We start from the raw sequence: 101,216 nt of genomic DNA on the forward strand, positions 1-101,216 counted from the left end.
AAAGGTTTTGATAATCGCCAAAAAACAGCCCGAGACGATCGGTAAATGCGCCTTTATAGCCCGTTTCCAGCGAGGCTTCGGTCAGTAGAAAGAAGCCTTCGCGGATAAGTTCGCCGCCCTCGAAATGCTCATAGTGCATTTCCGGCAGAAAACTTCCAGCCTGCGGCTCCTCCCAATAATCGAATATTGCGCGATTGGTACGCACCGCTGGAAACGTTGGAATCTCGGCCTGGCTTGACGGGATTTGATCATAAAGCAGGTGCGGATTTACGAGTTGATAATTGATGCTTTGTTTCGCAGGTACGTAAACCTCAAAGCCGTTTAGTCTGATCATAGTGGGTTTACTTCAAAAGTGAGAGGTTCGTCGCTGCTGTTGACAACTACGTTGTCGAAGGCATAATATCCGGCTTTGCTAATAATAACCTCCCGGTTTTTAGATGGGATGCTGATCCTGCACTTCCTGATTTGCGGGCTGGAATACTCCACCTCGATAATGAAATTATGCGTGCCCGGGTTGACCGTTCCGGCAGATGTCCTCAATGCCGGTGGATTTTGGCCGACAGTATTCGAGATCATTTCTGCGCCTGGCGTGCGAAGGTCGATAACCGGTCCCGCATCTGTCGAACCTGTTACGTTGGTTCCAGTCATTGGAATTTTATGCAGGATCGCCAGGTGGACGGGGATGTTGTTTAGCGCGCAGGTCCCGTTGGTATTTGCAAATGCTTGCGTATCCAAGCTATCAAACCTCGCTTCGGCCAGCGCATTCGCATCGCCGGGATTCTCTCCACCGTATGCTCCGGCATTCACCGTTATTGTTGCCGGTCCACCAACATAACCCGCAGCACAATTATTGCGTTTGAAAGTGCCCAAACGAGATATTGCCGCACTGGGGTAGGGCGTCCCACCAACAGTGATCGTGCTGTCGAATATTGGCTCCACGTAATCCGGGTCACCCTGATAATTTATCTTGACGGTGTAAGGCTTGTAAAGTGCGTTGTCATCTGCATACACCTTTTCGAGCTTCTCGAAAGCTAAAAAACCGGTGCGTTTGCCAAATCCGTCGAGTACCTGGCGAAGCGACATGCCGCGCCAGATCGTTTCCCTTTCCGGAACAGGCTCAGAGGCCGGAAGGTCTGAGAAATTCTCGACCGTATCCAGCACCCGGAAATTAAAGGTGCGGGCGACCAAATCCTGATTGTCAGCCTGATCGACCAGATTGCTTGTAAGCAGCTGCAAGGGCCGGTGACCTTTGTCGGTAATCAAATACATTTCTTCGGAAAGCAGCAGCTCGTCAAGATAACGCAGGTAATTAACCGCGTCCCGCTTGAAAAACCCGGTGCTGATCTGGAATTCGTACTCGCCCTCTATACTGATAATTTTTAGCTCGGAAAAATCGATTTTAGCATCAGCCGGCCGCTCGACGGCAGCAACCGATTGAGCCACTTTTAAAATCCGCTGTGCCTGGCCTATCAAGCGCAAGGTGTCCCAGCCGCCCAACGAGTTAACAAAAAGAATGCTTCGGTCGTAAAGCTCGCCGAGTTGGTCGAGAATGTAGCTGCGGACTTCGCTGATCCGTTTGTCCTGCTCGTTGCTGAGCCAGACGTCGTACCTGGTAGCATCGGCGGGAATGGCGAGGGCAGAAGCTCCGACCGGGCAGCAGATCACCGAATACAAAATCGGGTTGGAAAGGGTCATTTTGGTAATCGCCTCTGAGGTGATTCCATCTTCGGTGTAGAACTGCACTTTTAACCGCAATTCGGTTGGCTTCGGCGTAAAATTCACAAGGAAGTACAGGTATTCCTCCTGAGCACAATCGACGCGTTTATAATTGGGCTGCCAGGTCAAAAATTGCTTTCTCCCCAGTTGCCATTTACGCCAGAATGTTTCCCCGTAGACGTAGAAATCCTCATTGCTCAGGCCTGCCTTTATTGCGTACATCTTGGGCAGGGCCTTTTCGGTATCGACGGCAGGCAGGCCGCCAGTGATGCGCTCGGTCAATGAGAATGCCATCGTTTGCGACACGGAAACGCTCAGCGCTGCCTGTTGCCGGCTCGGTTTCGTGTAGCTCAAAAGACCGTCAACCTTGCCGTTCCGGCCGGAATTATATTTGAATTCAGCGCCCGAGAATATTTGAACGCCCGACATATCTTCGACGGGCTTCTCGCGGCCGGATGAAGTATGTAGCTCGACCAGGTTATCCGAAAACGGAAATTCCGGAACGTTGATGGTTAAGAAGTATTTCAGGCCGACCCGACTTTCGAGACCTGCATCGGCAGCTTCAATGGTATGGCTTAACTTATTGCGGCTAAATTTCAGCGGCAGATAGGAAAGGTTGGTGGCTATTGGATCGATCATGACATGGAAATTTCACGAAACTCCCTACATTTGCCACCCATAAAAAGGACGATAACGACAGTAATTATGAACACACCAGTACCTAGCAAATTCCAGCCGCAGGCCAACTATATGAAATCGCAGTACGAGATATACATTAAGAAGCTTACAGGTTTAAACCCACGCGTAACAGCAAAAGAGGCGGGACTCGAATTCCATTTTGAAATCAATCTCCCGGTCGAAATCCCTTTCATCATCGTTCAGCGTCTTGCTTTTAGACACCTTGAAGCCGTTGCAACGGATGAAGAAGATTTGAAAACCGTTTTAGAAGCGTTCAAGACGCAACTTGTAAAAAGTCGACCGGATATTCAGCTAAATCCCGGGATGTAATTGGAATGCGGAACCTTGGTGGTTAACAAAAGATTTCATTGCTTGGTAAGCCGAGTTTGAGTTTTACTTCATAGCCGTAGGCCGCTTCCACTCCCAAGTATACAACCGGCTCGGCGGTAATCGTATCGAAATCAAGGAAGTTCTTATACAGCCGGGAGTCGTGGTGCAATTTCAAAATGATCGAGGAAACAATCGTTTCCGCCCGGGCAAAGGCTTCATCTTGTTGTTGACGATCGTCGAGCTTGCCCTTGCACCAGACGTACAACTGCGTATTGAAATTGGTCAGCAGGATATGGTTTTCGACCTTCTGCGTTGCCCACTTTGGTCGAAATACGAATATGCCCGGGAATACATCTTCAGAGACAGTATCTTCTATCATCCGATCCATTCCATTACCGTCGCTCATTTGAGCGTACACCACTCCATTTTTGGCCTTTTCCGCTTCCAAAATGGGGGATAGGTAAGGCCAGAATAAGCTGTCGGTCGGATTCATCAGTTTTTTGATTTGTTACGTTCGATTTCTGCCTTTACGTCCTTGCGATGTTCTTCCAGGAATTGGAATACTTCGTGGACATTTGCTCGTTTGGTTTGGGACATACTTCCGAAAATTTGTTTTTGGGAAAGCTCGTATTGGTTTTTGATAAGGCTCTGGCCGGGGAAGTCTTCCGGCACTGGGGGCTTGCTGCCGTCATTTTCGAATAGGTCGAAATAGGAGAAGAAGTTTTTAACTGTGCCCAGGAAATAGACCAGGACGAGTACCTTTTCATCGAAGAAGCGACCAGTTAGGAGCTTAGCCCTGTTTGCGGCGATATGCTCGTTATAGTCCTCACGCTCATCTCCATTCCAGTCAGGATCATTCTGATATTTACGCTTGCGTTTGGGGCGGCATAGTGTGGCGACCAGCATGTCAAGGCGCTCTTCGCCTTCGACAAGCTGCTTAATGAAGGCCTGCGCGTGAATGTAAGCATCTGAAAGTTCGCCAAAGGACATGCTGCGAAACCCTTCCGTGAACACTTCCCACCGCTGACCATCGACTTCGAAACTGCTGAACGGGGCGACGGTAAGATCTGTTTGCCACATCCATGAAAGTTGTCGGAGCAATTCGGCGAGCACCAGTGCGCTTTGGTCTTTGTTGGCTTCCGGACTCTTCTTCCCGAAAAGCCGGTCCATGATCCTTCCCCATTGTTTGGAGGTGTAACCGAGTGTGATGCGCAGCAGCTCGTGATAGGTCTCACCGCTTTCAGGAAGCACGAACAAGTTTTTCAACAACGCTGGCAGCTTGTGCCGGCTGACTTCCTGCCAGTCTTGTGGGAACTTGTGCGTGCTTCCGTTGATGACGATTTCCTGCATTACTGGTAGTCTTGAGTGATTGTCCACCAAACTTCTTCACCTGCGGTAAGGGCGGCAAGGACGGCTTTATGCAATGCTTCACTTGCCAGACGGCTGTCGCCGACCATGAACTCGCCATTTTCGGTTCCGCTTTTGAAGCCGGTCAGCAGGCACCCATCGGTGTTTTGATGCGTGTTACCCGAGTGGGAACGGATACCGGAAAACCCGGGAACGCCGATCAGGATGATCATTTTCCGTTTGAACCGGTTTGACCAGGTGATGTCCACACGGTACCGGCCGGTGGGAATGGCGGTGCGTGCCGGTACTTTGATTCGCTGGATTTCGGCGAGCGGCATTCCCTGAATTAATCCCCTGTCAGTGTCTTCCAGCACATAGCCGAAGAATTTGTCATTCACCCGCAGCCGGGATAAGGTGCTATTTGCCCCTTTCAGAATCCTCTTGCTTTTAATTTCCATCGGGCGATTTTTTAGAGGGGATATAGGCTTTCAAATTGTCCCAGGCGAGTTGCAGGATCGTCTTTTTCCCGATAGCAGCGTAATTCTCCTGCACAGACCAGAACTCGGTGGCCATGATAGTCAGCATCGCTGAATATTCGACGGCATGGAAGATGGTCACCTCGATGCCGTCGATTTGAAGGTGTGCCAGACCATGCAGCGAAGACAGAACGCACACGTAGTACATCAGCTTGGAGAATGTCTTGTCTTTAAAGACTTTTGCCGTTACCGGTGGATAATTGGCCGGATCCTGCTTGTTGAGATACTTCTGCTTCTGAATCCCTGAATAGGCATCGTAGGCGATCATCAGCAGTAAATAGACCAGGTATTTGAAATCCGAAAAAACGTAGGTCTCCACAAATTCGAGTAGCCACGCGCCAATACCCGCAACGAGCGCCCAGATGGTGACTGTGAAGAAGTGTTCACTGATAAAGGTTAAATGGTGAATCATTGCGGTTAAGCAGCTTTCGAAGTAGGTTTTCATACTAGTAGGGAGGTGTAATTTTGCCGGTAACGTAGCCAGCGCCGAACGCCATGAGTATGCGCTTGCGACGTTTTTTTCTTTCGTCGGCAAGCATGCGCTCAAACTGCTCTCTTTGCACGGAAAGCTGCACTCGGAGCATGCTGTTTTCGGCTTTAAGGGCAAGGTTATCCAGGGTGAGAAGTTCATTTTTCTTTGTGAGGGTATGGTGGATAGGTTTGAGGAGCTCGTAACTGATCAGGCTGTCAAGCAACGCCTGCTCATACGCCGGATCGAATTTGTTGCTTGATCCTTGTGCGGTAGCTGTCGCGCAGGTTAGCCCGCCTAGCGCTATCCAGCCGGTCAACAGAATCTTTTTTGAAAGTGAGGATTTCATGTTCCTGTTCTAGTTTAATGATGGAATCCTGTAAAACCAGCCGCTTTTTTCCGACCATGACCAGAGCGTCGATGATCGCGTCACTCGACGGCTCTGGTTTTTTCAAGCCGGTGATCGAGTGATAGTAAAATAGGCAGTTTGTGATAAGGATCAGCAGCAGTAGAGCCACCTGGACTACATGCCAAAAGACGAGAGTGACTTTCATTGCAGTTTCGCGTGAATACCGTTACCGGCGACTTTTTGAGATACAATCTGGCCATTGGGAAGCTGGACATCGAGCGTATGCCAGTTGTTGTCTGCAAAACTGTTGTGGTAGAACCAGCCTGTTTTTCCTGCCAACGTTTGAGAATACACGAAACCGCGTTGTTGCTTATAGGCATCCACCAGTTCATCCGCCTTGAAATTACTCGGAGTGATCCATTCGCCGCCATCGATGCGGTGCCGCAGATAAGCACGGTCGCCTCCATCGGTTTGGCCGAAAGTTTTAGCGTAGAGCCGTATCCCAAAATAGCTTAAATCTGCACTGCCGGTAAAGCCGTGATAAATATCCCCCGAACCTGGCCAGTATTTATTGAATTCATTGTTACGAGCTTCGCTGGAACCTTTCGGGTACCATTCGCCTACGAGTCCCTGGCCCGGCCTGCCGTCGAAAAGCTTCTGATTGGCCTTCCCAAAGCCGCCCCATTCTGCGTAGAAATTGCCGTATACCTGAGAAAAAAATGCCGATGCAATGTGAACGTTCGGATCGAGTGGGAATTTATCCTCTTTGAAGTAGGTGCCGTCAGGAAAATCGATGCGATACCGGTTGTTTGGCCGGGTTTCTCCTTGTCCAAACAAGGCAACACCGGCATGGTAGCCCATGTGCTTAAAGTATTCCAGTCGAAAGGCCAGTTCGATTGGCTGTCGTAATACCTGATCAGGCGCGCGCAGATACACCGCTTCCACGATCATCGTGGTCGCCGAAAGCGTGCCGCCTGGCGAATACTCTGTGCTTGGTAAGTCCTTCGGCTCGGTGCGGAAAAGCTTTTTGTAATATTCTGCGCTTTGGTTGAAAACCAAGCTTTCCCCTCCCTGCCAGAAGTAATTGTGGCAGATCTCATAATGAATGCCGCGCGATCCGAAATCCTGCTCGTACCGTTTGCGCAATTCGGGATAGAAAGCGCCAAACATCGGCGAGCCGGCAGGTTGCCATCCGACATTCTCAGACATTTCCGACAGCCAGATCGCATCCGACGCGTCGGTTTTCCAAGCCCATTCCCTGGCTTCATCGACTGGCAAGCCATCGGCCGTAGGCCAAACCGCTTTGCTGGTACCGTTTGGCCAAAGCTCAGTACTTCCATTGTTCAAGCGCCCGAAGACGCCCTCGATACGCTGAAAATTACTAAACGTCTTGCCAGCAAATTTAAGCAGGCGAACCTGCTGATTGCTGTCTGCATCGTTCCAGGGAAGGCTGTGGTGCGGCAGATGGGTTACGCCTTTGGCGAAAACGCGATCAACGCCCCAGGGTTTCCAATCCGCTGCCCAGAAGTGCCCATTCGGAAGCTTGATGTCTTCGCCGATTTCTGCCCAGCTGACCTGCTGGTCTGACGGATCGTAATTTTGAGGGATGTGGTTAAGAAAGCCGGCAGCGTCTTGCGCTCCCTTCGCCACGTATGTCTGAAAAGCGTAGCTCAAACCGCCACTGAACGATTCGCCAGCGTCGATTTTAAACCAATCGCTTTTATACTCTTCGGGCGTTCCTGCCCACTTGTTGAACCCTTCGGCAGAGTATTCTTTTTTCAACTTCCCTACCAAAACGCGGAGCGGGTTGTTGCCCGCCACCACGTAGTTTTTAAGCCTGCTGTTCAAATCGAGCTTGTCCCCGTTGATCATGTACCGGTACATATACCGGTCCGGGTCTTGCCGGTTATCCGGAGCGATGTCTGTCGCCAGACGTACATTCGCGGAGTCCCGAAAAACCAGATTCAGGTGTTCGTCGTATCCCCTTGTCATTCCGATCAGTGGGAAAACACCGGGCGTTATCACTCCACCAGTCGGCTCCTCGGGCGTCGGGTCAACTACGCCTCCGGAACTGCGCGCGATCGGGAAATCCTTTTTGGAATCTTCCTTGCTCTTGCAGCTCTGTCCTCGGATAACAAGCTGATAGGTACCGTCTGGTTGGGCCGGATAGGCAATTTCGACAATGGCACGTTTGGGCGCGATCAGGTCGGTTTTGATCCTGGTGGCACCCGACCAAAGTTCGTACTGTAAAGTGTCAACGCCTTCGCCATGAAACTCGACAGAGGCGCCGGTGTTGGCCACCTCGAATATGCGGCGAATCTCCGGGCCTTGCGGACAGGCTTTTTTGGAAGGGGGCGGTGTCACCGGAGGTGTGACCACTCCGGAACCGATCGCTTTTTTTAGACTGTCAATCCGCGCATTGACCCGGTCCAGATCACCTTTAAAGACCAGGTCTTTGACGTTCTGTGCTACAAGCGGCTGCGCGATCGCCAGCAGCACCCAAAAGAGGAGTTTTTTCATTGAATTAGAGGATTACGTGGGATTTATTGGTAAAGTCTTCAAGCTCGTCAATGCCGATGGCGACATTGGCGGTGTAGTACTCGGGGAATTGCGTGGGGCTGGAATACTTGTCCATGAAGTCTTGCAGGCGTCCCATGTACAGTTGGGCATCTTGCCATAGCTGCTGCCGCTGGGCATTTTTGATGCCTTCGCCCGCGGGCGACTCGTTGGTTATGCCGTCCCATTTGCGGACTTCACGCGGGCCATTCTCGTCCAGTTTGATCGGTAGGTAAGGGTAAGCCTCGTGCAGTGTCAGGAAGGAGAGCGGCTCTTTGATTTTGTCGACCAACATCGATTCCAGCGGTGTCAGCTGCGCATCCTTGTCCTGCCATTTGATTTTCAACTCATCGAAAACGGCATAGGTGATGGCTTCACGGATGTAAAGTTGCTCGGCGCGACGGATGAACTTTTCGAGCTGCGAGAATAGCCTGCGGTTCCTGCCTGCCAGCGGCACGTAGTCGCCCAACTCGTCCGCGCCACGGATAAAGTACTGGTTGCGCGCTTGGTAAGCAGGGGAGCTCGTCCAAGCCTCAGGTTTGGTCTGTTCCAGGTTCTCCCAGAACAATTCCCACATCAAATCGACCATCGCCATATTTGCATCGCGAGTGTCGACGTATTCCCATTTGGCAACGGCGACAGTCTGGCTGGGACTGTTTTTGGCAAGACCCAGATCGCCTACCCGGAATTTCAGGTGAGGGAGCGCCATGTCGTAAGCGGTCCAGGCAATGCAGCCCTGGCTAATGTCAAGCAATTCTTCCAGGCTGACCCGGTCCAGTTCCGGCAGATCTTCAAAGGCGGCATCTTCAAGGAAATCGTACAGCTCGACGCCGACTACTTTGCGGAATTCCCGTTCTGCGTTTTTTACGAATGAAAGCACCGTTTCAAAGTTGAGCTTAGCTTGCACGCCACCGAGCTGCTTTTTGAGTTGTTCAAGTTCTACGATCATTATGCAGCGTTGTTTTGGTTTACGACGGCTTGCGCGCCGGTGGGATTGGTGTCAAGGGTGGTGATCTGGACTTCTTTGAATGCGGCTTGCACATCTTTGTAGCCCATCAGGCGCAAGGCCATGTTGATGTCTTTGAGCACATACAGCCGATGGACAGGCGTGCGGAAGTGTTGCTGATAATCGGCCATCACCCTGATTTGGCTACCGGAGTCATTACCTGAGCCAGGGTTTACACCGGCGAGCGTTGGCAGCAGGCCGATCGAGTTGGCGATTGATTGGTTGGCATTTTTGAAAACCTTGTCGTATGCATCGTCGGACATCTCGTTTTTGAGCGGAACCACGTCAACGTTATCCATTGCCTTGCCATCTGCACCACGCATGTATTTGATCAGCATGGTCTTGTTTACGTTTTTCTGACCTGCTAGCCAGCTGGAAAGGTTGTCAGAGAAATCGCCCCAGCGCTTTTTAACCAACTTGCCGTCGACGTTACGTCCGCCTTCTTTGTCGAAGTGGTCTTGCGGCATCCGGATCAGGTATTTGATATTGTAGCCGTTCAGTATGCCGTTTTTATGGAAGGCGATGATCAGGTTGGCCAGCTCAATCGCTTCTTCTGCACACCACCAGGAAGGGAAAGCGTAGAACGGTTGGCCAGCCAGCTTGTGCCGCGAATGTGAGACAGTGGCTGTCTTCCGTTTATTGAAGTCCAGATCGTTTCGGTCGAACGCTGCGAGCTTCTCGGTGTCGCCCGGCGTGAAATACTTGGAAAACCCGAAGTATGGATTTACATGGAAGCCGCCGCCTTTTTCGGGCCTGCCGATACGGGTCTTGAAGCTGTCGAGCACCGACAGTGTAAACCAGTCTTCGAGAGGATCATAGCGCCACTTGGTAAAGATGTTGGCGTTATCCACGCGCTGGGTGATGGCCGAGACGACATAGTCCTGCAAATCCGTTGCCCACGCCCAATCTTCGAGCCTCGGGTCGATAAATTCAGTGAGCCTGGTCTTGCCGTCGACCACCTCCTTTTTGAAGAAGCCCACGCCGCTGGCGTAAATCATGTCCCGGAGCGATTCGAGAAGCGATTCAACGATCGTGTTCTTCTCGATCAGCGATCGCATCACATTGGGCTGGTTGTCACCTGAACCCCAGCGTATGTGCTCAAATGCATCGTATTGAGACCAGGCGCTACCGCCAAAGCTGGCGTCGCGAGATCCGGTGAGCTGTAACAGTGCCGCATTGTTGCCGCCCTCGTTCAGAATAAAAAAGCTATTGGAAATTTGGGTTACCATTGTATTCGCCGTTGGTATGGTCAATGATCATTCCGTCTACTTCGATGAGCAGATCGATTTTGATCCGGAAATGCTGTTTTTCGGGGTCTTGCTCGTCCAGGTTGCGGAAAAGGAATTCGTGGTTGGTGTTTATGTTTCCGCGAAACTTGCCAGCACCGGGCATGTGTTGAAAGCTTTTGGTAACATGGCGCTTGTAGCCGATCGTGCCGTCGACCTTGCGATACTTGATCGAGTGCACCGAGGGTTTTCCGGCCGAATCGTCGGACCGGATGCTGGCCATTGCTACTTTTCGTTTGATGATCTGGTTTGCCACTACTTTTTCCGGTTTTGGATAAGCGAAGGTGGCAGTCAACCGGTTGAATGGGAAGGACGGGAATTAGTCAGGTGGCATCTTGACAATGGCACAATGAATCGATACTATTGTGATCGAATTATTGATATCGTCAACAACAATGAACCGGGGATATTTGAAACGAGGCGATGTCGTGTGGATTCCTCACGGCATGACGGTAGGGTATGCTGCTTTCCCACTTTGCCTGCACACAGAAACAATCAGCACTTTTAACCGAGAAATCGTATCTACCACCGTCAAGGTGGGAAAGGAGTATCACAGTAGAACGGACGTTACGAAGGAACGCGAAGCAATAAGGGAGGGTGTCATCAAGATTTTTAAGGGGGAGGATGCGCCCCTGTGTCTTCAAGTTTTGGACAAGTTTCTTGCGCACCAGTTACGTGACCAACCACACTTCATGCTGGTAATTCCATCAGGGCACTATGTAGTTACTGGCGTTAGTGTCGAACAGGGACATAGGATCGTGGATTTGGAGGGCATCTACGGAGCGTCCCCCACGAAAATCTACTTTTGGCAGAGTTCATGGGGGCCGCTCGCGCACAACTCAATGGAAGTTGTTGGCCGTATGGATTTGGACAACCCGCTTACCTAAGTTCGACGCTGTTAAAGTGTTGGTATGATTGTTTAGCAAAAGGGCGGCGCTAAAATTTTAATTATATGACCGTTCAGAGCACCTTGGAAATATTGTACCGCTTTAATCGAATGCGAGACAAACTGTTAATTGCCCATGCCGCCGAAATGGCCGCCTTGGACGGGAGCGACCTCACCGCGCGAATACAGCTTTCTACCAGACACCTTTGCGAATTGCTTGACCTCCGAAAGGAGTCATTGCTGGAACTTGCTTCTCGCATCGATTCAGACCATCTTGAATGATTATCTAGGCTTAAGGGTTCGACGTTTAGCATGCTTGTTGGTATATTTTTTGAAGGCTTTCTGTCGAACGATATGTACAATGAAAAGCCACTTCGACCAAATCCAGGACATTGTGTGCAGATATAATGAAGTTGAGAGAACCCTGCGCCTAGCTCATGCGACTGAGCTTTTAACAGTTTGCAATCTCGACCGTAATGCATTGTTGTTGTTGCAATCAAAGCACATTATTCAACTAATGGATTTGCAAATCGCTCTAATGAAAGAACTCAGCCGATTCCGTGTTGAATAGATAGACATTCATTAAGGTTCGACGCGTTTAAGGTTGATATGAAAGTGGATACAGTCCTGGGGCAGTGTATTCTGGCTGATTCAGCGGAGATTCCTGCAATCGCTCATGATGGTGCCCGATCATATTTTTACATTGAGGGCATCGCCATCCATACGGTTCCGGGCGCATCCTGCCTCGGTAGTTGCACATGAGGCAGTACGGATTCCATCCCTCGTATTGTAGGAACTTCTTCCGCTCTTCAATGGGCATTTCAAACATTTCGGCTACGGTGTTCATAATGGTTCGACTCAGTTAAGGTGTTGAAAGTATTTTGATGGCCGCCCGGATCTGCTCTCCTTCGCTTATAATGCGCGGCAGGTTAGCCTTTAACTGGTCAGTTGATAGCTTTGTATTCGCTGAACGATGTGAGCGATTTTTGGCAAGTTCGATGCGGAGCAAGTTAATTACGTAGTCCATAGGCCGAGCTAAGGTTGTGATTTGGTTAAAATGGCGTTGATCGCATGCAGGTTACTGTCGACCAGGTTGATGATTTCCGAATGGTACTCGGTAGGCTTGTTATCCCATCCGCGCGCTTGCAGGATTTTTAGATTGGAAAGCGAGAGCTCGATCGTTTCGATCGGTTCGTCGCCGATCCGCGCGGACAAGACCAGCGAGTCAGGCCTTTTATAATATTCCGAGGCAAAAACGCAGTGTTTCAGCCGGTCACCTTCGAGCATGAAATCCTGTACGGTTTCAAGGACTTTTACGGTGATCTGGCCGTTGGTAAAAGCCAGCCCGAAGAAGGCCCCCTTTTGCTTTTGATATTCGATCTGGGCGATTTCGGTCTTTTCACGCATTTCGGCAATGCGGGCCCGTTCGAAGGCCTCGCGCTTTTTCCTGACTAGCGTATCGTGGGATATTTTCAGATCTACCGGGCAAACGTAGTGGCTGCTCAGCAGGTCTTTGTTGAAATGAGCGAGTAGTTCAATGTAGTCTACCCACATCGAGGCGCTGGGAATAGTGTACCCGTTCCGGATGCAGATTTTAATGCTGTTCCAATATTTGTCGACGCTGGATGCGCCGCGGCCGAGATAGTATCGCAGCATTTTGTGCTGGCCTGATTTCAATAGGGTTTCCATTTTACTATCTATAAGAAGCCTTCGCAGAAACACGAAGGGTGAATGGCCGTGAAAATCTCCTGTAAATCCGTTACGTTTAATTTCTGGCAGGAAGCTACCTTTTGCGTAGATAGCATTTGGCACGATCTCGCTTCGCAGTATTGCGCCACGCGTTGTGTAGTCGCGCAGTTCCATGTCGCTGTTCTTGATCCAGAGGTCATAGTAATAGCTCATACCATTGACCATCTTCGAGTAAAGGCAAAAATTCCCTTTTCCATCGATCCAGTGCTGCATCACCTCGGTGCATGCAACCCGGGCGGCATTGTTTCGTGCGCAGAAACGGGTTAGGTAAAACGTCCGGATAACCTGAAATTCCTTGACTTTCGAGCAAATCGTGAAGTAGGCCGCTTCCTCATGCTTCCGTTTGCGTGATTGGGAAATTTTCAGCTCACGATCGCATCCCGGACAAGTGCATCCGGCGAGCACCGGCATCAGGTTCCCTTTCACCTTCCATTGGTGCCCGCATTCCAGACACCATAGAGAAAGCTTATTGATAAAGCCGCTGCGCTGAAAAACGTGCCCGATGCCCCAGTTGATTTGTTTTTCGGTAGCAGGTTTGAGACCCTGCCGCACCAATGCTACCTTTTTATGAAATTTTGTCCGTGGCTTCATGGATTAAAATAGAGGTTGTTGTATTGGTGCAGATTTGTCTTTCTTTTGCTCGCCCTTCTTTTGGATACGGGCTTTTTCTTCGGAAATGACCTGGGCGAGTGCATTTTGTTTCGCCTGGCTGATTTCTTCCTCGGTAAGTTGGACCGAATGGTTCACTACCACTTTGTAATTGATCGGGCTGCCTGGCTTGATATCGTCTTCGTCGTAGTAGTGGACGGCCATCCCAAAGATTTCGGAATCTTCGAAGCCACAAATACCGCTGGCTTTAACCTGGTTGATGATGTAAGTGACGCAGTCGTCTATGTTCTTGCCGGGCTTTTTTAGCGTCTCGGCGAAGAGCGGGTCGGCTGCTGCGAGCTGGTTCAGGTGTTGCTTGATGGTATTTTTAAAATGGTCAGATACTTTGGGCTGGGCATTCGATGGCCTTACCGCGACTGCGTTGCTGTTGTCCATTGCTAAATTTTGTTGATTGGTTTGAAAGTGGCCAGCACCGTCAGTGCTGGCGTGGGAGTACTGGAAGTTTTCGTGCCGGTCAGCCGTGCCGTTTTGTTTCGAATTCAGCAGGGACATCTTCGAAGAATCCGATGATGCCAATTGCGCCGGCGAACGGAATCAACAAGAGTAAAAACAACCAGGTTAGCGGGTTCCACTTGTTTGTTTTTTGGCATGTGAAGTAGCCATTAAATGGCCGTGGCTCCATCCAGACAAGCTGTATTTTAAGAAATACCAGTATTCGGAACCCGAGGGATGCACTGGCAAGGAACTTTCTTTTTTGCTCGATGGCGTCTGCGTTCGTTTTCATTATGAGGTGGTGATTAGTTAAGATGTCCGGAGATGCTTTCCTGAAAGAAGTCCCATATCGGGGCTAGGTGCTTGTGAATGTATTCCTCTTGATCTTCGGAATCCTCGAAAACGGAGGCAATTGTACCAGCGTCGTTCGAAGCCAGAAAGCGGTAAAGCCCGCCCGAAACACCGTCAAAGTATCGCTGGAATATCTTTTTTGCCGTCATGACGATTAGTCGGCCGGTCCGATCGGTGATCGGCTCGACGTAAATGTTCACCTGACGGCCGTTCCATGATTTGAATTTGAAAAGCTTGACCTGTTTTACATTCAATTCGTATTGTGGGTTGGGTAGTTCTGGAAATAATGTTGGCTCGGTACGCTTGCTCATGTTTGTGGTAGTTGAAGTGGCCAGCACCGACAGCGCTGCCGTTGTGATATCGGGAATTACTATGCTATTTCTTCTAACTTCTTGGCGAGCTCATCGTACTCGCTTCCCAAGATTTCGATCATGTCAGGTGTTGGTTCGATGCTTGATCCCATATTGCCTACGGTTGCAACAACAAGTACATACTCCCCACGCTCCATTATCCCTGGCTGACTAAAAATGCCTTTGTATCCGATCAGCGCGCTCAATGTGCGTCGCTCGATTTTGGGTAATGCATAAATGGCATTGAGGGTCTGCTTGTTTTCTTTTCCCGATTTCGGAAAATAGTACCCGTGAAAATGTTTGCTGGCTTTCCTCCAACCTTCCGGTTGTTGGTAGAATTCAAAACCTGTGATACCTCCTGCCACGTAGTGATCAGAATGAATCATCTGACCGGTTGAGCCGATCTCGATGGCCAAATTCTCGGCGGCCTTGTTGGCAGCTCTAATCTGCACTATCATGTCAGCCACTTTTTGAAATGTTTCTGTGCCTTTTTGAATCTTGTAAAATCTTGTTGTACTCATTGTTTTGATCGATTTTGAGTTTGAGAGATATTTCGTCGACCACCGCTTTAAATGGCGGTAGGATCCAGTGAGGTTGTCAGGCGCTGGATCATCGCCTTTTGTTCAAGTGGTGCCAGTTCAGAGAATTTATTCTGCCAGCGGTTGAGCTTGCGGGTGATGCGTTCCCGCTCACGGTAGTCGCTTCCCAGGTAGCGGTAATCGTGCAGCTCGTCTGGCTCTGGATAGTTCATGATTAGCACCTCAGTCGCTCTGCCTCGCCGTGTCTGGCTGTCAAATTCGATTGATCGCCAATCTTTAAGCCGGTGGGCATACATCTGGTTGGGATATGTGCTGATGGCAATCTTGGCACGTTGGTAGCTTCTGATCAGTTTGAGCAGCAGCACGTGGTTGTCATGGGTCAGCTCGTGGCGGTAAACGGTGTCCGATTTTCTGGAATCCCGAGGGTAGGGTGGGTCCAGGTAAAGAAAGACGTCCGGTTGATCGAGGGTGCTCCGGAAGATGTCGAGCACTTCCAGCATCGAACCTTCGTATATCATCTCTCGGTTAATGCCAATTTCAACAAGCCTTGCGATCGTCTCTTTGTCAACTTCTACCAGTAGGCTTTCTTTGGCTGGCAACTTTCTTCGGAAAATTCCTGCCATTCCTGCAAACCCTTCCACATAAGTCGTGTGAGGCGGTATCTGGTTAATGATCGTCTGGTAAGTGCCTGAGCCGGATTTGCCGCCAAAGTATGATATGCCTGTTATCATGGGAAAAACACGGAACCAATGAAGAGTGAGAACAATAGCATCAGATAGTAAACCATCGCAACAATAATGGGGATAGTCAGAACCGCTGCCAGCAGCAGGATAACGGCCAGGTATCCTCGTGTGACTTTAATGATCAGTTCCATTTTTGTGCAGGTTTTCGTCGTTCAGGTGGTCGAAATAGAGGTGCAAATCTTTCAGTGCTTCTGTTAGTATCGTGACAGAACGAAGGTTCCATTTGTAATCAGACTCGCGGTAGCTTGCCTGGAATCGTTGCCGCATAATGGGTAAGCCAATATGGCTATCTTGCCCGATGTAGAAGGTTTTAACCCCGTCAGCACCGATGATCTGCATTTCGAAATATCTCAGGCTGTTGATGCCTGCGACGTATACTGCTTTCGAAGTAAGATTTTTCTCATAGGCCAGAATCATGCATGCCTTGATTTGGCTTTGGTAGTATTCGAAAATATCGTCCATTCGATCCTGCCAAAGAGATTGGTTAATGTCGGCGAAGCATTCAAGTTCTGCGATTGCGGTCCGAATAGATGTAATTGTATGCTTTCTCATATCAATGTTTTGGGGAATTGGGGTACCCTATCCAGGGAATTGAGTTCGTAGTCGATTTTGCCAAGCACGGACTGGATTGCTTCTCCTCCGTTTTCCTGCTGCCAGCGGTACCAAAGGATGCGCGCTACGCTGAGCGGGACCGAGTAGATGCAGTTCTTGGTGCCAGCAACCCGGAACACCTTGGATCGGACCGCGGAGTCGAATTTTTGAAAATGCTCGGCGAGGACGATTACCTCGTTTTTCGCTTCCGGATTCATGGACGTTTCCAGCATGCGCTGCAAGTACCGCCGCATGGCTTCTGCCTCGTAATGCGCCAGCTTCAATTTGACAGGGAATAACATTCGTTTGAAGGGATTAAATTTTGAAGTGAAAAAACTCCGATCGGCGTGATGCTGACCACCAGTCGGGGAACGCCTCTCTGTCTTTTCTTTTCGGTCATGGCCATTTTGCACAGGTGGTTGAGTCTTTTTTTTGTGTACACCTGTTCGTCAATGGTCAGGAATGTAGATTTTGCAGAGAAGTGCCATTTGGGAAGGCTTTGTTTTTTGCTCATCTTTGTGTCGCTTATTTTGATTTTTTGGGAATGCCGGTCGCAGGGTCCAAGCTGCGACCGGTTTTTTTTATTATGCCGTCGGAAGCATGACCGGCATTGACATGATCAGTAACTCTTTTGCAAGGGTGTTATCGGGGAAAATGCAGAAACCTCGGTTAGGCGCGGTCATTTCAAGGCGGGCGGTGTTGCTGCCCAATCGTTGCAGGATGTTGCTGATCGTTTTTCCTTGCAGGCCAATTTCAAATTCGAAGTCACCATCGAACGGAATTTCCTGGGTGGAGTCGCTTCCGAAGTCTTGATCTTGTGTCGCGATGGTGAGTTTTCCGGCAGAGAAGATGTTTCTCGTTTGGAAGGTTGTCAGGTTGGTGAAAATCAGCGATCGCTTAATGGCCGTTGACCATTCGGTAATATCGATCGACCCTTTTAAATTGTTGCTTTTTGGGATTGCACGTTCGTAGTCGACAAATTTTTCCGAAACAAGGATGCTGGTGATGACCTGGGTATCATTGCTGATTCGGGCATAGCTATCCGAAATTTCCAATGAAACCGCGTCCTGAGAGTCTGAAATCTGGTCAATAACCAATCGGGCAAACTCCGAGGGAATGGTGAAAGGCTTCGAGTCGAATAGTTGGCCGGTCCGGTAAATAGTGATGTTCGATCCGTCGCAGCTGACAATTTCGCCCGCTTCTGTATTGAAATGAACACCCAACTGCGATGGCCGCAGCGTGTCGTTGGAAACTGTTGACAGGCAAACTGTCAATGCTTCCTTTAACTGCTTTACAGGTAATTCAAGGCTTTCCCCTGATGTGAGTGGCGGCATAGGGAAGTCCTTTGCCGCATCACTTGCCATTTTGAATTTCTTGCCATCTACCTCGATCTGTACCGCGCAGGTGCCAGCGTTTTGGGTATGAACGATCGTTACTGGTACGTCCGGAAGGGTTTTCAGCAGATCGACAGTTTTTTTGTGCGGCAAAAGGAATGAGCCAGTATCACCGATGATGTTGTACTCAGTAGAGCAGGTGATGGACTGGTGTAAGTTATTGCCACTAAACTGAACTTTGCCGGTTAAAATCTCCACTTTGACATTCTCGAGAGCAGGAACGATCGGATTGGAGGCAACCACTTTTCCCACCAGGTTCAGCGCTTTTAGCAAATCCTTCGAGCCCATTGTCAGAGCCAGTACTTCATTAAGCTTTGTTACAGATGTTTTCATAATGGTAATGCGTATTGCTTTTCAAATTGTTTTGTCCACTTGTTCATCATTTTGGTCGAGACTTTTGTCAAGTCCTGGGCGACGGGCCCGACCACTTCCAGCTCTTTGATGTGGAGCTGGACTCCACCACGTTTTCCGAACTCGATGACGGCCGTCAGCCTTATCGCGGTGCCCTTGGTGAGTGTGCCATATTTAAATCTCAGGTTTCGGTAGTAGCACTGTACAGTTTTGGGCGGTTTTTCGAGCAGCGGGAGTAGTTCGGAATGGCACGGTATGGTGAAGACAATCATGCGCTCTTCGTCTTTCACGCGCCATTTTCCGGGGTAGGCTATGGTGGTTTCAAGGGTGATTGTTGCATTTTCCATTGCACGTGTAGCGTTAGGTGATTAGAATGGTAGATCGTCGTCATCGCTGGATGAAGCGAGGCTGGATGGTATCGCGGCAGCGGCGGGGGCATATTGTGCGCGTGGAGCGACGGGGCGAGGCGCAGGACTTGCCGATTTGCTGTTGAAATAGGCTTTTATAATCCCGTAGGCTGTATCTGCCTTGATAGAGTCGTTAGGCTGGATTGTGCCTCCGAAAGTGAAGACTGGGATAGTGTAGTCTTTGTTCTCGCGGTTCTGTTTGGTTTCGAACGATGCGACCTGAATCCATTCGTCCTGCCAGCGGTTGCCGTACTTTTCGATCTCGCCGAAATTGAACATTTGACCGCCAGTTAATTTGATATTGGCGATCGCTCCCTTCGGCGTCATCGCGTAGATGGATCTGGTGAAGCGCCCACCGACAGCAACCAGGTCGTCCTTAATGTCCGAGTAAAGACCGGTGGCGATGGTACTTCCGTCCCGATATGCGACCCGGAAGTGTTCCATCCTGGTATCGGAAATTTCATTGGAATAGATCTGCTTGCGGGCGTTACTATCCCATCCTGTGATCGTGTTCATGAATTTTAAAGCGAGGAACCGGAAAGGTAGGTCGAATGGAATCCGCCCCTGCTCTTCGGTAGAGTAGTAGCAGAAGGAGCTTTTTTCGCTGTTCCATTCGAGATAAAACTGACTTGGGTTAGGCATGCGCCCGATTGATTCGTCGTGTCTTGACATGATTGATTTGGTTTGAATTGGTTATTCTCTGTTAAACTTTGGCATCATTGAGCCGATGGCTTGCGGAGTTCCGCCGCGGACCGGCAGGTGTTCTGGCTCGATTACGGTCTGGACGCGTCCAAACATGGTGTGTAGGTGGTTTTCCGAGTGGTACATCAGGTTGTCGTACACATCAACTTTTAAGAGTTTTCCAATGGCTAGGTTCCTTACAATGAAGTCATTTCGATGGATGTACTTATATCCGTAGAATTCTCGAAAGACCTTTGTCTTTCCAGGGCTATTTCCTGCCTGCCTCGGGTGTGATCTGTCCACAGAGCAGAAACTGAAATCGTTGAAGCCGCATGTGTGTACGTAATTTTCGAGTAAGCCCCAGCCATATTTTGCCTCGATGACAGGGATCATAGGCGGTAGCTCGTCCCAATTGGGCATATAAAGCACCAGGTCGTCATCTTTGTTGTGAGGCCGGAGCCACTTTATGAACTCATACAGTTCAGGATGTTTCCAGCATAAGGCGACAAGAGTCTTCCACTGTGCCCGTAGGTCTTTATCCAGACCCTCTGGAAACATCTCTCGCTCGATGGGGTAATCGAAGCTGTACCATGTTTCGCTCTTTTTCTGGTACCCGTTTGGTTCTGGCAGCCATGTTAATTTAAACTTGAAAAGGCTACGGTTCGGGTCAGGGGATACTGCACGGCCTTTGGTTTTTAAGGGTTGATTTGGAGGCATTTTTCGCGTTTTGAAAAAATGTTTTAATCGTATAGTAACTGATGAGAAACTTTCAATAGCTCAATAGTTCTATCGTTCAATTGAAAATCGATCGAAACTTCAATTGAAATTTCTATTGAAACATTTTGCCACTTTTTAGGGTGTTGGGTATCCGTCCATGCTAATTTGCGTGTAACGGTCTGGTGTATATGTTTCAGGATTTTGCCGGTTGTGAGTCGGCGGTATGCGTTGAACCTGGATGCGATTTTCCTCTTATCTGATCAGGATGACAAGGACAGAAATGGTGCGCGAAACTTCTGTGGCGAAGCGATCCTACTTCGTTGCTCCTTTTTCTTTGTTGCTACGATTTACCGAGTAGGCGACTACTCCGAAGATTGCCATGCAGCCAATTGCTGAAACGGTGGCTGGGTTGCGGGCGACGATGTCGGCGAACCACTCGCCGGTTGCCACCATTCCCATAGCGGCAAACCAACACATTTTGTGACTCATGCTTCTGATAGTTTGGGATGTTTGAAAAATTTTTCAGCTGTGGGCAATTCCTTTACAATGATGTCGCGAACAAAAACAGGTAATAGGTGCGCATCCGTCCGTTCGTAGATTGATCGCCAGCCACCTTCACTAAGGCCAGCTTCTGTTAGTTTCGTTCTAATGCGGTCACGCTCATATGCCGGAAGTTTAAAGAGCTCCACTCCTAGTGGAGTTCGCTTCTTTGTGCGGGAAATGTTCATGCAGTGGATTATTAACCGTTCTTAATTACGATTCAAATGTAAACCAAAACGGTTTGTATTGTCAAACAAAATGTTCAATATATTTTCAATATTTTCTTAAAGTGTTGATATCGAGTATATGTGATCTGGCACTTTGGCGAGTTTTGTAAATCATGCCGTTTGCAAATAATGTGGTGAACGGCGAAAGAAAGGGGGTGATTGGCTTGATTTTTACAATTCAACCGCGAATATTTGCGATTGAATTGTAAAACAGTTTACTTGTATTCGTATTTACACTTGTTTAACAACATAAAGGAGATATTATGGAAACACCTATCGGCGTAATCATCAAGGAAATTGCCAACGAGAAAAACATAAAAATGGGGCAATTAGCAGAGCTATCTGGTCGCACGCGCCAGGGAATGTACGTTGTTTTCGGCCGGTCCGATATGAAAAATGAGGAGATTGAGGAATGGGCTGGGATATTAGGGGTGTCCAAAGACTACATTTTCAATAAGTGGAAAAATAACGGTAAGTCAGACACCAGCGTTGATTCTGAATATTTATTGAAGCATTTGGCCGCATTAGAACATCAATTTAAAGCGCAGACAGAGCAGTCGAAAGCCTTGGCTGATCAACTACAAAGTCAACTTGCCGTCAAGGATAAGCAAATTGAGCGCTTGATGGACCTACTGGGAAAGCTTAGTCCTGCCTCCGATGAATCGAAGGTGCTTTCACATCCAGCCCTGATGGCGTTGGTTGCCTAAGCACTTTCGGAAGCAGTAGGAAAAGCCACGTGCTTTTCACGAGCGATAAAGTTAATAATGAGTTAGTTAGAAGGGCAAGAGGTTCCGAACCTATAGTCCGATATTCTCCACTTGATTATCAACCACTTACAGAAAAAATGTAAGTGGTTTTTTTATTTAGGTCGAACATAGGTCGAACATTTTTTCTACGATTTAGCGAGTGTTTTTGAGAATTCGAGGTATGGCAATTACTAATCTTTAGATTTTGTAGTTAGTCATTTGTAGATAGCTTGGATATCGTCATTGTTTCTCCCTCTATGCCGACGAGATTGCCTTACCAGTCCATCAATAATAAAACGTTGAAAAACAGTTATTTAAATGGTTTAGCCCTAGCTATAACCATTTAAGTTCCCTATCTTCCTGAATGGAAAACAAACATCTAGTAGGGGCGGTGGTCTCGTTGTTAACGGACCCCAGGAAGCGGTTGACGGTCAAAAAGTATTTGAAGCGTATTTACTATTGTGAGGAAATCGGCGACGGTGACAAAAAGATGTTAGCTTTTTTTGAAAGGGAATTGATTCCAATTCCATTGAACTGATCGATTTAATAAAACGGTGTGCAGCGAGCCCAAATGCATTTGCTAGGGCTCGCTTTTATTATGCTGCCCATCATCAGCCTATGATCTAGCCGTAAGAAATCTTAATAGTGGCTTGGTTTTGCTTCAATTGGCACATATTGTTAATCACCCACAAATGAACAGAAACGGAGAAATCATTATTATTGAGGATAACGAAGAGGACAGAAATGTGCTCGAATACGTATTTGAAAAGCTGAGCTATCCCAACAGGAGGGCATATTCAAGGATGGAGCGTCAGCATTAGCCTATATGAATGCGCCGTATGCCGAACCCTTCCTGGTATTGTCTGACATTGATCACCCTTATACAGATGGTGTCGACCTTAACGTTCAGCTTAGTACCGACATGGAAATCAGGCGAACAGGTATCCCTTATCTTTATCTGACGAACAGGGCAAGTCACGACCTGATAATTGATGCATATGGTAAAATGGCACAGGGCTTCTTCATTAAACCCAATTCACCAAAGGAACTTGTTTCGACGCTGAAAGCCATCATAGATTATTGGCTGGCATGTGCTATTTCCTCTTGAACTTCGTGGATCGGCGCAGTGGTGGCTCTTAGTAATCTATGGCTATCTCAACAGTAGATAACCAATGCGTGTGGAGGTATTGTTAAGCGGATCGCCTTCCCGTTTCTCACTTCAATATTTAATTCTGCCGGGCTCAGATCGGAGGCAAACAAGCACTTCATCGAGCTGTCAATAGAATGCATCACATCATCGACTGTGACGTATACAACAGCGTAGTTTTCCTGGTTCAGGTTTGTAGCACATAGTATTTCATGGTCGTCCGAGATGCGCGACCAAGCGATTACCTCCTTATCGCCGACTTCGTCATCCGGATAGCTGAAAAAGGTTCCATTCCGGGATGTCGACCGGAGAAAAAAGGCTCCGGATAGTAACGTAGGATATTTTCGAATTAAGCCTTCAAGTCGCTCTATATGAGACGGGCGCAAATTTTCTAGACAGTGCTCACGGACACCCCAAAAGTCAGGATTTAAATGGATGTCGAGCAGGTTTTGCATCACAGAAGTCAAGTTTAGCAGGATGTTCCTTGAAGGTAATTGTTTTTGACGGAATAAAATATTATTCTAAATACTTCCAATAAAATTTTTATTGTCAAAATTTTATTTTACATTTGGTATATATTTTAAAATAAAGTTATGAATAGAGGGACTGTTAAGTTTTTTAATGATACCAAAGGGTTTGGTTTCATTGCTCCGGAAAATGGCGGAGACGACATTTTTGTACACACCACAGGTCTTAATGATGATATCCGTGAGAATGACAGTGTGTCTTATGAAGTTGAAGAAGGTAGAAAAGGCCTGAACGCAGTTAATGTAACCATTATCTAGCCTGTCAAACCATATAAAGCAACAGAATCCTCCGAGTTTGGAGGATTTTTTGTTTTAGACCAACAAATGGAATCCAATACCCAGGAACACCCGAGATCGTTATGGCGGATTATAGCGGTCCGATTAACAGATCTGCCAGCAACGCTTTTAAGTAATGCGCTGCTTTGCCTGACGACACTCCTGTCAATTTTACTATCCTTATTGCTTCGGTTTGTACTGCAATACCGGAAAATAGTGATCCGGAAAAACCTGACAAGTTCTTTCCCCACCAAATCCGTCGAGGAGATCCGTGGGCTAACAAGCGCATATTACCGCCATATGAGCGACCTATTGCTCGAACCTTTTTTGTTTTACCTGGCGCCTGAAGGACTGAGAAATCGCCTGGCTAAGTACAATAATCCGGAAGTTCTGGAATTACTCCACGCAGACCAGCGACCAGTAATAGTCTTCGCGTCGCACTACGGGAACTGGGAATATCTGATTAATCTTCCGCAAGTAACGGACTATCCGGTCTACACAGCGTACTCGCCGATCAAAAATGGTTTGCTCGACAGGATGATGATTAGGTTGCGTTCGTTCCTTGGAGTCAAACTTATTCCGAAGAAGGGATTTTACAGGCAAGCGTTGTCGCTTTTGCACGAAAATGGTATCCCTAACTTACTGGTGGTCATCGCAGATCAGCGGCCTGCGCCTGGCAGCGACAAATTTCGTATTTCATTCCTGGACCAGGAGACTGCAGTTCAAACTGGAGGAGAACGGATGGCGGCTTTATCGCAGGCGGCGGTCGTGTACGTTGAATCTCAAAAAAGGTCTCGTTTTAGTTACGAGTTCACTTTTCGGCTGATGGAGCACCTTGACCGGTCAACGCCACTGAGCATTACAAAATCCTACTATCATTTTCTGGAAAAGAGCATCAGCCGCGCGCCATCTTATTGGCTATGGTCACATAACCGCTGGAAAATGCCGGCGGCGGGTGCAATCCACTCGACTTAGACACATATCATAATTGCTAATCTCTTACCGCGATTGTACCTGGCTAATCGTTGAGGTAACACAACAATTAATTTTCGCAAGCGAGTACAGACTTTTTACGATCAATAATGATGTGGAGCATTATCGGATACTCGCACGAATCGTTAACTTTGGAAGCCAGGCTAAACTTGGTTGAAAGCACCATACGTGCATATTTTGATCAAAATCAGGTCGGACATTGGTCGAACATTTCTTGTCTAAGAATAATCAAGCAAACTTAAAGAAACTCAATTAGACTCCATAAGATGTCTACTTTTTACGCACAAAAGCACCAGTTAATAGCTGGTGCTTTTGTGTTTTCAGCACTTCTAGCTCTGATTCAGGCTGCCCGAGCAGTAGTTTTCTCCCGAATACATGTTTAATGTAACCGTAAATTAATTAGATTCAATGCGTTAGTATATTTTCATTAATTTGCGTACACACCATTCAAGCACTATAAAATGAAACATTATTCCTTGCTTCGCCTGATGGCGCTCTCGGCTGTTTTGATCACTTCGCTGGCATTTTCCTGCCAGGACCACCACATTCCTGACCCGGTAACAAACTGTGACCGCGTGAATGGTACGCTTCGGGCGGTCGATTGCGAATTTGAATTTGTAAAAGCGGAGTTTTCCGAGCTCAGAAATAGTAACGGGGATACTTTGCGATACGGCACGGTGACGCCGGGCGGCGACCCGACGATCGTGCTGCCGGAGGTAGACCGGGGAAGGTGGATTCGAAGTTATATAAGCATGTTCTATTTTCTTTCCATGGAGGTGCAGGTCACGATCAGGCGGATCGCGCCAGCTCCTGCCAACACAACGGATTATGTGCTACGGCAGGATTTTACGGCGAATTCGAACAACGACGAGTTCCCTACAACAGCTATCTGGTACCTGGAACCCGATGAAGATTTGAAGCCGGTGAAAATCAACATTCCGGTGGGTGGGACTTATACTTACCATACCGTTTATAACTTTGTGGGGACTGCCGGTTTTTCCGGGGACGATATCGATTACCGCATGACGGGCGACTATTACCTGTTGGTGCAGAATGTAGAAACTTCAAAATTACTGAAACAGGCACCGTACAACTACGATTTGTATCGGGACAGGGCCGAGGCTAAGCTAATGTTCCGTACGAAGATCATCCCCGGCATTTGCGTTTTCTGTAAACAGGGAAGTTGAGACTTGATTGGCAACCTGATAAAATGAAATAGCTATCCGTAGGGTAGCTATTTCATTTTCATGCTCAATCGCGGCCGTCAAATGCTCAATCAACCTTTTCAATGCCTAAAACCCGTGCGTCGAATTGTTTTTCCATCCGAATTTCGATGCCTTTTTCCCTTAATTCCTTACCGCTGAAAATGCCGATCACTTTACCGTCTTCCGGCGAAAATAGACGGTAGCTGCTGTCGGGCTCGCCAAAAGGAAATGCAAATGTCCGTTCGCTTTCCACGGAGTCATTCCTGAAAAAGAACAGCACGCCGCCCTGCTTTTCCTTGTTGAACTTGTAAACGCCATCCCAGTTGCTCATAGTCGGCCGTTGGAAAATGTCGGAAACGTAGGAGAAGCGGGTGAACTGGTATTTCTTGTCCATCATTTTAAACCAGGTATTCCATTTCAGATACCACGGTTTCAGGTCTGCCGGAAGTTTACGGCTGTCGCCGACGAGGATCGGTTTGACGGACGCCAGCGAAAGGAATGTGTACTTGGAATAAGGCGAATCCATAAACTGGTTGCCGATCAGGTTAGTGGCTGTCGGGATGGCGCGGCTGCGGTCGAAAGCCATTTGACGGATGTTGATGGGGCCTACGGGAGCGTCGTCGTCGTAGTTGGCCATGGTGAGGTCCAGCTTAATGTATGCCAGGTCGTTCTCACGAACATGCTTTTTGATTTTTGCCAAAATATAATCGTAGTATCCCGATGCCAGCGACATGGTAACCCGACCTTTCATTTCCTCGTGCAAATACGCGGGCTCGCCGTTTTTGTCATATATAGCCCATTCTGGATGTTCTTTATAAAGCTTACTGTTCTTGTCCACTGATGCAAGCCCCATCCAGAGCCCTGCTTTCATGCCTCGCTTGCGGATGTGGTCGGTAATGGGCTTCAAGCCGTTTGGAAACCGGGTGTGGTGCGGTTCCCAGTCGCCATAATTGTTTTCCCAACCGGCGTCCATGATGAACAGGTCGGTACCGGTGCCTTCGAGGCCGTCGGCAAGTTGGGTGACGAGCGTGTCGTTGATATTCGTATAAAAAGGCCGCCAGGTGTTGTAGAACCTGAACGGTATCTCTTTCCGCTCGAAAAGTTTCACGCCCAGGCGCGTACGTATGAAGTCGGCGAAGTGGCCTTCGAAAGCATCCTCCCACTTTTGAGATTGAATCAGGCAGATGAAGGTCTTGGGACTATCAAACTTTTCCTGCGGTTCAATCCACTTTTTAAACGCTTTACATATTTAAATAATCCATTCGCGCCGTTGGCACTCACCGGTCGCACCGTTAGCACTCACCGGTTTGCCGTTAATCGTAAAATAAAGCTCCTCCGACCCAGGGCGACTGTAATCTTTGTTCGTCAGAAGATGCTGGAAGCGCGATGTGTGAAAAGAATTCTCACCGACGGTGAATTTTCTTTCCAGGAAGCGGTTTTTAATGACAAGCGAGTCTTGCGAAAATGCATTGCAGGAGACAAGGATCGCCAGCAGGGCGACCCGGAGAAATTTGTAGTACATAGTAATGTGTATAGTAAATTGTAACTATTGAACTAACTATGAAATGACCATAGTAAGTGTGAATTTAATAAAATAACCAGAAGAAGTTAAATTTTAAACAGAATGTCAACAAAGATGTAAGCTGGTCTTTGAAAAACCCTGATATTGCAGCTTCTTAATTCAAGACGTTTAATATATGTCACAGAACTTATTCGATTTTGGAATGATCGGACTGGGCGTAATGGGGCGAAACCTGTTACTGAACATGGCCGATCATGGTTTCTCTGTTATCGGTTTTGATAAGGACGAAACCAAAAATTCTGCATTGGAATCCAGTGCCACCCCGGGCACCACTGTTAAGGGCGTTTCGGAACTTGCCCAGATGATCCAGCTGTTGCAACGCCCCCGCAAGGTAATGATGCTCGTGCCTGCCGGTCAGCCGGTCGACGATGTCATCGCATCCCTGTTACCTCTTCTTGAAAAAGGCGACGTAATTATTGACGGAGGAAACTCCCATTATACAGATACACTCCGCCGTGTGAAATACCTCCACGAAAAGGAAATCCATTTCATGGGAATAGGTGTTTCGGGTGGTGAAAAAGGCGCACGTACCGGGCCAAGCATTATGCCCGGCGGCGATAAGGAGGCCTACGCACACGTACAACCGGTGCTGGAAGGCATTGCGGCGAAAGTGAACGGCGAACCTTGCGTGGCTTACCTCGGCAAGGAAGGTGCCGGCCATTATGTCAAAATGGTGCATAACGGTATCGAATATGCGATCATGCAGCTCATCAGCGAATCGTACGCGATCCTGAAAAAAGCAGGTTTGAGCAACCAGCAGCTCCACGAAGTGTTCAAAAGCTGGAACGAAGGCGACCTGCAATCGTTCCTGGTGGAAATTACCGCCGATATTTTCCTGCAAAAAGACGATAAGACCGACGCTCACCTCGTGGATGTGATTTCCGATAAAGCTGGTTCGAAAGGAACCGGTAAATGGACGTCACAGGATTCGATGGAACTGCCCGTGGCCGTTCCCGTAATCGATACCGCGGTAGCAATGCGTACGCTTTCGGGCTATAAGGATGAGCGAGTGGTAGCTGCGGAACTTTACGGAGCCAGCAATGCGATTTCAGAGGAAACCCAGGTGCTGATCCAGCAGGTGCACGATGCATTGTACTTTGCCACTATTCTGGCTTATGCACAAGGCCTTGCAATGTTGTTCCAGGCGTCGAAAGACCTGCAAATGGAGATCCCGCTCACAGACGTAGTAAGCGTGTGGAGAGGCGGTTGCATTATCCGCTCGTCGCTGCTTTCAGTATTTACTGATGCATACAAGCAAACCCCGGAATTGTCCAATATTCTGTTGAACCAAGAGGTAGCTGCATTGGTTAAGTCTGTGGAAGGTAACACGCGTTCACTGATCGCTTTTGCCGCCCAGTCGGGCATTCCGGCCGCTGCGTTGATGTCGTCACTGGCTTACTTCGACGCCTACAAAACAGCGTACATGCCGACCAACCTGATCCAGGCGCAGCGCGATTACTTCGGGGCGCATACGTACCAACGTACCGATATCCCAGGTACTTTCCATACAGAATGGGGTCAACAATAAATCAGAAATTTTATGCAAACCAATAAACGTCCCCCTGCCTCGGTACTCTTTATTTTCGGAGGAAGCGGTGACCTCAACTACCGGAAGCTCACACCCGCTCTATATAACCTGTTTCTGGACAACTGGATGCCCGATCAGTTTGCGATCGCAGGTATCGGCCGGAGTGCTTATTCCAATGAAAAATACCATGAGCATTTGCTCGATGGCGTGACGAAATTCTCACGTCGCAAGGGTAAGCAGAATGGCCACTGGACGGAGTTTACGCAGCACGTTTCGTACCTGCAAATGGACGGCGACGACGCGGAAGCTTACCACAAGATCACCGATCTTGTAAAAGAAAAAGAAGAAGAATGGGGTGTTCATCCCAATGTTATATTCTACCTCGCGGTAGCGCCTCAGCTCGTGCCTTCGATCGCTCAGAAACTGGGTGCATTGAAGATCTGCGGAGAGAAAAGCACAACCCGCATTGTAGTTGAAAAACCTTTCGGTCATGACCTGGAAAGCGCGCACGAACTGAATTTGTTGCTTTCAAGCATGTTTGCCGAAGAGCAGATTTTCCGTATCGACCACTACCTGGGCAAAGAAACTGTTCAGAACATCCTCGCATTGCGTTTTGCGAATGCATTGTTCGAGCCGCTCTGGAACCGTAACTACATCGATCACATTCAGATCACAGCTGCGGAAGCGGTAGGTCTGGAAGGTCGCGGAGGCTATTTCGAGCACGCGGGTGCATTGCGCGACATGGTGCAGAACCATATCCTGCAAATCCTGTGTATGATCGCGATGGAGCCGCCGGTATCGTTCGATGCGAATGAGATCCGTAATAAAAAGGTAGATGTGCTGAATGCGATCCGCCGTATCGGTAAAGAACAGGTACATGATTTCGCCGTTCGCGGCCAATATTCGGGTGGCTGGAAAAAAGGAGAGAAAGTAGTCGGTTACCGTCAGGAAGAAGGCGTGAACCCGCAGTCGAATATCGATACTTTCGCGGCTGTGAAGTTTTACATTGACAACTGGCGCTGGCAGGGTGTACCGTTCTATGTAAGAACCGGTAAATACCTGAACCAGAAAGCGACCCACATTACATTGCATTTCAAACAGGCGCCGCATTATGCATTCCCGCCTGAGTCCGCTGAAACTTGGAGGTCTAACCGTCTGACGATCAGCATTCAGCCCAATATGGACATCAGCATCCGTTTCCAGGCGAAACGCCCGGGACAGACAATGATGCTCGATCCGGTGGATATGACTTTCGATTACGACGCAGCAGGCGAGCACGCACCCGAGGCGTACGAAACATTGCTCCTGGACGTAATGGAAGGCGATGCGACGCTGTTCATGCGTAACGATCAGGTGGATGCCGCGTGGAGAGTGATCATGCCGATCCTCGAAGCATGGGAAAACCGCCCGCCGCAAGACTTCCCGAACTACGCGCCGGATTCATGGGGCCCCGATGCTGCCGATGCGCTCATCGCCCGCGACGGTCATACCTGGCTCAACCTGCCTCCAACCCCGTAAGCTATGGAGTTGCATATCGAGAAGGATACCAAAGCATTAAGCGCCAGCCTTGCTGAATGGATTAACCATTACATTCAGCAAGTGCTTGCAAAACAGGACCGTTTCACTTTTGTATTGTCGGGTGGAGGTACGCCGAAAGCATTGTACGCATTGCTGGCCGAATCGCCTTACAAAGAGTCGATTCCCTGGGAGAAGCTTCATTTTTTCTGGGGAGACGAAAGAGCGGTGCCTTTCGAGGACTCGCGGAATAATGCCAAAATGTGCTATGATGAATTGCTGGATAAAGTGCCCGTAAAGGCCGAAAACATCCACATCATGCGCACGGACATTACGCCCGTGGAATCTGCTGCGGAATACGAGAAGATACTGAAAACTTATTTCGAAGGCTCCGAAACGACTTTCGATTTCGTATTGCTAGGCATGGGAGACGACGGTCATACATTGTCGCTTTTCCCGGGAACGGAAGTGATCCACGAGCAAAATGCGCTCGCTACGTCGTTCTTCCTGCAAGCCCAGGACATGTATCGCATTACGCTCACGGCCCCGGTTGTGAATAATGCAGCCTGCGTAGCCTTCCTGGCGGCAGGAGCGGGTAAAGCAGAGGTTTTGAAACAGGTTTTGAAAGGAGAGAGGAATGTAGATCGCTATCCGTCGCAAATCATACAGCCTGTAAAAGGGCAATTGCATTGGTTTGTGGACGAGGCTGCGGCTGCGCTGCTTTAAGAAATATTATTATTCCAAATGCTGCGAAGCGCGCCGATCCGTCGGCGTGCTTCGTGCTGTTTATGGGGTTTTTGAAGCGTTCAACAATCCGCTGCACCATTAGATAAAATCTAACGGCCGCTCATCTGCCCGCGTATTAATTTTACGCAAAACAAACCTCACTCACATGGTACACATTCTGAAAATCGCGGCGGTTATCATCGTGGTAACCTACGCCCTCCGGCTTGTCAATGCACAGTCCGACTGGCTCGTTTTTGCCGGCCTGGCAGTTATCGGGTCGTCTTTTTACTTCCTGTATACTGTCCTTGGCCAAATTGTAAACCAATTGAAATCTAAACTGTAATCGAATATGAAGCGTAACATTATTATTGGAGTTCTGACACTTATTGTATTGATCATAGGGTTGGCCATACAACCCTTTTCGTTCGAAAACATCGACGCCGGTAATGTGGGTATCCGCATTAACCTGTACGGAAGCGATAAGGGCGTTGACAATATTACGATGGTCACCGGACGGGTGTGGTACAATGCGTGGACAACGAAGATCATCGAATTTCCTACCTACACGCAAAGTGTGGATTATGACTCATTTGTGATCACCACCAAAGACGCCGCCGAGTTCAAGGTAGACCCGAAATTAAACTACCACATTAACCCTGAGAAAGTGCCGCAGATTTACCGCCAATACAGACGACCGTTAGGTGAAATCCAGCAAGGTTTCATGAAAAACACAATCTACGATGCATACCGCATTGTGGCCAACTCATTCACATCCGACAGTGTAATGTCCAACCGCGAAGTGTTCGAAGACCGCGTGCAAAATGTGCTTACAAAAACCCTGGGCAAGGACGGCTTTATTTACGACCAGCTCACGTCTGCCATCACTCCGCCGCCATCGCTGCGCCAGATGATCGACGAAAAAAACACGTCCATCCAGGCACGTCTGAAAGCTGAAAACCAGGCAAAACAAGCCGAAGCCGAAGCAAAAGTAATTATCGCCCGGGCGGAAGGCCAGGCCAAAGCTACATTGATCAAAGCCCGGGCCGAGGCGGAAGCCAACCAGTTGCGCCAGAAGACATTAACCCCGTTACTCATTCAGCAGGAATGGGTAGCTAAATGGAACGGCGTGCTACCGACCACGAATGCCGGCGGGAGCACGAGTCTGATGCTGGGGGTGAAATAACGCAACTTAGCAGCAGAGAAGTCCCGGAGCGAACAATCTAATGAAGCGTAACACTTCGATTAAAGTTCGATCTGGGACTTTCTTTATTTGAGTTTCTGAATCAGGCTTCCGGGAACATTCAGATGGGCTGTGCTATCAATGGAAGTATTCAAATGCTTGAAAATATCCTTATCGCTCTGGAAAGAGCTGCTATCGGCGACGGTTATATCGGCATTCAGCGGAGCGTTCGATCCGTGGAAGCGCATGTATCCGTTATTTTTGATGCTAGCCTTGATTTCTGGAATTTCTGAACGCATAACCAGCATACCATCTCCATTCTGCTGAATATCGAGGTGAGGTGTTTTTGCCCTCATAATCCTCGTTCTGATTTGGTCGGAATATATACCTGCTAATTGGGGAGTAAACACATAAATGGAGGGACGCGATTCATAGTCGGCACCGATAACCATATTGTTGCGTTTCCAATCCTCTTTGTAGAAGATGGTCAAGGTATCGTTGGCAACTTTCCAGTCAAGATATTTTGGATCGATAAACAGTTTCAGCTCCGGGGCCTTGTCTGTGCGAATTTCCGTGAGCCCGAAACCAGAGCCGTGGAGTTTTACATATTTGAAGGGCTTCAACGGATGGCTTGAAAAGCCCACATAAGGGTCGCTCTTATCGATTTTTTGAAAATCGCTTTTAAGTACCCAGTTGATACCCAGAGTAAATGCTATAAACAGCGACATTGTTGAAAGGAAAAGGGTATGGCTGGTTTTCACGGTCTATTTGGTTAAAGGGTACATTTCTTCTACAAACCTCTCATACCTCGTGTGCAACTCATTTATATCGATGCCGAGGAGATAGATATTCTTGAAAAATTCCGGCAGTTCGGTCGCCAGGAAGCGTTCCTTTTTGTAGTCAAGGATTTTTTCCGAGGCTTTCTCGTCGGCAGAATAGCCGATGCCCCTTTTGTTAAAAATAATTTCCTTGCCTTGCAAAAATTCGTAGGTTCTCATGACGGTATTAGGATTGACCTCTATCATAGCAGCAAGGTCCCTGACGGACGGGATACGCTCACCCGGCGGCCATTTGCCCAGCAGGATTTGCTCACAGATATAATCTGCAATTTGAAGGTAAATGGCCTGTTTATCTTTGAATTCCATTGTTTTGAATGTTAAATCTCCCGCTCTTTCAACTGATAAAATGCACAAATCCAGAGGAGTATAACAAGGGCCCCGGCAACGAGCTGTGCCATCAGCAGGAGGTTGTCGGACAGAGGCAGATAGTAGTAAATAGAAGCGAATCGCCATTTTGTGCCACCGTCTTCATTGTAATACCAAAGTTTCCAGCCGCTCAAAGGCAAGGCGGTTACTTTGGTTGGGTTTTCGGTAAATCTGATGGCAATCATTGTGTTGGCAATGCTGACTAAGAATGCAATGCTTATCGCGATGACCGCAGTTTTGATGTATGCGTTTTTTCGGAAAAAAATAGACCCTAAAAACACACAAGCCTGGATGCCAAAGAAGCTGAACGAAGTATAATTGACGATGTCGGCAGTCATAGGATGGTATTTCGAAGCCTGATTAATGATCTTTTCGTTGGCAACTTCAAGTGTGTAAAAATGCAGCCACCAATAAAAGCAAAGCAGCGGTACCAGAAAAGCCAGATTGAAAAGAAGGGAAGTCATAAATTTTTCCGTCGGCGAGGCTGGTACCATCAATGCGGAAATACCTGTCGCCGGAGCAGAATACTGGGCAAGTGTGCCACTGGTAAACAAGCTCCCTCCAAAAAGAAGGATCAGTAGCAAAGCGAAATAATGCAACACCTCCCGAAACCCGCTGAATTCGCGTGACAGGGTTACCGGTACCATCAGGACCGTCATAGCAAAGGCCATTACAGTGGCCATCAACAAATAATTGCGGCCTTTTTCAGCGATTTCGAGCCGGAGCGTCAATGCAAAGCGGTGAATGTTAAAAACCTGGTTCATGGCTAATAGATTGGGGAAGAATGGACGGGAATCAGGGACGGTAGCAGGTAATGCACGAGCAGGCTCATGGCCGCGAGCAGGAAAAGGATGATCAGGCGCATGGTCAGGCGAATATTTTGCTGATACGGCTTGGATTTTCAATCACAGCATTGAACAAGTGCTCCAAATCGACACGGCTTTCTTCCTGTGTGGAATTTTCAAAAACGGCTCTATACCCGCGCAACGACGGTTCGGAATAGATCACGCGCTCGTCTAGTTCGATGCTTGGGAGTTCACCGAAACACAAGCGCTCCGAAATGGTATCGAGGCCGTGCTGGATGAGTATCTTGCTGTCTTCGAGGATGATAATGGCGTCGATGAGGTTGTCGAGATCGCGGACCTGGTGGGTGGAGATCAGGATGAGGCGGTCTTTGTCGAGTGCCGACGATACTAACCTGCGGAACTGGCTTTTAGAAGGAATATCCAGGCCGTTGGTAGGCTCGTCCATGATCAGTACGCGGGTGTTGGTAGCCAATGCGAATGCGATCAACACCTTTTTTTTCTGGCCGTACGACATGCTGGTGAGCTTATTGCCTTCCGGAATGTCGAGCTCGGCAATGTAAGCACGGAAAAGTTGCTCGTCGAACTTTGGATAAAACGGCGCCATGAGGCTCAGGTACTTATCGACCGTTACGGAAGGCAGATAAATTTCCTCGGGCAGGAAGAAAACATCCTGCAAAAACGCCGGTTGCCGTTTGCGGGGTTCGTAACCGGCTACTTCAATTTTCCCTCCGGTGGGGAAAAGCAATCCCGCCATATTCCGCAGCAAGCTCGATTTTCCAGCTCCGTTCTTGCCTAGCAAACCGTAAATATGGCCCGCTTCGAGGTTCAGGTTTAGGTTTTCAAACAATTTTTTACGCTTTCCGTACCCAAAAGAAACCTGGTTGAGGTGGATCATAGTACAATTGTTTTAGTGTATTAGTTAAATAGTACACTGCAAATGTAACTGATGATTTGACATTCGCAACAGTTGGTACGAAAATTAATTTTGGGAAAATATGGAAAGTAAATGGTCGCCTAAATGCCGGAAATCAGCCGCTTATAATCTTCCTGTGTGTCGATATCGATGCTGCCTTGGGGAAATGCGTATGTGGAAACGTCGTCAGCATAGCGTTTGAAAAGCTTTTTTGCGCCTTCGGTACCGGTGAGTTGGAGTAGGGCGGGGAAGTAAGTAGGGGCAAAAAACGCAGGGGTGCCGAGTGAGTCGCTGTATTTCGAGGCGATAATGCCTTTTGACGTGGCTTCAAAAGTGTCGATCAATGCATTGAATACCGCGGCGGAAACATAGGGTTGGTCGCTCACGGCCAGGATAGCGCCTTTGGCATTCGGATGTTGTGCCAGCAATGCGTCAATGCCCGTTTTAATGGAACCCGACATGCCTTCCTGCCATTCTGCATTGTATGCGAGCTTGCACGGAAGGCCTTCAAGTTCCTGTTCAAGTAAATGCGGATTAGAACCGGTTACGATAATGACCTGTTCACCAACAGTTTCCAGCGCAGCTTCCACACAATGCCGGATCAAACTTTTACCCTGAAATTGCAGCAATTGCTTGGGCTCGCCAAGTCGCGAAGAATTGCCTGCGGCGAGTATTACAATGCCGTATTCGTCGCGTACCATAGCCGGTCAGGGGGTAACGGTCTGGACAGCGCAGAGGAAATCCTCCTTCTCGTCGCGGGTGTAGTCCACACGTTGGTTCGAGCGGTTGTGGATCGGTTCCAGTTTTTCACGAAGAGAAAGTCCGGCACGCATGCCCAGCACGGCCTTGATTTCCGCCAGTACCGACAATGCAATTTCCTCAGACGTTTCAGCACCGATATCCAGCCCGACGGGTCCGTACACTTTCGCCTTTTGCTCATTGGTAAGCACCATTCCTCCGTTTTCCAGCTCCGAATACATTCTTTCCAGCTTTTTCTTTGGCCCTAATGCACCCACATACCGGCAGGCATCGATCGCGAGCAACTGTTGAAGCAATGCGAGATCGTAATTGTAGTTATGCGTCATGAGCAAAACAAACGTCCGCTCGTCGACGGTAATGTGCTTCAAAACATCCTCGGCGCGTGATACAAGCACTTTTCTGGCCTTAGGAAACCGCTGGCGGGTAGCGTGGCCCGTTCGGCCGTCGACCACCGTAACGTCCCAACCCAGCACACTCGCCATTTCGGTAAGCGGAATGGTATCGTTTCCCGCACCCGCGATCACAAGGGAGGGCGGGGTATTGAAATATTCGATAAAACCGGTGAGCGACTGGCCCTCGAATGCCTTAAAAAACGAATCGGAGCGCTGGTAGGCGGCCTGGGTTTCGGATAGCAAATGATCGTACATTTCCGGCCCCGTGCAATTGCAGGTCACCTGGTTGTCGGTTTGTAAATGCAGGAAACAGGTTCCCGGCTGCTCGCTTGTGCGGGAATGCAATGAGAATAAGGTCACCAATACCGCATTCTGCCGTTTAGCGGAAACCTTTTTCAGAAGCTCCACCGGATTTTCGGCGTCGTCTGTTTTGATGGGTTCAAAAAGTATATGCACGATACCGTTGCAGCCAAGCTGAACGCCGAGTGTGGTATCGTTTTCGTCGGTGGTATCGTAGGTTACCAGTTTGTTTTTCTGCTGGGAAATAGCCAGTAATGCTTTTCGCAATGCATCGCCTTCGAGGCATCCGCCGCTGATGGCGCCGGTAAGCTGGCCGTCGTCGGTCACGAGCATGCGTGCGCCGGGGCGCCTGTACGAGGAGCCTTCCACATGCACGACCGTCGCGAGCGCCATGCGCTTGCCCGAGACTAATGCCTGCTCATACGACCGGATGATGTCCGTGATCTCTTTCATGGCGATGTTGTTTTACAATCTTTGAAATTACGGAAACCGCGTGGTTTACATGCTCTTCGGTAGAAAACCTGCCGAAACTGAAACGGAACGAGTTATGGATGCGCTCGTCGGAGAAACCCATGGCTTTCAGTACATAACTGGGTTCCAGGGTAGCGGAGGTACACGCGGAACTGCGCGAGAATGCAAGGTCACTGCCCGCTTCGAATATCAGTTTTTCGCCATCCACCTGCCCGAATGAGATATTGGTACAATGCGGCAGCCTGCGCGCGTCCTCGGCATTGATTTCGATGTCTTGCAGCACGAGCAGCTCCACTTCGAATGCATTGCGCAATGCGGCAATGCGCTTGCTTTCACGGGCCATTTCGGCGCCGGCTATTTCGCACGCCCAGCCCAGGCCCACGATACCGGGTACATTCAAGGTGCCGCTGCGCATGTTCCGCTCGTGGCCGCCGCCGTCGATCTGCGCCGTTAATGCCACGGTCGGGTTCTTTTTGCGCACGTACAATGCGCCTACGCCTTTGGGACCGTAAATTTTATGTGCGCTCAATGCCAGCAGGTCTATGCCGTCACTCTGCACATTCACCGGGATCTTACCGACAGCCTGCGTGGCGTCCGACAGAAATGTAATGTGGTGTTTTTTGGCGATTGCAGCTATCTCGCGAACTGGTTGGATTACGCCGGTTTCATTATTGGCATACATTACTGCAATGAGAATCGTATTCGGCGTAATGGCGTTTTCAAGGTCGGCAAGACTGATAAGCCCGCTGGCGTCAACAGGCAGGTAGGTAACGCTGCCGCCGAGGCGTTCGATGTGTTTGCAGGTATCGAGTACCGCCTTGTGCTCGGTGCAGACAGTAACAATGTGTTTCTCCTGTTGTTGCGAACTCTCAAAAACACCTTTAACAGCCAGGTTCACGGCCTCCGTAGCGCCGGATGTGAAGACGATCTCCTGCGGGTGCGCGCCTATGAGGTTGGCAATCTGCTCGCGGGCAATGTCGACAGACTCTTCGGCTTCCCAGCCATAGGAATGCGTGCGGCTCGCGGCATTCCCGAACCTGTCGGAAAAATAGGGGAGCATCTCCTGCAAAACCCTCGGGTCCACAGGAGTAGTCGCGTTATTATCCAAATAGACAGGTAGTTTCAAGGGTCAAGGTTCGTTTTTATCTAAAAAAGCAAAAGGCGCTGGCTTAGTTCAAAATAAACAAAAAACCATCTCATTTTAAACATGAGATGGTTTCCGAAACTTAAACGAACAGGTTAACTATAATTATGAAGATCGGTATTTGGTTTGCTGAGATGGTTAGCGGGTTAACATAAATGGTGTGATGATCTGAGGTATTTCGAGAGGCGCGAATACACGCCCCATTCTTTTGTGTATAGCATGTAAATCGTGTATTTCAGCTTTTTAGGTAGCCTGTCTTCCCACGTCCTGGAATTTGAAATTGTCCGTCCCCCCATTCCCGCAGCTACCAATGGAGGCTGAACGAGTAGCCGGTACGCAGCCAGGAACGCATTCGCTGCGATATGTATGAGTGCGAGGCTCTTGAATCCCGCCGCCACTTCGATAAAAATGAGTCCGGTATGGGCCATCGAAACATAGGCAATGCGCCGCTTTACGGATGACTGCACGCGTGCAAAGCCCGCCGCCAAAGCCGCCGCCGCTACTCCCAGCAATGCAATCATTACACGGACGGAGAACTGATGTTCCCAGAACGGATAAGTCCGCAGCAACAGGAATACGCCCATCTGTGCCGTGAGCGTCGTCAGCAAAATGCCGCTTGCCGTGGTGGAATTTTCCAGCGCCTGGGGCAGCCACGACGAGAGCGGCAGCTGCGACGATTGCATGGAGGCCGTCGCCACCAACAGAAACGAAATCAGCGTCGTATTTTCCCGCCACAGGTGGTGGCTTGCCCACATGGCAAGGAGCAAGCCCACATCACCCAAGCGATATATAAAAAAGGCTTTCGCCGAAATGCCCTGCTTAAACTCGCGGTGAAGGATCATGAGCAGAAATGAAGCAATGCCCATGATCTCCCAGCCGAGCAACAATGTTTTTAAGCCACCTGAAAAAACAACCAAACCGTAACCGGCACAAAAAAGCAACGTGGTACAGACGAAACGGGGCCATTGTTTTTGCCCCCGAAAGGTGCTGCGGCCAATCCCGAAGGCCAGGAGCGTCGTAGCTAACCCGGTTGCGAGGTAGGCCAATGTCAAACCGTCAAAATGGAAATCATTCCAAAACATACACGTACATTCTAAAAAGCTATCGACGACCGGTATCAATCAGCAATGCGGCTTTACCAATCACCAGCCACCGATAGCGGGTATTTTTAATGGACGGGCTCTTCAACGGCCCGCTTGTTGGATTTATAGGCAATCAGTTCCCCGTTTTTAATAATCGATAGTTTTCCCGACACAGGGTCGGCCACTACCAGGTGTACCCATTCGTTCACCAGCCATAACTGGGCTTCACGGAGCCTGCCGATCACTTTCATTACTGTTTCAGGAAACTGCTCCACGATGCATAGCAGGCGCATGGGTTCAAATCCACGAGCCAGTTCCGCGGGTAAGCCTGTACGCAGGTCACCACCGGCATTATCGGTCATGCCAAACAGCCCGACAATCTGATCGGCCAATGCATTTTCGGCATTCACATCTGTTAAGCCGGTTCTTGAAAAGTAGTATTCAAGATTGGCGGCCCCCAGCGATGGTATTACTGTTTCAAGGATTTTTTCCAAAACTTCCCCATCCGGATCAACCGAGAAATCGTAATTGTTCAGAAACGCGCGGTGGCCAGTCGGTAGGTTCCGGATTACCGACGGCCTCCCGGTTATGCAAAGGGAATCCGGCGCGTTTGTGACAGCAGCTTCCGGAATGTACCCGGCAGCCTGATTGGGGGAATTTTGCGGATCGCGGCATAACCCGGCCAATATTCCTTCATAGTAACTCCATTCCACAGCTTCCTGCCAGATCGCGAGTACTTCACTCTTCTCATCTGCGGGAATGGGCGCAAACAGATCGGCGGGGTAATTTGCCAGCCCGGACGCCAGCGGTTGCCAATGACTGCCCAGGCGATCGTCCAGCACATCGATTTCCAGAAGCAGCTCGAAGACGACCAACTCGTGAAAAGTAATGCTGCTGCCGTTGGGCAGCTCATTCCGGCTGTCTTCCAATGTCGCTACCAGCCCCGACCAGCCGCGGTGGGCAAACTGCTGGTCGAAAAGGTATTGTTGGAAAAGCATTTCGTCGCCGACAATGATGGACAGCAAATCGCTGATCGAAGGGCTGGTATGCAAAAGCAGGTTACGCGCCCGGGGCGTATTGAATGCGCTGACAAAACTGTTCGACTCCACTTCGCGCATGGAATCGAGGAAGCCCTGCCCGCGTACCGGGAATTTCCAATCCGAAACGCCGTGGTCGAGATAATTTCCTAAAATCCGGAACAATCTCGGATGAACACGGGCATCCGGGTCGGTTTTATATTGCTTTTGCCAGTTAGCTCTCAACCGGCCTATCCGCGGAGGGGCGTCCGAAGGAAATTTCTTCATCAACACCTTATCCTGCCATTCGAAGGTCTTTGCAATGCCCTTTTTCTCCACCAGCACCTTTTCCAATACTTCGGGTTTCACCCTTTTGGAATTATAAAACGAACGGTATTCTTCCAAAGAAAGCGATGTCTGGTAGCCCAGCATTCCGGACGCCTGCCGCAGCGCGTCGTGAAAGCTCAGGAACCGGAAGGCTTGCAAGGGGTTCCGGTGTGTGAATGTCCGCCCCGGCGATAATGCCGGCAAAAATTGCTTCAATTCATGCAGTACCGCGTATTCGTCGAAAGAGTTGTTCCGGGCTGTCATGTACGAAGCAGGTTGCGTTTTACAAAGTATTTTGCCGACCGGCCGAAGGCGATTACCAATTGCCGGTTTTCGTGTTTCAAAGGAGCCAAACAGCAATTAAAACGCAATTAAACAAGCCTTAAAAAGCGGTTAAAATTGGTTAAAATGAAGATTATCAGTTAGTAATAGTATCGCAGAAAGCGCGGCTTGCCGCTGGATTTATTAATAGCGGAAATGGGCCGTTTAATGAAACTATTTCTTTAATTTTGTGTTCTACTCTACAATGTTAGTAGATTAATGTTTCATTCTTTAAACCTTCACCATTATGTCACTTCGATTAGGAGATATCGCACCGGACTTTGAAGCAAATACCACGCAGGGGCCTATTAAATTCCACGAATGGCTGGGAGATAGCTGGGGATTGTTATTCTCTCACCCCGCTGACTTTACTCCCGTTTGTACAACGGAATTGGGTAAAACTGCCCTTTTGAAAGGTGAGTTTGAGAAACGCAATGTGAAAGTACTCGCCGTGAGCGTCGACGACCTGGATTCACACCAACGCTGGATTCCGGATATCAATGAAGTAAACAATACGGAGGTGAATTTCCCGATCATCGCCGACGAAGGCCGCCAGGTAGCGCAATTGTACGACATGATCCACCCGAACGCGAGCGAAAAAGCAACGGTACGCTCGGTATTCGTGATTGGCCCGGACAAGAAAATTAAACTGACGCTGACTTACCCTGCATCGACAGGCCGTAACTTCAACGAAATTCTCCGCGTGGTGGATTCACTTCAACTGACCGCCAACTATTCCGTAGCCACACCAGCCGACTGGAAAGACGGCGAAGACGTGATCGTGGTGCCCGCAGTAAGCACCGAAGACGCGCAGAAGAAATTTACAAAAGGATTGAATATCGTGAAGCCATATTTGCGCTACACGCCGCAGCCGAATAAGTAAGGTGTTTTTTGACCGCTGACCGCGGACGGCCGACCGCCGATCGCAAAAAATGGGACGTCCCTCATCGTGGCGTCCCATTTCTATTTTGTATGCATTCTAAAATTCCATCAACGAACAAAAACAACCAATCGGCGGTCAGCGGTCGGCCGTCGGCGGTCAAAACCTTCTTCACACATCCCCCTCACCCGCCACGACTTCCTCGGGCACGATCATCTCTTCTCCGTAATACGTCATATGCCGTGCGCCCTGGTAGTAAAACCAGATCGATAGCGACATGGGAATGTGCGCAATGTCATTATAATTGAACCAATCGCCGAAGCTGAATTTCAATGCGTGGCAGCCCGCGGCTAGCGCACCCATGAGCGTGGCGAGGAAGATATCTTTACTGCCCGGGTCTCTTTTCTTCTTGTAAACATATACTTCGATCGTGAAGAGCATCAGGAACAATCCGTAGAATGCGTGCACTTCCACGACCCGGAAATCGAGGGTAATGAATGTAAGCACAAAAAATATGGTGAGCTCTACGTAGTTCAGCCAGCCCAGAATGAGCCCGTTGCGCTGGTGCAGCAGCGGCTTGATATGCCATATTGCGGCCCGTTCGAACAATGCGACGGCGATCATACTCGCAAACCAGCCCGGGATTTTACCGACTTTGCCGGTCATGTAGAGAAAACCATGTCCTAATATCCCGCCGATAGCGGTGGCGATGGCCATAAAAAGGAAGAAATACTGGATTTGCTTGTACATGCGGTGCGCACGGCCGAGCTTATTGAGTTGGAAAAACGCGTAAATACACACGGCGGTCATCATCAGGCTCGACAGCACCGTCGAGGGCTCCATAATGGTTATTCCAAAGAAATTTATCTGGTGGACTTTGCTAAAATCTATGACTGCGTCATTCATGAACAGAAGAGTATGTTGGCGCAAAAGTACGCTTGTCTTCCCGCTTCACCAAAATTGTACCACGCCACGGCGCCGGCTGTCGGGCAGGTAGAGTTTACTATCCGATTTCAATTTGGTATCCCGAAAGTGCCGATTCGCAGATGAATTCGGGGTAGCTATCTATTATCAAATAATAAATAAAAAGTATGTTTTTCATTTGTATCGAGAATTGTATTTAAGTAGGACAGTGGCGAAAAGCACCCTCTTTGAAACTTATGAAAACCATGAACAATCCCTTACTGTCAGTCGTCAGATTTGTCGTTTTGACGCTTTTGCTGGCCATTGCTGCCGATCAAACCTTCGCACAGGCTCCCGCGCAGGGCAACTCTAAAATTTCAGGAATTGTACTCGATTCAGCCGCTGCCAAAGGCGTTGAATTTGCCAGTATTGCATTATTCAATGTCGCTGATAACAAGGCGATTGACGGTACCACGGCCGATGAGAATGGGAAGTTCGCCATTTCGAAAGTAGCGCCGGGCGATTATAAGCTGATGATCTCCTTCATTGGTTATAAGGACAAAGCCGTGAATGTAAAAGTGGAGAAGGGCAAGGATGTGGAGCTGGGCGCTGTTCAACTTGCGTCGAGTGTGCAGAACTTGCAGGAGGTGACCATTACCGGTGAAAAATCCCTGGTGGAGGAGAAGGTGGACAGGCTGGTTTTCAATGCGGAGAAGGATATTACCTCGAAAGGCGGCGACGCGTCGGATCTGCTGCGGAAGGTGCCAATGCTTTCGGTGGACCTGGATGGTAACGTATCGCTGCGTGGAAGTAACAACATCAAGGTTTTGATCAATAATAAACCTTCCACCATTATCGCGGCGAATGTGGCGGATGCTTTGAAGCAGATTCCGGCGGATATGATTAAGTCAGTGGAGGTAATCACTTCGCCATCGGCCAAATACGATGCGGAAGGTTCCGGAGGTATTATCAATATCATTACCAAAAAGAATAACCTCCAAGGCCTGACGCTGAATATCGATTCGGGCGTAGGGAACCGCGGTTCGAACCTGGGCTTGAATGGTAGCTACCGCAAAGGCAAAATGGGGTTCACTCTCGGTGGTTTCGGTCGCGCATTCTATAACAAGGCGACTTCCGTACTCGATCAGACGACCTACTCCGGTAATAATTCGTTCCTGACAAATCAGAGCTCAACTGCGAAAGACCGCGGCTTGTTCGGTCAGTATTCATTGGGCTGGGATTATGATTTGGGTAAAAACCAGGCATTATCGGCAGGTTTGCGTTACGGAACGCGGAATTTTATCCAGAAACAGGATCTGACCATTAACCAGTACGAAAATAGCATTCTCGATAACAACTCGATGCGGAAGGTGGATCGCAAGGACCTTTCGGGTACAGTAGATTTCAATATCGACTACATTCGTACTTTCAAACCGCAGCAGGAGTGGAGCATTTCCACCTTGTACAGCCGTACCGGCCTGACCAACAATTTTAATACCGACCTCCTGAATGAATCCGGCGCGGTAGGCAGCAAGCTCAAAAACGAAAACAAAAACGAGAACTCGGAACTGACGCTGCAAACCGATTACCAGACGCCGCTGGGCAAGAATCAGTTGCTCGAATTCGGTGCGAAAGGCATTTTCAGAACCGTGGAAAGTGATTTTAAATACTTTACTGCCGGAGAATCGGGCGATTTTGTGCTGAGTTCTGCCAACCCATCCGGGGTTTTGAACTATAAACAAAATGTGGCGGCGGGTTACTTTTCCTACACGCTTTCTACCAAAAACAAATACACATTCAAACTCGGCACACGCTACGAATACACCGGTATCACTGCCGATATGGGTGCCGACAAGGCGATCGACATTCCGGCTTACGGAAACCTCGTGCCGAGCATCAACGTCTCGAAGGCGCTTTCGGGCAGTACTACTGTGAAAGCCGCTTATAACCGACGCATTCAGCGCCCTGGTATCCAGCAGCTGAACCCGAACGTGAACCTCTCGAACCCGCAGAGTATCAGCACCGGTAACCCCGCATTGAGCCCGGAATTGACCGATAACTTTGAAGTTGCATTGAGTACCAATATTAAGAAGACCTACATTAATGCATCGGTTTTCGCGCGGCAAACCAACAACTCAATCACACAGGTGCGCATGGCCGTTGATACACTGCAAGGCGCCATTGTTACAACGTATGAGAACATTGGAAAGCAGAGAGCCTACGGTGCTAACGTGTTCGCTAATGTGTACCTGACGTCGAAATGGACTTTGAACGGTAGCATCGACATCCTGCATTCGTACCTCGAAGGACAAACTACCGGCCTGGACGGTACTTCGGTGGGAATCAGTAACTCCGGTTTCAATTATGGTGGTCGGTTAATGTCGCAGATTTCGCTGCAAAACGGCTGGGGATTACAGGCATTCGGATTTTACCGGGGTAAGGAGATTCAGCTGCAAGGCACGCGCACCGGCTTCTACATATATTCATTAGGGTTCAAAAAGGATTTTGCCAACAAGAAAGGCAGCATTGGTTTCGGTGCGGAGAACTTCCTGACCAAAGGTGTAAGATTCACTTCGGACCTTACTTCGCCGCAGTTCGTGCAGACCGGTGCCACACAGCTTTACAACCGCAACTTCAAAGTAACATTCAGCTACTCGATCGGAAAGATGAGTTTCAATGCGCCTAAGAAGAAAACAAAGTCGGTTAACAATACGGATGTTGTAGGAGGCGGTCAGCAAAACTGATTTATCGGGTGACCGCCGCGGCTGCCGGAACGTAGGGGCCGCCAAGCGCAGGGGCTTTTGCCTCTGCGCTTTTTTTGTGTGTACATTGTAAAACAGATATTACACAGCGTACTTTTTCGTTAATATAAAAAGATATTTTTGTATTTTCTAAATACATTGATACCTTGGGAAAGTTAATTATCAATTCATGAAATGGTCATTTGTTATTCAGCAGAAGTTTAAAGCTGCGATTTTGTTAGGAGGGATCATGGCATTGATCGTTGGCGGAACATTAATTTCCCGCTACAATGTGGAGGGGATCGATGAGTCGTTTTCATCCATTTATAAAGATCGCCTCGTTCCGGCTACTACTATTTTGTATCTGACTGAAAATCTGTACCGTAAGCGCCTATCGCTTGAAAATTACCTGTACTCGGAGGCGCAACAAACGCCCGCATACGTGAAGGCGCAGTTACGCGCGCACGATCGCAGCATCGATTCGCTGATCCGGTTGTTTGAAAAAACCTACCTGGTAGATGAAGAAGCGAAGAGCTTGCACGGTTTTAAAAGCCAGATCGCGCAATATGCAAATTTGGAAAGTCGTGTGTTGACATTATGCTCCGCGGGTTCGTTTGCCGAAGCGAAGCAACTGTTTTCAGCGCCGGGCGGCACTACATTCGAAAGTACGATTTTGAACCTGAACGAGCTGGCAGGCATTCAGTCGACGATCGGGAAGGACCTGGTGAAGGCGTCGAAAATGAATGTGGCGAGTTTTGGCATTATCTCCTTTCTACAAATCTCGCTCGCGATTATTACCGGCCTGGTGGTGATTGTGCTGATCCGCAACTCGCAGGTCATCCAGAAACCCCGGAGTAACAGCAATAAAAGCCAATATTTTAACCTAAACTGATAAAAGGAACGCTCAAAAAAATAAAGGTCGGGGCTTCCCGACCTTTATTTTTTTGAATGGAAGTGAATGCATTATTGATTCACTTTACGTCCTTTCAATGTCTCTCTCTGGTTTTTCACCTGTTTCAGCAAATCCTTTTTCACAAAAAGACGGGCGCCATTGCCGCTTTGCAGATCGAACGTGCGCTCTTTATAATCGAATTTGTTGTTAGGAAGCACGTCGAGGAAGTAGTTCTGGCCGCTCAGGTTGAACTTCATCCCTTTGGTATCCTGCTGGGTATCATCCCACGAAACGTTGATCACACCATCGCCCGTGCTCAATGCGACGCCCGGCGTAAATGGCAGTACGTTGATCGTCTGAATGCTTTTCCCGTTGCTCATCGTGATCTGTCCTTCCGGATTTACCTTGATATCGTTCGGGTCTGTCACTTCACGACGGATGTTGATCGACTTGTCGTTGAAAAACTGAACTTTCGTGAGGGAAATATTGGCAGCTTCGAGGTCGCGACGGAGATCTTCGGTAAATACAGTGTAATTCGAGAGGGGAACGGAGTTCATGGTGGTGCAGGCAGAGAACCCGCTGATGAATAGTACTCCTACAAAAAGTTTTTTAATCAGATTCATGTCAGAAATTGGTGTTCGGCGGAACTGGTTTGATGATTTTAGTTGAGTTGTTTACCGGTCGCAATATTAGTAAAAAAGCCTTTCAGATACCAGCCGATTGAGCGTCCGTACCACTGGATAGTGCATTACTGACAATGTGTCAGCCGGTATGTGTTTTGATTGTTATTGGAACGCATATTTTTGGCGCGTATTGCAAAGCGAAATTACATTCTTAAAATATAAAACAAACGATATCATAACTATGGAATCAGTGATTCAGGAAAAAGGGAATTTGAGCATTCACACCGAGAATATCTTTCCGATTATCAAGAAATTCCTTTATTCGGACCACGAAATCTTTTTGAGGGAACTCGTTTCCAACGCGGTAGACGCTTCGCAGAAGATCAAAAAGCTGGCTTCCTACGGCGAATACAATGGCGAGCTGGGCGACTTGAAGGTGGTTGTGAAGTTGGACAAAGATGCCAAAACGATCACAATCAGTGACAATGGTATCGGCATGACAGCCGACGAGATCAAAAAATACATTAACCAGATCGCATTCTCCGGTGCTACCGAGTTTGTAGAGCAGTATAAGGACAAAGGCGAAGGCGACAAAGGCATTATCGGTCACTTCGGTCTGGGTTTCTATTCGGCATACATGGTGGCGCAGAATGTGGAGATCATTACCAAATCCTACAAGGAAGGTGCTGAGCCCGTTCGTTGGGAATGTGACGGTTCGACAGAGTTCGAGATTTCATCCGTAGAAAAAGAAGAGCGCGGTACCGACATTATCCTGCACATTGCCGAAGATTCCGAAGAATTCCTGGAAGAAAGCCGTTTGAGAGGCATTCTTGAAAAATACGGCAAATTCCTGCCGATTGAAATCGAATTTGAAGACAAGGTAATTAACAATCCGAGCCCGATCTGGACGAAAAGCCCTTCCGATTTGAATGACGAAGATTACCTCGCATTCTACAAGGAGCTTTATCCGTTTGGCGAAGATCCGCTTTTCTGGATCCATTTGAATGTAGATTACCCATTCAACCTGACGGGCGTGCTGTACTTCCCGAAATTGCGCAACGATTTCTCCGGTCAGCGTGAAAAAATCCAGCTTTACAGCCGCCAGGTGTTCATTACCGACGAGGTGAAAGACATCGTTCCCGACTTCCTGCAATTGCTGCACGGCGTGATCGACTCCCCGGATATTCCTTTGAACGTATCGCGCAGCTACCTGCAAGCGGATGGTAACGTGAAGAAAATCAACGGCTACATTACCCGTAAAGTGGCTGACAAGTTGCTCGAAATCTTCAAAAACGACCGTGAAGGATTCGAGAAGAAATTCGATGACATAGGCTTGTTCGTGAAATATGGCATTATCAGCGATGATAAATTCTATGAAAAAGCGAAAGATTTCTGTCTGCTGAAAAACACCGACGGCAAATACTTCACTTTCGAAGAATACCGCGAGCAGGTTAAAGAAAATCAGACCGACAAAAACGAATCACTTATCTGGCTTTACACCTCGGACGAGAAAAAGCAGGATGCGTTCATTCAATCGGCCAAAAAGCGCAGCTACGACGTGCTCGTGCTGAACAGCATGATAGATTCGCACTTTATCAATGCATTGGAACAGAAGCTGGAAAAAGTCCAGGTTAAGCGCGTTGATGCCGATACATTGGATAAATTGGTTGAAAAAGAAGTGAAACTGGAAAGCATTCTTTCTTCCGACGACCAGGAGAAAGTGAAGAAAGTGTTCGAGGGCGTTTCTGAAAACAAAACTGCGCACATTACCGTGGAAGCAATGCCGGTGGACGAACTGCCGGTAGTGATCACATTCCCAGAGTTCATGCGTCGTATGACGGACATGCAGGCGAGTTCAGGCCAGCGCTCGATGTTTGGCGATATGCCTTTAATGTACACCGTTTCGCTCAACTCCAACCACCCGCTGATCGGCAAAATTGCAGGTTCGGAAAGTGAAGACGAGCAAAATGCGCTTGCTAAGCAGGTTTACGACCTTGCATTGCTGTCGCAGGGAATGCTTTCGGGCAATGACCTTACCCAGTTCATTCAAAGAACCGTAAGCACGCTTTCGTAAGCATTTACACTAATATGAAGAAAGCCGCTCTTTGAAGCGGCTTTTTTTATGTTCTTTCCGATTCGATCAGGGCTTACCTGAAATCAGTTTGAGTTTCAATTTTTCCAATTCCTCCCATCTCTGCTGTTTGGCGAGTGCGGCTTGTTCCGGCCAGGTGGAGGGATCGTGGAGCTGGTAACGTGGACCGGCTTTTTTGAGGAAACCGGCAATGCGCAGGAGGGAGGTCTCCATCAGTTGCTCGTAGGTGTGAATGCCTCCTTTATTCAAAATTTCTTCGATTTTCGGGCCTATTCCTTCAATGATTTTAAGGTCATCGGGCGCGTGATCGGGGCTTATGGTGGGGTAAACGGTCTTGTGGGCGTTGGTAGCAATCGGGTAATCCACTGTGGTGTCTGTTAAAGTCCGGATTTGAGCTAGTTCGTATTTCTTTTCCTCTATTAATTCCTGCAAGTTATCAATTCTCTTTTTGATAATCACTTTTGCCAGAAACCAACCGGCGACAGTCGCGGCCAGCAGCAGCACGACGATTTCGGCCACCGCGACGGGAAGACTGTCTAAACCAAGTGAAATGGCTGGAACATTCATTGTTTGGATTGATAATAGGCCAATTCGCGCCGGATCCGGTTCAATCTGTACCGCAAATCCCTTGTTTTCTTCATTTCGTAGGTGGTACCGAGCACAAAGCCGAGCAGCAGCGCAACGCCGATCATGATCGTATGCTGCCAGAAATGCGTAAGCTCGATGCGATAGGTGGGGAAGCCTACATTTCGCAGGGAAATGTGAAGCAGGCCGCTTTGTGTGGGCATTCCAGGCAAAAGCGCCTGAGAATCGGACAGCATATCGCAGTATTGTTCGATTTTACACACATGCCAGTAAATAGAACCAGCTATCCAGAATCCCAGAAAGGTCCACCACAGCGCCTTGCTATTGAACATGAAGAACGGAGTTTGACGGGTGTATGCTTTTACCTAAAAATAGGGTTTCGTCAAATAAGATGCAATAGGAGTGCTTATAAAGCAAAAAAGCCCGGAGGTTAGCCCGGGCCTTGTTATTTATCGGTTCATCGAGATCAGGAACTCTTCGTTGTTCCGTGTCCCTTTCATATGTTCCAAAAGGAAGTCCATCGATTCCATGGCATTCATATCGGACATATGCTTACGCAGGATCCACACTTTTTTCAGTGTTTCCTTGTCGAGCAGCAAGTCCTCGCGGCGTGTACCGGACGCCATTACGTCGATAGCCGGGAATACGCGTTTGTTGGACAGTTTGCGGTCGAGTTGCAATTCCATGTTACCGGTACCTTTGAATTCTTCAAAGATTACCTCGTCCATTTTAGAACCGGTGTCGATCAATGCGGTTGCGATAATGGTCAGTGAACCACCGTTTTCCACGTTACGCGCCGCTCCGAAGAAACGTTTCGGCTTGTGCAATGCATTGGCATCCACACCACCGGAAAGGATTTTACCTGATGAAGGAACCACCGTGTTATACGCACGTGCCAGACGGGTAATAGAGTCGAGCAGAATCACTACATCGTGACCGCATTCCACCATTCTTTTGGCTTTTTCCAAAACAATGCTCGCCACTTTCACGTGACGGTCGGCCTGCTCATCAAATGTCGACGCGATTACCTCCGCACGCACGCTGCGCTGCATATCCGTAACCTCTTCCGGACGTTCGTCGATCAGCAGGATCAACAGGAAAACCTCGGGGTGGTTGCGGGTAATGGCGTTTGCGATTTCTTTCAAAAGTACCGTTTTACCGGTTTTAGGCTGTGCCACGATCATACCGCGCTGGCCTTTTCCGATAGGTGCAAACAGGTCGAGAATACGGGTGGAGTATTGTTCCGGGCGCGAGCTCAGGCGCAGGCATTCATCAGGGAACAATGGAGTAAGGTATTCGAATGGGATACGGTCGCGGATTTCTTCGGTCGTCTTGCCGTTTACCGTTTCCACACGGAGTAATGCAAAGTATTTTTCTCCTTCTTTCGGCGGGCGGATCTGACCTTTTACCGTATCACCGGTTTTCAGACCGAACAATTTGATTTGCGAAGGCGAAACGTAAATATCGTCGGGGCTGGCCAGGTAGTTGTAGTCCGCAGAGCGAAGGAAGCCGTAGCCGCCATCCTGCATGATTTCCAGCACACCTTCGTTGACGATCAGGCCATCAAACTCTCTTACATAGTTGTTGTAATTGCGTTTGATTTTCGAAGAAGGGTCCTCACGCTGCGCTTGCGGCTGCGGATTCCTTTCCTGGCCTTCGTGCTGAGGCCGTGGTTGGCGGTCTTCACGTTGCTGAGGAGCCGGTTCCTGCGAAACAGCCGAAGGTTTTTCTTCCTGAATATCGGCCTGTACCTCAGTAATTTCTACCTCTGGCTCAGTTTGAGCTTCCGGTTGTACTGGAATTTCTTCCCTGCCCAGGTCGTTGAGGGTATCATTGTCCTCGTCGATTTCGAGCGATGTATCTATATTTTTCGGGCGTTCTTCCTGGCGTTTCGGGAATTCCTGGCGGGCAGGCGTATCGAATAACGGTGCAGAAGAAGGCGCCAGCTGATTGTTGTCTTTTTTATTCCGTACAGGACGGTTGTTGCCGCCTTTCACGGACACAGGCACCGGGGTAGGCTCGATAGGCCTGCGGGCGCGTTTTTTCTTGGGTTCTGATGAGTCACCGGCGTCGGCGAGTACACTTTCAGCTTCCGGTGCTTCCACCGCAACGGGCGCTGCAACTGGTGCAGGTGCTTCCTGCTGTGACATGATCCGGTTAATCAGTTCTTTTTTAGGAAGTTTGGCATGATCGGGTATTCCCAGAGCACCCGCTATTTCTCGTAGCTCAGATAATAGCTTAATGTTTAAATCATCAATTGTAGGCATACAGAAAATGGAAAGTAAAGGGTCACTTTACCAATTAGATAATAAGGTTGTGAATATAATTGGATATAACAGGACTGCGCGCCCTGAGGTCACGTGATGGTCATTGATAGGTTGATAAGCATTTAGTTGCGAAAGCCTGCGCGAAAGGCTTTACTGACTGCAAAACTTGATGGATCAAATCTGACAATTGTAACAGGTACAAACAGGAAGTATTGACAATAAATCGGCAAGATTTTGAACCTCGATAACACTGAGATTAGAATTACCGCGAGATGGAATTTGGATTTATAAGTCGATACTGACTTGGATGGACGAAGGTACTTATATATGGTTTAATTTCCAAATATTTAGCTTAAAAACCGTGCCAACTGCATTGTTATTGCTATTATACGGTGAAAAATTTTAGACGAACTGCCAAAGTAGGTGATTTAACGGACAGTAACTTTTTTTCGGCCTTAGTTTTTGTCACCGGAAAGTCGGAATTTTGCCGGACTATGAACATTGTTGTGGACTCCGGGAATACCTTTTCGAAGATCGGATGGTTCGAAGGGGAAAAACTTATACGATATACGACGCACCTGGAATTCCCGGAATTGATCCGGAATGTCAGGGCGGAGCTGCCGGAATACCTGTTCTTTTCATCTGTCGGCAGGACGCAGGAGGAGTTCCAGGAAGCATTGGGTGAACCGATCCAGATCATGGGCCTCACGCCGGAAACACCTTTGCCGATCACCAAGCATTACGACACCCCGCAAACCCTCGGCGCCGACCGGATAGCTGCTGCCGCGGGTGCTAATTATCTTTTTCCCAATGAAGATATCGTGGTAATCGACATGGGTACGTGCATTACCTACGACCTTATCGACCGCAATGCTGCATTTCAGGGCGGGTTAATTTCTCCTGGCGTGCGGATGCGATTCAATGCAATGCATACGTTTACTAAAAGACTTCCACTTTTCGAGCCTGAAAAAGAGCCTGATCTGATCGGAAAAAGCACCCGTCAGGCCATGCAAAGCGGTGTAATGAATGGCACCCTTGCTGAAATCGAAGGAATTATTGAACGATACCGACACAATTACCCGACTTTACGCGTAGTATTATGCGGTGGGGATGCTGCTTTTTTTGAAAGTAGCTTGAAACCACCCATCTTTGCGGTGCCGGAACTGGTTTTAATAGGATTGAACAGAATTTTAACATATAATGTCTCTTTACAGTAGAATAGGAATAATCACGCTTGCCATTACACTCGGTTGGAGTTGTACAAATCTTGCAAAAGCACAAGGATTGGGCAATTCTCCGTATTCATCCCTGGGAATGGGAGAGTTTTACGGAGATGCATATTCCGATAATACTGGTATGGGAGGGGCCGGCGTTGCCTCCGGAAGCGGGTTTCAGATCAACAACCTCAACCCGGCACTCTGGGTGCGCAACCGGTTTACAACGCTGGACGTTGGGTTGGTGGGCCAATACAAGGACATTGCTTCCGGTAACCTGAACCAGAAGAACGCAGGGGGAAACCTTGCATATCTGTCGTTGTCGTTCCCAATCACTCCAAGATGGGTAATCGGCGCCAATTTGAAGCCTTACAGTTTCATCGACTATCAAAATACATTTACCCGTCCGGTTGCCGGCTCGCCTGGTATAGCGGAATACACGGTTTCGGGAAAGGGAGGCGTCAACAAAGCTTCGCTGGTCAACTCATTTCAGATCGGCCGGTATGTAACGCTTGGTCTTGAAAGCAGCTACTTTTTCGGTAACGTACGGAGATCGTCGGATGTGGCGCTGTACGTCGATGGCGTTCCATCGGATTATATCGTGAGCCTTAATGAGCGCAATACTTATTCCGATGTGGCTTTCCGCGCCGGTGGTACCGTTCGCATTCCGCTTAAAAAGGAGAATAAACTGAACCTGAACCTGGGCGGTGCATATAGTTTCAGCACTTCGTTGAACGCTACCAAAACGACTTCTTTCGAGCTTACACAAGGTTCTTTCCCGGTTGTAAGTCCGGATACATTGGAAAACAACCTCGGCGGTGGCATGAAAGTACCTGAACAATATCAGGTAGGAGCAACCCTCGAATGGCCGTTTAAAATGACAGTTTCTGTGGACTATAGCCGTCAGTCATGGTCGCAGTACAGAGGTTTCGGAAATGTGAATGAAGAGCTGAGAAACGTGAACCGCCTGCATGTCGGCGCGGAATACATACCGAAATTTGCGTCACTGAATTATTTTGATAACGTCCGCTACCGCATTGGTTTCAGCACCGGAAATACGCCCTACATGATTGGTAACACCAAAGTGAACGATAGCAATGTAAGTCTTGGCTTCACTTTCCCGATGGGACGTGGTTTTGCCAACTTCCTTTCCGTTGCGTTTGTTGGAGGGCAGCGCGGTACCAACTCCGGCGGCGCAATCCGCGAGCGTTACGGGCGTGTGGTGCTGGGTGTGACGCTCATGGAGAGATGGTTTGAGAAGAGAAGGATCGACTAACAGCAATTTTATGCTTAAAAAGAGCATTCATAGATTTTTGCCAAAAGGAGATATTTACTTATCTCCTTTTTGTGTTATGGTACTTTGCGCGCTGCTTTTTGTGGCTTGCGAATCCAAAAAGGACAAGATCGGGGCTGCTTACACCGGCCCGTTTGAAATTGTGAATGATCTGGTGGTGAAATACAGTGAGCAGGGGAATATGAAGGTTTACGTTAAAACCCCGAAATCACTTACCTACCAAAACGAGACCCGCGTATTTCCGGATTCCGTTAACATCAGCTTTTTCGATTCGCTGGGCACGGTGGTGACTACATTACGGTCCGATTCGGGCCGCTACGACCGCAATGCGGATGTATACATCGTGAAAGGGCATGTGCGCGTTGTGAAACTGGATGAACATCAGATACTCACGACAACTGAATTGAGTTGGAGTCCCGGCACACGCAAAGTATTTACGGATAAGCCATTGACCATCGTCAATACGCAGTCGCCCGAGGTCACCCATGCGATCGGTATGGATGCCGAGCAGGACTTTTCGCGCATCAAACTGCGGAAAATGACTGGTAAGATGGTTTCAAAAGGAATTTAATCAGGCTTACAATCGATCAATGCATTGTGTACCAGCTCTATGGGCGTGTACACGCTGTCTTTTCCCCATTTCATCGATACAAAACTTACAATTTCTGCAATTTCGATCTCAGTCAACTTGGGATTCGGAGGCATAGGCCGGCTGAACTTTTTGCCGTTCACTACGATCGTGTCACTCATTCCGTACTGAATAATGCAAGCCACCCGCGCCTTATCGGACATAATTGACGACCCAGCAATGGGAGGGTAGAGATTCGACATTCCCTTCCCTTCCGCCTGGTGGCAGTTGGCGCAATGCGTCATGTATAATTGCTGCCCGGTCACGAAATATTGCTCGCTTTTCAGCTCTTCGGAACTGCGGCAGGAGGCCATACCAAGCATTAGTAAGGCTATTATGCCGGCTGTGGCGGCACGGTTAGGTCGCGGTTTCATTTTTTATACTCGGCCAGTAACCGCTCCATATCGTTGAGCAACTTCTTTGTGCCTTCCTCGGTGGTACCATCGTACATTCCCCGCACGTGCTTGTCCTTATCGATCAGGATGAACGCACCACTGTGAATGTAGCCGCCCTGAACCGTTGTGTCCTCCTTGGCGGTTGACATGTAGTTATTTTGACCGATTTCGTAAATCCGGGCCTTGTCGCCTGTCAGGAACTGCCATTGCTTGCCCTCCACACCCAGGTCTTTGGCAAATTGGTTCAGGACTGCCGGCGTATCGTGTTCAGGATCAATGGAGTGGGAGAGGATCATTACATCGGGATTACCCTTATACGCCTCGTAGACCTTTACCATTTGTTTTTTCATTACGGGGCAAATGGTAGGGCAGGTGGTGAAGAAAAAGTCGGTCACGTAAATTTTGTTCTCGACAATCTTCTCGGTAATGGTATCGCCATACTGGTTGACAAAGGCGAACTTGGGAATCTTGTTATAAATGGTGTCAACGACTTCCTTTCCATCCACGGTCTTCTTCACAACATCGCGCTCTCCGAGGATCGGCAGCTTATTTTCCGAACCGCCACAGCCGGTAACGGCAGCCAGAGACGCGGTAATAAACAGGGAATGGAAAAGAATTGATTTTACTTTCGAGTTCATAAACGGGTTATTCTAAAAATGTTTTTGCCTCCTGAATCGATTTCAGCGTGGCTTGCTTTACCAGCAATATCCGTTCCTTCTCACCTTCGAAATAAAGAACGGCTTGCTTGGGGTCCAGTTTTTTGGCGGAATCGGCGCGATAAGCGTGCATCCAGTCCATCATGAGTTTATCGGCGTCAGTCAGTTTCTGGTTTAGATCAACGGCCTTAATGCGCTGTTCAGCCATGGTATTGCTGCTTACACCCACATTTTGGAGGCTATCGATGCCCTGGATTTTTTTCGAAAGCTGTGATTGCAGGCTCACAATGTCTTCCTGCTTGGGCATTACTTCGTCGTGGATGGCCAGGACTTCCGTTTCGAGGCCGGTAAGCTTTTCCTGGTCTTTGTCCTTTCCGCAGGCAACGCAAAGCGTGATAAGGAACGATAGAAGGATGAGGTTTTTCATACTAAATAGAGTTAACCGAATGGATGTACGTCAATCCCTGAGGATCATTTCGCGCGCATTGTGCAGCACGGCCTCCGACGGATTATGTCCGCCGATCATCTGGGCGATCTCCTGTACACGTTCATCGATGGTGAGTTTTTTGATCCTGCTGACAGTTCTGTCGGAGGAGTGGTCTTTATACACAAAATAGTGCGCGTCGCCGCTGCTGGCAATCTGGTGCAAATGGGTAATGGCGATAATCTGGTGATTGATAGCCATATTCTGCATCATTTTCCCCATCTTTTTGGCAATCTCACCGGAAACGCCGGTATCGATCTCGTCGAAAATAATGGTGGGCAGCTTTCGCTTGTCGGCGAGTATATACTTAATAACCATCATCAGCCGGGAAAATTCCCCGCCGGAGGCAACTAATTTCAATTCCTGAGGCACAATGCCCTTATTACCGCTGAAAAGGAACGTCACGGAATCGATACCGGATGGCGTCGGCGCCGTTTCAGTAACTTGAATGCTGAGCGACGCATTGGGAATGCCCAGCTCATACAACCTGTCCAGAATAAGCTTTTCAATGGCTTTGGTTACCTTTTTGCGTCTTTCCGAAAGCTTTTTCGCACCTGCCAGCATTTTCTCCTGCGTCTGCGCGACTTTCTTTTCGGCCTTGGCGAGGTCGTCATCCAGGTTCATTACAATGCTGAGCTTACCTTGTAAATTGGCCTCGATGTCCAGCAATTGACCGAGGGTCGATACCTGGTGTTTTTTTAGCAATGAATAAATAAGGTCCAGCCGCTCCTGCACAACTTCCGTCCGGCTTGAATCCAGCTCCACGTTGCCATTTACCTGATCGATCTCGTCGGCCAGGTCGCGGAGCTCGATGAATGCGCTTTGGGCGCGCTGGCGGAGAATATCATATTCATTCACGAGCCTCGAAGCCTGGGTAAGTGAGCCTACGGCGCTTTTTAGCAGGTCAAGGGCTGAGTTTTCGGGATTATCGAGGTATGCATGGGCGAGTTGAAGCTTTTCTTTAATCTCGACCGCATTTTCAAGAATGGTCAACTCCTGTTCCAGCTTTTCCTGCTCGTCGGCTTTCAAACCCGCATTATTCAATTCCTGAAAAAGAAACTGGTCATAATCGAATTCCTTCCTGAGCTGGCTCGCCTGTCGTTTCAGCTCCTCGAATGCCTTTACGGCTTCGCGGTAAGCATTAAAATCGGCTGAATATGTTTTGAGTAAATCGGCATTCTCGGCATAGGAATCGACTACGCGCAGCTGAAATTCATTGTTGCCGAGCAGTATCGAATCATGCTGCGAATGGACATCGAGCAACTGCATGCCTATTTTCCGTAAGGTTTCCAGGTTGACGGGCGTGTCGTTGATGAATGCCCGCGATTTGCCAGCCGCGGAGATTTCCCGCCGCACAATACATTCTTCCGAAAAGTCGAGATTCTCGTCTTCGAAATTAGGGGCGAGATCGTAGCCCGTCAGGTTGAATGTACCTTCGATGACGCATTTTTCGCTGCTATCGTACAGTGATTTTGCATCCGCCCGGTTTCCGAGCAGCAGGCCTATTGCACCAAGCATAATGGATTTACCGGCACCCGTTTCGCCTGTAATAATGTTCAGGCCGGGATCGGGGGACATTTCTAGGTGCTTTATCAGCGCATAGTTTTTGATCAATAAATTAGAAAGCATGTCTAATTTAGGAAGCAGATTGCCGGAGATGATGCAACCTGGCTATGATGAAGGGGATCAAGGTCGTCTCCGATACGAATATAGGCACGATCTTCCCAATTAGGAAATATATGAGGAAGTAACCCGAATTTTATAAGGAAGCGTGCCGGCTCGGTGGTACGACGCCTCGGTCGTCGTCGTAAACAACTTCATAGAGGTCCGAGAGGGCGATCTGATGCTGGTGATCCCGTGTGTCTTTCAATACAAGCCGGACCGCGTCGATGGCCATTAATCTGCCAAAAATGGTGTTTCCGTTGGAAAGCACGACATTAAGCGGCTGTTTTTTTAAGATGTGCTGATTGCTCAGTAATTCGTCGGGCTGGACCCGTATCAATCGTTTACTCATCAATTTTGATCTGCTACATGGACAGCCGTTGGTATAGCTGAGTTTTGGAAGGGTCGAGATTAATTAGCAAAGAGTAAGCTTGTGTGCGTTGCTCCGGCAATCCTTCGATCATTATTTTATACAATTCATCCGATTTGGCATCAAAAAAAGAATTGACTACTACACTCGCAGGCCGGAGTTGATTCACTTCTTTAATGGTATTCAAAAATTCGAGCACTTTCGCACGGGTTTCCACCGGGTTCTGCGTTGCTACATCCAGGCCCTGACGGTAATACTTATACATTCCCTCGCGGAACGGTGTAAATTGTTGGCTTTGAAGGTTTTCAATCAGCCAATAGCGGTTTTTGGAATCGCCGTTCGAATCCCACCCACGCTTGTTGGGAGATGAGTTTCGTGCAAGGTTCACCAGGTTGAATGCCTTCTGGACATACGGCGAACCACCCATTTTGCTAAATGAGTCATAATCGAAAATCAATGCGATATTGGCGTAGAATGCCATAATATATGGGAGTTCTTCGGTATAGCTGTTTTCATTAAAATACAGCTGCGTGCTCGGGAGGTACGTAAATGTGAAATTTTTATCTACATAAGTAAATAAAACCGTTTCGTAGGTGGAGCCATAAACGGGCCGGGAAACGATCAGCTGCGCGTTGCCTTCATAACTTCCCTGAGCAAGCGAGCGGGTAAGGTTTACATTGAGCTTGCATTTGATCTTCTCCTCTTTGGCAAACTGGTCGTTGGTCCAGCGCGTATTATTGAGAAAATCATTCATATAGGTTTGCAGCTGGTTCATCGACTGCGGGTCGGTTTTTTGCTGCGCTACCAATTGCTCGTAATTGAGATTGACCGTAAACTGAAATTCCTGCGCGTACGCACGCTGCACGAGCGCCCCGAAAAGTAGCGGAATGGTCAGGATCAGTAGTTTTATGCTTCGCTCCATTTGGTTAATACGATATTAAGAATGTCCTGCGCGACCTCTTCCTTGGATTTAAGGTCGAATCGCTGTACATTTTTGTCCTTGTCAATAACGGTTATTTTGTTGGTATCGTGTGCAAAGCCTGCCCCGGGGTCGTTCAGGGAATTTAGTACAATATAATCGAAATTCTTCCGGATAAGCTTATCCTGGGCGTGGCTCAGTTCGTTTTCGGTTTCCAGTGCAAAACCGATGATCAGTTGGCCGGGCTTTTTCATGGTGCCCAGGGTACCGGCAATGTCGGTTGTTTTGGCCAGATCGAGTGTCATACTATCGCCTTGCTTCTTGATTTTCTGTTCGGCAACATGCCGCGGTGCGTAGTCGGCCACCGCCGCTGCGAAAATGATCAGGTCGTTGGACTGGAAATTTTCCCGGGCTGCTTCGAACATCTGGCCGGATGTTTCCACACCGATTGTACGAATATCCGAATTGGAGGCTTTCAGGTGCGTAGGCCCGCTCACGAGCGTTACCTGCGCGCCCGCAGCCGCGAAGGCCTCCGCAATGGCATAACCCATTTTGCCGGACGAACGGTTGCTGATGAAACGTACCGGGTCGATCGGTTCTACGGTCGGGCCGGCTGTGATGAGGACGCGCTTGGCGTTCGCTACAGGGCGTTTTGCGAAATTCGCGTCGAGTACTTTAACAATGTTTTCCGGCTCGGCTAACCTGCCGTCGCCAATAAGCCCGCTCGCGAGTTCGCCGTGTTCCGGGGAAATGAAAATGTTTCCGTAGCTAATCAGCTGCCCGATATTGTGCTGTGTGGAAGGATGTTTGAACATGTCTACATCCATTGCCGGGGCAAAAAATACCGGGCATCTGGCGGATAGGTAAATGGCTGTCAGAAGGTCATCGCAATGGCCGGTGGCACATTTGGAGAGCGTTTTTGCCGTTGCAGGTGCTATGACGATCAGATCGGCCCAAAGTCCGAGCTCAACATGGTTGTTCCATTCACCGGTCTCATTTTTCGTAAATGCGGTAAGCACCGGATTTTTAGAAAGCGTCGACAGCGTGAGCGGCGTGATAAATTCCGTTGCCGAATGCGTCATTACCACGCGAACTTCCGCCTCCGCCTTCACGAGCAACCGGACCAGCAGTGCGGACTTGTACGCGGCAATGCTGCCCGAAACGCCCAGCAGTATCTTTTTACCTTTCAGATTCAATTTTACAGGATTTGAATAGTAGGTGTAAAGTTAAAGAGATAAAAACAAAAAGCCCGCCATCAATCAGATTCATGGCGGGCTTCGTGAAATGCGCTTGTATTATTCTTCGGTGGTGTCGCGGTAGCTGTGGTAAGTTTTGCCTTCGATGAATTCGTCGATTGCAATGCTTCCAGCCTTCGGCATACGCTCGTAAAATTTCGAAATTTCGATTTGCTCTCTGTTTTCAAACACCTCTTCAAGGTTATCTACACCGGAAGCAAATTCGGCCAGTTTGTTGTTCAGCTCTTCTTTCATTTTGCTGGAAATCTGGCGTGCCCTTTTGGAAATGACCGATACGGATTCATACAGGTTACCTGTTACCGCCGCTATCTTGTCTGTATCACGGGTAATGATCGATGGATTCGTTGCCATAATGGTCTGATATAGTTTAAATTCTTGAAACAATATAAATGGTGCCTGCTATTGCCCGTTCGGGGTGGTGACAGCCGGCGTGGTTACCTTGGCCGGTTTTGTAGACGGGTCAGGTTGGGATTCTTTGAGTTTCTGGCGTTCAGCTTCAACCTTGGCAATCGTTTCGATTTGCTTCTGGCTGTCATCGTACATTTTTTCGGCGTCCTGGTTGTATCTACCGGTCGGATATTTATCCACAAGCTCCTGGTAGAACTTCACAACGTCCTGGTACCTCTCTTTCTGCTTATCCTGGAAACTATTGGAAGCCAGATTGTATTGGGACTCCACTTTCAGGAATGCAAGCTCTTCATTGTATTGAGAATCAGGGAAATCCTTCCGGAAGTTTTCAATCGATATTACCGCGGATTTAAGCGACATCGGGTTGAAATCGCTAATCTTGTGGTATAGTCTCGCACGCTCGTAAGCTTTCCGTTCCAGTTTCGATCTCAATTCCAGAATATAGCGGGTACATTCTTCGCGGAATGGGCTGTCGGGATAGGTGTTGATAAAATCCTGCATCGCCGAGATCGCCGTGAAAGTGCTCGTCTGATCGAGGTTGTACGGCGACGAGTCTTTGTACAGTGAGAATGCGTGCATGTACAATGCTTCCTGCGCGTAATCGCTGCGTGCGTAGGTGTCGTAGAATTTCTTGAACAGAAACTGACTTGTATTGTACTGGCTCTGATGGTATTGCGTGTAAGCGTAGTAGAACTGCGCAAGCTCGGACTCGGTACTTCCTTTCAGCAAAGGGATCAGTTCCTCAAACAGCAGTCCTGCGCGGTAGTAGTCCGCCTTTTTGTAATAGGCCATGGCAGCATCGTATTTCTGCTGATCCGTACCTGTCTTCTGTAACTTGGAGAACTTACTGCAGGAAGTAACAACAAGGATTGCAATGAATAGCAAGAAATAGCTTGCCGGACTGTTTTTTCGCATATTAACTGCAAAGGTAATAAAAAAGCTACACCATCCATAACGAATGCGTAGCTGATATAGTGTTAAAAGATAGCCTATTGCTGATGGCGAACGAGCATTTTCTTGGTGGCGACTTTTTTGCCATCGACGGACAACTGATAGAAATAGAGGCCGGTAGCCATATCTCTAGTGTTTATCCGCAACTTACGATCGTTTTTATTAAGTGTAAATTCCTGCATCTGCGAGCCTAGCACGTTGTAAAACGTCAGTTTGGCATCGCGAAGTCCCGCATTGATCGTGAAATCGATCTCTGCATATTCACTCGCAGGATTGGGATACACATTGGAAACTGAAATCTTGTCACTCACAAACAAAAGCTCTTCCGCTCTCAATTGAGCCTCCATTGCAGGAGATTTCTTTTCATTGCTTTTTTCAGCAACCTCGACAGCCAAAGCATTGTTATCGGCAGTATTTGGAGAAGCGAAAAGAAACGAAGTGTAGAACGTATTCAGCGCTTTTGGATTTTGCAAAGTCAGCGGTTTGTAAGTGACTCCGCTAGAAAAGTTCGAGAATTTGATGTTCTGGGATGCGGGGGCTTTCTTCTTGCCAACCATATTCAGGCGGCTTCCCCCCGACACGCTTTGGGCCTGTAACCCGTGAATACTCAGGGCTAAGGCTAAAATCATATATATGAAACGTATAGTTCTTTTCATAGCTGCAATCGGATACTTTTGACTAATGCGTTATGTGTTTTTTAGCTGAAAAGTACGCTACAAAAATATAGAGAAATAATTGTATATTCAAAATATATTGTGCGAACGGGTAACTTTATTTTTGTATGGTAAAAAATCGTGCCGACAGCTAACCCGGACAATTTTTCTGAGCGAATTTTATTTTTCCTGCCAGGTCGTCTTGGCCTTCGTCGGCTTTTCAGTAATACGCCAGTTGAAGCCATCCAGTTGCCGCTCAGCGGGCTTTATTTTGGAGGGAGGTATCAGCTTCCCGTCCGGTTTCCCGATGAATGCGATCCGCTGGACGCGGTTGTCTTCGAAAAGCAGGTTCATTCGCCCGCATTCAACCCTATTCAGACCGATATTTTTCTGCTTATCATCCACCGCATAGTAGGCACTTTCCCCATTGCCGTCAACCAGCACTTGTTTCAGTTTGTTTCCGGTCTGAAAATAGGCGTTGATCGTCCGGCCTTTTACCTGGTTGAACTGCTTCACAAGCGTGTCTTCGGTAATGACGAACGACTTGCCTTTGAGCAGCATCCTGTTAATTTCATTGCTCACCAGGAATGCCGTGATCGAATCAGCTTCCATCTGGTAGTGCTGGTCGCTCCAAAGGATTGGTTTGCGGAAAAAACGGATAATCGAATCGGCCGTGTCATAGGTGATCGAGTCACATTTCCCCTGGAAATCGGATTTGTAAATGAATACGTTACGATCTCCAATCAACTTCCGGGTGCTGTCGCGCGAATTTTCGTAAGAATAAAGCGTGTCGGCGCGGATGTAAAGTGTGTCTTCGGAGACGACGTTTCTCACATACGCATGTCCGAAAATTTTAGAATAACCCTTTGTTTTCCAATAGTATCCTTCATCTCCGTTAAGAACCGTCCTATCCTTTTTTGCGACAATCACCACGTTTCCTTTTCCTTTGCCATCATTGGATTTCCCATCGACAACCAACGAATCAGCCGTGAGTGTATACGTTTCGTTGTCAACCGTCGTACGCGTATGAAATGTTGACTGCGTCGATTCCGTGTTGTACTGCCCTTTGGTTCCGACGACCGTCCCGTCTTTATTTACAATCTTGGTCTTGCCATTGAAATAAGACCACTTCGTGAGCGAGTTATAAAGCAGCGTATCCGTTGTGAGCGTATACTTTTTGTTCACCAGTTTTACATTTTTGTAATAGGTAAATTCCTTGGTGGCCGTATTATAAAAGCCTTCCTTGCTGGTAAGTACATTTTCTTCATCGACGGTCCGGCCGGGTTGCTTGTAATAGGCGATCCCATTGGCCATATCGTACTCAATCTTCCGGGTAGTAAGCGTTTTTTTAGTGTCTTTCAACACCGTTTTTTTGCCGCTTACAATCGCGAGACGGGTATTTCCATAGTAAAAAAGCGTATCTCCCGTCACCGTGAGCGTGTCACCCTGAACGATCCTGACATTGCCAAAAGCCTCAATCATATTAGAATTGATGTGCTGAATGGCGAGGTTGCTATACATCAGCGCCCCTTTATGCCTGAAAACACCATTGATAACCCGTCTCGATTCGTCGCCGGGCTGGTTGATAATTTCCAGCTCGTCCGATTTCAGGATCTCTACGATATCGTCGCTTTGAGTGGCCTGCGTTGGAGGTAATGCTTTCTGTGCGAACAGATAAGGCGAAAAAATCAGTAAGGCAAAGAACGTAACTTGAAATATATTTCTTTCGATAACGATGACGCCGAAAAGTTTAAAAGGGTTGCAGGTTTCTGCACTATTTTTTTTCTTCATGTTGCTTATCTTTCTCTTACCTTTGGCTGGATTCCTGTCCCATGCCGTCCGGACGAAGAGATAAATCCATTCTCATTTAATCAAAAGTACATCAAATACGATTCTCAGGTTCATGTTGGATTCGTTTTTAACTTTTATTAACCAACACACGCCGGATCTGAAACAGCAGCCGACTTTGCTCGCCGTGAGCGGTGGCATCGATTCTGTGGTAATGGCGCATCTTTTTCACAATCAGGGGCTTCCCGCGGCCATTGCGCATTGTAATTTTGGTTTGAGAGAGGGGGAATCGGACGGTGATGAAGCCTTTGTGCGTACGCTAGCCGCGCGCTATAATTTTCCGTTCTTTTTGGCTCGTCCGGATGTCAAGAGCTACGCTAAAAGTGCTTCGGTTTCAACCCAGATGGCTGCCCGTGAGCTACGGTATGAGTGGTTCGAAAAAATCAGGCAGGAGTCGGGCTGCAAATGGGTCGCTACGGCACATCACGCCAATGACTCCCTGGAAACTGTACTGCTCAACCTCGCACGTGGAACCGGCATCGCGGGGCTGACCGGCATTGCCCCCGTTAATGGTAATCTCATTCGGCCATTGCTCTATTCAAATCGTGCCGAGGTTAGCCGATATGCTGCTGAAAACGGTATCCAATGGCGGGAAGACCGAACGAATGAAACGGACGATTACCACCGCAACAGGGTTCGTCACAATGTAATACCCGTTTTGTCGGAATTGAACCCATCGCTGGAAAGGACGTTTAATGCTTCTGCGGAGCGGCTGAGGGCTGCCAATGCGCTGCTTGAAGCATATTTGCAACAATGGAAAGCAGAGGTCTTTCGGCGCGATGGCGGCAACATTCGCATTGCAATTGCCGAAATAGCCAAAGCTAGTGAGCCCGCTTTCCGTTTATGGGCCATTTTGCAGGAATATGGTTTTCAGTATAGCCAGATGCACGGCATTGTGGCTTCTCTCGATAGAATTCCCGGCAAACAGTTTTTTTCCCCCACGCATGTTTTGCTCATCGACAGGGAAGATTTTGTGTTAAAAACATTATCCAAAACTTCCGAATATGCTGATGTGCTTATCCACCGGAATGACAAGACATTAGATTGGCAAGATTTAAAACTTACGCTGCGTATAGTGCCGGCAGGAAGTTCTCTTCATTTTGACAGAACGACTATCGCCATCGATCCGGACTTGATCCAATTTCCCCTGACACTGCGAAGATGGCAGCAAGGCGATATTTTCCAGCCTTTTGGCATGAAAGGCAAAAGTAAAAAAGTCAGTGACTTGCTGATTGACCACAAGATCGACCGGTTTGAGAAGGGGAATATCGCGGTACTGGTCAATGCTGGTGGCGAAATTATCTGGGTAGTCGGTATCCGCGCCGATGAGCGGTTTAAAATAACGTCCGCGTCGAGCGAGGCGTTAGTGATCTCATTGAGTTCATAGTAAGTCTCGAACTTTTGCCGACAGTGCGAGCAGGTGGCATCACGTATCTGTGAATTTGGATTCACATTAAATCATTTCCCTTCTGCTTTGTTTGTTTAAACAATTAGTTAACGGATATTTTTTACCGATATATTCCTATAATTTGCCGCTATTGTTTCAAACTAATTCTACGGTGCTTGTGCGTCGTTGTTTAAATTCACTCACACTACACTACATCAAGTAACCTGATTGTGGGTAATTGATCGGCGCGAGCTAGCTCAGGTTTAAGATAAATTTTGCAAAAGTTACCGCATCTGGGATTGCGAAAATATTTGTAAACGACCTGAACCATGGCCTCCGAATCAGAAATAAAACGCGTACTCGATTTGTTGACAATCGCCCCGAGAGGGCGTGTCGAGTCTTTGGGTATGAAGGCAAGAGGCCATACCGAATCGCTTCGGAGTGTGACCAGGTCCGACAATATCGTAGCGCTGGGCATCAGCGAGAAAATTTCCAATAACCGCGGCACAGGAGAGTTGGCGCTAACATTCTACGTTGAGGAAAAGATTCCATTAGCCGAACTGCGGGATGATATGGCGATCCCTTCCATGATACCCAATGCATTGGCCAGAAACGATGAGGTACTCACGGACGTGGTCGTTATTGGAAAGCTGAGGCCCGAAATCAATGTGACCAGGAAGGTTATTCAGCCAGGAAACAGCATCGGGCATGTCGACGTTTCGGCGGGTACTTTCGGGGCGGTGGTGACAGATGGTAAATCCAACTTTTTATTGAGTAATAGCCACGTGCTGGCCAACAGCGGGCTCGGAAAGAAGGGCGATGTAATCGTGTATCCCGGCGTTCTCGACGGAGGCGCAAGTCCGGCAGACCTGGTTGCAAAATTGCACGCTTTCAAAAAGTTCACCGTTGGAGGGGCATTTGTTAACCGAACGGATTGTGCGATTGTAAAGCCAACAGACGCCAGACTTATTGATGTGACGGCGGAGATCAAAGGACTGGGTTTGCCCAAAGGCGTCATTCAGGCCGAGCGCGGAATGAAATTAGTGAAGGTTGGTCGCACTACCGGCAAGACGGAAGGAGAGGTGAAAGATGTTCATTTCCGGTTTGTTCTGGATTATGACGGAGTGGGCGATGTAGGATTTGTGGATCAGGTTTTTTGCACAAGGTATTCGAAGCCGGGAGATTCCGGGGCACTGGTGTTGGATAAGGCGTCGGGCAAAGCCATGGGCCTGCATTTTGCAGGTGCGGATGGCGGCAGTGTTTTCAACCCGATCGAGCAGGTTTTGTCTGACCTCAAAGTGACGCTGGTTACCCATGGAGGAGAGGCATAATACCCATGTTACGGTCGGAGAAAATCTGATTTTCATATATTAAAAGCACAGCGAGATGATCAGTGAAAAAGATGCGAATCTGGCCAGGGAGCAACATTCTGAGCAGTTGCAGGAACTCGGTGTGCATGCGATTGCGGTAGATGAAATTAAGCACAAAGGTGAAAAGACATTTGCGGTAATCGCATTTGTCGAAAAGCCTTCGGACGATATCCCGAAATTCATTACGGCCCAAAAAGGCGAAGAGACGCTGGATGTTCCGTTAAAGGTCAAAATAGCAACAAAATTTAAACCCGAATAAAAGTACCCTCTCGATAAGTGTAGATACAATTAATCACCATCACAATGATCAATGCGCTTACCAATGCCCAACTGTTTCATAAGATATCAGCGCTCCTAACCGGTTTTAGCGAGGCTGAAATTATGGCAACAGGAATGCTCGAAAGCTACTACAACACCGTCCTTGCGAATTCCGAAGGAGATGATGTTGCGTATTTCTTCCTGAACGTGGAGCAAATCCTCTACGAAAAGCAGGAATCCCGCGAATCGGCGATCGCTACACAGCTGATGCCCAACTCTTCGTACAGTGGTTTGGCCAGAAACATCATCATCCTCTGGTATACCGGTAACTGGAATAATAACCCCGTATCGTCTGCCGCCTACATACAGGGGCTTATGTGGGATAGTGGCTACACGCATCCGCCAGGAGCCAAGCAACCAGGTTATGGCTCCTGGGCCAATGTCCCCATTTCAGTGCGATAAATTTACCGGTAAACCTCTATACGGATGGAAAATAACGATTACGACGTGGTAATTGTCGGCTCCGGCATTGCCGGGTCAATTGTGGCCAAATTACTCACCAATGCGGGAAAAAAGGTATTAATCCTGGAAGCCGGACTGCAAGCCGGGATTGCCATGGACCCCGAAGGTGCATTTAAAACCTATGAGGGCTATCTGAATACCTTCTACAATGCGCCCGCAAAAGTCCCAAACTCTCCTTATCCCAATATCAAGGACGCACCTTCGATCGACGTGCTCGATCTGGAAGTAATGAAGAAAGGCCAGCCGCTCACCAAGGGATACCTGGTCCAGATGGGGCCGATCCCCTTCGCCAGCGACTGTGCACGTACGCCCGGGGGCACAACGCTGCACTGGCTGGGGACAACCCTGCGAATGCTGCCGAACGACTTCCAAATGAAGACGAAGTATGGAGTAGGCGTGGATTGGCCGATCGACTACGAGGATATGGGACGCTACTATGAGATGGCGGAAAATGAAATAGGCGTGTCGGGGTCGGTTGAGGATCAGCAATATCCCATCGAGGAAAAAAGCATTTTCAGCGAAGGATACAGCTATCCGATGAAGGCTATACCCACCAGCTACCTCGATGGGATAATGAAGGGAAAAATCGACAAACGAAACAAGGTTGTACTCAACGAAAAGAACTATGAACTCTATTGCATCAGCACGCCACAGGGGCGGAATTCTATTCCTAACCCCGAGTACAAAATAACCGGTGTGCGGTGGAGTTCGGGAAAAAAGGAGTTGGAGTTTACAAGGACGGATGAGCCTGCGAGCTACGAACCGGTGGGATCTAACTGGGACCCGTACACCGGACAGCGCTGTGAAGGCAATGCAAGCTGTGTGCCTATTTGTCCGGTACAAGCCAAATACAATGCATTGAAAACCCTCAGGAAATCGGATAAGTCGAATCTGACCATCAAAACGCAGTCGGTTGCTTCCAGGCTGTTAATCAACGAGAAATCTAATTGGATCTCTGGGGTCGAGTATAAGCATTATAAAAATGGCGACTCGTTCGAATATGAAACACACGTAGCCAAGGGCACTATTTATGTAATGGCGGCAAGCGCGATTGAGAATGCCAAATTGCTGCTCGCGTCAGGCGCCGCCAACAGCAGCGACCAGGTGGGCCGGAACCTGATGGACCATATGACGGTGCTGTCGTGGGGGTTGACCGATGAGCCGATTTATCCCTATCGCGGGCCGGGTTCAACTACCAATATCCCGACTTTCCGCGACGGTGAGTTTCGAAAGGATCATGCGGCTTGGATATCACCCCTCGACAACTGGGGCTGGTCGTGGCCGGTGTTCTCGCCCGGCTCGGATGTGATCAATGCGGTAGGAGGCGGTATGTTCGGAAAAGAGCTGCGTGATAAAATGAAGGACGTCATCACGCGCCAGTTGCTGGTCCATTTCGAGTGCGAGCAAGCGCCCGATCCCGAAAACCGGGTCACCATCAGTCCGGAGTACAAAGACCATATTGGCAATTATCGCCCGGTGATCCATTACCATGCGACGGAATATATGCTCAAAGCATTCGAAGCATCCAAGATCGTTTCCGACCAGTTGTTCAGCCAATGTGACGTAGAAGACTTCACAGTTTATGATCCGAATTCCAATCCGGATTATGTAACGTATAAGGGCAAGGGTTATCGTTTTGATGGCGCCGGCCACATCGTAGGCACGCACCGGATGGGATTCAGTCCGGACGACTCGGTCGTGAATGCGGACATGCGTACATGGGACCATGAAAATCTTTTCCTGGTCGGGTGCGGGAATATGCCGACCCTGGGAACCTCGAACCCTACGCTTACCATGTCGGCGCTCACTTTCAAAGCAGCCGAGGCCATTCTGAAACAACTTGAACAATCACCGAATTATGGAAAATAGAATATTTCAAAAAAATAACCCCAAGCGTCAGAAACTGATCAAACCGCTCCCTGGCACCGAAGAGGCAGAACAGGATACATTTGAGCTCATCGAGCCGGTGAATTTCAAAGGCGTTCGTGCGCGACCGGAAATGGCGCAGGCCGATGTGGAGACTTATGTCAAAAATCTCGACCATCTCAAAGAATGCCTGCTGACCGCATTGCAGCTTGAACTTTCAACCATACCACCTTACCTGTGCGGACTTTACACAATCAAGGAAGGTAGCAACCGGCAGGCGGGTAATCTGATCAGAAGCGTGGTAGTAGAGGAGATGCTGCATATGGTCCTTGTGGCGAACATTCTGAATGCCATTACCGATCCGAAAACGATCAAAAAGGGGCAAAAGCTGTTTGACGTAAAGAAAATCATTCCCGAGTATCCCACACCGTTACCCGGCAATATTGTACCGGAAGTCCCGAAAGGTGAACCTCCTTTCCAGGTACAGCTTCTGAAATTTTCCAGAGAAGCACTCGACGTGTTCACCACGATTGAAAAGCCCTCGGCACCCAACGAGCCATTGGATGACCCGCATAGTTTTGACAGCATCGGACAATTTTACCAGGCAATACGATTTGGCTTAAAACGCCTGAATGAGGAAACACCGGGTGGGATTTTCAAAGGCGATTCCAGGCGACAGATAACGCCAGATCACTACTATGGAAGCGGAGGGAAGATCATCAAGGTGGAGTGTTACGAGGACGCCGAAGAAGCCATTGCGGAAATCGTCGGACAGGGAGAAGGGATAGATGGTACCATCGTAACCGAAGAGCCCATGTTCGGGGAAGGCATCGAATATGCGCATTATTTCAAATTCCAGGAGATCAACTACGGCCGGATGTACAGTGCCAACGATACCAATTTCAAGATGCCTGTGAAAAGTGTCCCTACCGGCACGTCGTTCGATGTAAGCTGGTCGTCGGTTTATAATATGAAAGCAAATCCCAGGATGAAGGATTACGAAGGTGACCCGGCATTGATGGAGAAAGCCATTGATTTCAACAAAACATATGTAATGCTGCTCAATAATATCAACGACGCCGTGAGCGGAGAGCCGGAGCTGCTGATCAAGGGCATCACCATTATGTATGATCTGAAATACAAGGCGCTGGAATTACTGAATATGCCATTGGACAAAGGAGAATGCGCCGGGCCAACTTTTGAATACGTGAAACTTTAAGTTTTATCAATCACCCTCTCGGTATAAACACTATCAAATATGTATCCCTTAATTGCAAAATGGACGATCCTTCCCGGAAATGAAGAAAAGGTGTCCGAAGCATTAAAAAAGCTGGCCGCCGACGTGAAGGAAAATGAACCCGGGACATTGCTGTACATGGTTCACGTTCCCAATTTCAACGAAAAAAGCCTGCCTACACCTCCGGCCGGCGAAGTGGTATTTTTTGAGATTTATCAGGATCAGGCCGCATTCTTCGACCATTTGAACGGGGCTGTTTTTAAAAATTTTGTGAAGGATTACGGTAGCCTTTTTCTAAGCGATTTCAGCGCTGTTCCGCAAGTTTTTATGACCACTGAAGTGCTGACTTCCCTGGGTGGGTTTGCACGTGCTGCTTTACAATGAAGCAATCAAAGAATGCCGGCTCATTCCGGCAGTTTACCTGTGTCTGTAAGTAATTAATCAAATATCAAACTATGGCGAAGATAAAAAATAATCCGTTGGCTTCATTGAGCCTCTCGGGCTTGGGCAGTATTGAAGAGCAGTCGGTCGAAAAAGGACAAAAATTAGTTGCAAGGGCAGAAGTTGCCGTATCGACACCCTCGCTGGGCCCGCTGACAAAACTTCCGGGTACGTGGGTAGGAACAGGGTTCAATCTGATCGAGATCCCCAACATGAACCAGGCCAAGCCAGGCCCGCCCCCGCCGGACAAGTTCAAGATTATTCTGAATAACACGGCCGAAACACTGACCTTTTCTTCCATCGATGGCGAAATCATCAACCGCGGAAACGCGCAGGAAGATATCGCTTATCTGGGCTTGCATTATCTGCAACAGGTCAATGACGTGAACCTGCCCCAGGGACAGAATGGTATACACCTCGAAACGGGCCTGTTTCTCAACCTGCCCGATGGCACAGACCCGCAGGTGAAGGAAAGTGTAGCGCGGCTCGGGTCGATTCCCCATGGTGACTCGCTGCTGGCACAGGGCAGTTTCTTTACTGTTAAAGGCGGGCCCCAGTTCGATGTACCTCCGGCGGATCCCACCCCGTTTTTTATCGTGGACGGAAAGCGGGTCAACGACACGAACCCGGAGTATCTGCGGTTGCTAAACGAAGCAGTGCCGCCCGCGGGGATTTCCAAAGATGTGATCATGAATCCTAACAATTTGCTCAAAGAGGCGATAAAGGGGCAAAATATCATTGAAACCATCGTGATACTGCTCGATGCGAATCCTATTGAGGGCGTTTGTAATCCGGGTGCTATCTCACCAACTGGGGGCATTACCAACATTCCCTTTATCAATGTCAATGCGAATGCAACGAGCCTGACCGCAATCTTCTGGATTGAAACGGTGCAGAACCCGGATGGTTCTACCTTTTTGCAATTGCAATACACGCAGACTGTAATTCTCGATTTCCCTGTGTTTGGTCCGCCGCCTACCAATCCGGTGGTACCTATTAGCTGGCCACACATCAGTGTTGCCACGCTGCGGCTAAAAGATAACTGATCCAACACCAGACAATACAAACTTATGGCAGACGCTAAACCTGTGCTGATGCACAGTACCTATTTCAATCTGGGGGCGAATAATACCCCGGATGTGGCCGAGGCCTACATGGCCGAAGCAAGGGAATATCTTTCCAGCTCCAAAGGGATGGTCTCTTTCTGGATAGGCAAGAGGGCTACGGATATGAACAGGCCCGAGAACGACCTGGGGTTTGACATCGCAATGCACCAGGTATTCAGGGATGAAGATGCATTTAATCTTTATAATGGAAGCGACCCGAGGCACGACCAGTTTGTAGCGGATGTGAACCGGTGGGCACCCAGTACTACCCGGCGCGTGATGGATAGTAACCTGACTAACCTGTTGATCGGCGGGAATGTATCGACGGCCCAGACTGTCGGCCCGGACCGCAATTTTCCACAGAGCGTGTTTCACAGCCTTTATTTTTCACTGACGGATAAATCGCCCGGCAGCATCGAGAAATTCACCGGTATCTGCATAAAGTACCTGTCCAGCCACCCGGGGATCGAGCTGTTTGCAACCGGCGGCCTGACCGACATTAAACGGGATGTTTCGGTGCGGAATTTCGATGTGGCTGTCAACATTATTTATGATAGCAAAAAAGCGTATGATGACTATCTGCAAAGCCAGGAGCATCACGACTTTTTCCCGGCGACGGCCGGGATGATCGGGCAGACCTACATTTTTGACTCTTATCTGAAATATCAGTCAAAGGTCTATTCATTAATCTAACCTAATACCCTATCAGCAATCTGTTAATACCATGATCTCCACAGCAATTAATGAATTATCACGTGAATTGAGCGGTTACATCGTGCAGGCCGGGGACGCTGAATACGAAGAAGCTATCCGCATCGACAATGGCCGCATTCAATTTAAGCCCCGCGCCATCATTTTTCCAGCCGTGATAGAAGATGTCAGGCTGGGTCTGAAATTCGCTGTCGCGCATAACCTCCCATTTTCGGTAAAAGGAGGGGGGCATAGCGCGGCGGGTTATTGCATGAACGAGGGGGGCATTGTGATGGCGATGAAAAATCTGAACAAGATCACATTCGACCCAAAGAAAGAAACCGTTACCGCGCAGATGGGTGTGATCTGGTACGATGTTTACAAGTTCATGCAGGCAACCGGGACCGGCTTGATCCCGGTAGGAGGGGGATGCCCGACCGTCGCACCGCCCGGATTCATGCTGGGCGGCGGGTATAGCTTTGTTTCCCGTTCCTATGGCATGAGCATCGATAACCTGATCAGCCTGAAAATCGTTACGCCTGATGGTGAAATGAGGCATATCGGCGTGGAAAGTACGTCGAAGGACGATGTAGACCTTTTCTGGGCTTGCTGTGGAGGCGGTGGCGGGAATTTTGGTATTGTCACCGAAATGGAAATGCGGGTGAGGAAGCCGTTTAGCGAGAAGATGCTCGTGGGGCAGATCCGCTATCCGCTGGAACACGCCGAGGACGTGCTGGGCTACTACAATGAATGGGTCGAGCGGATTCCGAACAGTATGGCCGTTTATGGTTTTATGGGAAACCAAAAAGACCTTGTGGATAAAACGACCAATGTAAAAGTACTGGGCCTCACACCGGTATTTAACGGAGATTATGCCGAAGGAATTGACTTGATTCAAGGGCTGTTAAAATTAAAGCCGATTAATGCAGATCTGTTCAATATGACCTTGCCGGAGTGGGAGTTTTACAATGGTTACACCACACGCGTGGCCGGGCGCAGCTCGTACATTCGCTCGACGATCCTTCCCAAAGGCGGAATGAACAATGATGTGGCCAAGGTAATCATCGATTCGATGACCCATGCGCCTTCACCGGACAGCTTCGCAGTTTGGACCCTGGCAGGCGGAGCCATTGAAGATGTGGCTTCCGACGCCACGGCCTACGTGCACCGGGACTGCCGCTTTGTACCCGAAATCAAATCGATATGGGACCTGGATAAGCCCGGCGATACCCTGAGAAATGTGGAATGGGCCTACGAATTTTTTGAAAGGCTTTCCGAGGCAGGGAATGCGACTGGTGCCTATGTCAACTACATCGACCCTTTGCAGCATGATTGGGCGAGGATGTATTACGGGGATAATTACGAAAGGCTGCTTTCCATCAAGAAAAAGGTCGATCCGCATAACTATTTCAATTTCCAGCAAAGTGTCGGCTCGCCATTCAATCCACCCAAAAAGTTGACCGACCTGAGCCCATTGAACCGGACTCAGCTCTGAAATGCGGAAGGTGTACCGCCGTACCAGGTTCATGTAAACCCTCAAAAAATGCAGATCACGGATATCATTATGGATTTCGACGGGACATGTACTGTAATCCCGGCTATTTACGAAGCGTTCCTCTCCGAGTACCTGGCGGGGTTGAATAATACCGTGTTTTCGGGTAGTCCGGTTTTGGCTGCTGAATGGAAGGAAGCCCTGGAAAAGGTGAAAACACATTCGCCGCAGGCACCGTGGACTATTGCCTTCGCTCCGGCTGCTCCTGCGGGTGCCGACCCGTATATACTATCCTTTGAGGCTGCCAGATACCTGTTGCAAAAGAAAAAGATACAAAAGGACATTCCACAAGAGGTATTCAAAAATGCTTCCGATCGCTTTCCCGCGCCCTGGCGACCCGAAGCCCGGGAGGTTTTTGAAACCTTGTTGAGGAACAACATCAACATCACCTTTATCTCCAATTCCAGCTCGACAACGATCACAAATCGCTTGCTGAGCTTGTTTTCTGTTGAAAAACTCCCATTCGGAATAGCAGTAAAGAGCGATGCCGCCAAATTTCGGATAGCCGAATTGTCGTGGTATTCGGCTATCCCAACAGGTACAAGGGACTTGTTTCTCGCAGTTCCGCCAACTCATGAAGATCTCGGGATCGGCCGTCCGGTGTACCTGCGGCGGGCGGCGTATTTCGAAGCCATTTGCGCTGCATTTAACAATGACCTGTCAAGATTGCCTACCACGGTTGTTTGCGGGGATATTTGGGAAATGGACCTGGCCTTACCGTATGCGCTTGGGGCAAATATCCATTTGATAGAAAGAGCATCGCCATTTGACACCTACGCCTATGAGCGAAAAGTGACTTTGCAGGATGCTACACGTGGTAAAATCAGCAGCGACCTTCGCGGCTTGCTGGAATGGGTTAGGCATTTGTGACGGTTAGGTAATGGCTGATCAGTTGCTTTTCGGTGTCTTTTCGAACATGGCAAAGAATTTCAAAGCGGCAGGAACGGAAATGGTAAGTACCGACAGGTATTTCAGGAGGGTCTCATAAGCTTCTTGCTGGGACGCGAAGAGAAATGTAAATATGGCTACAATTAAAATTGTCAGGGGAATCCTGAGGCTATTCCATGTGCCGTTGTCTCTTATTTGACTCCGGATTTTCAATACCTCACTGGTACCGATTGCGGTAAGGATAAAGTGACGAAATCCGGTGTTGAAAATACTCAACCTGCCATCGTCCTGTCGGATAAGCCCTTTACGGATCAGCAGTGTCAGATTGTAATCGTCGTACGGATTGACCAATCCGTCTTCTGCCAGGTCATACAATATAAACTTCTCCTCCTTGGTGAGCGACTGCCAGAGACTCATGTAATAATAGTGTGCGGTTATCTCCATTTTAAAGGCCAGCGAATCACCGTTGAGATTTTCCGGCTGTTTTCCGGGCAATTTTTTCAAAGTCGCGCGTGTCGGATTTAGCATGTCATTCAGGAATTTACTAAACCGCATTTCCGAAGTGAGGCTTTTCTCCCAGGCTGGGATTGAAATTCTGCTTAGTTTGTTGGTATCGATGAGCCCTTTGACGATAATCCTGAAATGACTAAGCAATACGTGCCACCTTTCCAGATCGTGTTCGGGCAATCTTTCTCCCGCTGGCTTTTTGCTTTCGAGTTGATTCAGCGATTCGAGAAAAGTAACCGGATGTACCGTTGAAATGATGATGATTTTGCAATCGGTTCTTTGGTTTATGCTTTCCAGGAAATTTAGTTTTATCCTGTTCGTATTGACATTATGAAGGTCATATTCGAAGTGGTTTACAATTATCAACTTATGACGATCGTTCGCCGCATTGGCGCGGATTCCCAACCAATCTTTGTCAGTTTTTGCGTCGGCTTCATTGTCCGGGATCATCAGCATATCTGCAATGTAGGCACTCGCGGGTGAGAGAAAATTCCCTTTGAGAATCAGCATTTGGTTGTTCAATCCTCTGATCCGACCATTATTAATGTCCTGCTCAATCCGTTCGAGAATGCATGAACCCCATGGGCCGATCATGAATAGGCTGGCATTCAGTTTGTTGTCCCAAAGTAGTTGCTGGTCTATGCTATCCCATCCGGTTTGCTTTGGCAGATTGAGCGCGAACAATTTCCTTATAACCCGATGCAGCAGGAAGACAAATAAAATTACCGCCCCGACGAAAATGCACCAGTAGGAAAATCCCTTCCAGTCAAATGCATTATTTCTAAGGATACCAGGCAGTCGGTAATTCACAGATGCGGTTGCCAAACGCACGGGAGCAGCACCTTCTTCCGGAAAAGTGGTTGAAGTAATACCGCCCTCGTATAGTGTATAGCCGAGTCCTTTTTGAGCCCCTGCGTATTGTATTGCATGATCATAATGGATAAAACCGCTGAATTTTTCAAGCAACCATTTTGCGGGTACTTCGATTTGGGATTTATGCATGCCCGAATAATCTGAATCGGTTATCCAGACTCCGTCGTAAAACAGATTGACACCTTTCATGAACGGCGTAGTAATGCGGCGTTTTACGAATTCATCGTGGAATTGCCTGTGGCGGTAAGCGCCGATCAACGAGGATTCATAATTGTATGCAGAAATAAAAAAGAAAGCTACGGGTAAGGCACTCATGATGACAAGACGAGTAGATACCATCGCTGTAAAACAGTGGCTCAAATGTGTACGCCTTGCTATCAGGATCAATAGCCGCCTTTGCCTGAACTGGGAAATAAGCTTTGTATAAACTACAAAAAAGGCACCCGTAATTAATCCGAAATACAGGAAGTAGTAAAAACTCGTATTCGCGATTGCGGCAACCGTGATGAGCGCTGCGATACCCCAGAGCGTCTGTACCGCTTTCTTTTTTTGCAGTAATTTATCGTTTTCTGTTTTGAAGTAGCTCTTTTTATATTGGCTATTCAAGAATATAGAACTGGCTGTTGCAGCAAGAAGCAGAATAAAAACGGACTGCATGAAGGGGGCAATACGGTAAAACAGGAGTAGCAAAAGTATGATGAAACAATTGAAGCCGAAAACGATCAAATACCGTGGCCTGAATCTCATACTGGGCCCAAGCCATGTAATATCGAAATAATGCTTTTTGAGAAAGCTCGGCCGTTGATAAAGCAGGTAGATGACGAGAAAATGTACAACGAGGAAAATAAAGAAGAGGAGCAACAGTGTGAAAGTGAATACGAAAACTTTTGTGTCCCGTACGGAAGCGAAGCCGGTATCGTCAAAAATAACCATGAAATAGGGCAGGTCTCTAAACGGGGATATGTACACGTCAGAGGGATTCCCGCTGTATTTGGCGCGCATTGAAACATCTTCACTTCCGGAGAGCGCTTCACGAAGCAAAGTAGCATCTGCAAACTCTTCGATAAGGTTTTCGTTTAGGTTTTTAAAGGGATTAGAGTGGTATAGTACGTTTCCTGCACGATCGATTATTGCGAAAGTAAAACCTGCCGGCAACAGGGGGTTAGTTACGCTTTTGGGGTTGAATGCGATTGCCGCGTAAGAAGCCGAATTTTTGGACGGGACGGATGTAGATACCACAGTTACGAAGCTTCCGGTTGTCCAGGAGACGACTTGTTCAAGGCCAAAACAAGGAAGTTTCGGGTTTTTCAGGCAATAGGGGCGGTTTTCGGCCAACTGCTTGTAGTAGCTGCGGTCGGCATAATTTCCCAATGGAGTATTTTTTCTTTTGTTGCGGTTGTACAGTTCCTTGCCAGAACGGTCGAGCCAAAAAACTTCCGCCGCATCCAACGCAGCTAAAATCCGCGGTATCGAATCAAATGCGGGCGTGACCAAACCCGCATTGGCCACCAGGGAATCAATTTTGGAAAGCCCGTTCAACGCCTTAACGATATCCGATTCGAACGCAGTTTTCAGGCCATTCGCCAGATTCCTGCTGCTAATTTTTTGCGAGCCGTCCTCCGGCCGCATCGGGGCATTGTAATTCAAGAACGCGAATGTCAGAAAAGCAATCAGGAGAAGTGCTGAGACAAATGCGAAAAGCCCGTCAAACACGGTTAATCTATCCTGATTACCAATATGGTATAGCTTTATCCATGGAAGTGTGAGAATAACAGCGAGCACAGCAACGAGCATTGATACCACAACATTTTCGGGCAGTCCGGTTTTTAAATGCTGGTATTTTTGCTTTTGTAATAGCCCCGCCACGATCACCGAATGACTTGGTCCCAGCTTAACTTTTTGCAGGAACATTTTATAATCGGTACTTCCCAGACGGATGTTGCGGACGGATTTTTCCTGGAATGGCGTGCAAGCTTTTTGTAGTGAATCTTCACAAAGTTCGATGATCCCGGATGAAAATGTCTGATAAATGATTTTACCTCCATCTGCGATGATCAGATAATCGTCAAATGCTTCCTTTGAAAGTAAGGGCTCGATAAATGCCGGAAGCTTATAGCTCATGTTGATACATAAACCGAAGTTTTGAAAACCTATTTCCACTGTTTCGCCATTAGATATAATATACCTCACGCTGTCACGCTTTGCGGAATCTGGCTCGATTGGAGATAGTTTAAAGTTGTTTTTTGGGAGTGAATCGATGTAGATATTGACGCTATCAGAGTTCTTATTAAGCGCGTGTGCAGCGAGGAGTTGGCTCATCAGGTTGACCGAGTTGTCAATTTTCTTGTTGATGTTTCGATCGATATTCTGGATCGCCCGGAAACGCATCGCCTCCACGTTCCGCTGATTGGAAGGAATGTAGACAAATGAGTAGAGCGCTCCTGTGACAAGTATAAAAATGATTGTCACCAATATGATGATCTGCTTTCGATCAAATGAGAAAAAACTCGATAGCGAAAATGGTGTTGTTTCCCGATCCATTTTTGTTAAAGTTTAGGAGGATTAGCAAAAAGCGTGTAAACGCATAGCTCAAAGTTCGGGACATTCTGATCTATGCTAAATCCTTGACTAATACGATATTGTATCCTAAAATTTAAGGATATTGATTCTTTGTAAATAGGGGTATCCTGGGTAAGTTTGCTTAAAGCCTCCTCCTATGAAAAAACTGCTACTGATTTTACCGCTTTTGTTGCGCATATGTTATGCCCAGCTCCCGGCCATTGATAGTTTGAAGCAAGAACTAATGGTTGTGAAGCGACAGCCTAAGGGGTTCGCCACGGACACGCTCCAATGTAACATCTTGACTGCTGTCATGAAGGCCTATGTGGATGTGGATATAGATTCCGCTTCGCATTATAACCAACAGCTGATGGCACTCAGCGAAAAACCGGGATTGGAAAAGCACTTACTTTATGCCTATCAGTATGCGGGCTATCTTTATCAGGTGCGGGGGGATTATCATCAAAGTATACGTTTTCATTATAAGGCGTTGCCTGTTGCCGAAAAACTAGGGGAATACACACGAATGGCGGCTTCGTATGGCTGGCTCGCTCACGCGTATACAAGTCTCAAAGAATTCGATAAGGCCGCGAAATTTTGCGAACAGGGGCTTTCCCTCTTGCGCAAACACCCCGATTCTTATGTACAGGCATCTATACTTAATGTCCAGGGGGCGATTTACCGGCAGCAAGGGAAATTGAAACAGGCGCTTAAAGTAAATATGGAACTTTATGAGCTCGCGCGTAAGGATGGTCATATGTGGTATGAGGCGCAGGGATTGCATGCAATCGGCTGGGTTTACAAGGAAATGAATGACATGCCGCAGGCACTGGAATATTTCGGAAATGCACTTGCGTTGGCGCGCAAAACAAGAAGTGTAGATTTGGAGGGAAGTATCCTACTCAACATCAGTAACCTGTATTTCAGACAAAGCAAATGGAAAGAGTCTCTTGCCTACTGCAATATCGCCCTGGAAACGGCCCGGCGCGTAGGTAACAGCAGTATAGAAGCGGAAGCTTTTGAGACGTTGTATAAAATATTCAAACAAATAAAAAGGCCAGCCGAGGCGCTTCGCTCGTACGAAAGTTTTGTTCAATTGAAGGATAGCCTGTCGAAAGAGAAAACCGATCATCGGATCGAGTCATTAAAGGCACAATATGACAATGTTCAGAAAACCAGTGAACTGCAAAAGAAGCAGGTGGAGCTGTTGGATAATCAACGAACCCGCAACGGGTTGTTTATTGGAATCGTTTCTGTGCTGGTCATAGCCTCCGTGCTTTTTTGGAATAACAGCAGGTTACAGGCAAAAAACGAGCTGATAAACGGACAAAAGGCGTTGTTGGAGATTGCACGGGAAGAGCTTGCCGACGTGAACAAAACACTTGAAACACGTGTGGAAGAACGAACGGAAGAGCTGCTTGTAGCAAACCTTGAGCTGTTGAGGAAAAACAACGAAATCAAAGAGGCGCTTTTTAAAGGGCAAACTATTGAACGCAAGCGGGTGGCAATTGAATTGCACGACAATCTCAGCAGTTTACTCAGCGCCGTCAATATGACAATGCAGCATATCGATCCCAAAAATTTATCCGAGTCCGAGCAGTCGGTTTACGAAAACGTCAGATACCTGGTCCGTAATGCGTATGCCGAGGTCCGTAACATCTCTCATAATATCCTTCCTCCTGAATTGGAAAAGGACGGCCTCGTCATGACGCTGGCCTCCTTGGTCGGGAAATTGAACCAAAATTCGCCGTTGCAATTCTCCCTGATGATTTCAGACCTGGATGATCGGCTCCCTGTCGAGATCGAATTTAACGTTTACAGTATCGTGTTTGAACTGATAAACAACGTCATCAAACATGCCCAGGCTTCGGTAGTGACGATCAGTCTGCGCCGGACAGATTCGGGTGTCGACATCGCCGTAACCGACGACGGGATTGGCATGGCGAAAAGCCAGGAAAAAAGGGGAGTAGGGCTGCAAAATATTCAGACCCGGCTGGAATCACTTGGCGGAACATTTACCAATAGTGCTCCTATCGGAAAGGGAACCAGGGTGGCCATTGAAATTCCCATTGAAACGATCAGCTTCAATGGGAATCCGTTAAACTCCTGAAAGGCCTTGCGTTACGGCTTTGGCGGGCCGGTAGGGTTCATGTTCGGCATATTCTCCAGAGTAGGTATCAGCGCATTGTCCCAGGTGAGCTTCGGGTCGATGATGTCCCAAAGTGGCTGGTAACGGTTAAAATCCTCCTCATTGAATTGCGCCAACAGCTCGATGTAAAGAAAGAAGATCGGTGGATTCAATGGTGGAGAAGGGATTTGCGGATCCTCGGGGTCGTCCGGAACTATCCCGAGTGTGGTACCGGGAATAGCAAAGAAGATGGGTTCGGTACCGGGGAAAGGGATCCCGTCCTGGCCACATATGGAGAGGGTAAGGCGGCCGTCCGGCGCAATGCCCATTTTGGCAGGGCCTTTTAAAAAAACGTACTTTACTGTTTCTGACATGGTTTGAATTGTAGTTAAAAATGAGAGGATTATTTAATTGGATCATTCGCGAGCAGTGTCAGTACTTCCGGACTGTAAAACTTATTGCCGGAGACAATCATGTTCATAGCCGTTTCAAGTTCACCACGATCTGCATTCTTCAAAAGGTAACCGTCCACTCCGGCATGCATTGCCTCCTTAATGGTCTCTATCTGATCAGAAGCCGTCAGCAGACAGATCTTAACGGTTGGGAAAAGCTCCTTCAATCGTAATGTCAGTTCTATGCCATCCATGACCGGCATTTGCAAATCGGAAACAACCAAATCGATAGTAGGATCTGATTCCAATGCATCCAATACCTGCTGACCATTGGTGTGTTGTGATATGATTTCTACTCCTCCAAAACTAGATACCAGGCCTGCCAGGCTTCCCAACAATGTCATGTTGTCGTCGGCTATAAGAATGCGCATATGATGATTGGTACTGGCAATTAATTCAGCCTGAAATTCGAAATCCGGCCAGGCGTCTACATGTCAGCATGGTTTAGTTGGATGTTAATTACAGTTATCGCTATTGATATTCATATTTGTTAATCGAACAATGGGCACTATATATTCATCAGGCTAGCTGAACCCCTCTTTCTCCGTGAACATTACAAAGGTGTGCAATTAACTGGCTGGCTAAAATCCCCGGTTCTTACGATTTTGTATCCTATAATTTTAGGATTGAAAGGTGCACGAACGCCTTACTGGTCGACAATGATTGTCGTCTGTAAATTATTTGTTAAAAATCACCGCTGGCGTGATATAGCATGGAGAGATTCGGAGAGAAATATGCTTTATTTGTTGAAAACCCACTATTTATTAAAACCGGTATTTCGAAGCTTATTTTGATGAGCTTCCTGATATGCCATTCATAAGGTTGTAATATTTAATCCCTCAAAGCACCCATGCGAATTTTAATAGCCGAAGATCACAGAATTGTGCTCGACAGTCTCTACCTGCTTTTGTCAAGCATGAAAGGAGTGGAAGTTGTGTCCAAGCATACAAACGGGCGGCAGGTATTGACGGCCCTGGAAGTAGAACCGGGCATCGACCTGGTTGTTTCCGACCTGCAAATGCCGATCATGGGCGGTATTGAATTGACCCTCAAAATGAGAGAGCGTTTTCCCCACGTAAAAATATGTTTGCTCACGGTAGCCGACCAACCCGATGCAATCAAGGAAGCCATTCGTGCAGGAGCTGATGGATATGTCCTTAAAAGTGCTGACCGCGATGAACTGGAAACTTCGATCAATATGATTATGAACGGCACCCGATTTTACAGCGAGAAAGTGCTTATGACACTCGCAAATGAAGCCACCCTCGACTTCGCCATGGAAGTCGATAAGCCGCAGCAAATATCCATTACAAAACGGGAGCTGGAAGTGTTGAAACTGATCGCCCAGGAATACTCCGGAACGCAAATCGCTGAGAAGTTATTTATTGGGCCCACCACTGTTGAAACGCACCGTAAACATCTTATGCAAAAGCTTGGAGTACAGTCTACTATCGGACTGGTTAAATATGCATTGAAGTTTCATATCATATAACCATTGTTCACTTTAACCCTACTCGATTATGGCGAAGTACAGGTACCTAACTTTGAATTGTGAAGCACAAGTCAATAAGCAGCCCAATGGAATGATCGAAGTCGTGATCCTGGATCCGAGTGTGAATCCGTTAAAGAAGGCGCTACGCTTTGAAGATCCTCTTGACAGCTTAGTAGAAACTCCGGGATCTAACGTAATCCAAATGGTCGCTGCATTCAACGAAGAATGGTTCAACCATCACACAACCGTGGACAAATTCGAATTCCGCGACGCTGACACGGGGCTACCTATTACGAAGTTTTCTCAACTCAAACCCCCTGGTATGGATCCTGTAAGGCCTTAATTGTGAAGTCCAAGCCTATCCATTTTTCAAGCCGACTTTGTTCCCATTGACGTGAACTGCTTCAATGGGAATTTTTATATCCATGCGTGTGCCCCCGTTATCTCCCGGACCCGCATCTAAATATCCTCCAAGAGATTCAAGGCGGGTATAGATGTTTTGCAATCCCACGCCTTGCTTTTGTTCGTGCTGCCCAAGCCCGATTCCATTATCAGTTACCGAAAGATCGACTCCCGCATCCGTACGGGTCAATTGAATGGCAACAAAATCCGCCTCGGCATGTTTGACAACATTATTAACCAGCTCGAACGCGATACTATACAGGTTATACTCAATCTCGGGAGGAAGGCGTTCATTCAGACCGGCAATATTCAATGAAAATTCGAGCGGCAGGTTTTGATTCAGCCGGTCGATGAGTTTTTTAAGCGCTACCGGAAGCCCTTCCTTTTCCAGTTCAGCCGGAAGTATATTGTGCGAAATGTTACGCACTTCGGCATAAGCGTTTTGGATAAGGTGTTTCACATTCTGATACACAGATTGCTCCGGCGCGGTGAGACTTTGCGGGTTGAGGGATTGCACACTCATATTCACGGCACTTAGCAAGCCACTCAGGTTGTCGTGCAGTTCCAGGGCCACCCGCTTGCGTTCAATCGTTTGCCCTTTAAAAAGTGCGGCCTTTATTTCAGCGTTTTTTCTTTCGAGTTCACGGTTCTTGCCTTGAAGCCTCCTATTGTGCCACACCAGCAAGCAGGCGATCAGCACGATGACCGAAAGTCCGTAAAAAAGCAGATTCCGACTCTGGGCCAGGCGTTGGTTTTCGTTTGTTTTCGCCATTAGTTGAACCTGCTGGGCAAGCAGGTTCGTTTTTCGGGCATTTTCATATTGCTCCTGCATCGCCTCGATCCGCTGTTCATTTTTCTCCCTTAGTAAACTGTCTTTTAGAGACACGTATCGCTCAAAGGCCAGAAGTGATTGTGCCGGCATTTTGAGTTTGCTGTAAATAGCATACAATTTTTCGTACGACTCGGTCTCGATGCCCGTATTCTTCACGCTAATAGCCATTCTCCGGGCTTTATCGATATAGAATGAAGCCTGTTTCCATTTGCCCTGCCGCATATAAATGTCCCCGATGTTGATCAGGATATTGCCTTCAAGTTCGACACTACCCGTTTTTTGGGCTATTCCGAGTGCATTCTTGTGATATTGTATGGCCATGGGTATGTCACCCAATTCTTTATAGACCAATCCGATCGCATGTAGGCCATGTGACTCATACCACCGATCATAGGGTTTAACTCTGGCAAGATGATACATCGCCGTATTGACTTTCAGCGCATCATCCAATCGGCGCATTTTGCGATAAACCACTCCCTGGACATTCAACAATGATAACCGCTCCCAGTAAGACATGGAATCGGGGAGGGTATTCAGGACTCTCAATCCGAGTTCGCAGCTACTCAATGCTCTGCTGTTCTGATTAAGGCGACTATAAGCGTGCGCGAGACCTCCGTATGCCGCTGCCACCGACTTGTATTCTTTCAGTTTTTCAGCAAGAGACAATGCCTTATAATAGAAGCGGATACTTTGATAGAATTCACTTTTGATCTGGTACAAAACCCCTGTGTACTGGTGGGCATAAATCATCTCCTTTTCCAAGCCCCTTTCATCACAATGCTTTATAACAAGGTCGCGGTAATAAAAGGCGGAATCGACATTGGTATCGGCATAAAACCTCATCATGTCTTTGAGTATGCGAAACTGAACCGTATCCCTGCTATACCCGGCGGGCAAGGAATGAACTCTTACCAATTCTGCTTTCAGATCATGCAATCTCGACGGCTGAGAAAACGCCGGAGGAGCAAGCAAAGCAAGCAGAAGTAGCAGTTTTTTCATGAAAGGAAGGTTTTTTACTAAGTTACGGAATCTTCTTTCCATTTCGCCGGGGAATATCCTCTAATTATAGGATAAAAAATCGCTATAAACAGGTATTTCTCTGAGCCTTATTCTTGGAGACCTTTGAAGTAGTTGAAGCCGTTTGTCGAGCAGACTTATCCAAATGGTGCTAGCGAAAGGTTATCGCTATTATAAACAGATTATCATCGTTGGCAGGCAGTTTGCAAAGGATGAAACCCCATCGTACAGGCATGGTGGTTCAGTCGGTTTTTGCGCTGTCGATTAAAGAACACCTGGGAGGCCGAAAACAGGATCAAGAGTAGGCTAGTTTTATAACCTTTTAAAGAAAATGTCAACCAGAATTCCATCAACTGACCCTATTTTAGACAATATCCAGGCAAATATCTTAAAAGGTCATGGAAGAGATTTTGCTCATCATCTTTTCTTTCAATTCAAAACAAATACTTCTGCGAAAGCCAAGGACTGGATAGGTTCCTTTGCTTGGACTACGGCTAAGAAGCAACTACTTGGAACAGAATTATTTAAGGCTGGTAAAATTACTGACGGAGGACCTGTTTTTACTTTATCACTATCATCTACCGGATATGACAAACTGGGATTGGCGTCTTCGAAACCTTTCGGCGGTAGCTTTGCCAACGGAATGAAAGCAAGTGCAGGGCTACTCGGGGACGATATTTCAATATGGGATGAAGGATTTAAAGATTCGGTAGATATGATGATCCTCGTCGCTGACGACGACAGTAAGAAAGTAAAAGCTCTGGCTGATGATATCGTTGCGCAGGTGACGGTATTTGCCCGGCTGCTCGTAAATCAAAGAGGGAATGTGTTGAAAATGAAAGGTGGGAGCGGTATCGAACATTTTGGTTACGCCGATGGAATAAGCCAGCCGCTCTTTTTGGAAGAAGATGTCGCAAATCAACCTAGTACTGTTGAATGGAATGACGAAACAGATACGGCCCGTTTGCTGGTAGCTGATTTCGAATCTGATCCAAATTGTTTTGGCAGCTTCCTGGTATTTAGAAAACTGGAACAAAATGTGAAGGCCTTTAAAGATGCGGAGGGCGATAATCCCCCGATTCCTACTGTTCTCCCTGTGGTACAGGACGTTGATGGAAAACCTAATTCAGAATTGGCTGGGGCAATGCTTGTTGGAAGATTTGAAAATGGTACCCCGACGGTTAAGAGCAGTATCGAATTAAACCCGAATCCGTTTAGTGTAACAAACGATTTCGACTACCGCGACGATTTGCCTGCTCTGAAATGCCCGTTTCACTCGCACATAAGGTTGATGAATCCAAGAAACGGAGATACGGACGCTGGTGACGTATCTGAGCAACGAATTACGAGACGTGGAATGCCGTATGACGATGTCAAAAGAATTCCGGAAGATAGGATTACCACCATTTCCGATGACCTATTAGACGGTTCTCAACCGGAAAAAGGCGTGGGTTTATTATTCATGTGTTATCAGAATAATATTGAATTGCAGTTCGAAATCATACAAGGTTTTTGGGCAAATCTCGGTCAAATCAAAACACATATTATTGGGGCAGAGGATAGCTTAATTGGTCAGGGAGCAAACCCGCCGAAAACCCTGCCGAAGCAATGGGGACAACCTGCACAATCCAGTTCATTCTCTTTTCATGGATTTGTGAAGAATAGGGGAGGGGAGTATTTCTTTACGCCTAGTATATGCTTCTTACGGAAACTCCGGACTGATCAAAATTTGGCTCAGTAATATTTGATTAATCAATATCAAAGTAATCCATAATTATTAAATCCAAAAAACATGAGCAGAGAAATTTCATATCCGATAACAAAGCACTGCCTGGTAATGATGAATGGAGGATTTGGCTGGATCCAATTGCGAACAGGAAATAAAGACGCGGGGTATATTTATTTCGAATCGGATCCAAACGACAAGAAAGACCGATTCGGAGGACCAGATGACCACCCTTACATTGTTACGCATCTGCCAATGAGTATGTGGAATGCAGTCCTAACCACGCTCAGATCCGAACAAGGAATATGTATACGAGGCTTCGACAGTGGCGACGGAAACGTCAGTGCCTTTTTATACACTTCCGGCGATGGATCATTCTTTGAAGGCGGGTAAGTTAATGTAGATACTAATTAGTTGTCTCCGAATATAGAAAGTGTAACCGTAAACCTCATTAACTATGCCACGTGTAAAAGTTACCTACGAGCTCACAATCGCGGACGGATTCATTGACATCATTAGTGTCATTTTCGATGATACCGCTGTTGTAGATTTAGAAAATGAGAAAGTAAGCCCTCCGCCTCCAAATTATAAAAGTAAGGGTCAGTCTGACTACCAGATATTCCCGGACAATCAGTTCGCAAATATCAAGGTAGTTGCAGGAGGTACGCCCGGTTTTAGGTGGTCCATGAGGGTTACTTTCACTATTTTAAATGCAAGTTTACAGCCAGTTGGACAACCATTTTCACCAGACACTACCATTGAGGGTGTAGCAGATCAGAACGGAAATGCCAATTTTAATAAATCAGTTTTATGGAAAAAACTGCCATGAACAGACTAACGATATCAATCCTCATTTTCAGTCTGAGCCAGTCGTGGTTGCATGCCCAGGTACTGGTTCAGGACGCGCAGGGCAAGACTTCGATCATGTATCATGGCAATGCGGTGAACTTCGATATACTGCAAGCCAGGGCATCATTTTCCTACAATTCATTTTCGAATGAGCGGTACAAAAATAAGGACAGGAAGTTTTTTTGGGGAACGAGAGTCTCTGCGAGTAGTAAGAATGGAGTGTCCGGTATTATCAACCAGGGTAACATTGTTCCCGAAGGGGAGTTTAGTATTACACTAGGTATCACGAAGAACTACGGTGAGAATAATGAAAATATACAGTATATAACTGCTGTTAAAAAGCTAGAAAGAGATGTGCGAAAAAACGGAAAGATAAAAGAGGCCTTTCAGAAGCAATTGGAGGATTTCGGAAAAATCGATCCTGACATAGCTGCGAATGCGGCATTGCAGGCGAGTATTGATGGATTGATCAGCGGTGAACCTTATGAATTACTAGTTCAAAAGATACGTGCACTTGGTGCGGCGAATGCTGCGTTAAATGGCAACATAACAATCCTGGCCAATAGTATCGAAAAACAGATAGAGGATTTTAATAGAGAGACTCAATTTACACGAAAGGAAATAAACGTTCAGTGGGATCAAATAGAAAGGTCCTGGTGGAAAAACAGGGGATTGATCTATGCTATTTTCGGAGGAACTGGTAGTGAATTCGTGCATCAACAGAATCCAAGTAGCCTGATTTATGACGAACGATTTAAAAAAGTTAATTTTCAGGGCTTGAAGGCGGGTGTTGGCTATAACTATCAATTAGGGGCGTCGCATATCTTCGGAGGGAACATTATAATTCAAAAATCGAATACATTTTCTGGATTAGACAGCGAGGAATTTACTTTTACAAATTCTACGGCTCTAAGTTCCGGAAAAATTGATGTGCAAGACGTATTTGTAGCTTATTCTGGTAAATATGATACTTACACGGAACTTCCCATTAACGTTGATTATGCGACATTTATTACCGGATTCTCTGACGAGAAAAGCGTATTATCCTTAAATGCCTACACTCGCCACAAAATTTCTTTCAACCCAAGCATTTTCCCTACTACCACAAACATTGGAGGAGGAGCCTATTTTTTCAAAAATGATGGTGCATTCCTTGGTGGCATTTATTTCGAACTCGCGGACCTGGCCAATAATATCGAAAAAAGGCAAGAGAATCCCATTCTGAAACCTTTTTACAATCGACTGTCCGTAGGAATTACAACCAAATTTACACTCAATTCCATCATTGCATACTTGCCATAGGTTCGGCCTATCCGACCTAAGTTTCTATCGGAATGAATATTCCTTGTTACTCGCATTTGACGAATCCATAGTTTTTAATTAAATGCAAAATCCCCATGACCCTCCCCGACATCCCCATCCTCTCTACCGCTATTGCCATCGTAATCAGCTGGGCGCTTTATGCATTGTTTTGTAGCTACTTTCTCGAAGCTTGGGTGCAGATCAAAGCGGAGCGGGGCAGGTTTATGAAGAGCTACATGTATCAGCAGTTAATGGACAACATTAACGGAATAAATTGGGCCGATATGATTTATTCTCACGGGACGATTGATTTGCTTAGCCGCGATCCGAAGAAGCCTTCCAATGATATATCGCCAAAGCTTTTTGCGGAAACACTCGTTGAAGTGGTTGGGGGCTCGCATTTGGTGCAGAGCCGAATCAGGACATATGAGGGACCGACCGTGGCTTACGATTCACCTCTCCTGAGAAATTTTAAATATGGCACACTTCTGCTCAATACCAGTGATTTGGTATCACTTTTCAGACAGGCCATGAATTACGCGGAATTAAAGGCGAAGAAAGATGCCGTAGGAAAGAGTAATGAAGAGGAGGTGCACGATTATCTCGCTGGCTATTTCGAAAATTGGTTTACCGAATTTAGTCAGCGGCTTACCTTGTGGTATAAAAAGCGGACGCGTGAAAGGCTTTTTTTTCTGGGAGCCGTGATGGCTGTTTTAATTAATGTAGACAGTCTTCAATTGTTCTCTTTTTATGAAAATAATCCGAAGGCAGCGGCGGCGGTAATCCGTTTTTACAAAGAACACCCGAAGCTTGCAAGCGACTCTCTCTCCCTCAACGAGATAAAAGCAAGTAAAGAAAAGATTCCCGCGAGCAAGCCCGACCTGAAAATTCTGGATAGCCTGATTCGAATTTCTCAACTTCGTTGCGAAATTCAAATTGAGTTGATGATTTCGTTGAGGCAGGAAATTCGATCTCCCAACAGAATTTACCTTGACTCTATTCACAACACGATTGGTCGCTCTGGGTTGCCATGTAATGTGAAGTTGAAGTTGCAGCACGTGCTCCTGGATGCCAATAAAATCCCAGATCCAACGATGGTGCAATTGGTGAATAAAATTATTGACAGCAGTGCCAATAGAACTATCGTCGATTCGATGAAGCTGGCATTTGCGGATCAAATGGTGTCAAAATTGAAAAACAAGAACACGGAAATTGTTGATAATCTTGTGAGATTATCGGAAATGGTAGATGATGATAAGGATTATTTCGGCCATTTGCTAAAACTTAAATCCAACCCCGCGCAGAACATCCTGACAAATTCCTTAGATAGTCTGATCAGGGAAACTAAATTACCCGTCGGATTTCAATATAGCATTTTTAAAGATAAAACATTTGCACGTCAGGCGCGCTCGGATTGGTACATCGCCTTGATCAAAATTGCCGGCGTTCTGATCTCAGGTTTTGCAGCCAGTTTCGGCGCTCCATTCTGGTTTGACCTGCTTAAAAAGGCAACTTCTAAACCCTAGCAGCCATGCAATTCTACAATGTTCATAGCCATATTTTCAATATCAGGAATGCGCCCAGGAATTTTCTTAATCTTTTCCTTCCTGATTTTGCAGCATCAACAGTTGACCGTATTACGAACACAGATGCGGGATCGAATTTGTTCCAAATGCTATTGACGAGGTTCGGGGGTAATCTCGGTAAAAGATATGCGAGTTTTTTGCAGGTCGGTAAAAGCCGGAATCAGCGTGAGATTTTCGAGAGGCTCAGAAATCAGTATGACGACCCTCATTTAAAAATCGTGGCGCTCACGATGTATATGGAGAAGTGCGGCGCTGGTCCGTCAGAAACCGGGTACGAGGGGCAATTGGAGGGGGTTATTGAAGTGAAAAAGGAAAATCCTGACAATCTCCTCATCTTCCTGGGCATCGATCCCCGGTGGAAAGCTACGGGAAAAGAATTGAAGGAAACGGTAGAGCGTTATTTTGAGACGAAAGTCCAGGTTAGTACCGAACGTTCAGTGTATCCATTCGTCGGATTGAAAATATATCCAAGTCTTGGTTTTTACGCTTTTGATGAGAAATTAAAAGAGACGTTTGAATGGGCCGCGGAGAATGGCGTTCCTGTTTTGAGCCATTGCAGCTATCTGGGCGGGATCTATAATAACGACACCAGTTTTGTCAACGCGAGCTTAAATCCGCTGGATGTTTATGAAGGTAAGAGATACGCCGACACATTTGGAAACGGTACGCCGCCGCCGTCGCCCGATCAATCAATGAATGTATTTAAATGGATTTTCGGACAAAACGATAACCGCCGCAATTTGAATACGTGTTCTTACTTTCTTGAACCTGCGAGTTATCGGTCAATCCTTAAATACTTTTCAGATAAGGCAAGGCCGTTGAAGATTTGTTTGGCTCACTATGGTGGTGACGATCATGTTTTGGCTGAATCGAAAAGGGAATCTCCGGGTAAATTGTACGGTATGGTCCAGGAAAACTGGTGCGCGCAGATCAAAGATCTTATTAAGAAATATCCTGACAGTGTTTACACAGATATTGCATACACTGTCGGTAATGCGGCTACACACGACGCGTTTTTCAAAGATCTGCAAAATCCTCTATTTCAAAACCGCCTGATGTTCGGGACGGACTTCTTCATGACCGAACAAATCATTCCGGAAAAGGCAGATTATAATACTTTTAGAACAGCGGCACTGAATCAAGCCATTGGAAATGCCAATGCCTGGGAAATAATGGCTTCAAACAATGTAAGATCATTTTTAACCAGTAAATACTATCCCTGATTGGCTGGTAAAGTTGCATGCTGCTTACCCAGACCCACAAAGTGAATTCTGCGCCTTTTTCCAGCCACCTCTGATGCAGAGAAGCGGCATTGCTATATCAATACCAATTGTATACAGCAACCAACAGTTTCGGCCCTGATTCGAATGTGTACAAGATCGTGCCCGACCTTTCAAATTCATACCGGCAGGGTCCAGTTTCGACGACTGCATATCAAATGAATTTTTAATCATTTAAAAATTTAAGCATCATGAGCAATCCAGCACAAGACATCAAAGACCCGAACAAGAAGTCAACCGGGGTTCCTATTGGAAACGATGAGAAACGAATCACAAGAGGGCATGGATTTGGTACGCGTACGGAGGAATATCAGCCATTAGGGCAATTTGCCCAGACGGGGAAGTTCGGAAGGATGTTTCCTTTGTTAAAACCTCTGGTTCCACCCGCGGCGAGTCTCGAAGCACTGGGTGCGGCTATGATAGATGCTGTTACGGTTGATGGGTCGGAAAATCCCGTTGAGAACCCTGAGGGGGACAATCCGACACTTCCAGCCGCCTATACTTACTTTGGACAGTTCCTCGACCATGATATTACGTTAGACACCACCGCTCTTCAGGAAATACTCGTAGACCCATTGGCAGTAATGAACTTCCGGACGCCCATGCTGGACCTTGACTCGCTCTATGGTTCCGGACCGGTTGCCAATCCTTTTCTTTATCAAAGAGGTAATAACGACCGCTTCCTGATAGGTACGACAAGCAGTACGACGCCTGGTGGAGATGCGACCGTGCCCGTCAGCCTACCGCACGATCTCCCACGAAACTCAGAAGGTTTTGCATTGATAGGAGACCCGAGAAACGACGAGAACCTGGCCGTCGCACAATTGCATCTTGCATTTCTTAAATTCCATAATAAGGTTGTGGAAGGGCTCTTAGACGGATCGATTCCGAGAGAATCGCCGTTACGCAAGTCTACTTTTGAGGAAACACGGGATTTGGTGATCTGGCATTACCAATGGATAGTCCTGCATGATTTCCTCCCCCGGATCGTGGACCCGGTTCAACTGAACGACGTGCTTGTGAATGGCAGAAGGTTTTATAATGTCAATAACGGACAGCCATTCATTCCAGTGGAATTTTCCGTAGCTGCTTACCGGTTTGGCCATAGCATGGTTCGGGAAGCGTATAACTATAACCGTGTTTTTAAATTTGGATCTGTCACACCGGCAACATTGGATCTATTATTCCGGTTTAGCGGATTATCTACACGGAATCCTGATGGTAACGTACCGATCCCCAGCGACTGGATCATCGACTGGCGACGGTTTCTGGAAATAGACCCTCAAATACAACCGGAATTCAGCCGTGGGATTAATCCTCTGATCATACCCAGACTGCATAAGATTCAGGGAATGGGAAGTCTGGCTGTCAGAAACCTTAAACGTGGCAGCAGTATGGGGTTACCTCCCGGCCAGAGCGTCGCACGCCTTATGGGCTTCACGCCGCTCAGTCCCGCTCAAATAGCCACAGGCGCAGACGGAGCAGTAGCGGAGGCTCATGACTTGCATTTGGAAACGCCACTCTGGTATTACATTTTAAAGGAAGCTGAAATTCAGGGAAAAGGTGAACGCCTTGGAGAGGTTGGAAGCCGAATTGTCGCGGAAGTCCTCATCGGATTATTGGAGGCGGATTCCAGCTCCTTCCTGGCCCGCAAACCGGAATGGGTTCCGACATTGGGCCCTTCGGGATCGGGAACATTTACATTGGCAGATCTTGTCAAGTTTGTTAATGAAATAAATCCTATCGGGGATGCAGTTTGAAAAACCATACCAATAACTTTCTAACCGATGTCATCACTAAACCAACTTTCGCAAATCTGTCAGCGGCTCGCACCATTTGGCTGGGCGACCCTTTTAAAAAGGCATGGACTGGATATTCTGGCTCCGAATCTGGAAAATGAAATCTACAAGGATATCTCCGGTACGATCGATCGCAGTATTCCCGGGTTTGAAGATTTTATTTCATCCGGCCACCGGGCCATTGAACCCTACGTTCCCTGCAAAAGCCTTTTGCTCCATGCACTTTCGAGCCAAAATGTTCATCCGGGACCGGGGAATACTGTTGTGGAAGACAATGCGGCTTATCCAAGCATAGATGAGCTGGATGTATTGGAGAACTTTATTTTTTCGGTCAACCATGCCGCATCCGGGGCTCCGGTTCGGGACAAGGCCTTTTTTGAGACTAATTTCGGGCAGGCCGATCTGGTCTTCGCGATTTTCGCTTACCAGTACAGGACCGGTTCAAGAAGTGTAAATACACGTTATGCCGACTTCGTATATTCAAGGACGGGAATAGCCCGAACCGGAACGACCAGTTTCTGTTATGTCCCATCCCGAAGAACATTTTGGACAATCCCTGGGAATGACGACGACAAAATTCCTGTTTTGCCGGCACGGTATGGTGTGTATCTTGCCCAGAAAAGAAAGGCCAGGCAAACAGATGAAGTGGTGCACGTTTCCGGAAACACGCAGGGGAATTTGGATTATGTATTTCCAATACACAAAATTTTTCCCGGCCGGGAATGTGTATCGAACGTCGATATACCCCATTTCAAATATGCCGAGAACCATGTTTCCGAAAAGTTGAAAAGGGCGTTTTCGTTCGTGGATGCATCGGGTAACGCAGGATTTCAAACCAGTAAACCCCCTTTTTCAGTTAGTTCCAAGGCAGGAGATCAACTTGTCACGCTTCAAAATACGGGAGCTTCGTCCCTTGTAGTCCCTTTACATTCGGAGCGTCTGGTGCACATGGCACGTCAGGGGCAAAGAGTTGTAAGTTTCTCGGTTCCTCCGGCCGATCAAAACAACAGATTTTTTACGTCGTTCCAGATTTTAGCCGAAGGAAGGGTGAGAATGGCGCCTGAGTACCTGAACATTCGATTTGAATTAATGCCGAACAGTTCGATTGAAAACCTTTCGGACCAGTTCAGTAATGATGCAGGGTTTCTGCAAAAGATTGCAAACGGAGGCTACCAGGCTGTTCAATTTGCAGATCATACTTGCGACGGTTGCATTGTACCTGAGTTTGAAGGCGCCCCGCCCATAACGGATCGCATACTTGCTGCTTATTCACTTGTGACGGCACCTGACTTTTTCCCATTATGCGATCAGTTGGAAATTAACCAGTGGCTCGTCGACAACGGCCTCGTAGATCGTACGCATTTTGCCCAGGGAGGCCCGGAGCCGTTAAGTGAAAACAGAATTCCTGTAAATCCGCTGATCGAACACCCGTTGAAAGTACAGCCGGCATTTCCGCTGGCCGATAATTTGAGAACTACAACCGCGCTGGTTGGTATGTCGGTATTCCCGAGCTCGAATGCGAAAGTGACAGTGGCAAATCAGCAGGTTAGTTTTCTGACTGATGGTGCAAGCGGGGTTTTTGCCCCGGGGTGGGACGTGTCGCTCGTTGGGGACCCGAACGTTAATGTGCCGTTTTTTGGGTCCTTCGGTTTAGGGAGCCCGTTTCCGGAGGATTCCAAATTATGTGCTGCATTAAATTCGTTCTGGCCGGCGGTTGCACCGGATGCTTCACGGACCTTTCTCTTTGGATCAACATCTTTCCCCATGCTGGATTCCGAATTAGGTTATCATACGGGGCACCCGCTGGTACGGGCGGGCAAGGTTCAGCCAACGCTGGGTTGGGATGGAGAGCAGGGGCCATTTTTTGAAGGCGATTTTGCTTTTGTTAACCATACCAGCATCAACAGGTCGGATTATACTGCAAATGCTTTGAACGATGAAATATCCGTGAAAGAACTGAGTGCAGTGGATGCGAAAGAATGGATTCGGCGTATGACGGTTTTGAGGAATTGTATTTCCGTGCTTCCGCCTAAAACCGACATAGTCAGCGACGCAGGGAGTCAACCGCAAAATCCGCTAAAACTAATTGTAGTGGCCAAAGTCGAAGATTGGGCCAGAGAGCCGGGCAGGGCCGACCAGCGACTTTTTGGAGAAGGTTACCTGTTTCAGTTTGCCGCCACGAAAGGCGGAGCGAGACCGACGACCGAACGAAAACGTTTGCGGACAGCCGTCGCGAGGTCGTACACATGCCAGATTTCGGATACCTTCATTTTCTGGAAGGAAAATGCGGACGTAGCTTTCAATATGGAAAGAAGGGCAACGCTCCCGATTTAACTTAATCAGGCCACATTCCTTGCGAGTTTTAATACTAGGTGCGGGTCCGGCGGGAGCCTCCTGTGCAATTCAACTGCTCAATGCAGGAATTGAAGTTGTTGTACTGGATAAGCAAAGCTTTCCCAGATCCGCGCCTGGCGAGACGTTACACCCTGGTGTCGAGCCTCTTCTGGAAGCATTAGGCATAATGGAAGAAATTAGGAAGTATCCGTTTATAAGGCACAAGGGGATTGTCCGACAGTCTGCGGAAGGGCTGACGCTGGATCCCTACAACCACGATCATAACTGGGAAGGGTATCAGTTTTTCAGGGAAGCATTTGATAAAATCCTGCTGGAAAGGGCCATTGCGTACGGGGCTGAATTTCAGTCAGGAGTTGTATTAAAAAGTATTGAGTTTGACAGAAATAGTATAGCGAGTCTTTCAACAAATCTGGGGAGTTTCAAAGCAGATTTTTTTGTTGACGCCACCGGCAGAAGTGCCTCGTTGGCCAAAAAACTAGGGATTGGATATCTGGTGAAGTCAAAACCATTGTTTGTACACTACGGCTATGTTCAAACCGGTGGCTCAGACTTGTTCGACAGCCCGCAAATGATCTGGGATGAAGCCGGATGGACCTGGATTTCCCAGATTACCGAAAACCTGATCAGCTGGAACCGGCTTTCACCCTGCAATCCTAAAATCTCCAAAGGTTGGCTTCCCGCACAGATAGCGAACTTGAATTCAGCAGGTCCGCCCAAAGCGGCCGACGTTACCTGGCGTATCGCCAATAAAATTTCGGCCGAAAACTATTTTCTTCTCGGGGACGCCGCCTTTGTTCTGGACCCCGTATCCTCGAAAGGGGTGTTAAAAGCGATTATGAGCGGTATGATGTGCGGCCATTTGCTCGCGCAATTAAATCCGAGGACTTCCAATATCGACGACATACATCGCTATTATAACAATTGGGTAAATGAATGGTTTTTGAGAGACTTGCAGGTGTTGAGGAGTGTTTATGATGGAAGGGGGGTTGGGATCTAGGAATTCCCGGATGAAGGTGATGTTTTTTTGAGCGCCTTATTGAGACTAGCAGTGCTTAGAAACCATACTACAAAAGCAGCCTAAAAATATTGCCGAACCGCAATTTTCAAACCGATAGTATACAGCCTTGTAGCTAGCTTCCATGGTTCCTGTTCCGGTCTCCAGGCGTTTCAAATTGAGATAGCCAGTAGGCAATATTCTAAGGTCTGCCCGGCCGCTAATTCTGAACTTCGGGCCCATTGACAAATGAGGACCCCATGAAAACTTGTTAGCACCATGAGCACGGGAAGCAAGCAGAAAATGAAGACCAATGTCGGTAGAAAAGGCTGCTCTTTCTCTAAACGGGTTAAAACTGTAACCGGTCTCAAAACTCGAGTAGCGAAAGTCATAGCGTTGGCCCACAGCATCAGTGCTCAATCCGTCGCTCCAATTCGCAAAATGTCCTTGTGCTGAAAAACCCTGTTGAAGAAGCATATACGAGAGGTAGAAAGAGTTTCTGCTATCAATATCAAACCCTAGTTTCACAAAACCGCCATAGTTGAAAATACCGGCTTCATTTTGCTCTCTCTTGCTATATAATTCAACGTTTGGCTGGCGATTCATCACTTGCAGGATTCTTCCGCCCACGGCGGGCATAGCGCCTAGTTCGATGTAAAGAACCCTTGGTTGGTTGTAGGTTCTAAAGACATTACGAAGCTGTCTACGGGAGTAATAACTTCGGGTGTGGTGTTTTGGAGAGAGGATAGCTTGCGGATTTTCTGCAAATTCACCGCTGACCCATTTCTCGCCCACCGCTTTATCACGTGCTGATACCGCAGTCTTAATACTAGCCTTCGAAGCGAACTTGGGGTTATTATAGTAAGCCTGCAATGGTTTCGAGAACGAGGTGCCTACGATTTGCTCGTAGTAGGTAGATTTATTGGCATCCGGAATTCGAATCCAATCTTTAATATTTCTCTTGTTTAGAGCATCCCCGATTATAGGAATAAACTGAAACTCTTCAATACCATTCCTTTTTATTATCCGTATTAGTCTAGTCGTCATTTCACGACTAACTTCTCCGTTCATCATATAAGAGGTAGAATCATACGCTATTACCAATCCTGTCCTTACGCGATGACCAATTGAATAAATTATTTTATTGGATACTTCCGGAATCTTATAGTTGGTGATAAACTGCCTATATGCACAATTCATGACAAGCGAGCAAAACAGTAGGAGGGGTAGCCTTTTCATATGTCAAAGCCTTTTAGTTTTATGTTATAGCTGTAACCAAACTGGAACTGTGCGAAAAACGTATTTCGATCTCTCTGCTGAACGAAGTACCTGGCTCTGAAAAAAAACTGCCCGTCTCTATTGCTAGTTGGCATCGCTCGTATGTAGCATTCTACCATATGAGAATTACGGGCGTATGGTTCTGTAACTCTGCTGGTAAGATTCGATTTGGCATAACTGGCAATGGGCTTAAAATTATTGTTGCTAAAAAGTACAGTACGGTTAAGCTGAAAAGATAAAACAAAACCGATTCGCTTTTCAGATAACAATTCCACCGAAATTTTGGGATATATTGTAGAAGAGTGCCCACTTAACGATATAGAATCTCTCCGGACCGACGGATCGGCTACATTTAATGGACGTTGGGCAAGAGGAGTATGCCCGTAGACTGCTCCGATATCAAAATAGGAAGTCATTTTCCCATCAGGCCAATCGAATAGAAAGAGATTGAGTTCTCCCCCTAGGGCGAAGTTTTGGTATCGGCGAATATCGAGAGACGTCGCATAGTATGGTGAAATTACCTGATTGTCTCTTACTACATCTTCGTTGCGCAATTCGAGGACTCGCTTATCCTTTTCAATTTTATTAAGTGATCCAAAAGCATTGAAATAGGTAAGCCATCCGATATCTGAACGTGAGTTACGAACTTGAATTCGAGAGGTTTTTATATTAAACCTCCTTGATATTTCAAATTGTATTAACCCATTTGGTTTATTGGGGTCTATTCCTTCGAAGTCTGTATAAACTTTTGTGTCAAAAAGATTTTTGAACGTATCCCGCTGTAAACTCATGAATCCATCTGATGGCTTGAAATCATTGATGGTTGTGTCTGCGGGACAGTAGTCACGTGTATAATTTTCAAGAAAATTCTCGTAGTTGGCGAAAACATCGCTTAGGTAAACGAATTTATCGGGTGACAAGCGAGCAAACAACTTTGTCCTGGTAAACCGCATGAAATTCTTCACGGAAGAAAATCCGATGGCATGTATATTTTCATAAATGGAAATATTGCCGGTTGCGTCCGGAATAAACACCTGAATCCGCTCGATGTAGCCACGTTCTATTTGAATGTGCAACTTAGAAATCTGAAATATGCCCGCTGCAATTAGTTTTTTATTTTCCTCTTTGGCCCGTCTTCGTAAGAGCGCTAGTTCAGCATCTAAAAGTATTTTCTGAGATGTGAGAGCTTCGCCACGGGATTCGAAGCTTTCAAGCGTGTCCTTTAAACCGTCTGAATTCGTAAGCTCCTTACGAGCTGCCTCGGCTTTTGAAAGTTTGTCCTGGATTAATTTTAACTCTGCCTGTCTTTCTTCCTTTTTATCAATATTAATATTTCGTACTCTATCAGTTGTAGTGTAGCCTTACCTAAAATAGGACAATGAGATATCAGACTTTTTTGTTTTCTATTGTCTTCGCAAACACGGCTGGTGCCATTCCTGCAAGGGCTTGATGCGGGTGTAGCCGATTGTAATTATCCATCCATTCATCTGATAAAATACGAACTTGTTCAAGTGATTCAAACAAATAGGCATCTAACACGTCTTCGCGATAGGTGCGGTTTAGCCTTTCAACGTAACCATTTTGCATCGGTTTTCCGGGTTGAATGTAATGGATCGCGATGCCTTTGCTCTCGCACCATTGCCTGAATTTGTCAGCCAGAAATTCTGGTCCGTTGTCAACCCGGAT

103 protein-coding genes (1 of these 103 only partly in view) are annotated in these 101,216 nt (G+C 47.7%); 42 read left to right on the top strand and 61 right to left on the bottom strand.

What is annotated here, in order from left to right; genetic code table 11:
* Positions 1-334, bottom strand: partial view of a hypothetical protein gene (locus BLQ88_RS29930; protein WP_090156700.1) — the beginning only. 1,085 nt of this gene lie to the left of the window's left edge; only the first 334 of its 1,419 coding nucleotides appear in the window; the start codon lies at positions 332-334; its stop codon lies beyond the left edge, outside the window.
* Positions 331-2,355, bottom strand: coding sequence for a DUF5977 domain-containing protein (locus tag BLQ88_RS29935; RefSeq protein ID WP_090156701.1), 2,025 nt, complete (start codon positions 2,353-2,355; stop codon positions 331-333). The genes BLQ88_RS29930 and BLQ88_RS29935 overlap by 4 nt, the downstream gene beginning before the upstream one ends.
* A 66-nt stretch (positions 2,356-2,421) precedes the next feature.
* On the opposite strand from BLQ88_RS29935, the gene BLQ88_RS29940 reads away from it, so the two are divergent.
* Positions 2,422-2,724, top strand: a complete 303-nt coding sequence (locus BLQ88_RS29940) for a hypothetical protein (protein ID WP_090156702.1) — start codon at positions 2,422-2,424, stop codon at positions 2,722-2,724.
* A 22-nt stretch (positions 2,725-2,746) separates the two neighbouring features.
* Here the strand turns inward: BLQ88_RS29940 and BLQ88_RS29945 are convergent, their stop codons facing one another.
* From BLQ88_RS29945 to BLQ88_RS30065, 24 genes are all read right to left on the bottom strand, one after another.
* Positions 2,747-3,217: a hypothetical protein gene (locus tag BLQ88_RS29945; protein WP_090156703.1), complete on the bottom strand. Its 471-nt coding sequence runs from the start codon at positions 3,215-3,217 to the stop codon at positions 2,747-2,749.
* Positions 3,217-4,074 (bottom strand): hypothetical protein, encoded by an 858-nt coding sequence (locus tag BLQ88_RS29950; RefSeq protein WP_090156704.1) that lies wholly within the window; start codon positions 4,072-4,074, stop codon positions 3,217-3,219. The genes BLQ88_RS29945 and BLQ88_RS29950 overlap by 1 nt, the downstream gene beginning before the upstream one ends.
* Positions 4,074-4,529 (bottom strand): DUF5675 family protein, encoded by a 456-nt coding sequence (locus BLQ88_RS29955; protein ID WP_090156705.1) that lies wholly within the window; start codon positions 4,527-4,529, stop codon positions 4,074-4,076. Before BLQ88_RS29955 ends, BLQ88_RS29950 begins: the two co-directional genes overlap by 1 nt.
* Positions 4,519-5,019, bottom strand: a complete 501-nt coding sequence (locus BLQ88_RS29960; protein ID WP_143016961.1) for a phage holin family protein — start codon at positions 5,017-5,019, stop codon at positions 4,519-4,521. Before BLQ88_RS29960 ends, BLQ88_RS29955 begins: the two co-directional genes overlap by 11 nt.
* Before the next feature lie 34 nt (positions 5,020-5,053).
* A complete protein-coding gene (locus tag BLQ88_RS29965) occupies positions 5,054-5,425 on the bottom strand; it encodes a hypothetical protein (protein ID WP_090156707.1) in 372 nt (123 codons plus the stop codon).
* A gap of 201 nt (positions 5,426-5,626) precedes the next feature.
* Positions 5,627-7,945, bottom strand: a complete 2,319-nt coding sequence (locus BLQ88_RS29970) for a hypothetical protein (RefSeq protein ID WP_090156708.1) — start codon at positions 7,943-7,945, stop codon at positions 5,627-5,629.
* A 4-nt stretch (positions 7,946-7,949) separates the two neighbouring features.
* Entirely contained in the window at positions 7,950-8,930 is a 981-nt protein-coding gene (locus tag BLQ88_RS29975) for a DUF6712 family protein (RefSeq protein WP_090156709.1), read from the bottom strand.
* Positions 8,930-10,216, bottom strand: a complete 1,287-nt coding sequence (locus BLQ88_RS29980) for a hypothetical protein (RefSeq protein WP_229212928.1) — start codon at positions 10,214-10,216, stop codon at positions 8,930-8,932. Before BLQ88_RS29980 ends, BLQ88_RS29975 begins: the two co-directional genes overlap by 1 nt.
* The gene (locus tag BLQ88_RS29985) at positions 10,194-10,529 is read right to left on the bottom strand and encodes a hypothetical protein (RefSeq protein ID WP_218132970.1); all 336 of its coding nucleotides are present in this window, start codon (positions 10,527-10,529) and stop codon (positions 10,194-10,196) included. The genes BLQ88_RS29980 and BLQ88_RS29985 overlap by 23 nt, the downstream gene beginning before the upstream one ends.
* 1,665 nt (positions 10,530-12,194) lie before the next feature.
* Positions 12,195-13,499 carry a PcfJ domain-containing protein gene (locus BLQ88_RS30005; protein ID WP_090156714.1) on the bottom strand — a complete coding sequence of 435 codons (1,305 nt, stop codon included), beginning with the start codon at positions 13,497-13,499 and terminating at the stop codon, positions 12,195-12,197.
* Between the two features lie 3 nt (positions 13,500-13,502).
* On the bottom strand, positions 13,503-13,952 hold the full coding sequence (locus tag BLQ88_RS30010) for a PcfK-like family protein (protein WP_090156715.1): 450 nt from the start codon (positions 13,950-13,952) through the stop codon (positions 13,503-13,505).
* 79 nt (positions 13,953-14,031) lie between these two features.
* A complete protein-coding gene (locus BLQ88_RS30015; protein WP_090156716.1) occupies positions 14,032-14,301 on the bottom strand; it encodes a hypothetical protein in 270 nt (89 codons plus the stop codon).
* Positions 14,302-14,314: 13 nt separating this feature from the next.
* On the bottom strand, positions 14,315-14,671 hold the full coding sequence (locus tag BLQ88_RS30020) for a hypothetical protein (protein WP_143016962.1): 357 nt from the start codon (positions 14,669-14,671) through the stop codon (positions 14,315-14,317).
* A 59-nt stretch (positions 14,672-14,730) separates the two neighbouring features.
* Positions 14,731-15,231, bottom strand: coding sequence for a hypothetical protein (locus tag BLQ88_RS30025; protein WP_143016963.1), 501 nt, complete (start codon positions 15,229-15,231; stop codon positions 14,731-14,733).
* A 47-nt stretch (positions 15,232-15,278) separates the two neighbouring features.
* Positions 15,279-15,980, bottom strand: coding sequence for a DNA adenine methylase (locus BLQ88_RS30030; RefSeq protein ID WP_090156719.1), 702 nt, complete (start codon positions 15,978-15,980; stop codon positions 15,279-15,281).
* Positions 15,977-16,123 (bottom strand): hypothetical protein, encoded by a 147-nt coding sequence (locus tag BLQ88_RS36910; protein ID WP_176885157.1) that lies wholly within the window; start codon positions 16,121-16,123, stop codon positions 15,977-15,979. The genes BLQ88_RS30030 and BLQ88_RS36910 overlap by 4 nt, the downstream gene beginning before the upstream one ends.
* On the bottom strand, positions 16,107-16,544 hold the full coding sequence (locus BLQ88_RS30035; RefSeq protein ID WP_143016964.1) for a hypothetical protein: 438 nt from the start codon (positions 16,542-16,544) through the stop codon (positions 16,107-16,109). Before BLQ88_RS30035 ends, BLQ88_RS36910 begins: the two co-directional genes overlap by 17 nt.
* A complete protein-coding gene (locus tag BLQ88_RS30040; RefSeq protein WP_090156721.1) occupies positions 16,541-16,885 on the bottom strand; it encodes a hypothetical protein in 345 nt (114 codons plus the stop codon). The genes BLQ88_RS30035 and BLQ88_RS30040 overlap by 4 nt, the downstream gene beginning before the upstream one ends.
* A gap of 282 nt (positions 16,886-17,167) precedes the next feature.
* Positions 17,168-18,310: a DNA polymerase III subunit beta gene (locus BLQ88_RS30045; RefSeq protein WP_090156722.1), complete on the bottom strand. Its 1,143-nt coding sequence runs from the start codon at positions 18,308-18,310 to the stop codon at positions 17,168-17,170.
* Positions 18,307-18,675, bottom strand: a complete 369-nt coding sequence (locus BLQ88_RS30050) for an OB-fold nucleic acid binding domain-containing protein (protein ID WP_090156723.1) — start codon at positions 18,673-18,675, stop codon at positions 18,307-18,309. The genes BLQ88_RS30045 and BLQ88_RS30050 overlap by 4 nt, the downstream gene beginning before the upstream one ends.
* 21 nt (positions 18,676-18,696) lie before the next feature.
* A complete protein-coding gene (locus BLQ88_RS30055; RefSeq protein ID WP_090156724.1) occupies positions 18,697-19,407 on the bottom strand; it encodes a hypothetical protein in 711 nt (236 codons plus the stop codon).
* Between the two features lie 21 nt (positions 19,408-19,428).
* Positions 19,429-20,133, bottom strand: a complete 705-nt coding sequence (locus BLQ88_RS30060; protein ID WP_090156725.1) for a hypothetical protein — start codon at positions 20,131-20,133, stop codon at positions 19,429-19,431.
* Between the two features lie 312 nt (positions 20,134-20,445).
* On the bottom strand, positions 20,446-20,622 hold the full coding sequence (locus BLQ88_RS36915) for a hypothetical protein (protein ID WP_176885158.1): 177 nt from the start codon (positions 20,620-20,622) through the stop codon (positions 20,446-20,448).
* Complete coding sequence (locus tag BLQ88_RS30065) at positions 20,619-20,861, bottom strand: hypothetical protein (protein WP_090156726.1); 243 nt, start codon at positions 20,859-20,861, stop codon at positions 20,619-20,621. The genes BLQ88_RS36915 and BLQ88_RS30065 overlap by 4 nt, the downstream gene beginning before the upstream one ends.
* A 302-nt stretch (positions 20,862-21,163) precedes the next feature.
* On the opposite strand from BLQ88_RS30065, the gene BLQ88_RS30070 reads away from it, so the two are divergent.
* The 3 genes from BLQ88_RS30070 to BLQ88_RS30075 all read left to right on the top strand — a co-directional run bounded on the left by BLQ88_RS30070 (position 21,164) and on the right by BLQ88_RS30075 (position 22,754).
* Positions 21,164-21,607 (top strand): helix-turn-helix domain-containing protein, encoded by a 444-nt coding sequence (locus tag BLQ88_RS30070; protein WP_090156727.1) that lies wholly within the window; start codon positions 21,164-21,166, stop codon positions 21,605-21,607.
* 731 nt (positions 21,608-22,338) lie between these two features.
* On the top strand, positions 22,339-22,467 hold the full coding sequence (locus BLQ88_RS37420; RefSeq protein ID WP_262485723.1) for a hypothetical protein: 129 nt from the start codon (positions 22,339-22,341) through the stop codon (positions 22,465-22,467).
* Positions 22,468-22,472: 5 nt separating this feature from the next.
* Positions 22,473-22,754, top strand: a complete 282-nt coding sequence (locus BLQ88_RS30075; RefSeq protein WP_090156728.1) for a response regulator — start codon at positions 22,473-22,475, stop codon at positions 22,752-22,754.
* Positions 22,755-22,801: 47 nt separating this feature from the next.
* Here BLQ88_RS30075 and BLQ88_RS30080 read toward each other — a convergent pair whose 3' ends face one another.
* Entirely contained in the window at positions 22,802-23,248 is a 447-nt protein-coding gene (locus tag BLQ88_RS30080) for a hypothetical protein (RefSeq protein ID WP_090156729.1), read from the bottom strand.
* A 138-nt stretch (positions 23,249-23,386) separates the two neighbouring features.
* Here BLQ88_RS30080 and BLQ88_RS30085 point away from each other — a divergent pair, with 138 nt between their 5' ends.
* The 3 genes from BLQ88_RS30085 (at position 23,387) to BLQ88_RS30095 (ending at position 25,776) form a co-directional block, all read left to right on the top strand.
* Positions 23,387-23,578, top strand: coding sequence for a cold-shock protein (locus tag BLQ88_RS30085; RefSeq protein WP_019942599.1), 192 nt, complete (start codon positions 23,387-23,389; stop codon positions 23,576-23,578).
* Between the two features lie 66 nt (positions 23,579-23,644).
* Entirely contained in the window at positions 23,645-24,571 is a 927-nt protein-coding gene (locus BLQ88_RS30090; protein ID WP_090156730.1) for a lysophospholipid acyltransferase family protein, read from the top strand.
* 479 nt (positions 24,572-25,050) lie between these two features.
* Complete coding sequence (locus BLQ88_RS30095) at positions 25,051-25,776, top strand: hypothetical protein (protein WP_090156731.1); 726 nt, start codon at positions 25,051-25,053, stop codon at positions 25,774-25,776.
* A gap of 85 nt (positions 25,777-25,861) precedes the next feature.
* Here BLQ88_RS30095 and BLQ88_RS30100 read toward each other — a convergent pair whose 3' ends face one another.
* Positions 25,862-27,043 carry an alpha-galactosidase gene (locus BLQ88_RS30100; RefSeq protein WP_310590160.1) on the bottom strand — a complete coding sequence of 394 codons (1,182 nt, stop codon included), beginning with the start codon at positions 27,041-27,043 and terminating at the stop codon, positions 25,862-25,864.
* Positions 27,044-27,316 carry a hypothetical protein gene (locus tag BLQ88_RS37275; RefSeq protein WP_229212929.1) on the bottom strand — a complete coding sequence of 91 codons (273 nt, stop codon included), beginning with the start codon at positions 27,314-27,316 and terminating at the stop codon, positions 27,044-27,046.
* 175 nt (positions 27,317-27,491) lie between these two features.
* On the opposite strand from BLQ88_RS37275, the gene gnd reads away from it, so the two are divergent.
* The 5 genes from gnd to BLQ88_RS30120 all read left to right on the top strand — a co-directional run bounded on the left by gnd (position 27,492) and on the right by BLQ88_RS30120 (position 32,328).
* On the top strand, positions 27,492-28,904 hold the full coding sequence (gene gnd / locus BLQ88_RS30105) for an NADP-dependent phosphogluconate dehydrogenase (RefSeq protein ID WP_090156732.1): 1,413 nt from the start codon (positions 27,492-27,494) through the stop codon (positions 28,902-28,904).
* Positions 28,905-28,916: 12 nt separating this feature from the next.
* Positions 28,917-30,422 (top strand): glucose-6-phosphate dehydrogenase, encoded by a 1,506-nt coding sequence (zwf, locus tag BLQ88_RS30110; RefSeq protein ID WP_090156733.1) that lies wholly within the window; start codon positions 28,917-28,919, stop codon positions 30,420-30,422.
* 3 nt (positions 30,423-30,425) lie between these two features.
* Positions 30,426-31,145 (top strand): 6-phosphogluconolactonase, encoded by a 720-nt coding sequence (gene pgl, locus BLQ88_RS30115; RefSeq protein WP_090156734.1) that lies wholly within the window; start codon positions 30,426-30,428, stop codon positions 31,143-31,145.
* Between the two features lie 166 nt (positions 31,146-31,311).
* A complete protein-coding gene (locus BLQ88_RS36920; protein WP_176885159.1) occupies positions 31,312-31,488 on the top strand; it encodes a hypothetical protein in 177 nt (58 codons plus the stop codon).
* Positions 31,489-31,494: 6 nt separating this feature from the next.
* Positions 31,495-32,328 carry an SPFH domain-containing protein gene (locus tag BLQ88_RS30120; RefSeq protein WP_090156735.1) on the top strand — a complete coding sequence of 278 codons (834 nt, stop codon included), beginning with the start codon at positions 31,495-31,497 and terminating at the stop codon, positions 32,326-32,328.
* Between the two features lie 83 nt (positions 32,329-32,411).
* Here the strand turns inward: BLQ88_RS30120 and BLQ88_RS30125 are convergent, their stop codons facing one another.
* The 9 genes from BLQ88_RS30125 to BLQ88_RS30165 form a co-directional block, all read right to left on the bottom strand.
* Complete coding sequence (locus BLQ88_RS30125) at positions 32,412-33,086, bottom strand: GIN domain-containing protein (protein ID WP_143016965.1); 675 nt, start codon at positions 33,084-33,086, stop codon at positions 32,412-32,414.
* 3 nt (positions 33,087-33,089) lie between these two features.
* A complete protein-coding gene (locus BLQ88_RS30130) occupies positions 33,090-33,470 on the bottom strand; it encodes a GntR family transcriptional regulator (RefSeq protein ID WP_090156737.1) in 381 nt (126 codons plus the stop codon).
* An 11-nt stretch (positions 33,471-33,481) separates the two neighbouring features.
* Positions 33,482-34,294 (bottom strand): hypothetical protein, encoded by an 813-nt coding sequence (locus BLQ88_RS30135; RefSeq protein WP_090156738.1) that lies wholly within the window; start codon positions 34,292-34,294, stop codon positions 33,482-33,484.
* Positions 34,295-34,397: 103 nt separating this feature from the next.
* The gene (locus tag BLQ88_RS30140) at positions 34,398-35,231 is read right to left on the bottom strand and encodes an ABC transporter ATP-binding protein (protein WP_090156739.1); all 834 of its coding nucleotides are present in this window, start codon (positions 35,229-35,231) and stop codon (positions 34,398-34,400) included.
* Between the two features lie 119 nt (positions 35,232-35,350).
* A complete protein-coding gene (locus tag BLQ88_RS30145; RefSeq protein ID WP_090156740.1) occupies positions 35,351-35,950 on the bottom strand; it encodes a nucleotidyltransferase family protein in 600 nt (199 codons plus the stop codon).
* Between the two features lie 6 nt (positions 35,951-35,956).
* Positions 35,957-37,153, bottom strand: coding sequence for an XdhC family protein (locus BLQ88_RS30150; protein ID WP_090156741.1), 1,197 nt, complete (start codon positions 37,151-37,153; stop codon positions 35,957-35,959).
* Positions 37,119-38,297, bottom strand: a complete 1,179-nt coding sequence (locus BLQ88_RS30155) for a cysteine desulfurase family protein (RefSeq protein WP_090156742.1) — start codon at positions 38,295-38,297, stop codon at positions 37,119-37,121. Before BLQ88_RS30155 ends, BLQ88_RS30150 begins: the two co-directional genes overlap by 35 nt.
* Before the next feature lie 164 nt (positions 38,298-38,461).
* On the bottom strand, positions 38,462-39,397 hold the full coding sequence (locus BLQ88_RS30160; RefSeq protein WP_090156743.1) for a proton-conducting transporter transmembrane domain-containing protein: 936 nt from the start codon (positions 39,395-39,397) through the stop codon (positions 38,462-38,464).
* An 86-nt stretch (positions 39,398-39,483) separates the two neighbouring features.
* Entirely contained in the window at positions 39,484-41,004 is a 1,521-nt protein-coding gene (locus BLQ88_RS30165; RefSeq protein WP_090156744.1) for a putative inorganic carbon transporter subunit DabA, read from the bottom strand.
* A gap of 304 nt (positions 41,005-41,308) precedes the next feature.
* Here BLQ88_RS30165 and BLQ88_RS30170 point away from each other — a divergent pair, with 304 nt between their 5' ends.
* On the top strand, positions 41,309-41,944 hold the full coding sequence (locus BLQ88_RS30170; protein WP_090156745.1) for a peroxiredoxin: 636 nt from the start codon (positions 41,309-41,311) through the stop codon (positions 41,942-41,944).
* 168 nt (positions 41,945-42,112) lie between these two features.
* On the opposite strand, the gene BLQ88_RS30175 is transcribed toward BLQ88_RS30170, so the two are convergent.
* Positions 42,113-42,784, bottom strand: coding sequence for a DUF6962 family protein (locus tag BLQ88_RS30175; RefSeq protein WP_229212930.1), 672 nt, complete (start codon positions 42,782-42,784; stop codon positions 42,113-42,115).
* A gap of 317 nt (positions 42,785-43,101) precedes the next feature.
* Here BLQ88_RS30175 and BLQ88_RS30180 point away from each other — a divergent pair, with 317 nt between their 5' ends.
* Together BLQ88_RS30180 and BLQ88_RS30185 are read left to right on the top strand one after the other, a co-directional pair.
* The gene (locus BLQ88_RS30180) at positions 43,102-45,588 is read left to right on the top strand and encodes a TonB-dependent receptor (RefSeq protein ID WP_090156747.1); all 2,487 of its coding nucleotides are present in this window, start codon (positions 43,102-43,104) and stop codon (positions 45,586-45,588) included.
* A 187-nt stretch (positions 45,589-45,775) separates the two neighbouring features.
* Entirely contained in the window at positions 45,776-46,477 is a 702-nt protein-coding gene (locus BLQ88_RS30185) for an MCP four helix bundle domain-containing protein (RefSeq protein WP_090156748.1), read from the top strand.
* A 71-nt stretch (positions 46,478-46,548) separates the two neighbouring features.
* On the opposite strand, the gene BLQ88_RS30190 is transcribed toward BLQ88_RS30185, so the two are convergent.
* Complete coding sequence (locus BLQ88_RS30190) at positions 46,549-47,100, bottom strand: hypothetical protein (RefSeq protein WP_090156749.1); 552 nt, start codon at positions 47,098-47,100, stop codon at positions 46,549-46,551.
* A 241-nt stretch (positions 47,101-47,341) separates the two neighbouring features.
* On the opposite strand from BLQ88_RS30190, the gene htpG reads away from it, so the two are divergent.
* A complete protein-coding gene (gene htpG / locus BLQ88_RS30195) occupies positions 47,342-49,174 on the top strand; it encodes a molecular chaperone HtpG (RefSeq protein WP_090156797.1) in 1,833 nt (610 codons plus the stop codon).
* A gap of 66 nt (positions 49,175-49,240) precedes the next feature.
* Here the strand turns inward: htpG and BLQ88_RS30200 are convergent, their stop codons facing one another.
* The 3 genes from BLQ88_RS30200 to rho all read right to left on the bottom strand — a co-directional run bounded on the left by BLQ88_RS30200 (position 49,241) and on the right by rho (position 52,044).
* A complete protein-coding gene (locus BLQ88_RS30200; RefSeq protein ID WP_090156750.1) occupies positions 49,241-49,759 on the bottom strand; it encodes a helix-hairpin-helix domain-containing protein in 519 nt (172 codons plus the stop codon).
* On the bottom strand, positions 49,756-50,109 hold the full coding sequence (locus tag BLQ88_RS30205; protein ID WP_090156751.1) for a hypothetical protein: 354 nt from the start codon (positions 50,107-50,109) through the stop codon (positions 49,756-49,758). The genes BLQ88_RS30200 and BLQ88_RS30205 overlap by 4 nt, the downstream gene beginning before the upstream one ends.
* 117 nt (positions 50,110-50,226) lie before the next feature.
* Positions 50,227-52,044 (bottom strand): transcription termination factor Rho, encoded by a 1,818-nt coding sequence (gene rho, locus BLQ88_RS30210; RefSeq protein ID WP_090156752.1) that lies wholly within the window; start codon positions 52,042-52,044, stop codon positions 50,227-50,229.
* 494 nt (positions 52,045-52,538) lie between these two features.
* Between rho and BLQ88_RS30215 the strand changes: the two genes are divergently transcribed.
* The 3 genes from BLQ88_RS30215 to lptC all read left to right on the top strand — a co-directional run bounded on the left by BLQ88_RS30215 (position 52,539) and on the right by lptC (position 55,123).
* The gene (locus BLQ88_RS30215) at positions 52,539-53,261 is read left to right on the top strand and encodes a type III pantothenate kinase (RefSeq protein ID WP_090156753.1); all 723 of its coding nucleotides are present in this window, start codon (positions 52,539-52,541) and stop codon (positions 53,259-53,261) included.
* The gene (bamG, locus tag BLQ88_RS30220; protein ID WP_510185993.1) at positions 53,245-54,534 is read left to right on the top strand and encodes a BamG family beta-barrel-assembly machinery protein; all 1,290 of its coding nucleotides are present in this window, start codon (positions 53,245-53,247) and stop codon (positions 54,532-54,534) included. The genes BLQ88_RS30215 and bamG overlap by 17 nt, the downstream gene beginning before the upstream one ends.
* A gap of 76 nt (positions 54,535-54,610) precedes the next feature.
* Positions 54,611-55,123 (top strand): LPS export ABC transporter periplasmic protein LptC, encoded by a 513-nt coding sequence (gene lptC / locus BLQ88_RS30225; RefSeq protein WP_090156755.1) that lies wholly within the window; start codon positions 54,611-54,613, stop codon positions 55,121-55,123.
* On the opposite strand, the gene BLQ88_RS30230 is transcribed toward lptC, so the two are convergent.
* The 11 genes from BLQ88_RS30230 to BLQ88_RS30280 all read right to left on the bottom strand — a co-directional run bounded on the left by BLQ88_RS30230 (position 55,120) and on the right by BLQ88_RS30280 (position 64,725).
* Entirely contained in the window at positions 55,120-55,554 is a 435-nt protein-coding gene (locus BLQ88_RS30230; RefSeq protein WP_229212931.1) for a c-type cytochrome, read from the bottom strand. The genes lptC and BLQ88_RS30230 overlap by 4 nt on opposite strands.
* A complete protein-coding gene (locus BLQ88_RS30235; protein ID WP_090156756.1) occupies positions 55,551-56,213 on the bottom strand; it encodes an SCO family protein in 663 nt (220 codons plus the stop codon). The genes BLQ88_RS30230 and BLQ88_RS30235 overlap by 4 nt, the downstream gene beginning before the upstream one ends.
* 7 nt (positions 56,214-56,220) lie before the next feature.
* A complete protein-coding gene (locus BLQ88_RS30240) occupies positions 56,221-56,658 on the bottom strand; it encodes a viral A-type inclusion protein (RefSeq protein ID WP_090156757.1) in 438 nt (145 codons plus the stop codon).
* A 30-nt stretch (positions 56,659-56,688) separates the two neighbouring features.
* A complete protein-coding gene (recN, locus tag BLQ88_RS30245; RefSeq protein WP_090156758.1) occupies positions 56,689-58,344 on the bottom strand; it encodes a DNA repair protein RecN in 1,656 nt (551 codons plus the stop codon).
* A 130-nt stretch (positions 58,345-58,474) separates the two neighbouring features.
* Entirely contained in the window at positions 58,475-58,729 is a 255-nt protein-coding gene (locus tag BLQ88_RS30250) for a hypothetical protein (RefSeq protein WP_090156759.1), read from the bottom strand.
* A 13-nt stretch (positions 58,730-58,742) separates the two neighbouring features.
* Complete coding sequence (gene porD / locus BLQ88_RS30255) at positions 58,743-59,669, bottom strand: type IX secretion system protein PorD (protein WP_090156760.1); 927 nt, start codon at positions 59,667-59,669, stop codon at positions 58,743-58,745.
* On the bottom strand, positions 59,654-60,862 hold the full coding sequence (gene coaBC, locus BLQ88_RS30260; protein ID WP_090156761.1) for a bifunctional phosphopantothenoylcysteine decarboxylase/phosphopantothenate--cysteine ligase CoaBC: 1,209 nt from the start codon (positions 60,860-60,862) through the stop codon (positions 59,654-59,656). Before coaBC ends, porD begins: the two co-directional genes overlap by 16 nt.
* Before the next feature lie 99 nt (positions 60,863-60,961).
* Positions 60,962-61,273, bottom strand: a complete 312-nt coding sequence (locus BLQ88_RS30265; protein WP_090156762.1) for a DNA-directed RNA polymerase subunit omega — start codon at positions 61,271-61,273, stop codon at positions 60,962-60,964.
* A 48-nt stretch (positions 61,274-61,321) separates the two neighbouring features.
* Positions 61,322-62,245 carry an outer membrane protein assembly factor BamD gene (locus tag BLQ88_RS30270; RefSeq protein WP_090156763.1) on the bottom strand — a complete coding sequence of 308 codons (924 nt, stop codon included), beginning with the start codon at positions 62,243-62,245 and terminating at the stop codon, positions 61,322-61,324.
* A 74-nt stretch (positions 62,246-62,319) separates the two neighbouring features.
* Positions 62,320-62,910 (bottom strand): T9SS type A sorting domain-containing protein, encoded by a 591-nt coding sequence (locus BLQ88_RS30275; protein ID WP_229212932.1) that lies wholly within the window; start codon positions 62,908-62,910, stop codon positions 62,320-62,322.
* 204 nt (positions 62,911-63,114) lie between these two features.
* A complete protein-coding gene (locus BLQ88_RS30280) occupies positions 63,115-64,725 on the bottom strand; it encodes an OstA-like protein (protein WP_090156765.1) in 1,611 nt (536 codons plus the stop codon).
* 112 nt (positions 64,726-64,837) lie between these two features.
* On the opposite strand from BLQ88_RS30280, the gene tilS reads away from it, so the two are divergent.
* The 11 genes from tilS to BLQ88_RS30335 all read left to right on the top strand — a co-directional run bounded on the left by tilS (position 64,838) and on the right by BLQ88_RS30335 (position 76,081).
* Positions 64,838-66,169: a tRNA lysidine(34) synthetase TilS gene (gene tilS, locus BLQ88_RS30285; RefSeq protein ID WP_090156766.1), complete on the top strand. Its 1,332-nt coding sequence runs from the start codon at positions 64,838-64,840 to the stop codon at positions 66,167-66,169.
* Between the two features lie 329 nt (positions 66,170-66,498).
* A complete protein-coding gene (locus BLQ88_RS30290) occupies positions 66,499-67,500 on the top strand; it encodes a chymotrypsin family serine protease (RefSeq protein WP_090156767.1) in 1,002 nt (333 codons plus the stop codon).
* A gap of 55 nt (positions 67,501-67,555) precedes the next feature.
* Entirely contained in the window at positions 67,556-67,798 is a 243-nt protein-coding gene (locus BLQ88_RS30295; protein WP_090156768.1) for a hypothetical protein, read from the top strand.
* A 44-nt stretch (positions 67,799-67,842) separates the two neighbouring features.
* Complete coding sequence (locus BLQ88_RS30300) at positions 67,843-68,259, top strand: hypothetical protein (RefSeq protein ID WP_090156769.1); 417 nt, start codon at positions 67,843-67,845, stop codon at positions 68,257-68,259.
* 24 nt (positions 68,260-68,283) lie between these two features.
* Positions 68,284-70,188 (top strand): GMC family oxidoreductase, encoded by a 1,905-nt coding sequence (locus BLQ88_RS30305; protein ID WP_090156770.1) that lies wholly within the window; start codon positions 68,284-68,286, stop codon positions 70,186-70,188.
* A complete protein-coding gene (locus BLQ88_RS30310) occupies positions 70,178-71,404 on the top strand; it encodes a ferritin-like domain-containing protein (RefSeq protein WP_090156771.1) in 1,227 nt (408 codons plus the stop codon). Before BLQ88_RS30305 ends, BLQ88_RS30310 begins: the two co-directional genes overlap by 11 nt.
* A 39-nt stretch (positions 71,405-71,443) precedes the next feature.
* Positions 71,444-71,806, top strand: coding sequence for a putative quinol monooxygenase (locus tag BLQ88_RS30315; RefSeq protein ID WP_090156772.1), 363 nt, complete (start codon positions 71,444-71,446; stop codon positions 71,804-71,806).
* A gap of 71 nt (positions 71,807-71,877) precedes the next feature.
* A complete protein-coding gene (locus BLQ88_RS30320) occupies positions 71,878-72,909 on the top strand; it encodes a heme-binding protein (protein ID WP_090156773.1) in 1,032 nt (343 codons plus the stop codon).
* A gap of 24 nt (positions 72,910-72,933) precedes the next feature.
* Complete coding sequence (locus tag BLQ88_RS30325; protein WP_090156774.1) at positions 72,934-73,662, top strand: antibiotic biosynthesis monooxygenase family protein; 729 nt, start codon at positions 72,934-72,936, stop codon at positions 73,660-73,662.
* Positions 73,663-73,693: 31 nt separating this feature from the next.
* On the top strand, positions 73,694-75,154 hold the full coding sequence (locus BLQ88_RS30330) for an FAD-binding oxidoreductase (protein WP_090156775.1): 1,461 nt from the start codon (positions 73,694-73,696) through the stop codon (positions 75,152-75,154).
* 48 nt (positions 75,155-75,202) lie between these two features.
* Positions 75,203-76,081, top strand: a complete 879-nt coding sequence (locus BLQ88_RS30335) for a hypothetical protein (protein WP_090156776.1) — start codon at positions 75,203-75,205, stop codon at positions 76,079-76,081.
* A gap of 18 nt (positions 76,082-76,099) precedes the next feature.
* Here the strand turns inward: BLQ88_RS30335 and BLQ88_RS30340 are convergent, their stop codons facing one another.
* Positions 76,100-80,020 carry a cache domain-containing protein gene (locus tag BLQ88_RS30340; RefSeq protein ID WP_090156777.1) on the bottom strand — a complete coding sequence of 1,307 codons (3,921 nt, stop codon included), beginning with the start codon at positions 80,018-80,020 and terminating at the stop codon, positions 76,100-76,102.
* Between the two features lie 175 nt (positions 80,021-80,195).
* On the opposite strand from BLQ88_RS30340, the gene BLQ88_RS30345 reads away from it, so the two are divergent.
* A complete protein-coding gene (locus BLQ88_RS30345; RefSeq protein WP_090156778.1) occupies positions 80,196-82,148 on the top strand; it encodes a tetratricopeptide repeat-containing sensor histidine kinase in 1,953 nt (650 codons plus the stop codon).
* Between the two features lie 11 nt (positions 82,149-82,159).
* Here BLQ88_RS30345 and BLQ88_RS30350 read toward each other — a convergent pair whose 3' ends face one another.
* Entirely contained in the window at positions 82,160-82,540 is a 381-nt protein-coding gene (locus tag BLQ88_RS30350) for a hypothetical protein (protein WP_090156779.1), read from the bottom strand.
* A gap of 29 nt (positions 82,541-82,569) precedes the next feature.
* The gene (locus tag BLQ88_RS30355; protein ID WP_090156780.1) at positions 82,570-82,989 is read right to left on the bottom strand and encodes a response regulator transcription factor; all 420 of its coding nucleotides are present in this window, start codon (positions 82,987-82,989) and stop codon (positions 82,570-82,572) included.
* 479 nt (positions 82,990-83,468) lie between these two features.
* Here BLQ88_RS30355 and BLQ88_RS30360 point away from each other — a divergent pair, with 479 nt between their 5' ends.
* Positions 83,469-84,110, top strand: coding sequence for a response regulator (locus tag BLQ88_RS30360; RefSeq protein WP_090156781.1), 642 nt, complete (start codon positions 83,469-83,471; stop codon positions 84,108-84,110).
* 28 nt (positions 84,111-84,138) lie between these two features.
* The gene (locus tag BLQ88_RS30365; RefSeq protein WP_090156782.1) at positions 84,139-84,453 is read left to right on the top strand and encodes a hypothetical protein; all 315 of its coding nucleotides are present in this window, start codon (positions 84,139-84,141) and stop codon (positions 84,451-84,453) included.
* Positions 84,454-84,468: 15 nt separating this feature from the next.
* Here the strand turns inward: BLQ88_RS30365 and BLQ88_RS30370 are convergent, their stop codons facing one another.
* Positions 84,469-86,343 carry a tetratricopeptide repeat-containing sensor histidine kinase gene (locus BLQ88_RS30370; RefSeq protein WP_090156799.1) on the bottom strand — a complete coding sequence of 625 codons (1,875 nt, stop codon included), beginning with the start codon at positions 86,341-86,343 and terminating at the stop codon, positions 84,469-84,471.
* A gap of 349 nt (positions 86,344-86,692) precedes the next feature.
* Here BLQ88_RS30370 and BLQ88_RS30375 point away from each other — a divergent pair, with 349 nt between their 5' ends.
* The 9 genes from BLQ88_RS30375 to BLQ88_RS30415 all read left to right on the top strand — a co-directional run bounded on the left by BLQ88_RS30375 (position 86,693) and on the right by BLQ88_RS30415 (position 98,255).
* Positions 86,693-88,102, top strand: a complete 1,410-nt coding sequence (locus tag BLQ88_RS30375; RefSeq protein WP_090156783.1) for a Dyp-type peroxidase — start codon at positions 86,693-86,695, stop codon at positions 88,100-88,102.
* A gap of 51 nt (positions 88,103-88,153) precedes the next feature.
* Positions 88,154-88,480, top strand: a complete 327-nt coding sequence (locus BLQ88_RS37075; protein ID WP_218132971.1) for a hypothetical protein — start codon at positions 88,154-88,156, stop codon at positions 88,478-88,480.
* 64 nt (positions 88,481-88,544) lie between these two features.
* A complete protein-coding gene (locus BLQ88_RS30385; RefSeq protein ID WP_090156785.1) occupies positions 88,545-88,916 on the top strand; it encodes a hypothetical protein in 372 nt (123 codons plus the stop codon).
* Positions 88,898-90,238, top strand: a complete 1,341-nt coding sequence (locus BLQ88_RS30390) for a hypothetical protein (protein WP_090156786.1) — start codon at positions 88,898-88,900, stop codon at positions 90,236-90,238. Before BLQ88_RS30385 ends, BLQ88_RS30390 begins: the two co-directional genes overlap by 19 nt.
* A 95-nt stretch (positions 90,239-90,333) precedes the next feature.
* A complete protein-coding gene (locus BLQ88_RS30395; protein ID WP_090156787.1) occupies positions 90,334-91,764 on the top strand; it encodes a hypothetical protein in 1,431 nt (476 codons plus the stop codon).
* Between the two features lie 5 nt (positions 91,765-91,769).
* Positions 91,770-93,047 carry an amidohydrolase family protein gene (locus BLQ88_RS30400; protein ID WP_090156788.1) on the top strand — a complete coding sequence of 426 codons (1,278 nt, stop codon included), beginning with the start codon at positions 91,770-91,772 and terminating at the stop codon, positions 93,045-93,047.
* Between the two features lie 419 nt (positions 93,048-93,466).
* On the top strand, positions 93,467-94,864 hold the full coding sequence (locus BLQ88_RS30405) for a peroxidase family protein (protein ID WP_218132972.1): 1,398 nt from the start codon (positions 93,467-93,469) through the stop codon (positions 94,862-94,864).
* 27 nt (positions 94,865-94,891) lie between these two features.
* Entirely contained in the window at positions 94,892-97,237 is a 2,346-nt protein-coding gene (locus BLQ88_RS30410; RefSeq protein WP_090156790.1) for a hypothetical protein, read from the top strand.
* A 19-nt stretch (positions 97,238-97,256) separates the two neighbouring features.
* A complete protein-coding gene (locus BLQ88_RS30415) occupies positions 97,257-98,255 on the top strand; it encodes an NAD(P)/FAD-dependent oxidoreductase (protein WP_176885161.1) in 999 nt (332 codons plus the stop codon).
* Positions 98,256-98,300: 45 nt separating this feature from the next.
* On the opposite strand, the gene BLQ88_RS30420 is transcribed toward BLQ88_RS30415, so the two are convergent.
* The 3 genes from BLQ88_RS30420 to BLQ88_RS30430 form a co-directional block, all read right to left on the bottom strand.
* On the bottom strand, positions 98,301-99,491 hold the full coding sequence (locus BLQ88_RS30420) for a hypothetical protein (protein WP_090156792.1): 1,191 nt from the start codon (positions 99,489-99,491) through the stop codon (positions 98,301-98,303).
* Positions 99,488-100,606 (bottom strand): hypothetical protein, encoded by a 1,119-nt coding sequence (locus BLQ88_RS30425; protein ID WP_090156793.1) that lies wholly within the window; start codon positions 100,604-100,606, stop codon positions 99,488-99,490. The genes BLQ88_RS30420 and BLQ88_RS30425 overlap by 4 nt, the downstream gene beginning before the upstream one ends.
* 310 nt (positions 100,607-100,916) lie before the next feature.
* The coding region (locus BLQ88_RS30430; RefSeq protein ID WP_143016966.1) for an integrase core domain-containing protein at positions 100,917-101,216 on the bottom strand (300 nt) is incomplete at its 5' end.

This window comes from Dyadobacter soli (assembly GCF_900101885.1).
Taxonomy (GTDB): domain Bacteria; phylum Bacteroidota; class Bacteroidia; order Cytophagales; family Spirosomataceae; genus Dyadobacter; species Dyadobacter soli.

What these genes read in the sequence shown, in the direction of transcription:
- BLQ88_RS30165 (WP_090156744.1), bottom strand. Translation starts at nt 41,004, where the DNA reads ATGACAGCCCGGAACAACTCTTTCGACGAATACGCGGTACTGCATGAA.
- BLQ88_RS30375 (WP_090156783.1), top strand. Translation starts at nt 86,693, where the DNA reads ATGTCAACCAGAATTCCATCAACTGACCCTATTTTAGACAATATCCAG.
- BLQ88_RS30315 (WP_090156772.1), top strand. Translation starts at nt 71,444, where the DNA reads ATGTATCCCTTAATTGCAAAATGGACGATCCTTCCCGGAAATGAAGAA.
- BLQ88_RS30305 (WP_090156770.1), top strand. Translation starts at nt 68,284, where the DNA reads ATGGAAAATAACGATTACGACGTGGTAATTGTCGGCTCCGGCATTGCC.
- BLQ88_RS30300 (WP_090156769.1), top strand. Translation starts at nt 67,843, where the DNA reads ATGATCAATGCGCTTACCAATGCCCAACTGTTTCATAAGATATCAGCG.
- BLQ88_RS30320 (WP_090156773.1), top strand. Translation starts at nt 71,878, where the DNA reads ATGGCGAAGATAAAAAATAATCCGTTGGCTTCATTGAGCCTCTCGGGC.
- BLQ88_RS30190 (WP_090156749.1), bottom strand. Translation starts at nt 47,100, where the DNA reads ATGAATCTGATTAAAAAACTTTTTGTAGGAGTACTATTCATCAGCGGG.
- BLQ88_RS30010 (WP_090156715.1), bottom strand. Translation starts at nt 13,952, where the DNA reads ATGGACAACAGCAACGCAGTCGCGGTAAGGCCATCGAATGCCCAGCCC.
- BLQ88_RS30070 (WP_090156727.1), top strand. Translation starts at nt 21,164, where the DNA reads ATGGAAACACCTATCGGCGTAATCATCAAGGAAATTGCCAACGAGAAA.
- BLQ88_RS30325 (WP_090156774.1), top strand. Translation starts at nt 72,934, where the DNA reads ATGGCAGACGCTAAACCTGTGCTGATGCACAGTACCTATTTCAATCTG.
- BLQ88_RS29980 (WP_229212928.1), bottom strand. Translation starts at nt 10,216, where the DNA reads ATGGTAACCCAAATTTCCAATAGCTTTTTTATTCTGAACGAGGGCGGC.
- BLQ88_RS30185 (WP_090156748.1), top strand. Translation starts at nt 45,776, where the DNA reads ATGAAATGGTCATTTGTTATTCAGCAGAAGTTTAAAGCTGCGATTTTG.
- rho (WP_090156752.1), bottom strand. Translation starts at nt 52,044, where the DNA reads ATGCCTACAATTGATGATTTAAACATTAAGCTATTATCTGAGCTACGA.
- BLQ88_RS30120 (WP_090156735.1), top strand. Translation starts at nt 31,495, where the DNA reads ATGAAGCGTAACATTATTATTGGAGTTCTGACACTTATTGTATTGATC.
- BLQ88_RS30340 (WP_090156777.1), bottom strand. Translation starts at nt 80,020, where the DNA reads ATGGATCGGGAAACAACACCATTTTCGCTATCGAGTTTTTTCTCATTT.
- BLQ88_RS29965 (WP_090156707.1), bottom strand. Translation starts at nt 5,425, where the DNA reads ATGAAATCCTCACTTTCAAAAAAGATTCTGTTGACCGGCTGGATAGCG.
- BLQ88_RS30395 (WP_090156787.1), top strand. Translation starts at nt 90,334, where the DNA reads ATGACCCTCCCCGACATCCCCATCCTCTCTACCGCTATTGCCATCGTA.
- BLQ88_RS30040 (WP_090156721.1), bottom strand. Translation starts at nt 16,885, where the DNA reads ATGTTATTCCCTGTCAAATTGAAGCTGGCGCATTACGAGGCAGAAGCC.
- recN (WP_090156758.1), bottom strand. Translation starts at nt 58,344, where the DNA reads ATGCTTTCTAATTTATTGATCAAAAACTATGCGCTGATAAAGCACCTA.
- BLQ88_RS30345 (WP_090156778.1), top strand. Translation starts at nt 80,196, where the DNA reads ATGAAAAAACTGCTACTGATTTTACCGCTTTTGTTGCGCATATGTTAT.
- porD (WP_090156760.1), bottom strand. Translation starts at nt 59,669, where the DNA reads ATGGAGCGAAGCATAAAACTACTGATCCTGACCATTCCGCTACTTTTC.
- BLQ88_RS30085 (WP_019942599.1), top strand. Translation starts at nt 23,387, where the DNA reads ATGAATAGAGGGACTGTTAAGTTTTTTAATGATACCAAAGGGTTTGGT.
- BLQ88_RS29935 (WP_090156701.1), bottom strand. Translation starts at nt 2,355, where the DNA reads ATGATCGATCCAATAGCCACCAACCTTTCCTATCTGCCGCTGAAATTT.
- BLQ88_RS30050 (WP_090156723.1), bottom strand. Translation starts at nt 18,675, where the DNA reads ATGGAAAATGCAACAATCACCCTTGAAACCACCATAGCCTACCCCGGA.
- BLQ88_RS30420 (WP_090156792.1), bottom strand. Translation starts at nt 99,491, where the DNA reads ATGAAAAGGCTACCCCTCCTACTGTTTTGCTCGCTTGTCATGAATTGT.
- BLQ88_RS30280 (WP_090156765.1), bottom strand. Translation starts at nt 64,725, where the DNA reads ATGAAGAAAAAAAATAGTGCAGAAACCTGCAACCCTTTTAAACTTTTC.
- BLQ88_RS30240 (WP_090156757.1), bottom strand. Translation starts at nt 56,658, where the DNA reads ATGAAAAACCTCATCCTTCTATCGTTCCTTATCACGCTTTGCGTTGCC.
- BLQ88_RS37075 (WP_218132971.1), top strand. Translation starts at nt 88,154, where the DNA reads ATGAGCAGAGAAATTTCATATCCGATAACAAAGCACTGCCTGGTAATG.
- BLQ88_RS30135 (WP_090156738.1), bottom strand. Translation starts at nt 34,294, where the DNA reads ATGAACCAGGTTTTTAACATTCACCGCTTTGCATTGACGCTCCGGCTC.
- BLQ88_RS30250 (WP_090156759.1), bottom strand. Translation starts at nt 58,729, where the DNA reads ATGAGTAAACGATTGATACGGGTCCAGCCCGACGAATTACTGAGCAAT.
- BLQ88_RS30355 (WP_090156780.1), bottom strand. Translation starts at nt 82,989, where the DNA reads ATGCGCATTCTTATAGCCGACGACAACATGACATTGTTGGGAAGCCTG.
- BLQ88_RS30270 (WP_090156763.1), bottom strand. Translation starts at nt 62,245, where the DNA reads ATGCGAAAAAACAGTCCGGCAAGCTATTTCTTGCTATTCATTGCAATC.
- BLQ88_RS30090 (WP_090156730.1), top strand. Translation starts at nt 23,645, where the DNA reads ATGGAATCCAATACCCAGGAACACCCGAGATCGTTATGGCGGATTATA.
- BLQ88_RS30330 (WP_090156775.1), top strand. Translation starts at nt 73,694, where the DNA reads ATGATCTCCACAGCAATTAATGAATTATCACGTGAATTGAGCGGTTAC.
- BLQ88_RS30200 (WP_090156750.1), bottom strand. Translation starts at nt 49,759, where the DNA reads ATGAATGTTCCAGCCATTTCACTTGGTTTAGACAGTCTTCCCGTCGCG.
- tilS (WP_090156766.1), top strand. Translation starts at nt 64,838, where the DNA reads ATGTTGGATTCGTTTTTAACTTTTATTAACCAACACACGCCGGATCTG.
- BLQ88_RS36920 (WP_176885159.1), top strand. Translation starts at nt 31,312, where the DNA reads ATGGTACACATTCTGAAAATCGCGGCGGTTATCATCGTGGTAACCTAC.
- BLQ88_RS30065 (WP_090156726.1), bottom strand. Translation starts at nt 20,861, where the DNA reads ATGAACATTTCCCGCACAAAGAAGCGAACTCCACTAGGAGTGGAGCTC.
- bamG (WP_510185993.1), top strand. Translation starts at nt 53,245, where the DNA reads ATGTCTCTTTACAGTAGAATAGGAATAATCACGCTTGCCATTACACTC.
- BLQ88_RS36915 (WP_176885158.1), bottom strand. Translation starts at nt 20,622, where the DNA reads ATGAGTCACAAAATGTGTTGGTTTGCCGCTATGGGAATGGTGGCAACC.
- zwf (WP_090156733.1), top strand. Translation starts at nt 28,917, where the DNA reads ATGCAAACCAATAAACGTCCCCCTGCCTCGGTACTCTTTATTTTCGGA.
- BLQ88_RS30140 (WP_090156739.1), bottom strand. Translation starts at nt 35,231, where the DNA reads ATGATCCACCTCAACCAGGTTTCTTTTGGGTACGGAAAGCGTAAAAAA.
- BLQ88_RS30385 (WP_090156785.1), top strand. Translation starts at nt 88,545, where the DNA reads ATGCCACGTGTAAAAGTTACCTACGAGCTCACAATCGCGGACGGATTC.
- lptC (WP_090156755.1), top strand. Translation starts at nt 54,611, where the DNA reads ATGGTACTTTGCGCGCTGCTTTTTGTGGCTTGCGAATCCAAAAAGGAC.
- BLQ88_RS37420 (WP_262485723.1), top strand. Translation starts at nt 22,339, where the DNA reads ATGAACAGAAACGGAGAAATCATTATTATTGAGGATAACGAAGAGGAC.
- BLQ88_RS30350 (WP_090156779.1), bottom strand. Translation starts at nt 82,540, where the DNA reads ATGTCAGAAACAGTAAAGTACGTTTTTTTAAAAGGCCCTGCCAAAATG.
- BLQ88_RS36910 (WP_176885157.1), bottom strand. Translation starts at nt 16,123, where the DNA reads ATGGAACTGATCATTAAAGTCACACGAGGATACCTGGCCGTTATCCTG.
- BLQ88_RS30025 (WP_143016963.1), bottom strand. Translation starts at nt 15,231, where the DNA reads ATGAGTACAACAAGATTTTACAAGATTCAAAAAGGCACAGAAACATTT.
- BLQ88_RS29970 (WP_090156708.1), bottom strand. Translation starts at nt 7,945, where the DNA reads ATGAAAAAACTCCTCTTTTGGGTGCTGCTGGCGATCGCGCAGCCGCTT.
- BLQ88_RS30365 (WP_090156782.1), top strand. Translation starts at nt 84,139, where the DNA reads ATGGCGAAGTACAGGTACCTAACTTTGAATTGTGAAGCACAAGTCAAT.
- BLQ88_RS29950 (WP_090156704.1), bottom strand. Translation starts at nt 4,074, where the DNA reads ATGCAGGAAATCGTCATCAACGGAAGCACGCACAAGTTCCCACAAGAC.
- BLQ88_RS29945 (WP_090156703.1), bottom strand. Translation starts at nt 3,217, where the DNA reads ATGAATCCGACCGACAGCTTATTCTGGCCTTACCTATCCCCCATTTTG.
- BLQ88_RS30230 (WP_229212931.1), bottom strand. Translation starts at nt 55,554, where the DNA reads ATGAAACCGCGACCTAACCGTGCCGCCACAGCCGGCATAATAGCCTTA.
- BLQ88_RS30265 (WP_090156762.1), bottom strand. Translation starts at nt 61,273, where the DNA reads ATGGCAACGAATCCATCGATCATTACCCGTGATACAGACAAGATAGCG.
- BLQ88_RS30390 (WP_090156786.1), top strand. Translation starts at nt 88,898, where the DNA reads ATGGAAAAAACTGCCATGAACAGACTAACGATATCAATCCTCATTTTC.
- pgl (WP_090156734.1), top strand. Translation starts at nt 30,426, where the DNA reads ATGGAGTTGCATATCGAGAAGGATACCAAAGCATTAAGCGCCAGCCTT.
- BLQ88_RS30180 (WP_090156747.1), top strand. Translation starts at nt 43,102, where the DNA reads ATGAAAACCATGAACAATCCCTTACTGTCAGTCGTCAGATTTGTCGTT.
- BLQ88_RS30235 (WP_090156756.1), bottom strand. Translation starts at nt 56,213, where the DNA reads ATGAACTCGAAAGTAAAATCAATTCTTTTCCATTCCCTGTTTATTACC.
- BLQ88_RS30400 (WP_090156788.1), top strand. Translation starts at nt 91,770, where the DNA reads ATGCAATTCTACAATGTTCATAGCCATATTTTCAATATCAGGAATGCG.
- BLQ88_RS29960 (WP_143016961.1), bottom strand. Translation starts at nt 5,019, where the DNA reads ATGATTCACCATTTAACCTTTATCAGTGAACACTTCTTCACAGTCACC.
- BLQ88_RS30030 (WP_090156719.1), bottom strand. Translation starts at nt 15,980, where the DNA reads ATGATAACAGGCATATCATACTTTGGCGGCAAATCCGGCTCAGGCACT.
- BLQ88_RS30080 (WP_090156729.1), bottom strand. Translation starts at nt 23,248, where the DNA reads ATGCAAAACCTGCTCGACATCCATTTAAATCCTGACTTTTGGGGTGTC.
- BLQ88_RS30295 (WP_090156768.1), top strand. Translation starts at nt 67,556, where the DNA reads ATGATCAGTGAAAAAGATGCGAATCTGGCCAGGGAGCAACATTCTGAG.
- BLQ88_RS30370 (WP_090156799.1), bottom strand. Translation starts at nt 86,343, where the DNA reads ATGAAAAAACTGCTACTTCTGCTTGCTTTGCTTGCTCCTCCGGCGTTT.
- BLQ88_RS30160 (WP_090156743.1), bottom strand. Translation starts at nt 39,397, where the DNA reads ATGTTTTGGAATGATTTCCATTTTGACGGTTTGACATTGGCCTACCTC.
- BLQ88_RS30095 (WP_090156731.1), top strand. Translation starts at nt 25,051, where the DNA reads ATGAAACATTATTCCTTGCTTCGCCTGATGGCGCTCTCGGCTGTTTTG.
- BLQ88_RS30045 (WP_090156722.1), bottom strand. Translation starts at nt 18,310, where the DNA reads ATGAAAACATCTGTAACAAAGCTTAATGAAGTACTGGCTCTGACAATG.
- htpG (WP_090156797.1), top strand. Translation starts at nt 47,342, where the DNA reads ATGGAATCAGTGATTCAGGAAAAAGGGAATTTGAGCATTCACACCGAG.
- BLQ88_RS29975 (WP_090156709.1), bottom strand. Translation starts at nt 8,930, where the DNA reads ATGATCGTAGAACTTGAACAACTCAAAAAGCAGCTCGGTGGCGTGCAA.
- BLQ88_RS30360 (WP_090156781.1), top strand. Translation starts at nt 83,469, where the DNA reads ATGCGAATTTTAATAGCCGAAGATCACAGAATTGTGCTCGACAGTCTC.
- BLQ88_RS30005 (WP_090156714.1), bottom strand. Translation starts at nt 13,499, where the DNA reads ATGAAGCCACGGACAAAATTTCATAAAAAGGTAGCATTGGTGCGGCAG.
- BLQ88_RS30410 (WP_090156790.1), top strand. Translation starts at nt 94,892, where the DNA reads ATGTCATCACTAAACCAACTTTCGCAAATCTGTCAGCGGCTCGCACCA.
- BLQ88_RS30175 (WP_229212930.1), bottom strand. Translation starts at nt 42,784, where the DNA reads ATGGAGCCCTCGACGGTGCTGTCGAGCCTGATGATGACCGCCGTGTGT.
- BLQ88_RS30145 (WP_090156740.1), bottom strand. Translation starts at nt 35,950, where the DNA reads ATGGTACGCGACGAATACGGCATTGTAATACTCGCCGCAGGCAATTCT.
- BLQ88_RS30290 (WP_090156767.1), top strand. Translation starts at nt 66,499, where the DNA reads ATGGCCTCCGAATCAGAAATAAAACGCGTACTCGATTTGTTGACAATC.
- BLQ88_RS30015 (WP_090156716.1), bottom strand. Translation starts at nt 14,301, where the DNA reads ATGAAAACGAACGCAGACGCCATCGAGCAAAAAAGAAAGTTCCTTGCC.
- BLQ88_RS37275 (WP_229212929.1), bottom strand. Translation starts at nt 27,316, where the DNA reads ATGTACTACAAATTTCTCCGGGTCGCCCTGCTGGCGATCCTTGTCTCC.
- BLQ88_RS30020 (WP_143016962.1), bottom strand. Translation starts at nt 14,671, where the DNA reads ATGAGCAAGCGTACCGAGCCAACATTATTTCCAGAACTACCCAACCCA.
- BLQ88_RS30060 (WP_090156725.1), bottom strand. Translation starts at nt 20,133, where the DNA reads ATGCCTCCAAATCAACCCTTAAAAACCAAAGGCCGTGCAGTATCCCCT.
- BLQ88_RS30150 (WP_090156741.1), bottom strand. Translation starts at nt 37,153, where the DNA reads ATGAAAGAGATCACGGACATCATCCGGTCGTATGAGCAGGCATTAGTC.
- BLQ88_RS30275 (WP_229212932.1), bottom strand. Translation starts at nt 62,910, where the DNA reads ATGATTTTAGCCTTAGCCCTGAGTATTCACGGGTTACAGGCCCAAAGC.
- BLQ88_RS30055 (WP_090156724.1), bottom strand. Translation starts at nt 19,407, where the DNA reads ATGTCAAGACACGACGAATCAATCGGGCGCATGCCTAACCCAAGTCAG.
- BLQ88_RS30130 (WP_090156737.1), bottom strand. Translation starts at nt 33,470, where the DNA reads ATGGAATTCAAAGATAAACAGGCCATTTACCTTCAAATTGCAGATTAT.
- BLQ88_RS30310 (WP_090156771.1), top strand. Translation starts at nt 70,178, where the DNA reads ATGGAAAATAGAATATTTCAAAAAAATAACCCCAAGCGTCAGAAACTG.
- BLQ88_RS30205 (WP_090156751.1), bottom strand. Translation starts at nt 50,109, where the DNA reads ATGTTCAATAGCAAGGCGCTGTGGTGGACCTTTCTGGGATTCTGGATA.
- BLQ88_RS30215 (WP_090156753.1), top strand. Translation starts at nt 52,539, where the DNA reads ATGAACATTGTTGTGGACTCCGGGAATACCTTTTCGAAGATCGGATGG.
- BLQ88_RS30170 (WP_090156745.1), top strand. Translation starts at nt 41,309, where the DNA reads ATGTCACTTCGATTAGGAGATATCGCACCGGACTTTGAAGCAAATACC.
- BLQ88_RS30075 (WP_090156728.1), top strand. Translation starts at nt 22,473, where the DNA reads ATGAATGCGCCGTATGCCGAACCCTTCCTGGTATTGTCTGACATTGAT.
- BLQ88_RS30035 (WP_143016964.1), bottom strand. Translation starts at nt 16,544, where the DNA reads ATGAGAAAGCATACAATTACATCTATTCGGACCGCAATCGCAGAACTT.
- gnd (WP_090156732.1), top strand. Translation starts at nt 27,492, where the DNA reads ATGTCACAGAACTTATTCGATTTTGGAATGATCGGACTGGGCGTAATG.
- BLQ88_RS30335 (WP_090156776.1), top strand. Translation starts at nt 75,203, where the DNA reads ATGCAGATCACGGATATCATTATGGATTTCGACGGGACATGTACTGTA.
- BLQ88_RS29940 (WP_090156702.1), top strand. Translation starts at nt 2,422, where the DNA reads ATGAACACACCAGTACCTAGCAAATTCCAGCCGCAGGCCAACTATATG.
- BLQ88_RS29955 (WP_090156705.1), bottom strand. Translation starts at nt 4,529, where the DNA reads ATGGAAATTAAAAGCAAGAGGATTCTGAAAGGGGCAAATAGCACCTTA.